The 115343-nt window shown below is 68.6% G+C and carries 105 protein-coding genes and 1 pseudogene (1 of these 106 running past the window's edge); 50 read left to right on the plus strand and 56 right to left on the minus strand.

All coding sequences use genetic code 11. The annotated features are described in order from the left end of the window. The first annotated feature begins 184 nt into the window (after nt 1–184). Nucleotides 185–2536: a hypothetical protein gene (locus EV643_RS00005; protein WP_133797839.1), complete on the plus strand. Its 2352-nt coding sequence runs from the start codon at nt 185–187 to the stop codon at nt 2534–2536. After that, entirely contained in the window at nt 2533–3090 is a 558-nt protein-coding gene (locus EV643_RS00010) for a hypothetical protein (protein WP_133797840.1), read from the plus strand. The genes EV643_RS00005 and EV643_RS00010 overlap by 4 nt, the downstream gene beginning before the upstream one ends. Nucleotides 3091–3688: 598 nt before the next feature. Here the strand turns inward: EV643_RS00010 and EV643_RS00020 are convergent. The 4 genes from EV643_RS00020 to EV643_RS00035 form a co-directional block, all read right to left on the minus strand. Further along, a complete protein-coding gene (locus EV643_RS00020) occupies nt 3689–6226 on the minus strand; it encodes an ATP-dependent Clp protease ATP-binding subunit (protein ID WP_133797841.1) in 2538 nt (845 codons plus the stop codon). Nucleotides 6227–6588: 362 nt separating this feature from the next. Beyond that, complete coding sequence (locus EV643_RS00025; RefSeq protein WP_133797842.1) at nt 6589–6921, minus strand: histone-like nucleoid-structuring protein Lsr2; 333 nt, start codon at nt 6919–6921, stop codon at nt 6589–6591. A gap of 276 nt (nt 6922–7197) precedes the next feature. Further along, nucleotides 7198–8718: a lysine--tRNA ligase gene (gene lysS / locus EV643_RS00030; RefSeq protein ID WP_133797843.1), complete on the minus strand. Its 1521-nt coding sequence runs from the start codon at nt 8716–8718 to the stop codon at nt 7198–7200. Nucleotides 8719–8728: 10 nt separating this feature from the next. Further along, nucleotides 8729–10009 (minus strand): MFS transporter, encoded by a 1281-nt coding sequence (locus EV643_RS00035; RefSeq protein ID WP_166665273.1) that lies wholly within the window; start codon nt 10007–10009, stop codon nt 8729–8731. A 67-nt stretch (nt 10010–10076) separates the two neighbouring features. Between EV643_RS00035 and EV643_RS00040 the strand changes: the two genes are divergently transcribed. The 4 genes from EV643_RS00040 (at nt 10077) to EV643_RS00055 (ending at nt 12764) form a co-directional block, all read left to right on the plus strand. Then, nucleotides 10077–10646 carry an ArsR/SmtB family transcription factor gene (locus EV643_RS00040; protein ID WP_202869334.1) on the plus strand — a complete coding sequence of 190 codons (570 nt, stop codon included), beginning with the start codon at nt 10077–10079 and terminating at the stop codon, nt 10644–10646. Nucleotides 10647–10728: 82 nt separating this feature from the next. Then, nucleotides 10729–11163, plus strand: a complete 435-nt coding sequence (locus tag EV643_RS00045) for an NfeD family protein (RefSeq protein WP_238165245.1) — start codon at nt 10729–10731, stop codon at nt 11161–11163. Then, entirely contained in the window at nt 11151–12068 is a 918-nt protein-coding gene (locus EV643_RS00050; RefSeq protein ID WP_238165246.1) for an SPFH domain-containing protein, read from the plus strand. The genes EV643_RS00045 and EV643_RS00050 overlap by 13 nt, the downstream gene beginning before the upstream one ends. A gap of 30 nt (nt 12069–12098) precedes the next feature. Beyond that, complete coding sequence (locus EV643_RS00055; RefSeq protein ID WP_133797846.1) at nt 12099–12764, plus strand: DedA family protein; 666 nt, start codon at nt 12099–12101, stop codon at nt 12762–12764. Here the strand turns inward: EV643_RS00055 and EV643_RS00060 are convergent. Then, complete coding sequence (locus tag EV643_RS00060) at nt 12750–14042, minus strand: hypothetical protein (protein ID WP_133797847.1); 1293 nt, start codon at nt 14040–14042, stop codon at nt 12750–12752. The two genes, EV643_RS00055 and EV643_RS00060, sit on opposite strands and share 15 nt — an antisense overlap. A gap of 137 nt (nt 14043–14179) precedes the next feature. On the opposite strand from EV643_RS00060, the gene EV643_RS00065 reads away from it, so the two are divergent. Then, the gene (locus EV643_RS00065; RefSeq protein WP_133797848.1) at nt 14180–14581 is read left to right on the plus strand and encodes a TIGR03668 family PPOX class F420-dependent oxidoreductase; all 402 of its coding nucleotides are present in this window, start codon (nt 14180–14182) and stop codon (nt 14579–14581) included. On the opposite strand, the gene EV643_RS00070 is transcribed toward EV643_RS00065, so the two are convergent. The 5 genes from EV643_RS00070 to EV643_RS00090 all read right to left on the minus strand — a co-directional run bounded on the left by EV643_RS00070 (nt 14578) and on the right by EV643_RS00090 (nt 19753). Then, the gene (locus tag EV643_RS00070; protein WP_133797849.1) at nt 14578–15633 is read right to left on the minus strand and encodes a hypothetical protein; all 1056 of its coding nucleotides are present in this window, start codon (nt 15631–15633) and stop codon (nt 14578–14580) included. The genes EV643_RS00065 and EV643_RS00070 overlap by 4 nt on opposite strands. Then, nucleotides 15575–17530, minus strand: a complete 1956-nt coding sequence (locus EV643_RS00075) for a recombinase family protein (RefSeq protein ID WP_133797850.1) — start codon at nt 17528–17530, stop codon at nt 15575–15577. The genes EV643_RS00070 and EV643_RS00075 overlap by 59 nt, the downstream gene beginning before the upstream one ends. Beyond that, nucleotides 17527–17847, minus strand: a complete 321-nt coding sequence (locus EV643_RS00080; RefSeq protein WP_133797851.1) for a hypothetical protein — start codon at nt 17845–17847, stop codon at nt 17527–17529. The genes EV643_RS00075 and EV643_RS00080 overlap by 4 nt, the downstream gene beginning before the upstream one ends. Beyond that, nucleotides 17844–18269 carry a helix-turn-helix domain-containing protein gene (locus EV643_RS00085; protein WP_133797852.1) on the minus strand — a complete coding sequence of 142 codons (426 nt, stop codon included), beginning with the start codon at nt 18267–18269 and terminating at the stop codon, nt 17844–17846. Before EV643_RS00085 ends, EV643_RS00080 begins: the two co-directional genes overlap by 4 nt. Before the next feature lie 269 nt (nt 18270–18538). Continuing rightward, entirely contained in the window at nt 18539–19753 is a 1215-nt protein-coding gene (locus EV643_RS00090; protein ID WP_133797853.1) for a hypothetical protein, read from the minus strand. A 115-nt stretch (nt 19754–19868) separates the two neighbouring features. Here EV643_RS00090 and EV643_RS00095 point away from each other — a divergent pair, with 115 nt between their 5' ends. After that, a complete protein-coding gene (locus EV643_RS00095) occupies nt 19869–20444 on the plus strand; it encodes a carboxymuconolactone decarboxylase family protein (RefSeq protein WP_133797854.1) in 576 nt (191 codons plus the stop codon). A gap of 6 nt (nt 20445–20450) precedes the next feature. Here EV643_RS00095 and EV643_RS00100 read toward each other — a convergent pair whose 3' ends face one another. From EV643_RS00100 to EV643_RS00130, 7 genes are all read right to left on the minus strand, one after another. Further along, a complete protein-coding gene (locus EV643_RS00100) occupies nt 20451–21890 on the minus strand; it encodes a multicopper oxidase family protein (protein WP_133797855.1) in 1440 nt (479 codons plus the stop codon). Nucleotides 21891–21928: 38 nt separating this feature from the next. After that, nucleotides 21929–22360 carry a hypothetical protein gene (locus tag EV643_RS00105; protein ID WP_133797856.1) on the minus strand — a complete coding sequence of 144 codons (432 nt, stop codon included), beginning with the start codon at nt 22358–22360 and terminating at the stop codon, nt 21929–21931. Nucleotides 22361–22480: 120 nt separating this feature from the next. Continuing rightward, nucleotides 22481–23245 carry a type III pantothenate kinase gene (locus EV643_RS00110; protein WP_133797857.1) on the minus strand — a complete coding sequence of 255 codons (765 nt, stop codon included), beginning with the start codon at nt 23243–23245 and terminating at the stop codon, nt 22481–22483. Continuing rightward, nucleotides 23245–24105, minus strand: a complete 861-nt coding sequence (nadC, locus tag EV643_RS00115; protein WP_133797858.1) for a carboxylating nicotinate-nucleotide diphosphorylase — start codon at nt 24103–24105, stop codon at nt 23245–23247. The genes EV643_RS00110 and nadC overlap by 1 nt, the downstream gene beginning before the upstream one ends. Nucleotides 24106–24109: 4 nt before the next feature. Next, the gene (locus tag EV643_RS00120; RefSeq protein WP_133797859.1) at nt 24110–25783 is read right to left on the minus strand and encodes an L-aspartate oxidase; all 1674 of its coding nucleotides are present in this window, start codon (nt 25781–25783) and stop codon (nt 24110–24112) included. A 22-nt stretch (nt 25784–25805) separates the two neighbouring features. After that, nucleotides 25806–26633, minus strand: coding sequence for a pantoate--beta-alanine ligase (panC, locus tag EV643_RS00125; protein ID WP_133797860.1), 828 nt, complete (start codon nt 26631–26633; stop codon nt 25806–25808). Continuing rightward, a complete protein-coding gene (locus tag EV643_RS00130; RefSeq protein WP_440589960.1) occupies nt 26630–27583 on the minus strand; it encodes a Rossmann-like and DUF2520 domain-containing protein in 954 nt (317 codons plus the stop codon). Before EV643_RS00130 ends, panC begins: the two co-directional genes overlap by 4 nt. A 145-nt stretch (nt 27584–27728) precedes the next feature. On the opposite strand from EV643_RS00130, the gene EV643_RS00135 reads away from it, so the two are divergent. Both EV643_RS00135 and EV643_RS00140 read left to right on the plus strand, forming a co-directional pair. After that, a complete protein-coding gene (locus EV643_RS00135) occupies nt 27729–28304 on the plus strand; it encodes a 2'-5' RNA ligase family protein (protein ID WP_133797861.1) in 576 nt (191 codons plus the stop codon). Next, a pseudogene (locus tag EV643_RS00140) lies at nt 28304–28966 on the plus strand (SAM-dependent methyltransferase); the annotation flags it as partial. The gene EV643_RS00135 and the pseudogene EV643_RS00140, both read left to right, overlap by 1 nt. 86 nt (nt 28967–29052) lie before the next feature. On the opposite strand, the gene EV643_RS44615 reads toward EV643_RS00140, so the two are convergent. Further along, complete coding sequence (locus tag EV643_RS44615; RefSeq protein ID WP_133797863.1) at nt 29053–30474, minus strand: PH domain-containing protein; 1422 nt, start codon at nt 30472–30474, stop codon at nt 29053–29055. Further along, on the minus strand, nt 30471–30959 hold the full coding sequence (locus EV643_RS00150) for a PH domain-containing protein (RefSeq protein ID WP_133797864.1): 489 nt from the start codon (nt 30957–30959) through the stop codon (nt 30471–30473). Before EV643_RS00150 ends, EV643_RS44615 begins: the two co-directional genes overlap by 4 nt. Before the next feature lie 190 nt (nt 30960–31149). On the opposite strand from EV643_RS00150, the gene EV643_RS00155 reads away from it, so the two are divergent. Further along, complete coding sequence (locus EV643_RS00155; protein WP_133797865.1) at nt 31150–32355, plus strand: NADH-quinone oxidoreductase subunit D; 1206 nt, start codon at nt 31150–31152, stop codon at nt 32353–32355. A 216-nt stretch (nt 32356–32571) separates the two neighbouring features. On the opposite strand, the gene EV643_RS00160 is transcribed toward EV643_RS00155, so the two are convergent. From EV643_RS00160 to dacB, 13 genes are all read right to left on the minus strand, one after another. Further along, complete coding sequence (locus EV643_RS00160) at nt 32572–33012, minus strand: hypothetical protein (protein WP_133797866.1); 441 nt, start codon at nt 33010–33012, stop codon at nt 32572–32574. An 11-nt stretch (nt 33013–33023) separates the two neighbouring features. After that, nucleotides 33024–33536: a DUF3180 domain-containing protein gene (locus EV643_RS00165; protein WP_238165247.1), complete on the minus strand. Its 513-nt coding sequence runs from the start codon at nt 33534–33536 to the stop codon at nt 33024–33026. Between the two features lie 2 nt (nt 33537–33538). Beyond that, on the minus strand, nt 33539–34105 hold the full coding sequence (folK, locus tag EV643_RS00170) for a 2-amino-4-hydroxy-6-hydroxymethyldihydropteridine diphosphokinase (protein WP_133797868.1): 567 nt from the start codon (nt 34103–34105) through the stop codon (nt 33539–33541). Beyond that, nucleotides 34098–34490 carry a dihydroneopterin aldolase gene (gene folB, locus EV643_RS00175; RefSeq protein WP_133797869.1) on the minus strand — a complete coding sequence of 131 codons (393 nt, stop codon included), beginning with the start codon at nt 34488–34490 and terminating at the stop codon, nt 34098–34100. The genes folK and folB overlap by 8 nt, the downstream gene beginning before the upstream one ends. After that, nucleotides 34487–34951, minus strand: a complete 465-nt coding sequence (locus EV643_RS00180) for a nuclear transport factor 2 family protein (RefSeq protein WP_133797870.1) — start codon at nt 34949–34951, stop codon at nt 34487–34489. The genes folB and EV643_RS00180 overlap by 4 nt, the downstream gene beginning before the upstream one ends. After that, complete coding sequence (gene folP, locus EV643_RS00185; protein WP_133798549.1) at nt 34948–35745, minus strand: dihydropteroate synthase; 798 nt, start codon at nt 35743–35745, stop codon at nt 34948–34950. Before folP ends, EV643_RS00180 begins: the two co-directional genes overlap by 4 nt. Before the next feature lie 124 nt (nt 35746–35869). Beyond that, on the minus strand, nt 35870–37021 hold the full coding sequence (locus EV643_RS00190) for a S1 family peptidase (RefSeq protein ID WP_133797871.1): 1152 nt from the start codon (nt 37019–37021) through the stop codon (nt 35870–35872). Nucleotides 37022–37162: 141 nt separating this feature from the next. Beyond that, entirely contained in the window at nt 37163–37735 is a 573-nt protein-coding gene (gene folE / locus EV643_RS00195) for a GTP cyclohydrolase I FolE (RefSeq protein WP_133797872.1), read from the minus strand. Nucleotides 37736–37738: 3 nt separating this feature from the next. Next, entirely contained in the window at nt 37739–39769 is a 2031-nt protein-coding gene (ftsH, locus tag EV643_RS00200; RefSeq protein ID WP_133797873.1) for an ATP-dependent zinc metalloprotease FtsH, read from the minus strand. A gap of 254 nt (nt 39770–40023) precedes the next feature. Continuing rightward, nucleotides 40024–40575 carry a hypoxanthine phosphoribosyltransferase gene (gene hpt / locus EV643_RS00205; RefSeq protein ID WP_133797874.1) on the minus strand — a complete coding sequence of 184 codons (552 nt, stop codon included), beginning with the start codon at nt 40573–40575 and terminating at the stop codon, nt 40024–40026. 13 nt (nt 40576–40588) lie between these two features. Next, nucleotides 40589–41719, minus strand: a complete 1131-nt coding sequence (tilS, locus tag EV643_RS00210) for a tRNA lysidine(34) synthetase TilS (RefSeq protein WP_133797875.1) — start codon at nt 41717–41719, stop codon at nt 40589–40591. Continuing rightward, nucleotides 41691–42785 carry a zinc-dependent metalloprotease gene (locus EV643_RS00215; protein WP_133797876.1) on the minus strand — a complete coding sequence of 365 codons (1095 nt, stop codon included), beginning with the start codon at nt 42783–42785 and terminating at the stop codon, nt 41691–41693. The genes tilS and EV643_RS00215 overlap by 29 nt, the downstream gene beginning before the upstream one ends. Nucleotides 42786–42852: 67 nt before the next feature. Further along, nucleotides 42853–44232 carry a D-alanyl-D-alanine carboxypeptidase/D-alanyl-D-alanine endopeptidase gene (dacB, locus tag EV643_RS00220; protein ID WP_133797877.1) on the minus strand — a complete coding sequence of 460 codons (1380 nt, stop codon included), beginning with the start codon at nt 44230–44232 and terminating at the stop codon, nt 42853–42855. A gap of 50 nt (nt 44233–44282) precedes the next feature. Between dacB and EV643_RS00225 the strand changes: the two genes are divergently transcribed. Beyond that, nucleotides 44283–44771, plus strand: coding sequence for an inorganic diphosphatase (locus EV643_RS00225; protein WP_133797878.1), 489 nt, complete (start codon nt 44283–44285; stop codon nt 44769–44771). A gap of 135 nt (nt 44772–44906) precedes the next feature. Here EV643_RS00225 and EV643_RS00230 read toward each other — a convergent pair whose 3' ends face one another. From EV643_RS00230 to EV643_RS00245, 4 genes are all read right to left on the minus strand, one after another. Continuing rightward, nucleotides 44907–45203: a hypothetical protein gene (locus EV643_RS00230; protein WP_133797879.1), complete on the minus strand. Its 297-nt coding sequence runs from the start codon at nt 45201–45203 to the stop codon at nt 44907–44909. A 46-nt stretch (nt 45204–45249) separates the two neighbouring features. Beyond that, nucleotides 45250–46647 carry a C40 family peptidase gene (locus EV643_RS00235; RefSeq protein ID WP_133797880.1) on the minus strand — a complete coding sequence of 466 codons (1398 nt, stop codon included), beginning with the start codon at nt 46645–46647 and terminating at the stop codon, nt 45250–45252. 259 nt (nt 46648–46906) lie between these two features. Continuing rightward, the gene (locus tag EV643_RS00240; RefSeq protein ID WP_133797881.1) at nt 46907–47734 is read right to left on the minus strand and encodes an endonuclease/exonuclease/phosphatase family protein; all 828 of its coding nucleotides are present in this window, start codon (nt 47732–47734) and stop codon (nt 46907–46909) included. 97 nt (nt 47735–47831) lie between these two features. After that, on the minus strand, nt 47832–48929 hold the full coding sequence (locus EV643_RS00245) for a WD40/YVTN/BNR-like repeat-containing protein (protein ID WP_133797882.1): 1098 nt from the start codon (nt 48927–48929) through the stop codon (nt 47832–47834). A 124-nt stretch (nt 48930–49053) separates the two neighbouring features. Here EV643_RS00245 and EV643_RS00250 point away from each other — a divergent pair, with 124 nt between their 5' ends. Next, nucleotides 49054–49932, plus strand: coding sequence for a bile acid:sodium symporter family protein (locus EV643_RS00250; protein WP_133797883.1), 879 nt, complete (start codon nt 49054–49056; stop codon nt 49930–49932). Here the strand turns inward: EV643_RS00250 and EV643_RS00255 are convergent. Next, the gene (locus EV643_RS00255; RefSeq protein WP_133797884.1) at nt 49924–50790 is read right to left on the minus strand and encodes a helix-turn-helix transcriptional regulator; all 867 of its coding nucleotides are present in this window, start codon (nt 50788–50790) and stop codon (nt 49924–49926) included. The genes EV643_RS00250 and EV643_RS00255 overlap by 9 nt on opposite strands. A gap of 100 nt (nt 50791–50890) precedes the next feature. On the opposite strand from EV643_RS00255, the gene EV643_RS00260 reads away from it, so the two are divergent. Further along, complete coding sequence (locus tag EV643_RS00260) at nt 50891–51637, plus strand: SDR family oxidoreductase (protein ID WP_133797885.1); 747 nt, start codon at nt 50891–50893, stop codon at nt 51635–51637. Here EV643_RS00260 and EV643_RS00265 read toward each other — a convergent pair. From EV643_RS00265 to EV643_RS00275, 3 genes are all read right to left on the minus strand, one after another. Further along, a complete protein-coding gene (locus EV643_RS00265; protein WP_133797886.1) occupies nt 51631–51933 on the minus strand; it encodes a thiamine-binding protein in 303 nt (100 codons plus the stop codon). The genes EV643_RS00260 and EV643_RS00265 overlap by 7 nt on opposite strands. Nucleotides 51934–52001: 68 nt before the next feature. Next, nucleotides 52002–52463 carry a methyltransferase family protein gene (locus EV643_RS00270; protein ID WP_133797887.1) on the minus strand — a complete coding sequence of 154 codons (462 nt, stop codon included), beginning with the start codon at nt 52461–52463 and terminating at the stop codon, nt 52002–52004. Then, nucleotides 52456–52938 carry a MarR family winged helix-turn-helix transcriptional regulator gene (locus EV643_RS00275; protein ID WP_133797888.1) on the minus strand — a complete coding sequence of 161 codons (483 nt, stop codon included), beginning with the start codon at nt 52936–52938 and terminating at the stop codon, nt 52456–52458. The genes EV643_RS00270 and EV643_RS00275 overlap by 8 nt, the downstream gene beginning before the upstream one ends. A 38-nt stretch (nt 52939–52976) precedes the next feature. Here EV643_RS00275 and EV643_RS00280 point away from each other — a divergent pair, with 38 nt between their 5' ends. Further along, nucleotides 52977–54320 carry a glycosyltransferase gene (locus tag EV643_RS00280; RefSeq protein WP_133797889.1) on the plus strand — a complete coding sequence of 448 codons (1344 nt, stop codon included), beginning with the start codon at nt 52977–52979 and terminating at the stop codon, nt 54318–54320. Between the two features lie 313 nt (nt 54321–54633). Here the strand turns inward: EV643_RS00280 and EV643_RS00285 are convergent, their stop codons facing one another. Then, nucleotides 54634–57423, minus strand: coding sequence for a helix-turn-helix transcriptional regulator (locus tag EV643_RS00285; RefSeq protein WP_133797890.1), 2790 nt, complete (start codon nt 57421–57423; stop codon nt 54634–54636). A gap of 444 nt (nt 57424–57867) precedes the next feature. Here EV643_RS00285 and EV643_RS00290 point away from each other — a divergent pair, with 444 nt between their 5' ends. Beyond that, a complete protein-coding gene (locus tag EV643_RS00290; protein WP_133797891.1) occupies nt 57868–58137 on the plus strand; it encodes a hypothetical protein in 270 nt (89 codons plus the stop codon). Nucleotides 58138–58565: 428 nt separating this feature from the next. On the opposite strand, the gene EV643_RS00295 is transcribed toward EV643_RS00290, so the two are convergent. Continuing rightward, entirely contained in the window at nt 58566–58925 is a 360-nt protein-coding gene (locus EV643_RS00295) for a hypothetical protein (protein ID WP_133797892.1), read from the minus strand. Between the two features lie 14 nt (nt 58926–58939). Beyond that, a complete protein-coding gene (locus EV643_RS00300; protein WP_133797893.1) occupies nt 58940–59377 on the minus strand; it encodes an ASCH domain-containing protein in 438 nt (145 codons plus the stop codon). Between the two features lie 259 nt (nt 59378–59636). Between EV643_RS00300 and EV643_RS00305 the strand changes: the two genes are divergently transcribed. The 6 genes from EV643_RS00305 (at nt 59637) to EV643_RS00330 (ending at nt 66366) form a co-directional block, all read left to right on the plus strand. After that, nucleotides 59637–61859: a glycoside hydrolase domain-containing protein gene (locus EV643_RS00305; RefSeq protein ID WP_238165248.1), complete on the plus strand. Its 2223-nt coding sequence runs from the start codon at nt 59637–59639 to the stop codon at nt 61857–61859. Continuing rightward, nucleotides 61856–63166: a glycosyltransferase gene (locus tag EV643_RS00310; RefSeq protein WP_133797894.1), complete on the plus strand. Its 1311-nt coding sequence runs from the start codon at nt 61856–61858 to the stop codon at nt 63164–63166. Before EV643_RS00305 ends, EV643_RS00310 begins: the two co-directional genes overlap by 4 nt. A 392-nt stretch (nt 63167–63558) precedes the next feature. Next, nucleotides 63559–64005: a MarR family winged helix-turn-helix transcriptional regulator gene (locus EV643_RS00315; protein WP_166665275.1), complete on the plus strand. Its 447-nt coding sequence runs from the start codon at nt 63559–63561 to the stop codon at nt 64003–64005. Beyond that, a complete protein-coding gene (locus tag EV643_RS00320) occupies nt 64002–65219 on the plus strand; it encodes an MFS transporter (protein ID WP_238165249.1) in 1218 nt (405 codons plus the stop codon). Before EV643_RS00315 ends, EV643_RS00320 begins: the two co-directional genes overlap by 4 nt. Nucleotides 65220–65306: 87 nt before the next feature. Continuing rightward, the gene (locus EV643_RS00325; protein ID WP_133797896.1) at nt 65307–65858 is read left to right on the plus strand and encodes a TetR/AcrR family transcriptional regulator; all 552 of its coding nucleotides are present in this window, start codon (nt 65307–65309) and stop codon (nt 65856–65858) included. 10 nt (nt 65859–65868) lie between these two features. After that, on the plus strand, nt 65869–66366 hold the full coding sequence (locus EV643_RS00330; protein WP_133797897.1) for a DUF2867 domain-containing protein: 498 nt from the start codon (nt 65869–65871) through the stop codon (nt 66364–66366). Nucleotides 66367–66369: 3 nt separating this feature from the next. On the opposite strand, the gene EV643_RS00335 is transcribed toward EV643_RS00330, so the two are convergent. Beyond that, complete coding sequence (locus tag EV643_RS00335) at nt 66370–68262, minus strand: ABC transporter permease (protein ID WP_238165250.1); 1893 nt, start codon at nt 68260–68262, stop codon at nt 66370–66372. 69 nt (nt 68263–68331) lie between these two features. Next, a complete protein-coding gene (locus tag EV643_RS00340; protein ID WP_238165251.1) occupies nt 68332–68931 on the minus strand; it encodes a TetR/AcrR family transcriptional regulator in 600 nt (199 codons plus the stop codon). Between the two features lie 121 nt (nt 68932–69052). Between EV643_RS00340 and EV643_RS00345 the strand changes: the two genes are divergently transcribed. Then, nucleotides 69053–71542 carry a bifunctional FO biosynthesis protein CofGH gene (locus EV643_RS00345; protein ID WP_133798553.1) on the plus strand — a complete coding sequence of 830 codons (2490 nt, stop codon included), beginning with the start codon at nt 69053–69055 and terminating at the stop codon, nt 71540–71542. A 1017-nt stretch (nt 71543–72559) separates the two neighbouring features. Here the strand turns inward: EV643_RS00345 and EV643_RS00350 are convergent. Together EV643_RS00350 and EV643_RS00355 are read right to left on the minus strand one after the other, a co-directional pair. Then, the gene (locus EV643_RS00350; protein ID WP_133797899.1) at nt 72560–73177 is read right to left on the minus strand and encodes a hypothetical protein; all 618 of its coding nucleotides are present in this window, start codon (nt 73175–73177) and stop codon (nt 72560–72562) included. Continuing rightward, the gene (locus tag EV643_RS00355; RefSeq protein WP_133797900.1) at nt 73170–75089 is read right to left on the minus strand and encodes an acyl-CoA dehydrogenase family protein; all 1920 of its coding nucleotides are present in this window, start codon (nt 75087–75089) and stop codon (nt 73170–73172) included. The genes EV643_RS00350 and EV643_RS00355 overlap by 8 nt, the downstream gene beginning before the upstream one ends. Before the next feature lie 104 nt (nt 75090–75193). On the opposite strand from EV643_RS00355, the gene EV643_RS00360 reads away from it, so the two are divergent. From EV643_RS00360 to EV643_RS00405, 10 genes are all read left to right on the plus strand, one after another. After that, complete coding sequence (locus EV643_RS00360; RefSeq protein WP_238165252.1) at nt 75194–75604, plus strand: TOBE domain-containing protein; 411 nt, start codon at nt 75194–75196, stop codon at nt 75602–75604. After that, nucleotides 75601–76365: a molybdate ABC transporter substrate-binding protein gene (gene modA / locus EV643_RS00365; protein WP_133797902.1), complete on the plus strand. Its 765-nt coding sequence runs from the start codon at nt 75601–75603 to the stop codon at nt 76363–76365. Before EV643_RS00360 ends, modA begins: the two co-directional genes overlap by 4 nt. After that, the gene (gene modB, locus EV643_RS00370) at nt 76362–77174 is read left to right on the plus strand and encodes a molybdate ABC transporter permease subunit (protein WP_133797903.1); all 813 of its coding nucleotides are present in this window, start codon (nt 76362–76364) and stop codon (nt 77172–77174) included. Before modA ends, modB begins: the two co-directional genes overlap by 4 nt. After that, nucleotides 77171–78238 (plus strand): ABC transporter ATP-binding protein, encoded by a 1068-nt coding sequence (locus tag EV643_RS00375; protein WP_133797904.1) that lies wholly within the window; start codon nt 77171–77173, stop codon nt 78236–78238. Before modB ends, EV643_RS00375 begins: the two co-directional genes overlap by 4 nt. Before the next feature lie 284 nt (nt 78239–78522). Then, nucleotides 78523–79482 carry a catalase family protein gene (locus EV643_RS00380; RefSeq protein ID WP_238165253.1) on the plus strand — a complete coding sequence of 320 codons (960 nt, stop codon included), beginning with the start codon at nt 78523–78525 and terminating at the stop codon, nt 79480–79482. Between the two features lie 250 nt (nt 79483–79732). Continuing rightward, the gene (gene lanKC / locus EV643_RS00385; protein WP_133797905.1) at nt 79733–82300 is read left to right on the plus strand and encodes a class III lanthionine synthetase LanKC; all 2568 of its coding nucleotides are present in this window, start codon (nt 79733–79735) and stop codon (nt 82298–82300) included. Between the two features lie 3 nt (nt 82301–82303). Beyond that, complete coding sequence (locus tag EV643_RS00390; RefSeq protein ID WP_133797906.1) at nt 82304–82438, plus strand: SapB/AmfS family lanthipeptide; 135 nt, start codon at nt 82304–82306, stop codon at nt 82436–82438. Between the two features lie 92 nt (nt 82439–82530). Beyond that, nucleotides 82531–84528 carry a prolyl oligopeptidase family serine peptidase gene (locus tag EV643_RS00395; protein WP_133797907.1) on the plus strand — a complete coding sequence of 666 codons (1998 nt, stop codon included), beginning with the start codon at nt 82531–82533 and terminating at the stop codon, nt 84526–84528. Then, nucleotides 84525–86180 (plus strand): ABC transporter ATP-binding protein, encoded by a 1656-nt coding sequence (locus EV643_RS00400; protein WP_133797908.1) that lies wholly within the window; start codon nt 84525–84527, stop codon nt 86178–86180. Before EV643_RS00395 ends, EV643_RS00400 begins: the two co-directional genes overlap by 4 nt. A 40-nt stretch (nt 86181–86220) precedes the next feature. Then, entirely contained in the window at nt 86221–87909 is a 1689-nt protein-coding gene (locus EV643_RS00405; RefSeq protein ID WP_133797909.1) for an ABC transporter ATP-binding protein, read from the plus strand. A 52-nt stretch (nt 87910–87961) separates the two neighbouring features. On the opposite strand, the gene EV643_RS00410 is transcribed toward EV643_RS00405, so the two are convergent. After that, the gene (locus EV643_RS00410) at nt 87962–88561 is read right to left on the minus strand and encodes a response regulator transcription factor (RefSeq protein WP_133797910.1); all 600 of its coding nucleotides are present in this window, start codon (nt 88559–88561) and stop codon (nt 87962–87964) included. A gap of 595 nt (nt 88562–89156) precedes the next feature. Here EV643_RS00410 and EV643_RS00415 point away from each other — a divergent pair. Beyond that, a complete protein-coding gene (locus EV643_RS00415; RefSeq protein ID WP_133797911.1) occupies nt 89157–89792 on the plus strand; it encodes a transglycosylase family protein in 636 nt (211 codons plus the stop codon). Nucleotides 89793–89859: 67 nt separating this feature from the next. Here EV643_RS00415 and EV643_RS00420 read toward each other — a convergent pair whose 3' ends face one another. The 3 genes from EV643_RS00420 to EV643_RS00430 are packed head-to-tail and all read right to left on the minus strand — an operon-like array spanning nt 89860 to nt 91764. Next, nucleotides 89860–90507, minus strand: a complete 648-nt coding sequence (locus tag EV643_RS00420) for a class I SAM-dependent methyltransferase (protein ID WP_238165254.1) — start codon at nt 90505–90507, stop codon at nt 89860–89862. Nucleotides 90508–90517: 10 nt separating this feature from the next. Then, nucleotides 90518–91162 carry a Pr6Pr family membrane protein gene (locus tag EV643_RS00425; protein ID WP_133797913.1) on the minus strand — a complete coding sequence of 215 codons (645 nt, stop codon included), beginning with the start codon at nt 91160–91162 and terminating at the stop codon, nt 90518–90520. Between the two features lie 53 nt (nt 91163–91215). After that, nucleotides 91216–91764, minus strand: a complete 549-nt coding sequence (locus tag EV643_RS00430) for a 2TM domain-containing protein (protein ID WP_133797914.1) — start codon at nt 91762–91764, stop codon at nt 91216–91218. Nucleotides 91765–91841: 77 nt separating this feature from the next. Here EV643_RS00430 and EV643_RS00435 point away from each other — a divergent pair, with 77 nt between their 5' ends. From EV643_RS00435 to EV643_RS00445, 3 genes are all read left to right on the plus strand, one after another. After that, nucleotides 91842–92450, plus strand: coding sequence for a TetR/AcrR family transcriptional regulator (locus EV643_RS00435; protein ID WP_133797915.1), 609 nt, complete (start codon nt 91842–91844; stop codon nt 92448–92450). Nucleotides 92451–92525: 75 nt separating this feature from the next. Continuing rightward, the gene (locus EV643_RS00440) at nt 92526–93035 is read left to right on the plus strand and encodes an AAA family ATPase (RefSeq protein WP_133797916.1); all 510 of its coding nucleotides are present in this window, start codon (nt 92526–92528) and stop codon (nt 93033–93035) included. 77 nt (nt 93036–93112) lie between these two features. Then, complete coding sequence (locus tag EV643_RS00445) at nt 93113–95215, plus strand: molybdopterin-dependent oxidoreductase (protein WP_133797917.1); 2103 nt, start codon at nt 93113–93115, stop codon at nt 95213–95215. Here EV643_RS00445 and EV643_RS00450 read toward each other — a convergent pair. Next, entirely contained in the window at nt 95208–96224 is a 1017-nt protein-coding gene (locus EV643_RS00450) for a LacI family DNA-binding transcriptional regulator (RefSeq protein WP_133797918.1), read from the minus strand. The genes EV643_RS00445 and EV643_RS00450 overlap by 8 nt on opposite strands. 265 nt (nt 96225–96489) lie before the next feature. Between EV643_RS00450 and EV643_RS00455 the strand changes: the two genes are divergently transcribed. The 5 genes from EV643_RS00455 to EV643_RS00475 all read left to right on the plus strand — a co-directional run bounded on the left by EV643_RS00455 (nt 96490) and on the right by EV643_RS00475 (nt 103682). Continuing rightward, entirely contained in the window at nt 96490–97239 is a 750-nt protein-coding gene (locus tag EV643_RS00455; protein WP_133797919.1) for a sugar phosphate isomerase/epimerase family protein, read from the plus strand. Then, nucleotides 97236–98333 (plus strand): Gfo/Idh/MocA family protein, encoded by a 1098-nt coding sequence (locus EV643_RS00460; protein ID WP_133797920.1) that lies wholly within the window; start codon nt 97236–97238, stop codon nt 98331–98333. Before EV643_RS00455 ends, EV643_RS00460 begins: the two co-directional genes overlap by 4 nt. 132 nt (nt 98334–98465) lie before the next feature. Continuing rightward, nucleotides 98466–100937, plus strand: coding sequence for a glycoside hydrolase family 2 protein (locus EV643_RS00465; RefSeq protein WP_133797921.1), 2472 nt, complete (start codon nt 98466–98468; stop codon nt 100935–100937). A gap of 143 nt (nt 100938–101080) precedes the next feature. Continuing rightward, entirely contained in the window at nt 101081–102622 is a 1542-nt protein-coding gene (gene qcrB / locus EV643_RS00470) for a cytochrome bc1 complex cytochrome b subunit (protein WP_133797922.1), read from the plus strand. Between the two features lie 52 nt (nt 102623–102674). Then, entirely contained in the window at nt 102675–103682 is a 1008-nt protein-coding gene (locus EV643_RS00475; RefSeq protein ID WP_133797923.1) for a MerR family transcriptional regulator, read from the plus strand. Here the strand turns inward: EV643_RS00475 and EV643_RS00480 are convergent. After that, a complete protein-coding gene (locus EV643_RS00480; protein WP_133797924.1) occupies nt 103600–104229 on the minus strand; it encodes a TetR/AcrR family transcriptional regulator in 630 nt (209 codons plus the stop codon). The genes EV643_RS00475 and EV643_RS00480 overlap by 83 nt on opposite strands. Nucleotides 104230–104342: 113 nt before the next feature. Here EV643_RS00480 and EV643_RS00485 point away from each other — a divergent pair, with 113 nt between their 5' ends. The 5 genes from EV643_RS00485 (at nt 104343) to EV643_RS00505 (ending at nt 108703) form a co-directional block, all read left to right on the plus strand. Beyond that, nucleotides 104343–104897, plus strand: coding sequence for a GNAT family N-acetyltransferase (locus tag EV643_RS00485; RefSeq protein WP_133797925.1), 555 nt, complete (start codon nt 104343–104345; stop codon nt 104895–104897). 327 nt (nt 104898–105224) lie between these two features. After that, entirely contained in the window at nt 105225–105557 is a 333-nt protein-coding gene (locus EV643_RS00490; RefSeq protein WP_133797926.1) for a hypothetical protein, read from the plus strand. 142 nt (nt 105558–105699) lie between these two features. Continuing rightward, on the plus strand, nt 105700–107022 hold the full coding sequence (locus tag EV643_RS00495; protein WP_255512924.1) for an APC family permease: 1323 nt from the start codon (nt 105700–105702) through the stop codon (nt 107020–107022). Next, on the plus strand, nt 107019–107477 hold the full coding sequence (locus EV643_RS00500; RefSeq protein WP_238165256.1) for a hypothetical protein: 459 nt from the start codon (nt 107019–107021) through the stop codon (nt 107475–107477). Before EV643_RS00495 ends, EV643_RS00500 begins: the two co-directional genes overlap by 4 nt. After that, on the plus strand, nt 107477–108703 hold the full coding sequence (locus EV643_RS00505; protein WP_133797928.1) for a glutathionylspermidine synthase family protein: 1227 nt from the start codon (nt 107477–107479) through the stop codon (nt 108701–108703). Before EV643_RS00500 ends, EV643_RS00505 begins: the two co-directional genes overlap by 1 nt. A 1-nt stretch (nt 108704) precedes the next feature. On the opposite strand, the gene EV643_RS00510 is transcribed toward EV643_RS00505, so the two are convergent. The 3 genes from EV643_RS00510 to EV643_RS46350 form a co-directional block, all read right to left on the minus strand. Beyond that, a complete protein-coding gene (locus EV643_RS00510; RefSeq protein WP_133797929.1) occupies nt 108705–110165 on the minus strand; it encodes an NAD-dependent succinate-semialdehyde dehydrogenase in 1461 nt (486 codons plus the stop codon). 45 nt (nt 110166–110210) lie between these two features. Next, on the minus strand, nt 110211–111278 hold the full coding sequence (locus EV643_RS00515; protein ID WP_133797930.1) for an MsnO8 family LLM class oxidoreductase: 1068 nt from the start codon (nt 111276–111278) through the stop codon (nt 110211–110213). Nucleotides 111279–111470: 192 nt separating this feature from the next. Beyond that, on the minus strand, nt 111471–111593 hold the full coding sequence (locus EV643_RS46350) for a hypothetical protein (protein WP_255512912.1): 123 nt from the start codon (nt 111591–111593) through the stop codon (nt 111471–111473). Nucleotides 111594–111671: 78 nt separating this feature from the next. On the opposite strand from EV643_RS46350, the gene EV643_RS00520 reads away from it, so the two are divergent. The 3 genes from EV643_RS00520 to EV643_RS00530 all read left to right on the plus strand — a co-directional run. Continuing rightward, nucleotides 111672–114590 (plus strand): type 2 lanthipeptide synthetase LanM family protein, encoded by a 2919-nt coding sequence (locus tag EV643_RS00520; protein WP_238165257.1) that lies wholly within the window; start codon nt 111672–111674, stop codon nt 114588–114590. Further along, entirely contained in the window at nt 114587–114811 is a 225-nt protein-coding gene (locus tag EV643_RS00525) for a hypothetical protein (RefSeq protein WP_133797932.1), read from the plus strand. The genes EV643_RS00520 and EV643_RS00525 overlap by 4 nt, the downstream gene beginning before the upstream one ends. A 125-nt stretch (nt 114812–114936) precedes the next feature. Then, a protein-coding gene (locus tag EV643_RS00530; RefSeq protein WP_133797933.1) for a helix-turn-helix transcriptional regulator crosses the window boundary here: on the plus strand, nt 114937–115343 show its start. The gene runs 2515 nt beyond the window's last position; 407 of the gene's 2922 nt are visible here — the first part of the coding sequence; it begins with the start codon at nt 114937–114939; its stop codon lies off the right edge, out of view.

Below are 115343 nucleotides of genomic sequence, written 5' to 3' on the forward strand. Positions count from 1 at the left end.
ACAACCAACGCCGCCGAGTACGGTACTTCTGCACCCGGCAATCACGCCGGAGCACAGCCAGACCAGAATCGCTGCCCGGTCAAGTTTGAAGAGCCCGCATTGGGCGACCCGTACGCCGGACCTCGAACCGCTGCTTCCGGAGCACCCGAGGGAGTCGTCAGAAAATCCTCTGAACCAGTCCGAATTGCGAGAGACCTTCCTCTGGCTGTCCTCCTTCACAGCTTCTCGCACGCGTCAGCCGACGATCATTCCGCTGCTCGCCGGTGCCGCCGCGGCAGTTCTCCTGCTGTCGACCACGTTGCCGTGGCGAGAGCTGATCGACCCGGTCGCGCTTGGTCCGACCAGTGAGGCCGGCCTGGCGCGCGCACAACTCTGGGATCTCCCCTACGCCTTCACCTGGGCCGTGCTGGTCGCGATCGCGGCCTCAGTGACCCTTGGCGCCGCTGTTGCCCGAGCAGTCCTCGTACTACGGCCCGCCGCGCTGGCGACCGGCGTACTGGTGATCGCGGGTTCCCTCGCGGCATTGCTGCGGCTACCGCCCAGGCTGTCTGACGGAGTCGGCTACCGAGCCGGTCTCGGAGCTTGGTTGGCTCTGTCCCTCGGCGTACTCCTGCTGGCGGTCGGCGTGTGGTTGTCGCTTCGGATTGGGCCTCGGGAGTTGGCGATTGTGGTCGCGACCGGCCTGGTTGGCGTGGGGGTGGGGTTGTTCGTGCCGGCCGCCGCCGATCCGCAGTACAGGCCCTCGGTGGTTGCCGGTGTGCCGCATCGGTTGCTGGATCTGGAAGGTGGGCAACTCGAGGATCGGCTGGGGATGCGGGTCTCCATCGGCACGTCCGATCCACTGGACTCGATCGCTCCGACCCTGGACGGTACGCCGGGCCAGTGGTTGCTCGGGCGGACCGGTTCCGAGGGGTCGACGGTGTTCGAGTACCGCGATGGGGTTGCGCTGCCACGAGTCGCCTTGAGCCACGGGGTCACGCCGCCCGCGTTGCTCGGTGTTGCGGCCGACCGCTTGCTCCTGGTCGCCGGTGGGGCGAACGGACGGCCGTTCGCGATCCTGTCGGTTCCGCTCGACCTGGTTGCCGCCGACATCAGCCTGAGCCACCAGAACCCCGACGGCTCGTACTACGTGACGCCGGGCGTCGACGTACTCGCGACCGGCCCCGGCCCGGCCTTCACTCATCGGAACGCAGACCGCTCGATCGTCATCTGGGGAGCGACCACCACCTGGCAGATCCCCGCGGACAAGCTGAAGACCGGGCTGCGATTGCAGGACTTCGTGGTCGCCCCAGGGCCCGGCGCACCCGGCAACGCTGTCTCCACTGGCCCAGACGGCACCACGGCTTGGCGGGCGAGCAAGACCGGGCTCGCGCTTCGCCGTACGAGTGGTGAGGCCCAACAGATCACCGGGATCGCTCCGGCGGGGTGCGAGCTCAGCAGTGACGTCGCCAGTTCGTCCCTGACCATCGAGGCGTTCGCTGTGGACGTGCGGGGCAACCTGTGGCTCGGTGGGAGCTCCCCGACTTCGGTGGTCACGCCGGACGGGGTACATCGCGTCATGCCCGGACACGTCGCCGCTGTGGACAGCATCGAGGCAAGGCCGGACGGGTCGGTTCTGTTGGGGGTTTCGCCTGGCGGTGGTGATCAGGTGCTGGAGGTCACGGATGCGGCCGCTGCGGCCTCGTCGTACCCGGCCGCGCCTTCTCCGACTGCTCGGTGCGATCGCCGCGAGCCCGCAGACGGCATCACGTCGTACCGGGCGACTGTGCTGCCACAGGTGTCTGTTGTGGATCCGCCGGTTACGCCAGAAGGCCAACCAGGTAAGGCTGTCTCGGGCACGAGCACACAGCTCGCACTGGACTCGCAGGGACGAGTCGCACGCATCCGTGTGCCCAAGGCCGCGCATGTGTGGGCACCTGACGGGCACGGTGGTCTGTGGTGGACCGTGGCGACTCGGAGCAAGCCGTCTACCGAGACAGCCGTTCACCTGAAGGGCGGATCGGCTTCTGTGGTTCGCGATCCTGCGCCGGTGGCGGCGGGGCAACCGGTGGAATCCGGAGCCGGGGCTGGCGATCGACTGATCACTGCGGTCGGCGGGAGCGGTCTCTACAACGTCTACGGCCCAGGGCAGCAGGTGAAACGGCTGCGGGTGACCGGGAAACTCCGCCAGGACGGTCTGGTGCAACTCCCGTCCGGCAGCGCGGTCATGGTGCTCGGCGAACGCCTGATCGAGGTCCGCCCCGACGGCCACACGACCACTCTGCTCGGTGGAGCCGCATCCGGCTGGCCGATCTCCTCCGCCGGCGTACCGGCCACACAGTGGACCACCGACGGCCAGTGGTTCGCCGGTCCGGACGGCAAGCTCTGGGGGTACGACGGAAGCCACCTGGCGCGCGTCGACGGACCAGGCAAGGTCACCCTGGTCGCCGGGCCCACACAGCATGTTCCCCAGGCCGCTGACGAGGTCACCGTCATCGGCACCAGCCTGTACTTCGAACTCGGCAGCGATGTGGTCCGACTGGAGCCGGCCGGATGAGCCACCACCCGGACGAGGACCTGGCCCGCGACCTCGACACTGCCGAACGCGAACTCGTGACGGACCAGCACAAGTGGTTCGCCTGGGCCACCGTGCTCGCGGCTCTGGCGACGGGCATCACCCTGCTGCTCCCGTGGTCCCTCAGCCGCCGCCTCGGCCAATCGGTCTGGCAACTCGGCATCGACACCGAGCCCGCACTTGCTCTTACCTCGGTCGCCGGGCTGCTCGCATCGATTGCAGCCCTGGTCTTCCGTCCGGGAGCGAAGGCCCAGGCGGCGACCGCGATCACCGGCATCATCGCGATGATCTGCGCCGCCGGTGCCTGGCAGGCGAACACCCTCGACCCCGCGACCGACAGCCGCCCCGGCCCGGGACCGTCGTTCGCCCTCGTGGCCGGCATCTGCTGGTTGCTCTGCGCCACCGCACAGCTCATCGCGGACCGCCCCCACCACACCCCGCCCGGCGACGACGCCATCGCTCGGACCGTGACCCGCCTGCGCCAATCACCCGGAGGAGGGATGGGGTCCACTCGCGGGACCGAAGTGCCCGACTGACCTCCGGCGACATCGTGGAATCCCACGAGCGCAGGAGGAACTCATGCCCGTCACGACCATGAGGCTGTTGCCGGGGCTGGTGGCCGGCCTCTCCCTCGCGTACGGCGTACTGGGGCTGGCGTGGCTGCTCGGCGCCGACTGGTATCCCTTCGGACCCGTGCCACCCGATGGGGACAAGCTCTCGCTGCTCGCGTTCCTGCCCGACGAAGTGGGAGCCGGCCTGATCGCGGTGCTGGGGTTCCTCGGCGTACCGGCTGCCATCGGACACGGCCGCACCGAATGTCGCGGGCCGCCCGGTCCCGATCAAGGCGGCCGTCATCCCCGGCGCGATCGCGGCCACCCTGCTCCTGGTCGGCGGCATCTCCCTCTTCCAGCTCACCTGGGACCCCGGCGCCTCGACCTGGACCAACATCGGCTACCTCCTGGTCTTCCCCTTCCCCCTCTGGGGCGCCTCGGTTGCCCTGGCCACCACCGCCTACCACTACCGCCGCCGCACCCCCTGCATCACCTGTGCTGCGGCTTGACCCCCCGCCTGCATGCGGAAGGGCCCCGCGGACGTGTGTCCGCGGGGCCCTTCGTCAGCCTTAGCTGGGGTGGATCAGGTGTCCTGGATGCCGGAAGGCGTTCCGCCGCCGGCGATCTCGGTGAGCTCCAGGTCGGGGCTGGCCTTCTGGGTGCCGGTGAAGGTGAAGTACTCCGTGACGCCGTCGGCGCTGACCGTACCTTCGGGGGCGACATCGACGAGGATGATCTGGCCCGGGCGCAGTTCCCCGAACAGGATCTTCTCGGCGAGCGCGTCCTCCACGTCACGCTGCAGCGCGCGACGCAGCGGGCGAGCGCCCAGAACCGGGTCGAAGCCACGCTCGGCGACCAGTGCCTTCGCCGCGGGCGTGAGCTCGATGCCCATGTCCTTGTCCTTCAGCCGCTCCTCCACCTGCGCGACCATCAGGTCGACGATCTTGACGATCGCGTCCTTGTCGTGCTGGTGGAACACCACGATCTCGTCGACGCGGTTCAGGAACTCGGGGCGGAAGTGCTGCTTCAGCTCCTCCGTCACCTTCGCCTTCATCTTCTCGTACGACCCCGACGTGTCGCTGGCCTGGGAGAAGCCGAGGCTGACCGCCTTGGCGATGTCCCGGGTACCGAGGTTCGTGGTCATGATGATGACGGTGTTCTTGAAGTCGACCACGCGGCCCTGGGCGTCGGTCAGGCGACCTTCGTCCAGGATCTGCAGCAGCGAGTTGAAGATGTCCGGGTGGGCCTTCTCCACCTCGTCGAACAGCACCACGCTGAACGGCTTGCGGCGCACCTTCTCGGTCAGCTGGCCACCCTCTTCGTAGCCGACATAACCGGGGGGCGAACCGAACAGCCGGGAAGCGGTGTGCTTCTCGGAGTACTCCGACATGTCGAGGCTGATCAGCGCGCTCTCGTCGCCGAACAGGAACTCGGTCAGCGCCTTCGAGAGCTCGGTCTTACCGACACCCGACGGGCCGGCGAAGATGAACGAGCCGCTCGGCCGGCGCGGGTCCTTCAGGCCCGCCCGGGTACGCCGGATCGACCGGGACAGCGCCTTCACGGCGTCGTCCTGACCGATGTAGCGCTTGGCCAGCTCCTGCTCCATCTTCAGCAGCCGGGACGACTCCTCCTCGGTCAGCTTGAAGACCGGGATGCCGGTCGCGGTGCTGAGCACCTCCGCGATCAGCTCCTCGTCGACCTCGGCGACGACGTCCATGTCGCCGGCCTTCCACTGCTTCTCCCGCTCGGCCTTCGCGTTGATCAGCTTCTTCTCGTCATCACGAAGCGAAGCCGCCCGCTCGAAGTCCTGGGCGTCGATCGCCGACTCCTTCTCCCGGCGCACGTTCGCGATCTTCTCGTCGAACTCGCGCAGGTCCGGCGGAGCGGTCATCCGGCGGATCCGCAACCGGGAACCGGCCTCGTCGATCAGGTCGATCGCCTTGTCCGGCAGGAACCGGTCGGAGATGTACCGGTCGGCCATCTGGGCCGAGGCGACCAGGGCCGGGTCGGTGATGGTGACCCGGTGGTGCGCCTCGTACCGGTCGCGCAGACCCTTGAGGATCTCGATGGTGTGCGCGATCGACGGCTCGGCCACCTGGATCGGCTGGAACCTGCGCTCCAGGGCCGCGTCCTTCTCGACGTACTTGCGGTACTCGTCGAGGGTGGTGGCGCCGATGGTCTGCAGCTCACCGCGAGCCAGCATCGGCTTCAGGATGCTGGCCGCGTCGATCGCGCCCTCGGCGGCACCCGCACCCACCAGGGTGTGGATCTCGTCGATGAACAGCACGATGTCGCCGCGGGTGCGGATCTCCTTGAGCACCTTCTTCAGGCGCTCCTCGAAGTCACCGCGGTACCGCGACCCGGCGACCAGGGCGCCGAGGTCGAGGGTGTAGATCTGCTTGTCCTTCAGGGTCTCGGGCACGTCGCCACGCACGATCGCCTGGGCCAGGCCCTCGACGATCGCGGTCTTGCCGACGCCCGGCTCCCCGATCAGGACCGGGTTGTTCTTGGTCCGCCGGGACAGCACCTGCATGACCCGCTCGATCTCCTTCTCGCGCCCGATCACCGGGTCGAGCTTGGATTCGCGAGCGGCCTGGGTGAGGTTCCGGCCGAATTGGTCGAGCACCAGGGAGCTGCTGGGGGCGCCCTCCGTGGGGGCACCCGCGGTCTGCGTCTCCTTGCCCTGGTATCCGCTCAGCAGCTGGATGACCTGCTGCCGGACCTTGTTCAGGTCCGCACCGAGCTTGACCAGGACCTGCGCTGCGACACCCTCACCCTCGCGGATGAGGCCGAGCAGGATGTGCTCGGTGCCGATGTAGTTGTGACCCAACTGGAGGGCCTCACGCAGGGAGAGCTCCAACACCTTCTTGGCGCGCGGGGTGAACGGGATGTGCCCGCTCGGTGCCTGCTGGCCCTGGCCGATGATCTCCTCGACCTGGGAGCGGACGGCCTCGAGCGAGATACCCAGGCTCTCGAGAGCCTTGGCGGCGACACCTTCACCCTCATGGATCAGGCCGAGCAGGATGTGCTCGGTCCCGATGTAGTTGTGGCTGAGCATCCTGGCCTCTTCCTGGGCCAGGACGACAACGCGACGGGCGCGGTCCGTAAATCGTTCAAACATCGCCAAAGCGCTCCTTGCCTCAGAGGAGTCGGACGTGCCGTGTTGCCCGACCCCCGTACATGCATGCTAGTCCCCGGCACCGACAGGCTCGCTCTCAGCGAACAAGCGACGACCTCTCGTCCGGCCGGCCAGTGGGGATCACAAGGGAACAACCCCCGGACCGGCCCCGGTGTTCCCGCCGCGCCACCTGTTCGCCACCAGCGAATTCGCGGACTTGGTTGCCCGCTCAGCTAACACAGCCGTAACACCGCCACCGGCCCGGGCCGGGCGTGTCCACAGTGTGAAACAACCGGAATGCGGACGGTCCCGGCGCCAACCAGTGGCACCGGGACCGGCCCGATCGGAGGACAGCCGCGGGGAAATTACTTGGCTTCGTTGTACGCCGCGCGCACCTCGGCCGAGATCCGGCCGCGCTCGCTGACCTCGTAGCCATTCTCCTTCGCCCAGGCGCGGATGTCGGCGGAGTCGGTCGCGGACCGGCTCCGTCCGCCGGCCCTGCGGCCGCCGCCGCCCCTGCGGCCGGCCACCCGGCGGCCCGCACCCACGTACGCGGCCAGGGCATCGCGCAGCTTGGCGGCGTTCTTCTTGGACAGGTCGATCTCGTACGTCGAACCGTCCAGCCCGAAGGTCACGGTCTCATCGGCCTTACCGCCGTCGAGATCGTCCTCCAGAACAACCTGAACCCTTTGCGCCATCGATGACAGTCCTTTCCGCGCCCGTCACCGGGCACAATCCCCCTGCCGTTTTGATCTGCACCTGATTTGTACCGCACAAACCCAGTAGTTGTCATTCAACAGGCGGAATGCAACGTAAAGATGTGACTAAACACTCCGGCCAGATCGGTACCGCGCACCGGTGGTGACGATGGGTATTCGCGTCACTGCGCGTACACATCGGCGTAAAAACCGGACCCGGGAATGGATATCGCCGTTGGTTGTGCTATGCAACAGCTCCCGGGCCGGTAATCGCTGCTACTCCGGACGCAGCAGCGGGAACAGAATCGTCTCCCGGATACCGGTCCCGGTGAGCAGCATGACGAGCCGGTCCAGGCCCATTCCGAGCCCGCCGGCCGGCGGCATCCCGAACTCCATCGCGCGGAGGAAGTCCTCGTCCAGCTCCATCGCCTCGGGATCGCCGGCCGCGGCCAGCAACGACTGTGCCACCAGGCGTTCACGCTGGATCACCGGGTCGTTCAGCTCGGAGTACGCCACCCCCAGCTCGACCCCGTTGATGACCAGGTCCCACGCCTCGACCAGGCCCGGAGTCTCCCGGTGCGGCTTCGACAACGGCCGCACCGACTCCGGATAGTCGCGCACAAAGGTGGGCTGGATCAGCGTGTGCTCGACCAGCTTCTCGAAGATCTCCAGCGCGATCTCACCGGCATTCCAGCCCGGTTGCAGCCCGACCGAGTGCCGCTCGGCGATCTTCGTCAGCGCGGCCGCGTCGGTACTCGCGTCGACCGCCTCGCCGACCGCTTCGGAGACCAACTCGAAAAGCGTCGCATGCCGCCACGGCTGCTCCAGATCGAGCTGCGAACCGTCGCGCGCCGTGACCACCGTACGACCGACCGCGCGGGCCGCGTTCCGGATCAGTTCCTCGATCAGCTCGGCACACGAATCGTAATCCCCGTACGCCTGGTACGCCTCGATCATCGAGAATTCCGCGGCATGGGTGGAGTCCAGCCCCTCGTTGCGGAACGTCCGGCCGATCTCGTAGACCCGGTCGACCCCGCCGATCATCGCCCGCTTCAGGTCCAGCTCGAGTGCGATCCGCAGCAGCATCTCCTGGTCGAACGCGTTCAGGTGGGTCCGGAACGGCTTGGCCGCGGCGCCGCCGTTGGTCAGCTGCAGCACCGGCGTCTCCACCTCGACGAAGTCGCGGCCGTCGAACGTGGCGCGCAGCGACTTCAGCACGGCGGCCTTGATCCGGACCATCTCGCGCGCCTCAGGGCGGACGATCAGGTCGACGTACCGCAGCCGGACCCGGGCTTCCTCGCTGAGCGGCTTGTGCTCGTTCGGCAGCGGGCGGAGCGTCTTGGCGGCCATCTGCCAGCCGGTGGCCTGCACCGACAGCTCGCCGCGGCGGCTGGTCACCACCTCACCCTGGACGGACAGCAGGTCGCCGATGTCCACCAGAGCCTTGAACCGGGCCAGCTCCTCCTCACCGATATCGGCCAGCGACAGCATCACCTGGATCTCGACCCCGTCGCCCTCGCGGAGGCGCACGAAGCACAGCTTTCCGGTGTTCCGCAGGAAGATCACCCGGCCGGTCACCGCGACCTGCTCGCCGGTCTTGGTGTCCGGCTCGAGCTCCTGTACGTCGTACCGGGCCCGGATGTCGGTGATCAGGTGCGTCCGCGGCACCGAGATCGGGTACGGCTGCACCCCCTCGGCGAGCAGCCGGTCACGCTTCTCCCGGCGTACCCGCATCTGCTCAGGCAGGTCGTCCTGCCCGCTGTCGGGGGTCACCGGGGTCTCGCGTGCATCAGTCATAGGTCAAAGGCTAGTGACAGGGGACCTTCGAGAACGAATCGGTTTCTCCCACTACCCCGCCCACTACCCCGTCCGGTACGCCGCTCCGCTCGCCGCCGCGGGTGGCCCGCAGCGCCCGGACTACGAGGACGGCGGCGGTGCCGGCGACCAGCGCACCGGCCGTCCCAGCGGCGACGAAGGTGATCCGGGGGCCGAGGAGCGCTCCGATCAGGCCGCCGAGGAGCAGGGCGAGCAGACTGCAGGCGCGGGCCGTGCCGTTCAGGGCCGCCACCACCCGACCGCGCACGGCCTCAGCCGACCGGGTGACGACCAGTGTGCTGGTCGCTGCATTGAGCAGACCGCTACCGAGCCCAACGGCGACCGCACCCATGACCAGGGCGATCACCCCGGGCGCGAAGCCCATCGCCACTGCACCCAGGCCGATCAACGCAGCACCGGCGACGACCGCACGAGACCGGGAGGCATCGGACTGTAGCCGTCCGCTGTACCAGGCTCCGACGACCGCACCGGCTCCCTGCGCGGCCAGTACGCCGCCGTACCCGCCGGACCCGAGCCCGATCTCGTCGGTGATGAGGAAGACCTCGACCACGTTCAGGGCCTCGCCGACCAGGATGAAGACCCACAGGGCGGGCACCAGGATGCGCAGCAGGTCGTCACCGAGCAGGGCCCGCAGACCGACCGACAAGCCACCACGCTCTGGTTGGGCCGAGGGCACCGGGCGACGCCTGGTCCGCACCAGCCGCGCCACAACCGCCAGCGCCACGAAGGTCACCGCGTTGACGAGCAGCGCACCCCGCACCCCCTGCCACGCCACCAGTACGCCGCCCAGCCCGGAGCCGGCCAGCATCGCAACACCGGTGAGGGCCTGACCGGTTCCGGTGGCCCGGCCGACCAGGTCCTCCCCGACGATCTGCGGGATCAGCGCCGACCAGGCCGGCCCGGCCACCGCCTGGCCGAACTGCAGGACGCAGACGAGTGCCAAGGTCGCGGGCAGCCCGTCCGCGAAGGCCAGACCGACTCCGGCGGCCGCCTGGAGCAGCGAGGCCGAGACCAGCAGGACCCGGGAGTCGTACCTGTCCACCAGCTTCCCGGCGAACGGGATCATCAGCACGATCGGCAGCGCGAAGGCCAGCAGCAGCGCGGTGATCGCGGTCGGCCCGCCGTTGTCCGAGACGCGCAGCATCAACGCGACCAGGGCGACCGAATCACCGGCGTACGAGAGCGCCCGGGCGGGCAGGACGAGGCGGAGGTCGGCGAACGACCAGATCGAAGTCTGAAGTGGTTGCTTCACATTTATGAAGTTAATGCTTCACAGTTGGCCGCGTCAAGCATCGGCCGGGCAGCGCTACGCTGACCCCGTGGCGGCGAAGAAGAAAAAGGTCGTGCTGTCCGATCCGCGGGCGATCCGGGCGATCGCGCATCCGGCCCGGCAGCGGATCATCGACGAGCTCTACAACGGCCGGGTGCTGACCGCGACCGAGTGCGCCGAGCTGGCCGGGCTCACCCCGTCGGCGACCAGCTACCACCTGCGGGCGCTGGAGCGATGGGGCATCGTCGAGCGCGCGGACACCTCGGCCGACGGCCGGGAGCGGCCATGGCGGGCCTCGGCGACGAGCCTCGAGGTCTCCTCCCAGCCCGGCGTCGCCGGCCGGCTCGCGAGCCAGGCGATGGTGCGGACGGCGGTCGACCGGTTGATCGAGCAGTTCACCGCGATGCCGGCCTCGGACCCGTGGGACGAGCTGAGCATGCTGCGCCGGAGCCGCCTCTGGCTGACCAAGGACGAGGCCGAGCAGCTGAACAAGGAGCTCAACGCCCTGCTCGACCGGCACCGCCGGGGACGGTCGGCGACGAACCATCCGGCCGGGACGCGCGAGGTCAGCACCCTGTTCGCAGCCGTGGCGCTCGGAAAGCCGCCAGAGGACAACTGAACTGTTAGCGACGATCCGCCCCGGCCGGAGTACCTTCGAAGGAGAGACATTTCCACCGCGGGTGGTCGTCATGCAGTCCTGGATGATCTGGTTGAGTATCGCGGCCGTGCTCGGCGTCGCTGAGCTGCTGACGGCCACGTTTGACTTACTGCTGCTCGCGATCGCCGCGATGGCCGCCGCCGCCATCGGGGCGCTCGGGCTGGGCTTCGGGATCCAGCTGGTCGCGTTCGCCGTCACCGCGGCCGCGATGATCACGCTGGTCCGCCCGATCGCCCGCCGGCACCTGACCGGTACGCCGCAACTGCGGTCCGGGGTGTCCGCGCTGATCGGCCGCGAGGCGGTCGTGCTCAGCGCCGTCGGCCGCGAAGCCGGGCGGGTCAAGATCGGCGGCGAGGAGTGGACCGCCCGGTCGTACGATCCCGACCTGCTGATCCCGGCCGGGACCCGCGTCGACGTCTTCGCCATCGAGGGTGCGACCGCCCTCGTACATCCCCGGGAGGAACCATGGCCGAACTGATCGTCGGGCTGATCGCCGCCTTGCTGGCCATCGTGCTCGTACTACGGACCGTGCGGATCGTTCCACAGGCGCGAGCCAGCAACGTGGAGCGCCTCGGCCGGTACCTGCGCACCCTCGAACCGGGGCTGAACATCGTCATCCCGTTCGTCGACCGCCCTCGGTCGCTGATCGATCTGCGTGAGCAGGTGGTGTCGTTCGAACCGCGGTCGGTGATCACCGAGGACAACCTGGTGGTCGACATCGACACCGTGCTCTACTTCCAGGTGACGGACCCGCGCGCGGCGGCGTACGAGATCGCCAACTTCCTCCAGGCGATCGAGCAGCTCACCGTCACCACCCTGCGCAACGTGATCGGCAGCATGGACCTGGAGGTGACGCTGACCTCCCGCGAGCACATCAACTCCACCCTGCGCGGCGTCCTCGACGAGGCGTCCGGCAAGTGGGGGATCCGGGTCAACCGGGTCGAGCTGAAGGCGATCGACCCGCCGCACTCGATCAAGGAGTCGATGGAGAAGCAGATGCGCGCGGACCGGGAGAAGCGCGCCACCATCCTCACCGCCGAGGGGCAGCGTCAGGCCCGGATCCTGACCGCGGAGGGCGACCGGCAGGCCGCGATCCTGCGGGCCGAGGGTCAGGCGAGGGCGATCGACACCGTGTTCGACGCGATCCACCGCAACGACCCGGACCCGAAGCTGCTCGCGTACCAGTACCTGCAGATGCTGCCCGAACTGGCGAAGGGGCCGGGCAACACGTTCTGGGTGATCCCGTCCGAGGTGACGTCGGCGCTGCAGAACGTCACGAAGGCCTTCACCCCGACGGCTCCGGCACCGCCGCTACCGCCGGCGCCCACGCCGACCACCAACGGGAAGACCACGGAGATACAGCGGACCACGGATTATAGTTAACGGTTTGCCTGACCCTGCAAAGATTGGTGCATGGGGGAACCTCTGCACGCGCTGGCGATCGCTGTGCCGACTGCGGGATTCGCGGCGCTGGCCTATCTGGTCGTCGGGCTGGTCATCGGGATCGAGAGCATGGGCATTCCGTTGCCCGGGGAAACCACTTTGATCGCGGCCGCGTTGCTCGCGTCCCAGGGTGATCTGAAGCTGGTGCTGGTGATCGCCGCGGCCGCGACCGGGGCGATCGTGGGCGACTCGATCGGCTACCTGATCGGGCGCAAGGCCGGCCGCGGGTTGTTCGAGCGACTCGGCCGCCGGTCGAAACACTTCTCCGAGGAGCGGATCCAGCGGGCCGAGCGGTACTTCCACAAGTACGGTGTCTGGACGGTCTTCTTCGGCCGGTTCGTCGCGCTGCTGCGGATCTTCGCGGGGCCGATGGCGGGGATGCTGCGGATGCCGTATCCCCAGTTCCTGGTGGCGAACGCGGCCGGCGGTATCGCCTGGTCGACCACGATCGGGATCGTTGCCTACAACATCGGTGACAGCGCGGACAAGATCTTCGGTGAGCTGTCGTTGTGGGCGCTCGCCGCGGTCGCGGTCCTCGGGATCGCGGGGTACGCCGTCTACCGACTACGCCGGCGCCGCGTTCCCGTCGTACCGGCCTCCGTAGTACCGGCTGACGTGGAGTCAGCGGACTCGTAGGACCAGGCTCGGGGTGGCGGTGCCGAAGACGGGTGTGCCCAGGTAGGTGGTGCCGGGGACCAGGAAGCGGTACGCGAAGATGCCCGGCCGGGTCGCCCTGAACGCGATCGAGGCGCGGCCGTTGCGGATCGGGGCGGCCTTCACGTTGCCCCAGGCGCGGCCGTTCCAGAACTGCAGCATCGCGGTGCTGTTGATCACCGGGCGGACCACGACGGCCGCGGTGATCACCTCGTTGCGGTTGTGCGTGTTGCCGCCGGCGTACCCGGCGCCCTGGATGAGCAGGCGGCTCCGGGTCAGGAACGCCTTGCTGCTGGACGCCGACGAAAGCGATCCGGTCCGGCTGTGCAGCGGCACGTACGCCCGGTACGAACGGGTGCCCTGGGTGTTCACCCGGATCTCGAAGTGCCCGCCCGCTTGGGTCGCCCCGCGGCCGACCTCGACCCACGGAGCACTGGCGTTGCTCTGGGCAAGCATCACCACCGGCAACCCGGCCGTCGTGGTCTGTTGCACCGTGCAACGACTCTCCGCACAGCTGACCTGTCGCTGAACGGTCCGCCCGCGGATCATCATCTGCTTGCCGAACGTCCACAACGTCGGTACCGCGACCGTGGTGGACGTGGTCCGCCCGGCGATCTCCGCGCCGGTCAGCGAGGACCACTCGTTCTTGGCCCGGAGCTGGAAGAAGTACGGCGGCTTGACGTTCTTCAGCACCTGACTGGTCTTCGTGGTGGCCGCCGCGACCGCCCGGAACGGCTGCCCGTTGCTGCCGATCACCGGGGTGTACTGCTGGCTCCCGGTCGGCACGTCCAGCGGATCACCCGGAGTGAAGTCCTGCGCGGCCGCCGGCACCCTCCACGTCACCACGACGTCACTGCCGCGCGGCGTGGCGACGGCGTCGGTCGGGCGCAGCGGCCCATCGGTGTCGAACATCGGCGACCTGGCCGACTTGCTGGTCACCCCACCCTGCGACGTACCTATGGCGACCGCGATCTTGTAGTTCCCGTCCGGCGGGAAGGCCGAGGTCGGGATCGCCCAGCTGTTCGGCTCGGCCGCGGCCAGGTACTTCACGTACGACGGGCTGCTGGAGACCACGCCCTCGATCGAGATCCGGTTCGGCTGGTTGTCGTCCTTCCAGCTCACCTTGACCGCCGATCGCGCCTTGTCCGCCCAGCCGATGGTCACACCGGTCGGAGTCGGGTCGGACGAGCACGCGGTGAGCGTGCCACCGACCACGAGCAGCGCCGTGACGGCGGCAAGCGAGGGCCGACACCCGACCATCCCGCCTCACCTGCCCTCAGTCTGTACAACCGCGTAGACGATACATAGTGAGGACATGTCACTGCCTAGGCGGAAGACCGAATCGTGATACTTACCACCGCAACCACCCGGCCGGCGCCGCTCACCGGGACCAGATCGTGATCCTGCCCGCCGACGTCTGCCGCGACCGCTTCACCACCGCCGACCGCGTCTTCCTGGCCACCACGGGCGCCGATCTCGTCCCACACATCGTCCCGGTCACCTTCGCCCTGACCGACGACGTCGTCCTGATCGCCGTCGACCACAAGCCCAAGACCACCCGGAACCTGCGCCGCCTCCGCAACATCGCTGCCAATCCGCGCGTCGCCCTCTTGCTCGACCACTACGAGGCCGACTGGACCCACCTCTGGTGGATCCGAGCCAACGGCACCGCCACCGTCGTCCCCGACGCCCCCACCGCCCCGTTGACCGCCAAGTACCCCCAGTACGCCGAGACTCCCCCGTCCGGCCCCTTCATCGTCATCACCGTGGAGCGGTGGACCGGCTGGTCCGCGAGCTAGACGGTGGTGAGGACGAAGTTCGGTGAGTAGGTCGCCGCGACGAACAGTCCGTTGAAGGTGATGTTCGGGACGTAGTACCGGTAGGCGACCCGACCGGGGATCGTGCTGACGAACTGGCCGCGGGCGAAACCGGAGTTGATCAGCACGTCCTTCACGTGCACCCAGGTCTTGCCGTTCCACCGCTGCAGGTGGACTCGGCCGTTGAACCGGGGATCGACGTTGAGGTCGGCGGTCGCGGTCTGGCCGCGCTTCAGCACCGGCGTGTAGAAACCGGCCGACGTCACCCTGTGCACGGTGGTCAAGGTCGCTGGGGCCGACACCGCGCCGTACCAGACCTCGGAGGTCGATGCGAAGCCGGGCGTCACCACACGGTACTGACGGGTGCCGCGGTTGGTCACCCGGAACGCGTAACCGCCGGAGGAGTTGCCGACGGTGGTGCCGACGACGTACCACGGCGACGTGGCCGAGTTGCGCGCGTGCAGGATCATCTGTCGCTGGACCGGGTGCCCGTAGTTGCCCTGGATCAGCGATTCCCTGCCGTAGAGCCCTCGGCTGGGGACCTGCACGGTGAGCCTGGCTGTGCGGACGGCGACCTTCGCGCCTACCGTCTCGGTGGACCACTCGTTCCGCGCCCGGACGCTGAAGTTGTAGGTCGGCGCGGGGTTGGTGAAGGACAGCACGGTGGTCGAGATCGGCCCTCCAAGCGGCTTCACCTGCCCACCGACCTCGTACTGCGGGAGGAATCGCAGCGCATCGGGCTGGTCCAACGGATCGTTCGGCGTCGAGTCGGCCTGCTGCTCCAGCTTCCACTGCACAGTCACACCGGTCGCAGCCTGACTCACCGCCACGGTCTCCGGCGCAGCATTGAGGGCCATGTGGTCGAACCGCGGCGAAGCAACCATCGGACCCGTGTCGCCCGCAGCGGTGCCGGCCGCCACGGCGATGGTGTAGATCCCGAAACCGGAGCCAAGGTCGCTCGTCGGAATGTCGATCTCATTCGCCGCCCCCGCCAGCACCTGCGCGTCCCACACCTTGGTGGACCCCCACAGCACCCGAACGACATTCGGCCGGTCGCCATCCTCGTCCCAACTCACATGGACAGCCCCAAAAGTGTCGTCCTTCCAACCAATCTGCAAATCCGTCGGAGCAGGATCGGCAGCGGCTGCGGGCGTCGCGACAAGCCCGGCCGCGAGTAGACCGACGGCGACGGCGAGGGCGGGCCAATTCTTCATTCTTGGTGCCTCTCAGGCAGTGGTGGTGAGGACGAAAGTGTTGGAGTACGCCGCGGCGAACCATTGGCCGTTGGAGTTCACCGAGGGAACGCAAACGGTCTTTGCTGGACACTGATTGTGCGCCGTCGGGCTTCGGCGCGGGGGTGCGTGGCCCTATATGGGCGGGGTCGGGTGGGTCGAGTGGGATGCGCAGCTGGATGTGGACGTGCGAGCCGGTGACGTTCACGTCTTCGATGAGCAGGCGCATCAGTTGTTGGCGTTGCGGGCGGTCGAGTTGATCGATGACGCCGCGGATCTGGTTCGCGAAGTCGGTCACGCGGCGGCGGAGCAGGTTGCCGTGCGCGAGCGCGGTTCGCTCGGCGGCGAGCGCGGCGCGTTTGGCGGTCAGCTCGTTGTGACGGGTGGCGACCTCGCGGGAGCGTCGCTGCAGTTCGGGCATCTCGATCAGCCCGGCTTGGAAGAGGTCGACGAGCCGGCGCCGCTCGGCTGTCGCGCTGTCGATCTTGCGGTCGAGGCGGGCGAGCTCGGCGCCAAGAAGCTCATCGTCGGGGACCGGCTGGGTGAGGGCGACGGCTTGTTCACCGGCCAGTAGTAACGCCGGTTCGGTGAGTGCGGCGCGGACGTGGTCGAAGACGAACTCGTCGAGGGCGTCGGCGCGGATGTTGCGTTCGGGACAGCGGCGCTCTTCACCGCCGGCGCGGAGTGGGTCGTGGTTGCGGCAGTAGTAGTAGCGGTGCCAGGCGCCGTTGCGGCCGCGCATCTTGTGACAGTTGGTGCCGACGCGGCAGACACCGCACTTGACCAGGCCCTTGAGCAGGAAGGCTCCGGGCTCGGCGCGCCGTGGGCTCCACTGGCTGTTGTCGTAGGCGACGCGGCTCACGGCCTGGAACTGCTCGTCGGTGATGATGGCCGGGCAGTCGATCGAGATCCACTCCTCACGCGAGCGCGCGACCTGCCGGGTGCGCCAGGCCGGTGCGGCCGCGGACACGGTCTCGGTGCGGTTGTAGTAGACCCGCCCGACGTAGGCCTCGTTGCGCAGCAGCCGGCTCAGGGTGGAGTGGCCCCACGTGGGCCGACCGGTCGGTGAGGGCACGGCGTCAGCGTTGAGCCGGCGGCAGATCTCGCGGATCGTTGTGCCGCCGGCGCGGTCGGTGAAGATGCGGCGCACCACAACCGCCTCGGGTTCATAGACCTCCAGATGCGCCGGCCCGGTCGCGGCGCTGCGGGCGACGCGCCGGTAGCCGTAGGGCGCCTTCCAGGTGGTGATCTCGCCGGCCCGGGCGCGGAACAGCTTGCCGCGCCGGTAGCGCTCTGCGATCTTGGCCTTCTCGTACTCGGCGATCACACCCTGCACCTGGGTGAGCAGCACGGCTTGCGGATCGTCGGCGGCCAGGTCGGGCGCGTCGGTGAAGTGCACGGCGACGCCGAAGCGGGCCAGCTCATCGAGCACCAGCACCTGGTAGGCGTAGGCGCGAGCCAGTCGGTCCGGGGACAGGCACCACACCGCCTCGAACAGGCCAGACTCGGCGGCATCACGGAGCGCGTCTAGCCCGGGCCGGTCCAGCCGCCCGCCAGAGTGCCCGTCGTCGACGTACTCACTGATCAGCTCGTGACCGGTGGCGGTGACGTGCTCACGCAGCACGGCCAGCTGCGAGCCGATCGTGCCGCGCTCGGCCTGCCGCTCTGTGGACACCCGAGCGTAGAGCGCGACCTTCATCGCGCACCTCCGGTCACGGTGATCGGCGAGACTTGTCGTGCCGCCGCAGCATCGAGCAGGAACTGGTAGCCAGCGGCCAGCGCGTCGAGTCGCGGATCGGCGTGTGGACTCCACGCCGGCCGAGACGCACCGACCAGCTCGGCGACGAAGATCGGGTCGCTGACTGGCCAGGTGATCAACCCGGCCAGTCCTCGTCGAGCGAACCGAGCCGCGGCCAGATCATCCGGCAGTCTGTCGTGCTCGAGCAGATGAGCGCGCAGCGCCTCGTAGTCGACCTGGGCCGCCTCGGTCGGCGGCCAGAACGACCGGGTGCTCACCGCAGCCGGGCCCGCTCGATGGTGCGCCGGTGCAGACGCACCCCGTACTGGTCGGCGACCTGCTCGACCAACTCGCCCGCACCGGCCGCGGACTCCCGGATGAACGTCACGATCTCCGGCCGCAGCTTCACCGGGCCGCGCCGGCCACGTGCCTCGTCGAGCAGCCCCGACATCCCGGACTCGGAGAACGAGGCGAGAACCAGGTAGAACGCCGCACGCGAGTAGCCATGCTCCGCCGCAGCCTCGGTCACCGGCTGCCCGTCCACCACGTGGGCGCGCAGCATCTCGTACTTGACCTGAACCTTGTCCGCAGGCAGGAAGAACGCCCCGCCGCGGCTGAACAACCCGGCGCGCACCGCGTCGGGGTTCGCGTGCAGCAGTCCAGCCTCGGTCAGCGCTGCTAGTCGACTCGTACCGCTCATGTCGTCCACCTCCAGCAGTGAACGCTAGAACCAGCAACCCTGGTCGTCTAGCATTTACCGCCGCGTGTCGCAGATCAGTAGTGCTTGCTTGTCCAAATCTCCCGTTTTGGAAGGCCATACACAGCCAGACGAGGCATTTATAGATTGACATGCGGCATTCTTTACTAGACATCACAGTGTGCTCCTCACTGCAGGCCGCCGCAAGCGACGACGGTGATCAGGGTGGAGATACAGACCCGGCACCGGCTCGCTCGGCCTCAGCGTGACCGTCAGTTGCAGCTTTGCGTTCCGCTGGTGTAGCCGGAGGGCACGTAGTACCGGTACGCGACCCGGCCGGGCGTAGTACCGCGGATGTAGCCCCAGCCATAGCCGTTGGCGATGGGGACCGGGCCGACGAGGGTCCAGGTCTTGCCGTTCCAGCGCTCGAGGCGGGCGTGACCGACGAGGTAGGGACTCATGGAGAGCGCCGCACGTGAGGTCTGACCGACTCGGATCTCGGAAGCCCAGAAGTGCGCACTCGCCCTGATCTGCACCGTGGTCGACACCACCGGGCTGTAGCCGCCGAAGTAGGCCCAGATCCCAGCCTTGGTGTTGGGGACCTGCACTCGGTACTGGCGAGACCCGGCGGCCCGCAGGTCGAAGGCGTACCAGTCGTGCAGGAAGGTCTCCCATCCCACCGTGTACCACGGACTGGACGCGCTGTTCCTCGCCTGCAGGATGACCCGGACGCCGTACGCGGCGGTACCGCTGATCCGGTTCTGCGACGTGTCGGCGAGGACCCAGGCCGGCATCGTCGCCGTCGGTTTGATCGACGAGCCGAAGACCTGTGCTCCGATCTCGGTGCCCCACTCGTTCTGCGCGAACACCTGGAACTCGAACGGCGGACGCGGCCCAGTGAAGGTGAAGGTGGTGCCCGGGATGGGGGCGCTCAGCAACACCGTTCGTCCGTCTTTGATGTACTGCGGCGTGTACAGCTGGGAGTCCGCGACATCCAGCGGATCGTTCGGCGTCGTGTCGGTCCGGGTCGGCGGCCTCCACTTCACGTTCAGCGTGCTGCTGCCCGACATGGTGTAGGTCTCCAGCAACGGATTGCCCGGCTTGATCGTGTCGAACGCCGGCGACAGCGCGACCGGACTCGTCTCCCCCGCCTCAGTACCGACCGCGACCCCGATCTGCATTTCGACGTCGGTGGTGGCTTGACTGAAGGCGATGGCGTTCGCCGGAATGTCCAACTCATTCGGCGCACCGGCGGCGACGTACATCGTCTTCAGCACCTTGCCGGTCTGGTACCGCACGCTGACCCGATCCGGCTGCTCGCCCTCCTCACTCCAACTGACGTGAACCAGCTTCCGAGTGTCGTCCTTCCAGCTGATCTGGACGTTCGTGGGAGCCGGGTCGGCCGCATGCGCCTCGGTTGCGGTGAGGGTGGTTGTGAGGAGGGCAGCGCAGAGGAGGGCGGCGTACGGCTTCAAGAGGTTCCCCACGGTGAAGAGGCCATGTCCCCCACGGCCTGGCCAGGGCATTCTTCATGATGGGGGTTGAGGAGAGCAACAAAGGTGCAGGTTGTTGCAGGTACGGTGAGGGGCGAGGGGGAATCTCATGGCATTCATCGGTACGTCCTCGGACGACGAGGACTTCTTTGAAAGCAATCGGGACGAGGCCGGGTACGTGCCGAACTACGTGGGCACGTTCGCGGCCCGGCCGGCTGTTTTCGCGGCGTGGAAGCAGCTGAGCGCGGCGGTCAGGTCCTCGATGGACCTACGTCGCTACGAACTGGCGACTTTCGCCGCGGCGACCGCGTTGAGGTCGAGTTACTGCAGTCTGGCCCACGGCAAGATCCTGTCCGAGCAGTTCATGCCGGCGGACGAGGTCGCCGAACTGGTCACCGGTCAGCCCACCGACCCGGTCGACCGAGCGGTGATGAGCTTCGCCCGCAAGGTTGCCCTCAGTGCCGATCGGATCACTCAGGCCGACGTCGACCACCTCCGCGTCCTCGGCCTGTCCGACGAGGATGTCCTGGACGTCGTGCTCGCGGCTGCCGTCCGCTGCTTCTTCTCCAAGACCCTTGACGCCACGGGCACACCCCCCGACTCGGCGTACCACGCGCTCCTGCCGGCCGGCCTCCGCGAGGTCCTCACAGTCGGCCGCGACATCGACCCACCACAAACCGGCTAACTGGGGTCATTCGGGTTGGTTGTGGTGGGGGCCGCCGGTTTGGAAGGGGGTGGTGACGCCGGTGTACATGAGGTGGGTGACGAGGCCCTCGGCGGCGTGGGTGAGGTTGTGGCAGTGGTCCATCCAGACGCCGGGATTGTCGGCGACGAAGGCGATCTCGTAGGTTTCGCCGTCTTCGACGTTGAGGGAGTCGACCCACCAGGGGCTGCCGGTGGCCGCGGTGCCGTTGCGGCTGAGGACGACCACGTGATGACCGTGCAGGTGCATCGGGTGGACCTGGCCGGAACTGTTGCGGATGGTCGTCCGGACCGTGTCGCCGTCGGAAACCACGAACATAGGTACGTTGGGGAACTGGTGGCCGTTGATCGTCCACCACAAACCAGGTCGGCCGTTGAAGAAGCCGGGACGACGCCCGATGCGGTACTCGAACCGCCGATCCGCCGCTCCCGGATCGAATCCCAACGGACGAGACACCCCATAGCTCAGCAAATCAACGCGATTGCCCGGCTCGGCACCGGCAGGAGCATCCCCGGCCCCGATCACCAACGTGGTCGGCCCACCACCCAACCCAAGACGCACAGCCGACCCCGAAGGCACCGTCAACCGAAGATCGATCCGGCCGCCGGCGGTGACGAGCACTGACTTGCCCTCCACCACCGCAGGCTGATTCACCTCAGTGCCATCAACAGCGACCACCTGGTACGCCGCCCCGTCGACCCACGTCGCCATCGGCCCGTTGTCCGTGTTGATCAGCCGCACACGCACCGACGAACCGCCAGCCGCGTCGACCCGGTGTTCCCCATACCGCCCGTTGACCGTACGCACCTTGTCGTACGTGTGGACCGCGGCCACCACATCCCCCGCCCCCGGCGAGATCACCAGCGGACCGTAAAGACCCTTCTTCACCTGCTCATGCGACACCTGATGCGAGTGGTACCAGTACGTCCCCACGTCCTCAGCCACAAACCGATACACATAACTCTGACCAACCCGTACTGCGTCCTGCGTGACTCCGGCGACTCCATCTTGCGCAGCCGGTACGTCGACGCCGTGCCAGTGCAACGTGATCCCATCCGGGACCGACTCGTTGTGCAGCGTCACCTGGACCAGCTCGCCTTGTCGCGCAGTGATCTGCGGACCGGGTGACGTGTGGTTCAAGGTGTACCCGTCCATCGATCCACGGCCCGGGATGTCGAACCGTTCCTTCCGCGCGACCAGATCCACCACCACGTCCGCAGGCCGATCCGCCGGCACGTTGAAGGAGTCGATGCCCCGATCGTGGCCGGAGTGCATGCCTTCGGAAACAGGCCCGCCACCGTAGTCGGCGTACCCCATCGCCATCGGGGACAGGTCGTCCGGCACCAGACTCTGTTGCCAGAAGAACCCGAGCGGCGCGAGCACGACGACAGTGGCGGCGAGCGCGACCAGCACTCGCCGCCGGGGCATCCTCACCGGTCCCACCGGAATTCAGTTGCCCAAAGCATCTACAGCTTGGCCTCCGTCGCCGGCGCCGATTCCGGGCTGGCGGCCGCTCGCCGGGACGCCATCCCGGCGACCGCGATCAACGCCAGCGCGTTGGCGCCGTGCAGCGCCCCGATCGCCGGCAGCGCCCACCCCGCGAAGGCGAGGGCGACCTGCAGCACGACCAACCCGAACACGAAGGCCGCCCACTTGACGCCCCCGGCCACCCCCGCGAAGAACGACACGATCAGCAACAGGATCGCCAGCAGCGGGATGACCATGAGGCCGACGATGCTGTGCAGCATCTGCCCGGTGTTGAAGTCGGTGTTCTTGTCGATCACCAAACCGTCGTCCATGTCCTTCAAAGCCGTGAACCAGCCGAGCGCGATCGTCATCGCCTGGACCAGCACACCGAGCGAAATCAGTCCCGCGAGCGCGCGGTAAGCGTTCTTCATGGCGCCTCCCCCAATGACCCGGGCCTCCCCGCCCGGGCGCACTCCTCTCATGCTGAGGCCACTACCCGCCGTGCGCAAGAGCGGGCTTCCGAAACACCCCGCTCACGGAGCGCAACCAGGTCAGTGGTTGCGCGTGTAGGCCTGGTACAGGCCGAGCAGCGGGAGATACGGCTCGTGATGGGTGATCAGGGTCGACTCGGCAACGATCACCGGGGCGAGCGCTCCGGTCGCGATCACCGGGACCGAGCCAGGGGTGAGCGACTGCTCGACCAGGATGCGGGTGACCAGGCCGTCGACCAGTGCGGTGAAACCGAAGATCGCTCCGGACTGAAGGGCTTCGACGGTGTTGCGGGCGACGGCGGTCCGCGGCCGGTTGAGCTCGACGCGGCGAAGTTGGGCGGCCGCCGCTCCGAGTGCGTCGGTCGCGGTTTCGATGCCGGGGGCAATGGCTCCGCCGACGAAAGCGCCGCTGGAGTTGACCAGGTCGACCGTGGTCGCAGTACCGAAATCGACTACCACACAAGGCGATCCGAACCGGTTCACCGCGGCCAGCGCGTTCGCGATCCGGTCCGTGCCCACCTCGCGCGGGTTGTCGACCAAGACGGGGAGCCCGGTCTTCACGCCCGGTTCGACGACCACGCCCGGCACGTCACCGTAGTACCGGGAGACCAGGTCGCGGAGTTCGTGCAGGACGTGCGGGACGGCCGAGCACACGGCGACACCGGACACCGGGGCCTCACCCGTCAGCAGTCCGCCCAGCAGAACCGCCCATTCGTCCGCCGTACGGCGGGGGTCGGTGCCCACCCACCAATGCCGTTTGACCGTCCCCTCGTAGACCAGGCCGACGAGGGTGCGGGTGTTCTCGACCGCGACAGCGAGCAGCATCAGGCTTCCTGCAGGTCCATCGCGATGTCGAGCACCGGCGCCGAGTGGGTCAGCGCGCCGACCGCGAGGTAGTCCACGCCGGTCTCGGCGACCTCGCGGGCAACCTCCAGGGTGAGCCCGCCGGACGCCTCCAGCCGGGCCCGGCCGGCCACCTTTTCGACCGCCTCGCGCAGCTGGTCGACACCCATGTTGTCCAGCAGGATCAGGTCCGCACCGGATTCCAGCGCGATCAGCGCGTCGTCGACCGAGTCCACCTCGACCTCGACCGCGATCTCCGGGAACGCCTTGCGGACCAGGCGGAACGCCTCGGCGACACCGCCCGCGGCGATCACGTGGTTGTCCTTGATCAGGGCCGCGTCCGACAGACCCATCCGGTGGTTCTTGCCGCCACCACAGCGGACGGCGTACTTCTCCAGGGAACGCAGCAACGGCATCGTCTTACGGGTGTCGCGGATGACCGCGCCGGTGCCCTCGACCGCGTCCACCCAGCGCCGGGTCAGGGTGGCGACACCGGACAGGTGGCAGAGCAGGTTCAGCATGGTGCGCTCGGCGACGAGCAGCTGCCTCGTCTTGCCGCGCACGGTGAGCAGGACGTCACCGCGCCGCACGAATGTGCCGTCGGTGACCGAGTGCTCGAGCTCGAGCTCGAGCTCGCCGGAACCTGCGACCAGCCGAATCACCAGTTCAGCGATCTCCAGGCCCGCGACGACACCGTCGGCCCGGGCAACCAGGTCGGCCACCGAGACCTGGTTCTCGTCGACGGTGGCTGTGGTGGTGACGTCGACGCCGCCGGCCAGGTCCTCCTCGATGGTGGCCCGGACGAGGTCCTCGACCCACCGCTTGTCGAGCGTGTCATCCATGCTGCTACTCCCCCTCCGATGATTCCTTCAGCGGCACGAACGCCGTGACCGGCCGGCTCAGGCGGCTGTCAGGCTCGCATTCGACCGGCAGTGTGAGATCCAGATTGCCCGACCACTGAGCGTCGTCGCGATCGGGGTGGTCCTCGCGCCAGTGCGAGCCGCGGCTCTCCTCCCGGGCGGTGGCGGCGGCGATCAACGCGGCCGCCACGGTGACCAGGTTGGTCGCCTCCCACCCCGGCGTACCGGGCTCGCCGCTGGGCTGCTCGATCAGCTTGCCGAGCCGCTCACCGGCCTCCGCGAGCCCGGTCGCGCTCCGGATGACACCCGCGCCGACCGTCATCATCCGCTGCATTTCCGGTACTGCGTCCGCGTCGACCAGGCCGGGAATCCTCGTGTCCTCGGCGGGTTCGCGCAGATCGGGCAGGCTGCCGGCCAGCGATTCGGCGATCCGGCCGGCGAAGACCAGACCTTCGAGGAGCGAGTTGGAGGCCAGCCGGTTCGCGCCGTGCACGCCGGTACACGCGACCTCGCCGCAGGCGTAGAGCCCGGGGATCGAGGTCTGCCCGTTCAGGTCGGTCCAGACGCCGCCGGACGAGTAGTGACAGGCCGGCGCGACCGGGATCAGCTCGCGGACCGGGTCGATCCCGTGCGAACGGCAGGACGCGAGGATGGTCGGGAACCGGACCCGCCACAACTCGTCGCCGAAGTGCCGGGCGTCGAGGAAGACATGATCTTTGCCGGCGGCAAGCATCTGCCGCATGATCGCCTTCGCCACGACGTCGCGCGGGGCGAGATCGGCCATCTCGTGCTGCCCCTGCATGAACCGGTTGCCCAGCTGGTCGACAAGGAACGCGCCCTCGCCGCGGACCGCCTCGGACACCAACGGCTGCTGGCCTTTGGCGCTCTTGCCCAGCCAGAGCACGGTTGGGTGGAACTGCACGAACTCGATGTCCCGCACCTTCGCACCCGCCCGCAACGCGCACGCGACTCCGTCCCCGGTGGAGACACTCGGGTTCGTCGTCGCGGCGTACAGCTGGCCGAGTCCGCCGGTGGCGAGGATGACGACACGGCTGCGGATCGCACCGACACCGTCGAGCTGGCCCTCACCCATCACGTGCAGGGTGACGCCGGCGACCGCACCGTCGTCGGCGCGGAGCAGATCGAGAACCAGCGCGTGCTCGATGATGCGGATGTCGTCCGCCCGCTTCACCGCCGCGACCAGGGCCCGCTCGATCTCCATCCCGGTGGCGTCCCCGCCGGCGTGGGCGATCCGGTTCCGGTGGTGGCCGCCTTCGCGGGTCAGCGACAGGCCGCCGGTCGCCTGGGTGTCGAACCGCGTCCCGAGGTCGATCAGCTCGCGGACGGCATCCGGTCCTTCCGTGACCAGCGCCCGTACGGCGGCCGGGTCACACAGGCCCGCGCCGGCCACCAAGGTGTCCTGCAGGTGCTCCTCCGGGGTGTCACCCGGTCCGAGCGCTGCCGCGATCCCGCCCTGCGCCCACTGCGTCGAGCCAGAGGCGATCACGTCCTTGGTCACCACCAGCACCGACCCGAGTTCGCGGGCCTTCAACGCCGCGGTGAGTCCCGCGATCCCGGAACCGATCACCACCACGTCAACGGTGTCGGTCCAGCCAGGTGCGGGCGCAGCAAGCCGTTGCGGGACGGCGGGGGCAGTCATCCAGCGACCGTATCAACGGATTTCATCTGAGCGTGATGGAAATGTTGTCAATGAGACGGGTGGTCCCTACCCGCGCCGCAATGAGCATGCGCGCTTCGCCGGGGCCGATGACAGGGCCGAGATCGGGCGCTCGGAGGGCGAGATAGTCGATGTTCACCGAGGGCACCGCCTCCAGCTCGGCGTGGGCGGCGGCCATCACGGCGTCCGGGCCGTTCATCCCGGCCTTCGCACCGGCGGTCAACGCCCGGTACAGGACCAGCGCCTCGTCACGCTCGGTCTCGCTCAGGTAGCGGTTGCGTGATGACAGCGCCAGGCCGTCCGCCTCCCGTACCGTCGGTACCGGGATGATGTCGACATCCCAGTCCAGGTCGCACACCATCTCGCGGATCAGCGTGAGCTGCTGGTAGTCCTTCTCGCCGAACAGCGCCAGATCCGGCGCGGTCAGGTGCAGCATCTTCGCCACCACCGTCAGTACGCCGCCGAAGTGGCCCGGCCGGACCGTCCCCTCCAACTCGTCGGCGAGCGGTCCGGGGTGCACAGTGATGGACGGCTCGTTCGGATAGAGCTCGTCCCGGGACGGGTTGAAGACCAGGTCCACGCCCTCGGCCTTGGCGATCGCCAGGTCGCTGGCCAGCGTTCTCGGGTACCGGTCGAAGTCCTCGGTCGGCCCGAACTGCAACGGATTCACGAAGATCGTCAGCACCACGCTGCCGTCCGGTCCGACCCGTTCGCGGGCCTCGGCGAGCAACGCCGCGTGTCCCTCGTGCAGCGCGCCCATCGTCATCACGACCGCGCGGGGCCGGATCGCACTCGCCGCCCGCAACTCGGCCTTCGTCTGGGTGAGTCTCACCGCGGTGCCTCCCCTGTCAGATCCCGCTCCAGCACCAGCTCTCGCTCGGCCGTGTCCGGCACGGCCCGACTCTGTGCCGCCCGCCCGGACGCCTGTCCGTGCGCCGGCTCCTCATCCCCGGTCCCCTGCTCCGCCAGCAATTGCTTGAACCGGCGGACCACTCCGTCGTCCAGGCGTCCGTCGGCGGCGGCGAGGTCCACCGTGGCCCGGGCCAGCTCGGCGTACGTGCTCGCCGTGCGATCCCGGAGTACGGCCAGGTGGGCCGCGACCGTGTCGACGTCGCCGCGGGCGATCGGCCCGGTGAGCGCATCATGACCGGACCGCAGCGTGTTGTCGAGGGTTGCGGTCAGCAAGGGCCGAAGTGTCGCCGCCGGGTCGTCGACACCCGCCTCACGCAGTACTGCGAACGCCTGCGCGAGCAGCGTGGTCAGGTGGTTCGCGGCGTGTACGACGCCCGCGTGGTACCGCGCCCGCTCCGCCTCCGCGACCCACTGCACACCCGCGCCCAGGTCCTTGACCAGCCGCTCGACGAACGCCCGGGCCTGCTCCGGCGCGGTCGCGGTGAACACGACCCCGTCGAGCTCGGCCCGCCCGCCCGTGAACGTCATCGGCGGATGCAACGCGACCGGTACCGCGACCACATCGCCGAACACGGACAACCCATGCGCCCCGGACAGGTGTACGACGTACTGGTCCGTGGTCAACGGCAGCCCTGCCGCGACGGATCCGATCAGATCGTCCGGTACGGCGACCAGCACGACGTCGGCGCGCCTGGTCACCTCGTCCGGTGGGAGGACGGGGACGCCCGGGAGCAGCCGTGCGGCGCGTTCCGCCGAGGCCCGCGAGCGTGCGGTGAGACCCGTGACGGGGTATCCGGCGGACGCCAAGGCTGCTCCCAAGGCGCTCCCGGCCCGCCCGGCTCCGATGATGCCGATGCGTTCCATGTCCACTCTCTGCGTTCCAGTCCCGTGTCCCCGGGTACCAGACGATTCGTGCGGTCGAACTCAAGCGTAGGTGCAGAAGTCCGCACTCGGACACCTTCGAGGGGTTCGTCACGTAGGGACAAGTCGGTGTCCCCTGGGGCACGATTAGCGCGTGGGCGGACAACTTGCGCGGCCGTGGGCGGAACGGGCTGGGCTGACGGCGATCCTGATCGCGGTACCCGAACTGGGTGACTACACCGACCGATGGCGATCGGTCTCCTCCTCGCCGTCGCGACCCGACAAGGCGCTGACCGACCTGGTCCCGCCGCACGTGACCGTACTGGTGCCGTGGGTGACCGACCCCGCGCCCAAGCACGTGCAGCGGCTGACCGACGCGCTCGCGGGACTGAAGCCGTTCGAGCTCGGGTTCGCCGGGGTCGGGCAGTTCCCGAACGGGATCGTGTACCTACGGCCCGAGCCGTTCGACGAGGTCCGCGCGCTGATGCGGACCGTGCTCGACGCGTTCCCTGAGTGCCCGCCGTACGGCGGTGACCATCCCGACCCGCATCCACACCTGACCATCTCGGCGTCCACCACAAGCACGCTCGCTGTGATCGCCGAGGCGGAGGCCGCGCTCGCCGCCGAACCACCGCCCTCGGTCCTGCTCGACGACCTGACGATCTGGCGCGAAGGCGACGACAAGGTCTGGAACCTGGTTGGGTCCGTCCCCTTGGGCGGCGTCGGTTGATGCCGACCTTCCGGGAGGCGTGGGATCGGGCGCTGTACGGGCCCGACGGGTTCTACCGGCGTGAGCGACCGGCCGCGCACTTCCGTACGTCGGTGCACGCGTCCCCGTTGTTCGCAGGCGCCATCGCACGGTTGGCGCGAGCAGTCGGTGCGGACCAGGTGATCGACATCGGCGCGGGTGAAGGCGAACTCGGCCAGGCCATCAAGGCCGTCGATCCGGAGCTGGCGGTGTGCGAGATCGAGCTGGACGACGAACTCCCCGCGCGACTGAATGGGCTCGTCATCGCCAACGAGTGGCTCGACAACGTGCCGTGCGAAGTGGTCGAGCTCGATCCCGACGGGCGGCCCCGATATGTGCTGGCCGATCTCTCGCTGGGTGATGTGGTCGAGGGCAACGACCTGGCCTGGCTCGACAAGTGGTGGCCGCTCGCCGAACCAGGTGACCGGGCCGAGATCGGGATCACGCGGGACGAGGCCTGGGCCGGCGTACTGGACCGGCTCGACCGCGGTGTAGCAGTCGCCATCGACTACGGACACGTGCGCGCCGGGCGTCCGCCGTACGGAACACTGACCGGTTTCCGCAGCGGACGCGAGTGCGACCCGGTGCTCGACGGCTCGTGCGACATCACCGCCCACGTCGCCCTGGACTCGCTCGGCGGGACTGTCACCACGCAGCGCGAGGCGTTGCGCGCCCTGGGCGTGACGGCGAGCCGGCCGGGACAGGAGCTGGCCCGAACCGATCCGCTGCGCTACGTGTCTGAGCTGTCGGCAGCGGGCGAGGCTGCGGAGCTACTGGACCCCTCCGGGCTCGGTGGGTTCGGCTGGGTGTGGACGGGCACCGGTGAGGACGCAGTACGGCGTGCCTCGCGAGCCCTGTCGGCCTGAGCCTCGAGGAGTCGGGCGGCGTCGTGGATGTCTCGGTGCAGGGCGACCGCGTCGGTGGGGCCGGTCGGGGTGTCCACGTGGACGTTGGCGAGTCGTAGACGGCGCTGGAGCGGTCCCTGTTGGAGCCGGACCGACTGGGTCTTGTGGTGCAGCACGATCGACGTACGACGGCTCACCCAGCCGCGGGTGGTGACCAGGAACTGGTCGTCCGCGCCGTACGAGAGGTAGCGCCAGCCGATCGGCCGCAACCACTTGGCGCGCTCGGGTGCGCGGTGCATCTCGATGCTGGACAGGTCGAGGCCGGGCAGGACACGGGCGAGGACACCGGCGACCTCCTGGCGTTCGCCGACCGGTAGGAGCTGGGCGCCGTCGCGGTCCTCCTCACCGTCGCCGTTGCCGCCGCCGACCACACCGGCGATGTCCAGGTCGACCCGGGACCAGCCGAGCAGGCGCCAGACCAGCGGCTCGGTGATCAGCAGGCCCTGTACCCGGCCGGGTGGAACCGTCTGCCGCTGGAGGTCGAACAGGCCGCGCTTCGTCCGCAGCCCGTCGTGGGTCTCCGACAGGGTGAACTTGTGGTTGCCGACGACCTGCTTCCAGATCGGCTGCACCACACCGAGCAGCAGTGGCGCACCGGCGAACAGACCGACGTGGAACTCCAGCACGGTCGTGGCGACGATCAGCCAGATCAGACCGGCGAGGCTACCGAGCACGGTCGAGGACAGCAGCGTCGCACCGAGCAGACGCCCCGTGGGAACGACCAGGAGCGGCGGCGACTCGACCTGCGGGGTCTGCGCTTGTTCGGCGGCGTGCTCGCCCTTCGCGCGGACCAGCAGGGTGCCGCGGAGCTTGGCGGCGTCCTCGTAGCTGAAGTAGCTGAGCCGGCCGTCGCTGCGGCTGCCGCCGGCCACGTCCATCCGCAGCTCGGCCATGTTGAACAGCCGCGCCACGAACGGCTGCGCGACGTCGATCGCCTGGATCCGGTCGAAGCGGATGATCCTGGTCCGGCGGAAGAGGAACCCGCTGTCCAACCGGATCGCGTCGTCGGTGAGCTGCCACTTGGTGAACCACCACGACAGCGCGCCGAGCGCGATGCCTCCGATCAGGACGGCGACCAGGCCGATCCCGGCCAGTTCGAGGTTGCTGCGCAGGCTCTCGTTGTTGGCCATCGCGATGGCGGCGACGACGAAGTACCCCCAGCCCCGCACGAACGGCGTCAGCGGATGCAGCCGGTCCCCGTTCCGCTCCACTGTTTTCTCCGGCGGCGGGGCGGTCGGTTCGCTCACAGGCCCCACGCCTGCGCCTGACCGAGGGCGGACAGTCTGTCGCGGAGCCGGCTCGCCTCGTCGGGGTGCAGGCCGGGGATCTTCGCGTCCGTGGCCGGGGTGGCGGTGTGCAGCTCGACCGTGGCGATCCCGAACGCCCGTTCCAGCGGTCCGGCCGCGACATCGACGAACTGCATCCGCCCGTACGGCACGACCACGAGCTGGCGGAACATGATGCCGTGGCTGACGAGCAGTTCGTCCTCCCGTTCGGCGTACTTCCAGGACCGCTGGTTGCGCCCGATCAGGACCCAGGTCCAGGCGAAGCCGATCCCCATCACCACCAGCCACAGGACGCCGTACAGCCAGCCCATCATCAGGCCGAACGACACCAGCCCGACGATCGTCATCAGCCCGAACACGATCGCCGCGGTCACCCGCCGGACCGCCGCGAGCTTCGGCGAGACCGGTGTCCAGCTGACATCCGACGGTGCGAAGAGGTCATCCACACCATAAGCCTGTCACGATAAGTGTCCCGCGAGCGATGTAGCTTGAACGATGCTGGTGTTCAGGCGCGTGCATCGGGGCGTTTGAGAAGCGTCCTCGATGCGGAGCATCGTGGATGCTTCTCAAAGGTCGCGAGGTGCGTGCCTGGGCGCCAGCAGCGTCAAACTACATCGCTTGCGGGACACTAAGGTCATGAGTACCGAACGAGTCGTGGGAATCGGCGCGGGGTCGGCGGGGCTGGACCCGTTGTACGAGCGCGGCGGTACCGGTACGGGCTCGGAGCTTGCCACCACCGACATGGTGCTGAACATCGGACCGCAGCACCCCGCGACGCACGGCGTACTCCGGCTGCGGCTGACCCTGGACGGCGAGCGGATCCTCCGCTGCGAACCGATCATCGGCTACATGCACCGCGGCGCGGAGAAGCTGTTCGAAGTGCGCGACTACCGGCAGATCATCGTGCTGGCGAACCGGCACGACTGGCTGTCCGCGTTCTCCAACGAGCTCGGCGTGGTGCTGGCGGTCGAGCGGATGATGGGCCTGGAGGTCCCGGTCCGCGCGGTCTGGCTGCGGACCCTGCTGGCCGAGTTCAACCGGGTGCTGAACCACCTGATGTTCCTCGGCTCGTACCCGCTCGAGCTGGGCGCGATCACGCCGGTGTTCTACGCCTTCCGCGAGCGGGAGACGCTGCAGGCGGTGATGGAGGAGCTGTCCGGCGGGCGGATGCACTACATGTTCAACCGGGTCGGCGGCCTCAAGGAAGACCTCCCGTACGGCTGGCTCGGCCGTGCCTCGGCTGCCTCCACCGCCGTCCGCGGCCGCCTCCCCGACATCGAGAACCTTGTCCTCGGCAACGAGATCTTCCGGGCCCGTACGGTCGGCGTCGGCCGGCTCTCGCCCGAGCTGATCGCGTCGTACGGCGTCTCCGGCCCGATCGCACGCGCTTCGGGGGTGGACGCCGATCTCCGTCGCGACGAGCCCTATCTCGCGTACGACGAACTCGCGCGCGACGGCGTACTCCGGGTCGTCACCCGCTCCGACGGCGACTGCTTCGCCCGGTTCAACGTGTTGCTGGAACAGGTGAAGGTATCCCTCGACCTCGTCGACGCCTGCATCGACCGGCTCTCGTCGATCCCCGCCGGCCCGGTCAACGTCCGGCTGCCGAAGATCCTCAAGGTCCCCGAAGGCCAGACCTACTGCTGGACCGAGAACCCGCTCGGCATGAACGGCTACTACCTGGTCTCCCGCGGCGACAAAACCCCCTGGCGCCTCAAACTCCGCTCCGCCAGCTTCAACAACATCTCGGTCCTCCCCGAAATGCTCCCCAACACCATCGTCGCCGACATGATCGCCATCCTCGGCAGCATGTTCTTCGTAGTAGGCGACATCGACAAATAACGGCCCGAGTGTCTCCGACACGGGACACTATGCTGCGGCGGCTTGCTGGATCAGGGGGAGCAACTCGTCCACCAGCCCCGGTGTGATCGCGATCGCTGCCTTCGAGCTGACCGTGTGGGGCGAACCGTCCACGTCGAGGACCAGTGCGCGGGGGTGCGCGGGGTTCGGGGTGCGGGCGGGCGACTGAGATGCGCGCGTCGAGCGGCGTACGGCGTACTAAGAGGCGGCGAGGCCGCGGAGTTTTAGGTCTACTACGGTCGGCGCGTCGGCCGTGGAGTGTTTGTCGCCGGCGGCAACGACCGTGGCGACTTCTTCGTCGATCTTGTCGAGGCGCTCGTCGATGCGGTCGAGGCGGCGCTGCATCAGGTCGACGAACTCGGCGTTCTCGACCACTCGGGCGCTGGTGATCCGGGAGTACTCCTGGGCGACCTGGGCGCGTTCGTCGCTGTGGGCGAGGCGTTCGACCAGCAGCTGATGACGGATCAGCAGGGAGGCGCCGATGGCGACCAGGACGGCGCCGAACGCGGCGGCGCGCAGAATCCAGGCGTTCTGCGAGAACAGCGCGACACTCACGCCCAGACAGACGACGATCAGCAGTCCGTTGGCGACGGTGAGAACTGTGGTCCTGGTTCGACGGCGGCTACCCCTTGACCCCATGGACCGACATGTTAGGGGGTCTCGTCGGGGTCTTCGGGGATACGACACGCACGTTCGAGCAGCAATCCGGCCGTGACGACCAGCACTGAGATCACCGCCGCGGCACCGGCTGTGATCACCCGATTGCGGGGCCCCGAGGAACTCACCGCGTTCAGGAAGGATAACGCGAACCCTGCGTAAACACCGGTGCACAACGCGCCGACGAAGGCGCTGGCTTTTCCGAGCAGCAGCAGGAACACCGCGCGGGACGGTTCGATCCGTTCCCGCCGGACCTGGATCCGGGTATGGGTGTTCCGGGCCGCCGCAAACAGCAGCGCGGCCAGGAACCCCCAGGCGACCAGGGTGAGCCAGGAGACCATGGGCGCGACCCCGCCGCCGGACTCGATCGCCTTGACCATGGTGAAGCCGATCGCCGCCCCGAGGACGGCGATCGCCACCAGCAGCTTGCGAGACGTGGGCCGGACCGAGCCGGGCCGCGGCGGTTCTTTGCCGGGCGCTCGGCCGGGTCCGGTACTGCCTGACACCACTACTGCAGCTCGATGGTCAGGTCGTCGACCTTGTGAACACCCTCGGTGCCGACCTGGGCGAGCAGTTCCGCGACCGGACCGACACCGGGCAGTACCGCGTCCGGCTCGATGTCGAGCCAGGGCGCCAGCACGAAGGCGCGCTCGTGCGCCCGCGGGTGCGGCACGGTCAGTTCCTCGGACTCGATCGTCTTCTGGCCGTAGGTGATCAGGTCGACGTCCAGCGTCCGCGGCGCGCCGGGCACACTGCGTTCCCGGCCGAACGCCTGCTCGACGGCGTGCGCGCGGTCCAGCAGGGTGTCGACCGACAGGGTGGTGTCGGCGAGCAGCACGATGTTCAGATACGGACCGGCATCCTCCGGCCCACCGACCGGCTCGGTCTCGTAGATCGGCGAGACGTCGACGACCACGACGTCAGGGGTGTCCCGCAGAGCGTCGACCGCGCCCTGCAGATTCGTCTCCCGGTCGCCGAGATTGCTGCCGAGCGACAGGATCACCTGGCGGATCGGCTTCAGGCCACCGCTGAGGGTGTCCGCGTCGATGACGTGGGGACTAGGGGTCTCAGTCACGGGGTTCTCCGGGTTTGCGCTGCACGGTCAGGACAACATCGTCGAACGGCACGGTGATCGGCGCCGAGGGCTTGTGGATCGTCACGGCGGTCCCGGTGACCCGCGGGTCGGCGAGACACAGCTCGGCGATCCGGTGGGCCAGGGTCTCGATCAGGTCGACAGGATCGTTCTCGATGGCGGCATGCACCTGCTCGGCCACGGCACCGTAGTTCACGGTGTCGGCCAGGTCGTCCGAGGCCGCGGCGGGCCGGGTGTCCAGCTCGAGCCGGACGTCCACGACGAACTCCTGCCCGTCGGCCCGCTCCTGCTCGAACACCCCGTGCCGGCCGAATCCGCGGATGCCGCGGATCTCGATCACGTCAGGAGGCGTCACGGGACCGCTCATTCCGCCTCCTCCTGTCGACCCCCAGACGACAGTACCGGGGAGGCGTGGTGGATCCACAACCGCCAGCCGGAAGAAGTTCTCCGGAAGACGTTCGTGGCCAGCGCCTTACCGCCGGCGAACCCCTCCTCGGGCGCACCTTCACCCGACGACAGGACATTTTCTGTACACGTGACGTATGCCACGTTGTCATCCACTCGTACCTGGACATCGGTGAGGAAGAACTGGATGTACGGCGTGTTCGCGAAGATCATCGCCCAGGCCCGCATCATCTCGTTGTACCCCGAGATCGCCGCGTTGCCGGGATGGATGCAGACCGGGTCGGGTTCGGGCAGCCAGACCGCGGCCATCAGGTCCAGGTCGCCCGCCTCGAACGCGTTGTAGAACGCGGTGTTGGCGTTCAGTACGACGGATTCCGCCGTCACCTCGGCCCGCGGACGCGCACCCGGTTGCTCGTCGGTCATCCCGCTCCCCACCTGCGCGCCACCCGGACCGCATCCGCACTCGGTGCCACCGCGTGGGCCCGGACGCACCAGGCCCCACTCGCGGCAGCGAGGGCGGAAACGGCCGCGCTCGCGTCGTCTCGTCGTACGGCCGGTCTGGGTTCGCCGGTCTCCTCGTCGGCGAGCAGCCTACCTAGGAACGTCTTCCGGGACGCACCGATCAGGATCGGCCGCTCCAGTACGGCGAACTCGTGCAGCCGGCGCAGCATGGTCCAGTTGTGGTCCGCGTTCTTCGCGAAACCCAGTCCGGGATCGATCGCGACCCGGGCCAGGTCGATCCCGGCCACCCTGATCGCCTCCAGCCGCTCGGCCAGTTCGGCGATCACCTCGGCCACCACGTCGTCGTACACGGCCCTGCTCTGCATATCGGTGGAGTGTCCACGCCAATGCATGCACAAGTACGCCGCGCGGCGGTCCGCGACGAGTCCGAGCATGTCGGGGTCGGCGAGTCCGCCGGACACGTCGTTCACCATCACGGCCCCGGCGTCGAGGGCGAGTGCCGCGACCTCGGAGCGCATCGTGTCGACGGAGATCAGGGCGCCCTCGGCGGCCAGCGTCTCGATCACCGGCAGCACCCGGCGGATCTCCTCGGCCGGGGCGGGCCGCTCGGCTCCCGGCCGGGTCGACTCACCGCCGACGTCGAGGAGGTCGGCCCCCTCGGCCAGCAACTCGCGCCCGTGTTTGATCGCCGCGGACGGCTCGAACCACTCGCCCCCGTCGGAGAACGAGTCCGGGGTCACGTTGACCACGCCCATCACCAGACATCGGTCCGGCGCGGGCAGGCCTTCGACAGCGGTTCGCACCTGACCACCGTAGTGGTCCGGCCCCGCGCGCCCTACTGGGGCCGACCAACCCGGCTCAGCACACCCCAGCCGAGGACTACCCCAGCACGAGGGTCGCGTTGCTGGCGTTCAGCGCTTCGCCGACCGGTTGCGAGTACGACTCGTTGGCCTGGCCGTACTTCGCCATGCACTGCCCGCTGATCAGGGCGGCGCCGCTGGTGATGCCGAGGGCGTAGCTACCGGTCAGGTTGGCGCCGCCGGAGTCGCCGGACTCGACGCACGCGGTGTGCTGGTAGAGGCCCTTGACCACCTTGTTGGTGCCGTAGTTCACCGTGACGTTCTTGGCCACGACCCGGCCGCAGGTCCACTTCGTGCTTTTGCCCGACTTGCAGACCGACGCGCCGACCGTCACCCCGGCCCGGCCCTGTACTGCGATGTCGCCGCTACCCCAGCGTTCGACTTCACCCCGCTGGTCCCAGCCGTCGATCACGCTGACCGTGCCGTAGTCGTTGCCCGGGAAACTCGAACTGCGGGTCTCACCGAGGATGTAGCCGTTACGGGAGAACGAGGGCCGCCCGGACGTGCAGTGACCGGCGGTGAGGAAGATCCTGCTGCCGTCGTTGGTCCGCGCGTTGAAGCCGAGCGAGCAGGTGTAGCCGGTGTTCTTGTCCACCTGCATCCCGCCGAGCAGGCCGAACTCGTCCGTGGTGGTGACGACACCGGCCGAGCGCCTGATCGTCACCTTGGTCCCGTTCGCCCGGGCCTTCTTGAGGAATCGCTGGGTGGCCAGGCTCCGCGCTCCCGACGGCACGGTCACCACGACGGTGCCGGACATCGGGTCGACGAACCAGGACCGCACCTCACCCGCGTTGGACCCGGTGGCGATCTGGTCCAGCTCGCGCTGCACGTCTCCCAGCTGGTCCGCGGTGAACGGGACCAGCTTCGGGATCGCGCCGGCCGCCCGCACCAGCTCAGCGGTCGCCTGGTCGGATACAGCCACAACCAGGTCACCCGCGTCGTCGAGATAGCTGCCGACGGCTCTGGTCCCCAACTGGGTCTCGACAGCGTCCGCCTTCACCAGTTGCTCCCGCAGCAGCACGTCCGCCGGGTCCGGAACCGAGACATTGCCTGCCTGCCCTACCGCCCCGCCCCGCAGATCCGCCTGCGCGCCGTTCGCGGCGATCAGGCCGGCCGCCGTCAGCGCGACGACTCCACACAACGCGGCGCCCACCCGTAAACGCCCTGGCATTCCGTTTCCTCCTCACGCCGGCGCTCGCACCCAAAGTCGGAACGCCACTACGGAACGTAAACGTTCAACCACAGAATGTCCACAGAAACCGGCCACTGACTTTGCAACGACCGCCCCACCCTCCGGGCTACGGGCAGCGGCTCAGCTGACGATGAGGCTCATGGCTTCGGCTCGGGTCACCGGGTCGCGGAGTTGGCCGCGGACGGCGGAGGTGATGGTCTTGGCGCCGGGTTTGCGGACGCCGCGCATGGTCATGCAGAGGTGCTCGCACTCGATCACGACGATCACGCCGCGCGGTTTCAGCAACTCGACGAGCGATTCGGCCACCTGGGTGGTCAGGCGCTCCTGGATCTGAGGGCGTTTCGCGTAGAGGTCCACCAGGCGGGCCAGCTTCGACAGGCCGGTGATCCTGCCGTCCACGCTGGGGATGTAACCGACATGCGCCACCCCGGTGAACGGCACCAGGTGGTGTTCACAGAGGCTCCAGACCTCGATGTCCTTGACCAGGATCATCTCGTCGTGGCCGATGTCGAAGGTGGTGGTCAGCACGTCGGCCGGATCCTGGTCCAGGCCGCCCGTCATCTCGGCGTACGAGCGGGCCACCCGGGCCGGGGTCTCCTTCAGTCCTTCGCGGTCGGGGTCCTCACCGATGGCGATCAGCAGCTCGCGGACCGCCCGTTCGGCCCGGTCGTGGTCGAACTTCGGTGAGGTCACCGGTCACTCCGCAGGTGGGGTCGGCCCGCCGCCGTAGTTCGGTCCGTGCGCGGCCTCGTCCGGGCCGACCGACCCGCCGGGGATCACGTCGGACAGCGAGCCGTTCTGGTCGCCGCGGGTCGGCACCGGCATCACCGGCGGCTGGTCCGACGGCACCCGGGTGGACGAACCGGTCCAGGCCGGCCGCCGGTCCCGCCGCTGCACCGGCTCGAAGATCCGGGCGATCTCGCCCTTGTCCAGGGTCTCCTTCTCGAGCAGCTCCTCGACCAGGTGGTCCAGCACCGCGCGGTTCTCGACCAGGATGTCGAAGGCCTCCTGGTGCGCATTCACGATCAGCTTGCCGACCTCTTCGTCGACCGCCGCGGCGATCTCCTCGGAGTAGTTGCGCTGGCTGCCGATGTCGCGACCGAGGAACGGCTCGCTGGAGTCCTGGCCGAACTTGATCGCCCCGAGCCGCTCGGTCATCCCGTACTGCGTGACCATCGCCCGGGCGAGCGCGGTCGCCTTCTCGATGTCGTTGCTGGCACCCGTGGTCGGGTCGTGGAACACCATCTCCTCGGCGGCGCGGCCACCGAGCATGTAGGCGAGTTTGTCCAGCATCTCCGACCGGGTGGTCGAGTACTTGTCCTCGTCCGGCAGCACCATCGTGTAACCGAGCGCGCGGCCACGCGGCAGGATCGTCACCTTGTGCACCGGGTCGGAGTGCGGCAGCGCCGCGGCGACCAGGGCGTGGCCGCCCTCGTGGTACGCGGTGAGCACCTTCTCCTTGTCGGACATCAACCGGGTCCGGCGCTGCGGTCCGGCGATGACGCGGTCGATCGCCTCGTCCAGCGCGTTCTTGTCGATCTGCTGCTTGTTCAGCCGGGCGGTCAGCAGGGCCGCTTCGTTCAGCACGTTGGCCAGGTCCGCACCGGTGAAGCCCGGCGTACGCCGCGCGACGGCCCGCAGGTCGGCGTTCTCCGACATCGGCTTGCCGCGCGAGTGCACCTTGAGGATCTGCTCGCGTCCCGGCAGGTCCGGCGTGTCTACCGCGATCTGCCGGTCGAACCGGCCCGGGCGCAGCAGCGCCGGGTCCAGCACGTCCGGCCGGTTGGTGGCTGCGATCAGGATCACACCGCCGCGGACGTCGAAGCCGTCCATCTCGACCAGCAACTGGTTCAGGGTCTGCTCGCGCTCGTCGTGCCCGCCGCCGAGGCCCGCGCCACGGTGCCTGCCGACGGCGTCGATCTCGTCGATGAAGACAATCGCCGGCGCGTTGGTCTTGGCCGTCTCGAACAGGTCCCGGACCCGGGAGGCGCCGACACCGACGAACATCTCGACGAAGTCCGAACCGGAGATCGAGTAGAACGGCACCCCGGCCTCACCGGCGACCGCCCGGGCCAGCAGCGTCTTACCGGTACCCGGCTGGCCGTACAGCAGCACGCCCTTGGGGATCTTCGCGCCGACCGCCTGGAACTTGCCCGGCTCCTGCAGGAACTCCTTGATCTCGCCGAGTTCCTCGATCGCCTCGTCACAGCCGGCCACGTCGGAGAACGTCGTCTTCGGGGTGTCCTTGGTGATCAGCTTCGCCTTCGACTTGGCGAAGCTCATCACCCGGGAGCCGCCGCCCTGCATCGAGTTCATCAAGAAGATGAACACCACCGCGATCAGCAGGAACGGGATCAGCGTCGAGAACACCTGGCCGATGAAGCTCGGCTTCGGGTTCTCCACGTCGTACCGCTCGATCTTGCCGTCGGTGAACAGGGTCTGCAGGGACGTGCCCAAGGTGTTGGCCTGGCCGTCGACCCAGTGCGCCCGCACCTTCGTGCCGTCGGTCTTCTCGACCCGGATCTCCTGGTCCGGGTCGATCAGCGTCACCGACTTGATCGTCTTGTCCGACGACGTGGTGGCCTGCTGGATCAGCTGCACGACCTGGCCGGTCGGCTCGGTCTTGTACCCGGTCGAGCCGGTGAGGAGCTGTCCGATCACCAGCACGCCCAGGAAGGCGACGACGATCCAGAACAGCGGTCCGCGGAAGATGCGCTTCACGTCCATGTTCGAGGCTTACGCCCCGTCCCTCCTAGCTCAGCAGGCCCGGGTGAGGGGGCCTTCGACGGTAACACCAGTCCAAGTGTCTCGTGCCGGGCAAGCCTGCCCACCATGAGGGTCACCTGAAACGACGGTACGGTCCGTTGTACAGCCTGTCACCAAGTCCGTCGCCGGCCTGTGGACAACCGCCTGTGGACAGCGGCCTTGGGATCAGGGCGCGCCAGGACCTGTGATGCCGGGCGGCCCGTGATGCCGAGGGGTCAGGAGTAGACGTGCGGGGCCAGCGTGGCCACGCACCGCAGGTTCCGGTACTTCTCCGCGTAGTCCAGCCCGTACCCGACGACGAACTCGTCCGGGATGTCGAAGCCGACGTATCTGACCGGCACCGCCATCTTGGCCGCGTCCGGCTTCCGGAACGCCGTGCAGATCTCCACCGAGGCCGGCCCGCGGGACTGCAGGTTGCTGACCAGCCAGCTCAGCGTCAGCCCGGTGTCGATGATGTCCTCGACGATCAGCACGTGCCGGTTGGTGATGTCGGTGTCCAGGTCCTTGAGGATCCGGACCACTCCCGACGACTTCGTCCCCGAGCCGTACGACGAGATGGCCATCCAGTCCATCTCCACGTGCCGGCTGAACGACCGGGCCAGGTCGGCCATCACCATCACGGCGCCCTTGAGGACGCCGATCACCAGCAGGTCCTTGTCCTCGTAATCCGCCTCGATCCGGCCGGCCAGCTCCTTGAGCTTGGCCAGGATCTCCTCCTCGGTATGGAGGATCGCGGTCAGGTCCTTCTCGATGTCCGACGCATCCACGCGGGTCAGCCTGTCACACCTTCCGCCCGGACGCGGAATCCGGCGTCAGGACGATGAATCCGTTCCGGCGCGTCGCCCGGACTCCCTGCGGCAGGTCGATCCACCGCTGCCCCCGCCAGCCGGTGATGAGGGCGTCGACGGTCGCGACGTGTCCGGCGGTGAGGTCGTTGGCCCGGCAACCGGCTTCCAGCGCCGCCTGCCGCAGAACCCTGGTCCGGATCGCCTGCGGTTCCGTCGAGAGCATGCCGACGTCGCAGACCACTTCGTCTTCCGTATGCCGCACCGCGGTCTCGGCCAGGTCGGCGGCCAACACGTCGAGCGCATCCGCATCGGCCCGCAACAACCCCGCAGTACGGGCGAGCGCTTCGGTCACACCAGGTCCGAGTGCTTCTTCCAGGACCGGCAGCACCTCGTGCCGCACCCGCACCCGTTTGTACTGCGGGTCATCGTTGTGCGGGTCGTGCCACGGGCGCAGGCCCGACGCGATGCACGCGGCCGCAGTGGTCGCGCGGGGTACCTCTAGTAAGGGGCGTCGGAGCAAGCCGGCGACCGGGGCCATCCCCGCCAGCGAGCGAGCACCCGAACCACGGGCCAACCCGAGCAGGACCGTCTCCGCCTGGTCGTCCCGCGTATGGGCGAGCAGTACGACGTCCGCGCCGAACTCGTCGGCCGCGTCGCGCAGCGCGTCGTACCGGGCTGACCGGGCGGCCGCCTCCGGCCCGCCGTCGCCACCGACCTCGACAGCACGCACCTGGACGGGTTCGAGGCCCAGTGTGCGGCACTGCTCTGCAGCGGTCTCGGCGGTGTGCGCGGAGTCGGCCTGCAGCCCGTGGTCCACCACGATCGCACCAGCACGCAGTCCGAGCTTCGGGGCCTCGAACGCGGTCGCAGCGGCCAGTGCCAGCGAGTCGGCACCACCAGAGCACGCCACTAGCACGATCGTCTGCCGTGGCAGGTCGGCCAGCGCGGTCCGTACGGCCTCCCTGATCCGCGCAACGGCCGGATGCAGCTTCCCGCGTCGCCCTTCCACGAGTTCCTCCGCGGATCCACCGAAATGCCCGGGGCCGCGGTGCCGGGCTCCGACCGCGTCGCCGTGCCCCCGGGCGGCTGCGGGGTCAGCCGTGGAGTCGGTTGACCCAGGCATCGGGGTTGGCGATCTCGTGCTTGGTGGGCAGGGTGTTCGGCCCGGTCCACACCCGGTTGAAGCCCGCCATCCCGACCTGGCCGACCACGTGCCGGACGAACGCGGCCCCGTCCTGGTACTGCTTCAACTTGGCGTCCAGTCCGAGCAGCCGCTTGAGCAGCTGATCCACCGGGTTGCCACTCTGGCGGCGGGAGGTGAACTTGGACCGGATCGTGTCCACGGTCGGGATCACCGTCGGCCCGACCCCGTCCATCACGAAGTCGGCGTGTCCCTCCAGCAACGACATCACTGCGGTCAGCCGGTCCAGCACAGCTCGTTGCTCGGGGGACTGCATCAGGTCGACCAGGCTGAGCTCGCCCTCGCCGCGCACCGACCGGCCCAACCGCTGCACAGCCTCACGGAACATGGCCGCGTACGCCGACGCGTCCAGCTCAGCCTGGTCGAGGAACAGCGCGATCTCCGACCGCAGGTGGTCGCGCAGCCACGGTACGGCGGTGAACTGGACCCGGTGCGTCTCCTCGTGCAGGCAGACCCAGAGCCGGAAGTCCCGCGGTACGACGCCGAGCTCGGACTCCACGTGCATCACGTTCGGCGCGACGAGCAGCAGCCGGCCGGTCAGGCCCGGGCGGTCCGGATCCGGTTCGGCCGGGTAGAACGGGTCGAACTGGCCGAGCACCCGGGAGGACAGGAACGCCAGCAGCGCGCCCGCCTCGATCCCGGTCACCCGGGAGCCGACCGCGGATGACAGGCCGCCGGTCCGCTCCTGCTTCTCCCGCAACTTGTCCGTCAGCGGCTTCAACACGGTCCGGAACCCGTCCGCGTTGGCCTGCACCCAGCCAGGCCGGTCCACGATCACCACGGGCGCGGTGGCCGAGGTGGCTTGCAGCCCGGTGAACTCCCGGACGTGCTGCTCGGAGTCCACGGCGAACTGCCGCAGCTCGGCGACCACCTGCTCCGCCTCCGCGCGGCTGACCACCGGCCCGGGACGCAGCAGCTTGCGCGCCACTACGGTCGCCAACTGCCAGTCGACCATCTCAGTCGCGGTCCCGTTCTCCGCCGTACTCATGATTCGACCCTAATGGCATGTCCCAACATGCGCTGCTTTTGGCTGCTTACTTCGGGTTGCTTCGGGGTCAGCCCGTGCAGCCGCAGTCGGCCAGGGCAGCCGCGGCGCGGTCCAGGGCGGATCGGGCGGGCAGGGGCTTGTCCGGGGGTGCGCTGTCCGTCGCGACGACAAAGACAAGGAGTGTGCCCGTCCGGGTGCGTACCAGGCCGGCCAGCGAGTGGATGCTGGTCAGGGTCCCGGTCTTGGCCCGCACCAGCCCGGTCCCCGGACCCGCGCCCGGCCCCGCGAACCTGTCCTCGAGGCTGCCGGTGAACCCGGCCACCGGCAGCCCACTGATCAGATGCCGCAGCTCCGGTTTGGCCACCGCCACCCGCACGGCCCCCGCGATCACATCGAGCGGCACCAGGTTCGTCCGGGACAACCCGCTCCCGTCCTCGAACCGCGCCTTGCTGACGTCGATCCCCAGCTTGGTCAGCGTCGCCCGCAACCCCTTCAGGCCGCCCGCGTAGGACCCACCGTTCTTCGTCGCCACCCCGACCTGCCGCAACAGCACCTCGGCGCCGTCGTTGTCACTGTGCAGGTTCACGTACTCGACCAGGTCACCGACCGTGGCAGACCGTACCTCGGCCACCTGAGTCGCCGTGGCGTCCGCCTTGACCGGTTTGATGCTCGCGGCGACCTTGATCCCGGCCGCCCGCAGCTGCGCCGCGAACGCCGTCGCGGCCGCCAGCGCCGGCGAGTCGGCCCGCTTGGCCATCCCCGGAGTCACCCGCCCCTCGTTCACCCAAAGCGCCGACGTGCGGGCCGCGATCCCCTCGGTGACGTACTTCGGCTCCCACTTGGCGTTCGCCGCCGGACCCGTGAACAGCGTGGCGTCGTATCCGAGGGTGACCCCGGCGACGCCCTGCGCCTTGAGCGCCTTCGCCGTACTCGCGGCCAGGTCCTGCAACGAGGCACGCGCCGGGAAGTCCAGCGGATCGGTCGGCCGCTTCGTCATCAGCAACGGATCACCGCCGCCCACGAGGATCAACGTGCCCGCACCACTCCGCACCGTCTTGGTGCTGAACTGGTGATCCGCGCCGATCGTCTCCAGCGCCGCGACCGTGGTGATCAGCTTCATCGTCGACGCGGGGACGATCGACTTCGCCGTCCCCGCCGAGTAGAGCGCCTTGCCCCGCGACGCGTCGTACACGTAGGCCCCGAAGTGCTTCCCGAGCGCCGGATCACGCAGCACAGGCTGCAGAGCCGCCCGTACGCCGGCAGCGGTGGGTGCGGCGCCCTCGGTCGTCGCCGGGGCGAGCACGACCGGCGCGGCCGCCGTACTGTTCAATCCCTGCCTGCTCGTTCCCGGTGCGTTGCCGGGCACGGCCTGGGCCCCGCCGACCAGTCCGGTGAGCACAGCACCGGCCGTCAGCGTGACGAAGACCGCACGGGTAGGACGGGCCACCGGGCTGCTCCTGTCATTTGGTCGGTCCGAACCGTGACAGTATCTGCCGTATGGAGTTCGACGTCTTCATCGAGATCCCCAAGGGCACCCGCAACAAGTACGAGCTGGATCACAAGACCAACCGGCTGCGGCTCGACCGCACCCTGTTCACGGCCACCCAGTATCCGTCCGACTACGGGTTCATCGAGGACACCCTTGGCCAGGACGGCGACCCGCTGGACGCCCTGGTGCTGCTCACCGAGCCGACCTTCCCCGGCTGCCTGATCCGGGCCCGCGCGATCGGCATGTTCCGGATGACCGACGAGAAGGGCCCCGACGACAAGGTCCTCTGCGTCCCGGCCGGCGACCCGCGCCAGGAGCACCTGCGCGACATCCACCACGTCCCGGAGTTCGACCGGCTGGAGATCCAGCACTTCTTCGAGGTCTACAAGGACCTGGAGCCGGGCAAGTCGGTCGAGGGCGCCACCTGGGTCGGCCGCGCCGACGCCGAAGCCGAGATCACCGCCTCCTTCGAGCGCCTGAAGACCGACGGTCACTGATCTACTGCGGCTTGCTGCAGGAACCCTCCCGATCACCGCAAGCGATCGGTAAGTTGCCCTCCGTCCGGCCAGGCCGGCGCCACGGCCGACCTGACCACCGGCCGCTGGTAGCAGGGCCGCGCCCACCAGTCGACGTCACCAGCCGATCAGGGAGTACGACGTGGACGCGGCGCGCGCCGTCGAGTCCACGCTGATCGGCCCGCTACCGCTCGCCAAGCACTCGGCGCTGGTGCCCGCCGAAGGAGGGTCGATCGTGTTCAGGTCCGGGATCGCGGCGTACCGGCCGGGACCGAACGGTTCGTTGCTCGCGGCACTCAACGGCGCGCCGACATCGTTGGCATCGGCGACTGCGCGCCGTCTGCCGGTCGGCCGGATCGGGCGCACGAAGGACATCGCGGACGCGATCATCGCCTTGCTGCGCAATGGATTCATGAGTGGCACCGTCCTGCTGATCTGGGCCGGGCTGGCCGGGAGGGCCTCACGGGCGGCCGAAGAAGTCGGGGTCCTCCCAGTAGTAGATGCTGTCGATGGTGACCGGGCGGCCCGCACGCGGTGCGTGCACCATCCGCCCGCCGCCGAGGTACATCGCAACGTGGAAGATCGTGCCCGGGTCGTCGTGGTTCTCGGCCCAGAAGATCAGATCGCCCGGCCGCAACTCGTCCTCGGAGATGTGCCGGACCTGCTCGTACTGCGCGACGCTGTAGTGCGGCAACTGCACACCGGCCCGCTCCCAAGCGCCCATCGTCAGCCCCGAGCAGTCCCACGATCCCGGACCGTCGGCGCCCCAGACGTAGGGCTCGCCCAGCTGCGACAACGCGAACGCGATCGCCGCAGCCGCGCCCCGGCCGGAGTACGAGCCTCCGTCGTTGCCGCCGCCCGGCCGGCTCGGCTTCTGCTTCTTCTTCGGCGGCTTGGCCGGCTTCTCGTTGTTCTTCTGCTGCTGTTCGCGGCGCTCACGTTCCTCGCGGGCCCGCTGCTCGGCGGCTTCGCGAGCACGGTCGGCGGCCTCGCGGGCGGCGATCCGCTTGCGCAGTTCCTCGGCCTTCTTCGCGGCGATGGCGGCGGCTCGCTGACGCGCAAGTTCTTCGAGCCCCCGCTGCCGCTGGTCAGCCACCTGGTACGACGTGTTCCGCAGTACCGCCAGTTGGCTGATCTGCTTCTTCCGCTCAGCCCCGATCCCGGCGACGGCGGCGGCCTGGTTCGCCTCCGCGGCCTCGGCGGCGGCCTTCGCCTTCGCGGCCGCCTCGGTAGCCGTCTTCACCTTCGCGACCGCCTGGTCGGCCTGCGCCTTGAACGCGTTGCTGACCACCCGCGTCGCGGTGAACCGGAGGTACGACCCCTGCATCGCCTGCGACACCGACCGCGCCGCCCCGGCCGAGTCGAGCAACTGCTGCGGACCGTCCGGGGTGAACAGCGAACCGAACTTCGCGAGATCACCACCACCCTGGTACGACGCGGCCGCGAACCGGCCGATCTGGCGCTGCTGGCCGGCCAGGGTCTTCGCGGCCTTCTGCGCCCGGGCGGCGGCCGCGGCGGCCTCGATCTTGGCCTGCTGCAGGCGGTACACGGCACCGTTGTACTTCTCCGCCGCGATCCCGGACTCCCGGCCGAGCTGCTCGAGCCGGTTGTTCGCCGCCGCCAGCTGCTGCTCGATCGCGGCGACCTGGGCCGCCTTGTCGGCTGCCGCTTTCTTCGCGGCGTTCACCTGGGCCTGGGAGGGGATCACCGGCGGCTTGGGGTCAGCCTGGGCCGGCATCGGAATCAGGGCCATCGTGCCGGCCAGTGAGACGGCGAGCACCCCGGAGAGCAACGCCCTACCGGTCTTCCCAGTGCTCCCGCCCCGACTGCCGGACTCAGCCCCCTTGGGCGTCCGCATCGGGTCGTTCCTTCCGCCGGTCACGAACCCCTTCCCCAGGGTTCGTGAACTTTTGGTCCTACTGGACCTCATACGTGACACTAGTTGCCTACAGCCCCATTGGGAACACCTTTCACACGAATATCTTTGTTTCACCTGCGTGTCGACTTGACAAACTACAAGCCTGTAATTCACCCGCGGAGATCCGCCAGTCATCCATGAGCGGACAGCAAAACGGCGCCGTCCCGGGGTCGGGAGGCGCCGTTTGGCGGGGTGAGGGTTAGCGGACGCTGAAGCTGGCGAGGACTGGGAGGTGGTCGGAGGCGAGGGTGGTGAGGACCGCCGCGGACTTCGGGCGCAGGGTCGGGGTGTGCAGGATGTAGTCGATCCGGGCCGTCGGGTTCGTCGCCTCGATCGTGTAGCCGGGGCCGACGCCGACCTCGGTCCAGGTGTCGGTCCACTTCGCCGTGAGGGTCTTCATCTCCGGGGTGTCCGGCCGGGCGTTCAGGTCGCCGAGCAGAAGGGTCGGCCGCCTGGAACCCGCGAGCACCTCGACCACCTTGTTCGCCTGCTCGAGCCGCTCCGCGTTGTTGTTGTGGGTCAGGTGCGTGTTGGCGAACCGCAGTGTCTCGCCGCGCACCTTGATCGTCGCGACCGCCAGCCCACGCTGCTCCTGACCCGGGTACTTCGGCAGGTACGTGTTCTCGAAGTCCCTGATCGGATAGCGCGACAACACCGCGGTGCCGTACTGCCGGCGCGGTTCGCCCGGATTCAGCGGGTCGAGATCGAGATTCGCCGCATAGGCGACGTGCAGCTTCAGCCGCTCGGCGAACCATGTCGCCTGGTCGACCCAGCCACTGCGCTCGCTCCAGTGCCGGTCGACCTCCTGCAGGCCGATCACGTCCGCGTCGGACTTCTCGATCACCTGGGCGATCCGCTCCAGGTCGACCACCCCGTCCGTACCGGCGCCGTGGTGGATGTTGTACGTCAGCACGTTCAACGGGCGACCCGGCAGGTCACTCGGGGCCGATTCGGCGGAGGCCGCGGTCGGCGTCAGCACCAGGACACCGGCGAGGGCGACCAGCAGTCGTCTGGAAAGTTTGCGCATGAGCTCAATCCTGGCCGGATCACGGCGACACCCGCACGACGTACGGGTGTCGCCAAGCTGAACACCAAGCCGAACTCGACAACAGGCCAACGTACGATCAGCGCGTCACCGCGAGCCGGCCGACCGCGCCCGCCGCACCGGATGCCCAGCAGGCCGCCTTCAACCCATGGCCGGCGCACTCGACGCTGTCGAAGCTGCCGCTGTAGAACTGGGTCCAGCTCCGGCCACCATCCAGGCTCACGTCACTCCCCGACGGCCCGACCGCGGCCACCGTCGCGAGCGTCCCCGGAACGAAGGCCGAACCACTCCGGTACCCCTTCGGCGCCTTGTCCGCCGGGACCAGCTGCCACGTCCGTCCGCCGTCGTACGTCACGGAAGCCGCCCTGTCCGCGGCGTCCGGCTGCAAGAAATCACCTCCGACGGCCACGCCCAGCAGCGGCCCCCGGAAGGCGAGACTGAAGATCCCGGCCGCCGCACCACTGGCCATCGGCGAATCCGCCACCTTCCACGTCCGGCCACCGTCGGACGTCCGGAACACCCGCGGCCGATCCCCGCCACCAGTCGCGAACCACGCGGTCCGCCCTGGCCCGGCGACCAGGCACGTCCCACTCGCGGCGAACGCGAACTCCCCGGGCAACGCGGCCGGCATCCCCGCCGTCGGCTGGAGCTGCCACGACTTGCCGCCGTCCGACGTCGCGGCGATCCGGAACTTGCCGTCCACCGGGTCGCTCAGCGCCAGCCCATGCCGGTTGTCGTTGAAGTCGAGGCAGTCGTAGAACGCCGTCGGCTCGGTGTTACGGAACGTCTCGGTCCAGCTCTTGCCACCGTCGACCGTCCGGTAGACCCGCGAGTCCTCGCCGGGCCCGATCGCCAGGATCACCGCCCGCTTCGCGTCGAACGCCTCCACATCGCGGAACTGCAGCGCCTCGGCACCGGGCGGGCTCACGTTCTCCCAGCTCGACCCGCCGTCCGTGGTCCGCAGCACCTGACCGGCGCTGCCACCCACCCACGCGACGTCCTTGCTCACGGCCGCCAGACCGCGGAACCGCGACTCACTCCCGGTCGGTTTCAGCTCCCACCCGTACGACGGCGCATGGCCCCCGCCGTTCGTAGTACTGACAGCTTGGGCGGGTGACAACTGGACCGTCGAGAGCAGTACTCCGGCCGCGAGGGCGGCGATACGCAGCGTCTTCATGGGCGGCAACGTAGTACACGAAACCGACAGAACACGAGGCCTTGCCGCCACCTCGTCGCCCTGTCACTCTGAGCCATCCCTGGCCGGGTAACGACCCCGGGGCCACCACCCGAAGGAGCGGCCGATGAACGACTCCGTGCTGACCTCGGTCCTGCTCCCGGTCGCGCTCGCGATCATCATGCTCGGCCTCGGCCTGACCCTGACGATCGCGGACTTCACCCGGGTACTGCGGATGCCCCGCGCGGTCCTGGTTGCGTTGGGCACCCAGGTGATCCTGCTACCACTGATCTGCTTCGGCCTGGTGAAAGCCTTCGATCTCGCCCCCGCTCTTGCCGTCGGCATGATGCTCCTGGTCGCCTCCCCCGGCGGCACCACGGCCAACCTGTTCAGCCACCTGGCCGGCGGTGACGTCGCGCTCAACGTGACCCTGACCGCGGTGAACTCCGTGCTCGCCGTGATCACCCTGCCGATCGTCGTCAACCTGTCCCTCGCGCACTTCCTCGGCGACGGCGAGCTCGGCCTGCAACCGGCGAAGATGCTGCAGGTCTTCGCGATCGTCCTGGTTCCCGTTGCCCTGGGCATGCTTCTCCGCCATCGCCGGCCGGGTTTCGCCGGACGGATGGCCCGCCCGGTCAAGCTCGGCTCGATCCTGGTACTGGCGCTGGTGATCTTCGCCGCCGTCTGGACCGAGCGCCACAACGTCCTCGACTACCTCGCCGAGGTCGGCCTGATCGCCCTGCTGCTGAACGTCCTCAGCCTCGCCTTCGGGTACGCCGTACCCCGGCTGACCGGTTTGCCCGAGCGGCAGTCCATCGCCTGCTCGATGGAGATCGGCATCCACAACGCCACCCTGGCGCTCACCATCGCCCTCAGCCCGTCCCTGCTCGGCAACAGCGAGATGTCCATCCCGGTAGCGGTCTACGGCATCGTGATGTTCATCCCGACCGCCGTCTTCGCCTACTACCTGAGCCACCGGCCGCGGGTCGCAGTCGCGTCACCTTAGATCTGTGCCAGGCGAGCGCCCTGACCCGGCGCCGACCTGTTGGCTGCCGAGGACGGCGAGCAGTCTGAGCTTCTCCGCGCTCTCGGTACCCGGGATCGCGGTGAAGACCAGCATCGTCTGCTGTTGCTCGCGGTCCTCCATCACCTCGCACTGCAGTTCGAGATCACCCACGACCGGATGCTGGAACCGTTTCGTGGTCCGGTGCTCGTGGCCGACCTCGTGCGCCTCCCACAGCTCGGCGAACTCCGGACTGAGCTCCCGCAACGTCTTCGCCAGCGCGCCCGCCCGGGACTTGGGCCCGTCGGCCGCGACCACCGAGCGCAGTAATGACACCAGGACGCGGGCGTGGTTGTCCCATGCATCCTCATTGAGATGCCCTCTGTTGCCGGTGAACCACCGGTAGATCCCGCTGCGCTCGGCCCCGTCGTACTGCGAGTGATCACCTTCGAAGGCGATGTGCGCACTGGTCTGGGCAAGCGTCTCGTGCAGCCGGTTCAGCACCAGCGCCGGCGTATCGTCGAGCCGGTCGAGGATGCGCAGGATGCCGGGATTGACGTGGTCGAGCCGGGTCACTCGCGGCGGAATCCCGTGCTGGGCAAGGACGAACAGGTAGTCGCGCTCGTCCACGGTGAGCCGGAGCGCCCGGGCGATCGCGGCCAGCATCGGGGCGGACGGTTGCGGTCCCCGGCCACCCTCGAGCCGGCTGTAGTAGTCCGCCGACATGGACGCGAGCACGGCGACCTCCTCGCGCCGCAGTCCCGGCGTACGACGCCGCCGGCCGCGGGCCATCCCGACATCCTCAGGTTGCAGCGCTTCCCGGCGTTTGCGCAGGAAGTCGGACAGCTCGCCGTACTCCATCTCCCCAGGGTTCCAGGCGGCCGGACCGTTATCCACTGCTTGCGGAGCAGTGGTTCGGGCGAGTCTGGTTCCGCACCGTGGGCCGAACCAACCTGGAGCCATGAAACTCAGCGGCAACACCATCTTCCTGACCGGCGGCACTTCGGGTATCGGACTCGGCCTGGCCCTGCGATTCCGGGCCCTGGGCAACAAGGTGATCATCAGCGGCCGGCGCAAGGAGCTGCTGGACTCACTCGCCGCCGAGTACGACGGCCTCGAGACGGTGGAGCTCGACGTCGCCGACCCGGACTCGATCGACCGTGCCTTCGACCAGGTGACCAACGCTCATCCCGAACTCAACGTGCTGATCACGATGGCCGGCATCATGCAGCCGGAGAACCTGCTCGATCCCGATCACCTGCGGATCGCCGAAGAGACGATCACCATCAACCTGCTCGGCACGATCCGGACAGCGACCCTGTTCACCCCGTTCCTGACCACCAAGCCGGACGCCACGATCCTCACCGTCTCGTCCGGCCTCGCGTTCCTCCCGCTCACCCTGACCCCGACATACTCCGCGACCAAGGCCGCCGTTCACAGCTACACCCAGAGCCTGCGGAGCCAGCTCGCCCCGACCGGAGTACAGGTGATCGAGCTGGTCCCGCCCGCGGTCCGGACCGCCCTGATGAACCAGGAGAACGCCGAGCACGCGATGCCGCTCGACGAGTACCTCACCGAGACGATGGACCTGCTCCGGGACCAGCCCGACGCGGCCGAGATCCTGGTCGACCGGGTCGGGCTACTCCGGTTCGCCGAACCGCGCGGCGACTACGAGCAGACCTTCACCATGCTCAACGGCGCTCACTGATCGCCGAGGGCATGCTCGATCCGTTCCACCTTGGCGGTGAGCTGACCGGTGTACCCGGGCCGGATGTCGGCCTTCAGCACCAGCGAGACGCGAGGCGAAACGGCGGCGACCGCCTCGACAGCCTGCTTGACCACGGCCATCACCTCATCCCACTCCCCCTCGAGGTTGGTGAACATCGCGTTGGTCTCGTTCGGCAGGCCGGAGGCGCGGACCACCCGGATCGCCTCCGCCACCGCCTCGCTGACGCCACCGGTCTGGTCACCGGCGGCCGGACTGACACTGAAGGCAACGATCATGCGTCCACTCTGTCAGCCTCCGCCTCGGCGCCCTCGGTCGCCATCCGCTCCGAGCCCGACGTGCCCCTTCAGCGCCTGACGCGGGGTAACCAGGCAGGCACGGTTCTGCAGTAGTCCTCGTACTGCGCGCCGTACCGCTGCCGAAGGACGGGCTCCTCGTACCAGCGGACGAAAGACGCCATCACGGCCCACGCGAGGACGCCGTACAGGAGGACCCGGAGATCGAGGAAGACGAGGGCCTGCCCGAGGATCGCGGCCGCCACGCCGACGTACATGGGGTTCCGGACGAAGCGATAGTCACCGCCGACCACCAGTTCCTCCGTCGGTGCGACCGGCGCCGGCGTCCCCCGCCCCTCCCGCACGAACCGCACGAACGCCCGCAGTACGACGATCGCCCCGGCCGCCACCACCACGAACCCAGGCCAGAACCGAGGCGCCGCCCACCCACTGACCCACCACGGCACCACCCCACCCACCACACAGGGCGCCGCGAAGAAGAAGGCCGTGCTACCCAGGACCGCTCTAAGCATGATCGAGCCTGCCGAGCACCCGATCGCCGAGCTCGCAGAAGGTCTTTAGCTCGGCCGGCGACAGATCGGCGAACCAGTCCGCGACCGCGGCGAAGTCACCCTCATCGCGCTGCTTCCAGTAGGCCGCGTTGGTCATCGTTGTCGAGAGCAACTTCCTGCGCTTGTCGGCCGGATCCGGCCTGACCTCCAGCATCCCCTTGCGGACCAGGGCTGCCACGATCTGGGCCACGTTCTGATGAGTACTGCCAAGCGCCGCGGCCGCCTCCGCCAGAGACGGCTCACCCGAAGCCTCGACGACGGTGATCAGCGCGGCCTGCTGCGTGGTCAGGCCGTCCACCCGGAGCCGGTCGTCCATCGCGTAGCGCAACTTCTGGGCGAGCACGAGCACGGTCCGGAACGCCCGGACCGACGGATCCAACCGCGAGCCTGATCCGATGCCGATCCACTCTCCGCTCTTGCCTTCACGTCGCGACATAGGCAATATATTACCTATCTGAGCCGAGGGGGCAACCCATGATCTGTTTACTGCCACATTGCGCCTACCTGTCCGAGACCTCGCGGATGCTCGAGATCCACCGCGCCCTCACCGAGCTCGGCGTCCCGGCCCGCGTCGCGACCCACGGCGGCCCGCACGAACGCCGCCTGGTCGAGGCCGGCATCCAGTACGACGTACTCGGGCCCGGTCTGTCTCCCACCCGATCCGCCGCCTTCGTGGGCTCGGCGATCGGTCTGGGCGACCCCCGGCAGAGCATGTACGACGACGCCGAGATCAGGAGCTACGTCCAGCTCGAAGCCGAGTACTTCCGCGCCCACGGCATCACGGTCGCCGTCACGGGCTTCACGCTGACCACGTTGCTCTCGTCCCGCCTGGCCGGCGTACAGGTGATCACCGAACACGCCGGCAGCTTCGTCCCACCAGTCTTCGAGCGCCGCCTGCTCCCGGCTCCCAGTCAACCGGTGGACCCCCGGCTCGCCCACGCACCGAAATGGCTCAGCCGCTACCTCGCCAACCGCGCACCGAACCGGATCCCGGCGTACTGCGCCGGCTTCAACCGCGTGGCCGAATCCCTTGGCGTGGAAGGGATTCCGAGCCTGTCCGCCCTCCTCCTCGGCGACCTGTCCCTCGTCCCCGAGGTCCCTGAGGTGCTGGGCATCTCCGACCTCGATGCGTGGACCCCCGCCGGAAAACCCGGCTATCGCGCCACCACTCGATTGACCAGCGTCGGCCCACTCTTCGCCCACCTCGACCTCCCGCTACCCACCCGCGTCCAGCAGGTCCTCGACCAACCCGGACCCCACGTCTACCTCGCGATGACCTCCACCCCGGCCGAGCTGGTCCGGTCCGCCATCGCCTCGCTGGCCACGCTCGACCTCCGCATCCTGGTCGCCGGCACCATCCACGACCTGGCCGATCTGGCCACCGATCGCATCCTGATCGAAGGCGTCCTCCCCAGCCACCTCGTCATGCCCCAGGTCGACCTCGCCATCACCACCGGTGGCCAGGGCAGCGTCCAAACCGCCATGGCCTCCGGTACGCCGCTGCTCGGCATCCCCCTGCACCTCGAACAGGACTTGAACATCGCCTTGGTCGAACGCCTCGGCGCCGCCCGCCACCTACCCCCAACGCAACTTAGCCAACTCGCCACCCTCACCACCACAATGCTCAACAACACCCACCACCGCCCAGCGCCCAACACATCCAAGCCCTCTACACCACCACCGACGGCCCCACCGAAGCCGCCAAGAAGATCACCACAGAACTCGGGTGACCTGAATCACTGTCGAGAACCGCCGGATCTCAGATGCCATCGTGTGGGTGATCTCAGATTTGCGCCGCCTCGCGGCAGATTCATCTGAGATTTGAGTACAGCACCCAGCCGAACGCTCCGTACAACGTCGTCGACACTGTCGCTACAGACGCGCGCAGTCCTCAAGACTCTCGTGCAGCCGGCCTCTCCCAGCTCTCCAGGACCCACCACGACCGCGACCCCGGGTCTGGGAGCGACACGTCGTCAGCTGCGCGGCTCGGAGCTCCGGCTGTGCGCACGGCCAGCAGGTCGCGGTCCCCAACCGCCGCTCACACTGCCACCAGGCCCATATTGACCGCCGGGATGGTGTGGCCATGGATCCAGACCCGGTTGCTTCATTGGGCTGAGCACCCGATGCCGCGTCAGGCGGGTGGTGCCGGGTTGCCCGTAAGGTCGAGCCGGATCGCTTCGGCGGCGGCCTGGACGCGGCTCTGCACGCCGAGCTTCTCGAGGATGTGCGTGACGTGCACGCTGGCAGTCTTGGGGCTCATGTAGAGCGTCGCGCCGATCTCGCGATTTGTCCGTCCGGCCGCGACCAGGGCAAGAACCTGACGTTCACGCTCGGTCAGCCGTGGGTGTGGGTCTGTGGTGGCCGCGCGTTGCTCGTGGTGCTCGGTCACGGAGTCGTCGAGATGGATCCGGGCGACCTTCGCTAGCACCTGAATCTGGCCCAGCAGCGGCGCCGCGCCGAGCTGCTCGGCGACCTGTCGCGCCGCTTCCAGCTCGCCGGTCGCCCGGCCGCGGGAGCCAGGTTGCCCGCGATGAGCCAGCAGCGCCTCCGCTGCCCTCAGTCGGGCTTGCGCCTCCCAGTACGGCCGGCCGAGTGACGCCCATTCCTGTGCGGCGGTGAGCCATGGGGTCGAGTCGGGCGTGCCGCGGATCCGGGATCGTTCGCCGTCGACGATCGCAGCCAGGGCTGCGGCCTCGTCCCCGGATACGGCGCGCCGAAGGAGCGCCACGAGTCGATCGAAGCCGTCGGGTGACTGCGACGCGACCGCTGCTTCGAGACCGACACGTAGCAGCCCGGCGGACACCAGTTCGTCTTCGGTGTCGTGGCTGAGTTCGGCGGCGTCCAGCGAAAGGGCCAGCGCCTCGCGCGGGCGTTGCTGGAGTAGGCGCAGCTGGGCCTCGGTCTGTGCATAGTCGCGCTTGAACTGGGGCTGATCGTCTACGGCGAGGAGTTCCTGTCCTCGCATCAGCTCGACAGCGGTCTGCAGGTTCCCGCGTGCCATGTGGATCAGCGCGAGTTGGGCGTCCTTGAACGCCGGTCCGGACGGGGGGCGGCCTCTGTCATCGCGGCTCAGTGCCTCATCCCATCGGCCGGCCGCGTAAAGGTTGTAGACGGCGTTGGACTCGACGATGCCCTCGAGCCAGTGCTCGTCGGCCATCAGGCGCCGGAGCTCGGACTGGATCGTGTTCGCGACGGCCACGACGCTGTCGGTGTCTCCGCGCACGCCGTACGCGTAGGTCAGCGCCACCCCCGCCCTGGCCAAATCCTCCGGCTCGGCGAGGTCGCGAGCGATCGTCAGCGCGGCCCGCGCCTCGTCGAGTGAGTCTTCGATCCGGCCCTCATCTGCGGCGACCCCTCCCAGCATCGCCCGAGCCTGCCCGACCGTTCGGATGTCGCCGGCGCGGGTCGCGTGCTCCAGCGCCATCCGGGCGGCCCGTGCCACCTCGGGCGAGCGGGCATAGGGACTCAGGAGCATCGCGTGCGCGATGCAGACCCGGCCAACCGCCCGGTCGTCGTCGGTTGGCACCAGACGCCGTGCTCGCTCGATGTCCTCGATCGCGCCGGCGAGGTCATCGGCCAGCGCGCGCAGCCTGCCCCGCATCAGCAGGGCCTCCAGCGTGCCCATCTCACCGTCGCCGTCGGCTACCGCCTCCTCGAGCAAGGCGAGAGCCTCGGCGTGCTGACCGGCACCGCCGAGCAGCGAGGCCGCCCGCTCTGCGAGGACGAGGCGCTGCGGTGCGCGGTCATCGGCCAGGTCCGATGGCTGCCACAGCGACGAAGCGACGGAGTACCAATGGCCAGCCTCCGTGTACGCGTACTCCTTCTCGGCGACCCGGGCCGCTGCTAGGGCCCACGTGAAGGTCGCGTCTCGGTCGCTCGCGCGGCGGTACTGCTCGGCGACCTCGGCGAGCTGTGCTGCGCTGGCATCGGTGAGAACGCGGGCTGCCAAGTGCTTCGCGAGTCGCGCATGCAGGTCGCGCCGCTCAGAAGACAGCAACTGTTCATAGGCGACCTCGGCGATCACCGGGTGCCGCGCTGTGCAGCCGGCCGCCGGGTCGCGAATTACCAGGCCCGAGTCGCAAGCCTCTCGTACGGCGTCGGCGGCGCCATCGACCGCGGCCAGCAGATCGTCGTCGTCGAGGGCTCGAGCCAGCGTGCCGGTGGCGGCGACGACCGTCCGGGCCGCCAGCGAGAGCCCTTGCAATCGTGCGAGCAGTATCGCTCGCAACGAGGCGGGGACGGTTAGGTCACCGCGGATCAGCTCGGCACTCAGGTAGGGGTTGCCTGCGCTGCGCTGGTAGACGGCAGCGATCGTCTCTGCCGTACATCCGGGTTGGAGACCGCTCAACTGCTCCGATGTCTCCTCAGCTGTCAATCGGCGCAGCGGCATGTCGATCACGGCCGGGCAGCGAAGCAGTTCCGCCAGCCAGGTCAGGCGGTCGGGATGGGCAGTCTCGTCGCGCCATGTCAGCAGGACCAGCAACCGTCGCTCGGGCAGGTTACGTGTCGAATGGGCAAGGAAGTCCAGCGTGGACCAGTCCGCCCAGTGAACGTCCTCGACCAGCAAGACCGTGCCCTGCGCCGCGTCGCTGTCGAGCACGCCGGCGAGGGCCTGCATTGACCATGCTCGGGCCGCCGCAGCCGACGGGAACTGGCCGGATGCTGTGGATTGGCTCAGCGCAGCCGTGACCGTGGCGCCGAGGCCGCTGTAGGCAGTCGCCCCGGACATCGGCGCGCAGGCTCCGCGAAGGATCCGCACACCGCTACCGGAGTGCTCGTCGAGAACCGACCGGACGAGCAGTGTCTTACCGATGCCCGCCTCACCCCGAACCACCACGGCTGCTGAGCGCTCCGGCATATCCGCGATCAATCCTCGCAGTGCCGCAGCCTCGACCCCGCGTCCGACCTGCAAGCCGGCCATGCCCCATCATGCGCCCTCGATCGTAGTGTGGCCATAGAGCCCCTAGCCTGCAATAGAGCCCCTAGCCTGCAATCTCACCACCGGCGCCGTGGGGTCGGCGCATGGAGACCTGATCCAGCACGGATGCGACATTGCCCGCATCGCACATGTTGCGCCGGCGGTCCGGTCCGCTGCAGCCGTCGTGTCAGTAGATGAGCGGGCCGTCGGGCCCCGCCCATCGGTCAATTTGGTGGGCGCGATGCCCAAGTGCACGTATCGAATCTGCTCGCAACACCGGCACATCCCCCAGCCGCGAGGTCGCCGCGGCAACTAAGGCACGGCTGATCCAAGGAGCAACGATGTAAGGCGAACGACCTCCAATCTGAGCGCGAGTACCCGATGTCAGCGGCACTTCTTATCCCGGACAGTCATTGGCATGTCCAACCAACGAAGGAGTGGATTCCAATGGCCACCAAGACCGTCACCAGAATCGCCGCCATCGCCGCAACCATCGGCATCGCCGGCCTCCCGCTGACCATCAGCGCGCCGGCAAGCGCCATCAACAAACCCGAACCCGGTGGGAACGACCACGCAGAACCAGTGGCCCTTCCCGCAGACAGCGACGGCAATCTGGACCTGGCGCAGATCGGCGCCGGAACACTCGGCGGGATCGCCATGACCGGAGCCGGTTTCGCCGCAGCCGCTCGGCTCCGCCGCCACAAAGCCATTCAGTAACTCGACCAGCGTGAAGACTCCGACCGCGCGCCGCCAGTCGAGTCCACACCCAGCCTCGGCCGTGACGCCGGCCGCCGGCGTCGGATCGCCTCGCCAACCACCGCCCGCCTCAATAGCGTTTCGTTCCTGACCATAAGGCGGGTGTTGAGAATCGATCGCTATCTCGACACCCGTACCGGCCGCCCGACGCGGCCCCGTGCCAGTAGCCAGAGTGCCGCCACCCCAGTCACAGCCGCCCCACTGTTAGTCACCAACCTCAAAACACATCTCAGATCTAGGCCCCTGAACCTGAGAACTAGCCAATCTCGACAATCACTGTCGAGATTGGATCGATCTCAGATCCTTCCTCGCTTGCGATCTCAGATTCTCGACTTCCGGCGCGGGAGCCATCTGAGATCGAGGATCCGCAATCCGATTGATCTACGGCGCTAGCTGGCCAGAGGGCGGACGTCCGAGCCGCAGCCACAGATCCTGCTTGCAGCATCGCGATGGGTCGTGCTCGCACCACCTTCGCTGCCTGTTGAGAGCTGCTGTGTGAGCCAGCGTCCCTTGCGGCAGATCCGGGTGACCTCGGCGCCTTCCTCGGGGGTGAGCGGCCCGGTCGTGTCCGCGCCGCCCACCCCGAGCGCGGTGGCCAGGACCAAATCCATCCCGGCGGCGGGCGGCCAGAGCAGCGCGAGCAGGGCGTACAGGGTGGCCCAGGCGCCGCGGATGGTCGCGTCGGCGAACTGGCTACCGGCCGCTGCCGTCTCGGAACGGACCAGGTCTGGTGCGGCCAGCCAGAACACCGGCCAAACGAAGGTCAGGTCGAGGCCGTAGCGCTGATAGCCGATCGACTCGACCGCCTTGAACTGGTCACCGATCCAGGTGGGACTGCCGCGCGTTCTACCAGTTCGATGCCGATGGCGACAACGCCGAGGGCTTCGCGCTCCGGCGGGTAGATCTGACGGATGTTGGCGAGCTGTTCTTCCCGTGTCGCCAAGGGGTTGACTGAGGCAACCGACTCGGCGTCGAACATCGCGTCGAAGTCGATATACCGGACAACTCTGGTGACACGGGTGAGTACTTCCTCGCCTCGGCAACGGAACCGGATCAGGGAGCCTGGCTTGATGTTCTTGCGGCTGGAATCGTTGACCCTGATCTCGGTGGTCTTTCGACCGGTCGCGATGAGGTCGAAGTAGCGTTTGTAGATGCCCATTTCGTGGGCTCGAATCAGTGGTTCGGTGGGGCGTGCGGTCATCAGCCGGCCTAGCACGCCTCCGCCGCTGCCTGCTGCTGGAACGTCGCCGCGAGTTCAGTCATGTGTCGGAACGTAGACCGGGGTGCGCCGCCGGATCACCGATTTCTGCTGCCGGCCGACGGGCGCGCTCGATGGCGATCGGGCAAGACGCGGGGACCCCGGCCCGGTCGTAACCTGCGCGTCTCCTTCGGTCACGCGGCTGAAACATGCGCTTCTTACCTTGAGAGTCCACATCAGCCGCGCGAGGCGGTGAGGCCCGATGATGTACGAGCACGTTGACCCGTTCATCGGGACCGGCGCCACCGACCTGCCCACGCCCAAGGGCCTGGCAGGGACATGGTGGTGGCCCAAGCCGCAGGTCGGCAACACCCACCCGGGCGCCATGCACCCCTTCGGGATGGTGTCGGCCTGCCCGTACTCCGGGGCCTACCCGACCGGTTACGGGCTGTACGACTTCAACACCGAGGGCGTGCCCGACCTGTTGTACGACCGCCCGGTCGCCTCCGGCTTCACCCACTTCCAGCAGTCCGGCACCGGCGCGATCCGCAAGTACTACAACTACTTCCGGGTCACGCCGATGCTCGGCCCGCTCGATGACCTGGGCACCACGTGGGACCTGCTGGAGGAGGTGGCCGAGCCCGGCTACTACGCGGCGACGCTGAGCTCGGGGGTGCGTTGCGAGGTGACGGTCGGCCCCAAGTCGGCCGTCCACCGGTACACCTTCCCGGCGCATGACGCCGCCCGGATCGTCATCGACGCCTCGACCGGCGGCCTGGCAATCCCGCACAGCCAGACTGTGCCGCTGAAGGCGCACCTGGCGATGCTGGAGCCGGGGGTGGCTCAGGGGGAGATCCACGTCGAGGGGGTGCCGCTGGCCGTGCACCTGGAGGTCGACGCCCCCGGGTGGCGGCAGCTGCTGTGGTACGACCGGCGCCTGATGCCCGGCGGCACCCGCCTCGACTTCGACTACATCCGACCAACCACACTGCGGCCGTTCGGGCTGATCTTCATGGGCCCCTCGCGCGCCGAGCAGACCGTCGAGGTGCGGCTGGGGTTCTCCCTGCGCGGGTGTGAGACGGCCCGCGACAACCTGCACACGGACGTCGGCCGCACCCAGGCCACATTCGCCGGGCGGCGCGACCACACGGCAGCCACCTGGCGCGACCACCTCGGCAAGGTTGCGATCAAGGCCGAGTCCGATGACCAGGCAACGGTTTTCGGCACCGCGCTCTACCACTCGCTGGTCAAGCCGTGCTTCGCCCCGGACGAGAGCCCGTCGTGGACGACCGAGGGCCCGTACGCGTTCGACATCTGCACCATGTGGGACATCTACCGCACCCAGCTACCGCTGATGACCACGCTGTTCCCGCAGCGTTCGGTCGCGCTGGCCAACTCGATGCTGTCGGTCTGCGAGCAGGAGGGCAACCTGCCGATCGGCTACCGGATGGCCAAGGGCGCCGACCGGTTCTCCCGGCAGGGCAGCGCGCTCGCGCACACCTTCCTGGCCGACCTGTGCCAACTGGATCTGCCTGGTATCGACTGGGACTGGGCCATGGTGCACCTGGAGATGGACCTGCGCCGGACGTACGGCGAGGACTACCTGGTGCACGGTGTGGCGCACCCGATCAGCCACACCCTCGACCTGGCGTACGCCTACCACTGCACCGCGGCGATCGCCCGCAAGGTGCGCGACCGGCCGCTGGCCCAGCAGATGTGCGACCTCGCCCATGGCTGGCGGGCGGCGTACGACCCGGGCACCGGCCTGCTGCGCGACTCGACGTTCTATGAGGGCGGCCGGTGGAACTACTCCTTCCGGCTGCTGCACGACATGCGCGCCCGGATCGCGCTCGCCGGCGGCGATGAGGCGTTCGTGGGGCTGCTCGACCGGTTCTTCGGGTACGACGCCGCACCGGTCACCCAGCCGGGGGTGGCGCCGAGCGTGGCCGAGATGGACGCCGGGTACGGCCTGTGCCGGTTCGAGGGATTGAACAACGAACCGGACTACGAGGCGCCGTGGTCCTACCACTACGCGGGACGGCCGGACCGAACTGCAGAGGTGGTGCATGCCGCCGTCGCCAACCAGTTCGGCACCGGCCGGGGCGGGTTGCCAGGTAACGACGACTCCGGCGGGCTGTCTGCGTGGTACGTGTGGGCGACGCTCGGGCTGTTCCCGGTGGCTGGGCAGAACCTGTTCCTGGTGAGCGCGCCGGCCGTGGCGGAGTCCACGACCCGGCTGCCGGAGGGCGACCTGTCGATCACCACCACAGGATTCGAGCCGGTCGAGGCAGGCGGACCGGTCTCCTACGTCCAATCCATCGCGGTGAACGGCAAGACACTCGAACGCCCCTGGATCTCCGGCCGGGAACTGCGGCACATCCGCAACCTGCACATCGAGCTCGGCCCTCAGCCCTCCGGCTGGGGCACTCAGATCAGGCCACCATCCACATCCGACCCGCTGCACGCCACTGGAGGTGACGCATGAGCGTCGCCGACGACACGCTCGTCCCGTCCGCACCCAACCGCCGCCTGGTCATTGTTGTCCGCGCCGACCCGGTGATCTGCGGGCACTCCGGTGAGGCACGGTGCCTCGCGGAGGTGGCGCTCACCCGCGGGTTCGACGACGTGCGGATCGTGACCTGGCCGCTGGATGCGCTGGAGGCGGCCGGGCTGCCGTTGAAACCACTCGACCGCGTGCTGCCGTACAGCCCTGGCATCACCGTGGAGCGGCCCGATCCCGTTGGCGACTACCGGGTTCCGGATGGGCGCTACCTGTCCGGGCTCATCGGGCGGCTGGTCGAACTGTTCAGCGACGGGGTGCCGACGGTGGCGATGTCCTTGTACCTGAGCCCGCACGCGATCGCCGTGCAGGAGGCCGTCCAGGTGGCGCGCCGGATCGGGCCCGCACGGGTCATTACGGTGGCTGAGGCGGTGGGCTCCGACATCACCAACGTGGTGCGCGAGTGCGTGGACACCGGCCGGTTCGGGGCGGCCGCGCACATCCTGTCGGTCTACCTGGCGGCCGACCACTGCGTGGCGGTGTCGGAGTACACCAGGGACCTGATCGTGGCCTCGGCGGCGACCCTCGACGGCATGCACGGCACGACATTCGCACAGCGGTGCCGTGAGCGGATCGCCATCTCCTACCCGGCGGTCGACTCCTGGTCCTACCTGTCGCTCACCGATGACAGGATCGCCGAAACTCTTGCCCGACGCGGCCTTTCGCGGGACGGGTACGTGCTGTTCCTGTCAAGGATCGCCTCGGCGAAGGGGGTCGATGACCTGATCGACGCCTACGCAGGGTCGCGGTCAGCCGAGCGGGTGCAACTGGTCCTGGCCGGGCGCGGGCCGCAGGAAGATGAGGTGGTGGCGCGGGTGGCGACAGCGGGCCTGGGCGAGCGGGTGCAGGTGCTGACCGACGTGGACGACGCGGAGAAGCCGGCGCTGATGGCCGGGAGCGCGGCGTTCGTGCTGCCGACACGCGAGCAGCCGGAGTTCGTTGAGACGTTCGGGATCGCGCTGGTCGAGAAGGCTCTTGCCGGCGGCGGGCCGATCATCACCTGCGCAACCGGCGGCGTACCCGAGGCGGTCGGTGATACGGCCCTGCTGGTGCCGCAGCGTGACCCGGCCACGCTGCGGACCGTGCTTGATGAGGTCGTGTGCGACTGGACCTACGAGCAGCGGGCGGCAGCCGAGCGGCGCGCACGGGCGTACGCGTTGCAGTTCGACCGGGTTCCGGTGTTCGACCGCCTCTTCGCGCTCGCCGAGCCTCCCGCCGTCCACGTCGCCTGAGCTCGATCTGCTGGTCGCGAGGGCCGCTCCCTGGAGCGATCTTTCGTAGAGCGAGGTGTTCTCACCGGCGCCCTCGTCGCCAATCCTTCCCAGAGCGCAGCGCCAATGGCATCGCCGGCTGCTCGGCAACCGACACCACGGGCCTCGCACGCGCTGACCTGACGTCGCAGCCTGTCACTCTCACTGACGTCACCCATGTCTGCAACCGTCCAGTAGAAGCCTGTTAGACCGCGGATCACCCTCCAGCGCGCTCAAGTCGGACCTGAGCTGCCCCAGAACACATCTCAGATTGACGGGACGAAATCTGAGATCTAGTGAATCTCGACATCAATCACGACAGATAGCACTGCCATGCCTGGAGATGCATAGTAATGCTATGTATATTGCAGCGTGTGATCGCGGATGAGTTGTCGGAGCTTGGGGTCGGCGTACTGGTGGCGGCCGCTCGGTTGACCAGGTTGGGGAGCCGGGATGTGACTGCGTTGCCGCCTGCGGCGATGCGGTTGCTGGGGCGGCTGGATGAACTGGGGCCGACCCGGATCAGTGAGCTGGCCAAGGCGGATCGGTCCTCGCAGCCGACCATGTCGACGCTGGTCCAGCGCCAGGAGGAGAGCGGCTTGGTCCGGCGCGAGCCCGATCCGGCCGACTCGCGGGCCAGTCTGATCAGCCTCACCGACGCCGGCCTCGCCGTGCTCGACCGCGGCCGGCGGGAAGCCGGTGCGGTGATCGCCAGCCGGTTGAGTCAACTGCCGGCCAACGACATCGCGACCCTCGAAGCCGCCGTCATAGTCATGCACAAAATCCTCACCCTCGAACCGATGGAGGCAAACGCCCGGTGAGCACCCGCAACTCGTTCCTGAACCAACCCAAGTCCGTCTGGGCCGTCGCCTTCGCGTGCGTGATCGCGTTCATGGGCATCGGCCTGGTGGACCCGATCCTGAAACCGATCGCGGAGCAGTTGCACGCCAGCCCCTCGCAGGTGTCGTTGCTGTTCACCAGCTATATGGCCGTCATCGGGGTCGCGATGCTGATCACCGGCGCGGTCTCCAGCCGGATCGGCGCCAAGCGCACCCTGTTGATCGGTCTCGCGATCATCGTCGTGTTCAGCGCCCTGGCCGGCCTGTCGAACTCGATCGGCGCGATCGTCGCCTTCCGGGCCGGCTGGGGTCTCGGCAACGCGCTCTTCATCGCGACCGCGCTGGCCACCATCGTGAACTCCGCGTCCGGTTCGGTCGCCCAGGCGATCATCCTGTACGAGGCGGCGCTCGGCGTCGGGATCGCGGCCGGCCCACTCGTCGGCGGTGAACTCGGCACGATCTCCTGGCGCGGCCCGTTCTTCGGCGTCGCCGTACTGATGACGATCGCGTTAGCAGCGACCGCGTTCCTGCTGCCCGCTTCGCCGCCGGCCCCGCGTCGTACGTCGATCCTCGAACCGTTGAAGGCGTTGCGGCACCGGTCTCTGGCGACCGTGGCGGTCACGGCGTTGCTGTACAACTTCGGGTTCTTCACGTTGCTGGCGTTCACACCGTTCCCGTTGGCGATGTCGGCGCGGCAGATCGGGCTGATCTTCTTCGGCTGGGGCATCGGACTGGCGCTCACGTCGGTGTTCCTCGCGCCTGTGCTGCAGCGGAAATTCGGGACGTTGCCGGTGGTGATGACGTCGCTGCTGCTGTTCGGCGCGGATCTCGCGGTGATGGGGGTCTACGCGCACCACAAGCCGGTGCTCGCGATCGGCGTTGTCGTGGCCGGCTTGTTCCTCGGCGTCAACAACACGCTGATCACCGAGGCGGTGATGGGTGCGGCTCCGGTCGAGCGCGGTACGGCGTCCGCGGCGTACAGCTTCGTCCGCTTCTCCGGCGGTGCGGTCGCTCCTTGGCTGGCCGGCAAGCTCGGCGAGGAGGTCAATGTCCAGCTCCCGTTCTACGTCGGCGCGTTCGCGGTCCTGCTCGCCGTCGGTGCGCTGGCGACCGGCTGGAAACCGCTGGCCCACCTCCGCATCCCAACCGCCCACTCCAAGACCGAAGCCGAAGCCCTCACCGCAGCCGACGCCTGACAGGCCAGAAGAGAGGCGGGCGACCTCCAAGTCGCCCGCCTTCTTGATCTCTGTCGACCATACCAAACGGTATGGTATGGTCGCGTCATGGCGACGAGGACGACCTGGCTGGATGCGGGTCTGGAGATGCTGGCGCGCGACGGCGCGCCAGGAGTGACGATCGAGCGGCTGACCGCCCAGCTGGGGCTCAGCAAGGGCTCGTACTACCACCACTTCAAGGGCGTGGGCGACTTCCGGACCGCCCTGCTCGAGTACTTCGAAACGCAGTTCACGACTCGGCTGATCGACGCCGTCGAGAAGGAACCGGACGCCCCGGCGAAGGTGAAGCTGCGGAAACTGCTGAAGCTGGTGCTCTCCGACGAGGATCACGCCGAGCTCGAGATCGCCGTACGGGCCTGGGCCTTGCAGGACACCGAAGCGCGGGCTGCTCAGGAACGGGTCGATCAGGCCCGGACCGGCTACCTGCGTGCGCTCTGCCAGGGGATCGACGGCGTCGACGACCCGGATCGGTTGGCCCAGTTGCTCTATCTGCTGCTGATCGGCGCCGAACAAGTCCTGCCCCCGCTGTCCAAGCGGGAGTTGCGGGACCTCTACGAGATGACGTTGCGACTGGCCACTGGCGAGTCGACCTTCGACTGAGGGAGCCCCCATGACAACACGTACGGATCTGCCCGAACTGGAAGACCTGCTGCCGACCTCCGATGTCGTCGACGTGAAGGCCGCGCGCGGTCCGGTGTCGCTGCGCCAGTTCGTCGCCGGCTCGCTCGGCTACAGCCCGGTGTGGGTCAAGGCCCTGTTCGGCATCCGGATCGTGGTGGCCAAGGTGCTGCGCCTGGACATGGTCGGCGTACCACTCCACGATCGGCTCACGCCGGACACGGTCAGCTTCGCGCCGGGCGACCAGGTGTCGTTCTTCACCGTGATCCGCGGCGAGGAACACCACTACCTGGTGCTCGGGGTCGAGGACAACCACCTGACCGCGCAGCTGGCGATCATCGTCGCCGACGACGCCACGCCGGTGCGCGAGTACAAGGTGGTCACCCTCGTGCAGTACAAGCGGGGAGTCGGCAAGTTCTACTACAACCTGATCCGCCCGTTCCACCACCTCGTCGTCCGCTCGATGATCAACGCGGGCGTTCGGCGCTGACGACTACTCCCGTCCGCTGAGCAATGTGATCGGCGGACGGGAGGTTGCGGTCCATGCGGTGAGCGCGGCCGTCGACCCGACCACCACGAGCGCCGAGCCCAGGATCAACCCGAGCAGCTTCCACGGGACGGCGACCACCACCACGCCGTACGTCCTCGCTGTTCCCGACGCGATACCGGCAAGTGCAGCGGCCGCAACCACAGAGCCGAGGAAGACACCGACGACCACAACGGTCAACGACTCGATCGCCGCCACGCCAACCACCTGGAGCCGAGTCAGGCCGGCCATTCGGTCCAGGGCGAACTCCCGCCGACGATCGGCCGCCGCCATCACCACAGCGTTGACCACGGCAACGGCCGCATAGACCCCCGCCAACCCCATCAGCACCGCGAAGAGTCCCGTGTTGCCGCGCAACTGTGCCTCACCACGCGCCTCGGCCCATTCCTTCACCGTCTGTACGTCGCCGCCGAGCCGCGCGCCCACGACAGCCGGATCCACTCCCGGCGACAGTGCGACCAACGACTCGGTTCGCCCGACCGAGGGTGGGATGAGCGACCGTGGGACGAAGAAGTTCTCGCTCACGTCGGGCGTCTCCGGCATCAGCGCAACCACCTTCACCGCAAGGCGTTTCGCCCCGATCACCACGGTCACTGTCGAGCCCAGCTTGTACCCCTCGGCCGCCATCCCGGGACCGATCGCGATCGTTGCTCCTGACAACTGATCGAGCGATCCCTTGCGCGGCCGGAGTCGATGGGTTCGCTGGTACGCCGACGAGTCGATGCCGACGGCATCGGAGTACGTCGTCTGTTTCTTCTTGCCCTGCATGCGAATCACCGTCACCGGTACGGTCGTCTGCACCGAGACGGCCGCGATGTCGTTGCCGGGTGCCACCACTCCGCCGACGACGAGATCGGCCGCGATCAGTTGCCGCTGTTCCTCGCCGACCGCCTTCGCCTGCGAGCCGAACGTGCCCCACAACCCGACGAGGAGTGCCACCAGGACGATCAACGGAGCCGCCGTAGCAGCGGACCGGCGTACGGCGTACAGGACTCCGGCGCGAGCGAGTTCCGCCACCAGGCTGCCGCGCAGCACCAAACCCGGCAGCCGCCCGGCGAACGGAACCACCAGCGGACTGAGCTGACTCAGCGCGACCGAGCCGCTGATCATCACCACCAACGCGATCACCAGCCCGGCGACGAAGTCCCGCGCGGCCTGCGCCGCGATCACCATCAGCACGGTGAACCCGGCGGCCGAGATCCCCCAGAACCACCGCCAGCCGCTCATCACCGGCAACGTCTGCGGCAACTCCGACAACGCCTCGAGCGCACTGATCCGCGAGGCCCGCCACGCAGCGGCCAGTACGCCGGTCAGCGCCGTACACAACCCGACCGTCGCAGCCGCCCAGAGAGCGCCGTTCTCCCAAGGCGCGTGGAACCAAGGCGGCAACATGCCCACGTGGATCAGCAGTTTCGACTGCGCCCACGTCCCGAGCAACCCGATCGGCACCCCGGCCGCGATCCCCAGAACACCTAGCACGAGGGCTTCGCAGAACAGCATCAGCCGTACACCGCCCCGCTGCGCGCCGATCAACCGCAGCAGACCGATTTCCCGGCGCCGCTGAACGACCGCGGACCCGAACGTCGTGCTGACGATGAACACGGTGAGGAACACCGCCAGCATCACTGACATCCCAAGCAGCGTCGCCGCGCCCGCATACCCCTCCCGGATCCGAGCGCGTTCGATCGCCGGCACTCCGGTCGGCACCTGCGGCCGATCGGTCGCGGCCATCACCTGCAGCGCGGACTGCACCAACCCGACGCCCAACGCCACCGCGACCACAGCACCGGCGAACAAGTGCCACCGATCCCGCACCGCGCCCAGAGACATCTTCAGCATGCCTCTACCCAATCGAGTCACCCTCGCCCGCACCCTGGCCGGAACGCCCGATCTTGGGTAGTGCGTGCGCTACCTGAGGTGGGAGAGGAGGGCGGCGAAGTCGGCGTGGTTGAACGGGCGGGCGCCGACCAGAGACTGCAGCAACAGGCCGTCGAGCGCGGCGACGACAAGGCTCGCCTTCTGCGGATTGGTCGTGAAGGTGCGGGCGATCTCGGTCAACGGCTGCAACCAGGCGGCGGCCGCCTCGCGCAGTGCCGGTCTGCGGGCCGCGAGCAAATACAGCTCGTACTCCGCGAGCGTGCGACCACGTCGGTAGACGAGCAAGTGCTCCACCAAGCGCGCGAGTTCATCGGCCGGACGGGCACCGAGCTCGGTCACGCGTTCGTGCAGCTCGGCCGTGAGGTCCTCCGCAGCCCATCGGAGTGCGTCGACGAGCAGCTCGTCCAGCGTCGCGAAGTGGTACGTCGTGGACGCGACCGATACCGCCGCCTCGGCCGCAACCGCCCGATGGCTGACGCCCGCGATCCCCTCCCGCTCGATCACGGCCAGCGTCGCCTTGAGCAACTCAGTACGCCGCTGCTCGCCCCGCAATCGCCGTCCGTCGACCCGCCGTCGCTGGGCGTGCGGAATGGACCGATCACCCGTCCGCACTACGCCTCTGACCTGCACAAACGTAAAACTAGCAGGACAGACGTACTGATTGTTTTTCGGGTCCGTATTCGCGAGATCCACGGCATTCCAGCACCTAGGCTCGGATCCCGTGACCACGATCGAAGGCATCAGCACCGCGATGCGGCGGGCGCTCAAACGCGCGGACGACGGCAAGACCCTGGACCCGGCCGAGGCGGAGGTGCTGCTGGCCGCGACCGGTCCGGCACTCGAGGCGCTGATGGCGACGGCGGCCCGGATCCGTGACCAGGGGCTCGACGACGCCGGCCGCGCCGGGATCGTGACGTACTCGAAGAAGGTCTTCATCCCGCTCACCCGACTGTGCCGGGATCGCTGTCACTACTGCACGTTCGCGACCACCCCCGGCCGCGTGCACTCGCCATACCTGAGCCCGGACGAGGTGCTCGAGATCGCCCGGCAGGGCGCTGCCCTCGGTTGCAAGGAAGCGCTGTTCACGCTCGGCGATGCCCCGGAGGACCGCTGGGACGCGGCGAAGAAGTGGCTGGAGGAGGCTGGGTACGACAGCACGCTCGACTATGTGCGGGCGATGGCGATCCGCGTCCTGGAGGAGACCGGGCTGCTGCCGCACCTGAACCCGGGCGTCATGTCGTGGCAGGACATCCAGCGGCTGAAGCCGGTCGCGCCGAGCATGGGAATGATGCTGGAGACCACCTCGCGCAGGCTGTTCGAGGAGAAGGGCCAGCCGCATTACGGCTCTCCCGACAAGGACCCCGCGATCCGGTTGCGCGTGCTGGAAGATGCGGGCCGCTCCAACGTCCCGTTCACGACCGGTCTGCTGATCGGTATCGGCGAGAACCTCACGGAGCGGGCCGATTCGATCTTCGCGCTGCGCCGGATCGCCCGTCAGTACGGCGGGATCCAGGAGGTCATCATCCAGGGGTTCCGGGTGAAGCCGGACACCGCCATGCGCAACGACGCCGACGTACCGCTGGACGAGTGGCTGGCCGCGATCGCCGTCACCCGGATCGTGCTCGGCCCGCGGATGCGGGTCCAGGCGCCGCCGAACCTGGTCGACCTGGACGAGTGCCGCAAACTGCTCGACGCCGGCGTGGACGACTTCGGCGGCGTCTCCCCGCTCACCCCGGACCACGTGAACCCCGAGCGCCCTTGGCCGCAGATCGACGACCTCGCCAAGGTGACCGCGGATGCCGGATTCACCTTGCGGGAAAGGCTGACCGCGCACCCGGAGTACCTGCGTGAGCCGTGGCTGGACCCGCGGCTGATCTCGCACGTCGAGGCGCTCGTGGATCCGGAGACCGGCCTCGCGAACGAGGACGCGATGCCGAAGGGCCTTCCGTGGCAGGAGCCGGACGGCGGCTGGGACAGCGTGGGCAGGACCGACCTGCACACCGCGATCGACACCGAGGGACGGCGTACCGAGACCCGTTCGGACTTCGACGCTGCGTATGGCGACTGGGATGTGCTGCGTGAGGACGTCGCGGCCCGCCGGGCGCCGGAGCGGATCGACGGTGATGTGAAGGAGGCGCTCGCGGCCGCCGAACGCGACCCGGCCGGGTTGTCCGACGAGCACGCGTTGACCTTGATGACGGCGACGGGTCCGGCGCTCGACCAGCTCGCTCACCTCGCCGATGAGTTGCGCAAGGCAACGGTCGGCGACGACGTGACGTACGTGGTGAACCGGAACATCAACTTCACCAACGTCTGCTACACGGGCTGCCGGTTCTGCGCGTTCGCCCAGCGGCGTACCGACGCGGACGCCTACTCGCTGTCGATGGACGAGGTCGCCCAGCGGGCCGAGGAGGCCTGGGTGATCGGCGCGACCGAGGTGTGCATGCAGGGCGGCATCCACCCGGACCTGCCCGGTACGGCGTACGCGGATCTGGTCCGCGCCGTCAAGGACCGGGTACCGGAGATGCACGTGCACGCGTACTCGCCGATGGAGATCGTGAACGGATCGGTCCGCACCGGGCTGTCGATCGAGGAGTTCCTGATCTCGGTCAAGGAGGCCGGGCTGGACAGCATCCCCGGTACCGCGGCCGAGATCCTCGACGACGACGTCCGCTGGATCCTCACCAAGGGGAAGTTGCCGACGGCATCGTGGATCGAGGTGATCAGCACCGCGCACAAGGTCGGGCTGCCGTCGTCGTCGACGATGATGTACGGGCACGTGGACTCACCGCATCACTGGGTCCAGCACCTGCGCACGATCGCGGCCGTGCAGGATCGGACCGGCGGCTTCACCGAGTTCGTGCTGCTGCCGTTCATCCACACCAACTCGCCGATCTACCTGGCCGGCGTGGCCCGCCCGGGTCCGACGTACGACGAGAACCGGGCCGTGCACGCGATGGCGCGGATCATGTTGCACGGGCGGATCGACAACATCCAGTGCTCCTGGGTCAAGCTCGGCGTCGACGGTTGCGTCGCGGTCCTGAACGGCGGCGTCAACGACATCGGCGGCACCCTGATGGAGGAGACCATCAGCCGGATGGCCGGCTCCAAACACGGCTCCCGCAAGTCCATCGAAGAACTGACCGCCATGGCCACCGCCGCCAACCGCCCCGCCCGCCAACGCACGACGACGTACGGCGAAGTCCCCCAGCACCCACACACCACCCTCGAACTCGCCTGACCCCTCCGAGGCCGCTCAGTGGCGGGCTGGCTGACCGTCAACCTCGTCGATTTGGTGGTGGGGAACGGTGTGGTCGAGCTTCGACCAGGGGTGGGCGGGTGTGGGGGCCGTGAACAAGTTGTCGGGAGTTCGGACAGTTGGTGTAGGTGTTCACGGTCCCGCGATGTTGTTCAAGGTCCCGGCCCCGGGCTCGCGCCGGCCTCGCGATGGGGTCGGCCGCTGCGGTGAGGCGGTGGGTCCGGCCCGTGCGACGTCACTTTGGGCACCCGCCAGGCGTTGTCGCGGGGCGAACGTGACCGGCCGGATCCCCGAGGGCGCCCGCGGCGCGTCGGCCGGGCCGGCTGATGATCTGGGGAGGTTTTTCGCGGTGACCGGGGAGGGTAACTGCCTCAGGACGGGTAGAAACCCGCCCCGAACGCCGAGCACCGCGAGGTCCGTCGCCAGACCGGCCAAGGCAGCCGAGCGAACTTGACGACAGGCCAGGTCGCCTAACTGAGCGGCATTGCGCCTAACCCCTCCGAGGTCTTCTGCCGGGCTCGGGGAATAGCTCAGGGGACGTCAGCGGGTCACACCCGGAGTTCCGCGAGTACGCGAAACGAGAAATCCCGCCGATGTACTGATCCCCAGCAGCATCAGTACATCGGCGGGAATAGAAACGCCGGTCGTGCCGGGCGTCGGTCGCCACCTCACTGGCGACCGGCTGCCCTTACGGCACGACCGGCGTCCTGCTGCGCCCCGAGAGGGCAGTTTCGGCCCGAAGGAAGGTGGTCTCCGACGCATTCCGCGACCGGCAGGGGAGGTACAGTCCGGCCGCGGACGAGAGTCGGTGTGGCCACCAGGAGCCTTTGTCGACGACCCGTCCGTCGTCGACAAGCAAGACGCTTTCATGTCCTACCGGCCAGTTGGAACGGTCGCGTTCAAACATTTGCATTGGCTTTTCAGAAGACCACGCTTTGTATACCGTCCACTACGGATAGTGGGGATGTTGCCTGCCGCAACAACAGAAAAGCCAGGCGGTCAGTACGGATAGGTGTCGTCGCGGCGGGTCGGGTCCATGTCCCAGAGGGAGAACTCGACCACCTTGTGGGACTCCTCGCCGCCGGCCGGGCTGAGGCCGATCGTCTCGTAGTCCTTCGAACCGAGGCCGTCCAGGTAGCCGAGCAGCTCGAACGCCGACCGGGCGTCCTCGATGTCGTCGATCACGTCCTCGTTCTGCGCCTCGTCGGCCCGGCTCCGGACGTAGGCGATGAACGCCTCCGGGTCGGTCACCACGAAGTCGTACCGGGCCTGGTAGCTGAGCCGCATCCCGTTCTCCGGGACCAGCGGTTCGTCCAGGCCGTCCAGCGCGTCGCCCTCGACCAGCTCACGGTAGTCGGCCGGATCGTCGAAGTCGTCCGGCCCGAGCGGCAGGTCTTCCAGTTCGTCGGGGTCGTACGAGTCGATGCCGAGGAAGATGTCACCCCAGCCGCGCTCGTGTACCGCGTCGGCGAGCATCCGGGCCTGGAGCCGGACGTTCTCGATCGCCGTCGTGGCCCGGAGGTCGTGCAGGTCCAGCGCGTCTGCCTGCGCCATCAGCACCTTGGCGAGTTCACGGGCGGCGTCGGCGGCCGACGCGGGCTCAATCGGCTCACTCATGCTGCGACGGTACAACCATCGGCACGTCGACCGCCGCGCCCGGTACGCCGAACGCGTCCACGAGACCGCCGGCGTGCGGCCGGACCAGCGCGCAGAGCTCGTTCACCAGCGCCGTGATCGCCTTCGACCGAGGGCCCGACAACCGGCCGTGCTCGATGTACCAGGCCCGGTCCGCCTCGATCGTGGCCAGCGCGTGCAGGTCGTACAACTCCTTCAGCCGATCCCGCGGTTCCCCTTCCGGAGCAGCCTGTACCGCGGCCGAGAACGCCTCCAGGACGACCCGGTCGACATGGGCGCGACCGGCCGCGATGACATGGTCCTGGCATCGGTTGAACACCTCGAACGGCTCGTCGCCGGCGTCGATCCCCGCCTTCAACCGCCGCGCCACCCCGGCCAGCATGTGCTCCTCGCGGAACCGCAGCATCCCGTCGTGGTACCCGTCGTCGCGCAGACCGGCATCCGGATCGGCCACGTCGGACCGGTTCGGCACGGCGTCGCGCAGCCGCTCGATCATCGCCCGCAGCGCGGTCTTCTCGACGGCGATCTCGACCGCCTGGGCCGCGATGAACCGGGCGGTGCCGAGCGGGTCGAGCTTCCCGAACGACTCGCGGTACCCGGTCAGCAGACCCTTCGCCACCAGTTGCAGTAGCACGGTGTTGTCGCCCTCGAAGGTGGTGAAGACGTCCGTGTCCGCCTTCAACGCGGCCAGCCGGTTCTCGGCCAGGTACCCGGCTCCCCCGCACGCCTCGCGGCACACCTGGATCGTCTCGGTGGCATGCCAGGTGCCGACCGCCTTCGTCCCGGCGGCCTGCGCCTCGAGGGCCCGACGATCATGCTCGTCAGCGTCGTTGCCGAAGACGCGGACGAACTCGTCCACCAGTTCGGCCTGGGCGAAGTGCAGCGCGTACGTCTTGGCCAGCAACGGCAACAACCGTCGCTGGTGCATCCGGTAGTCCAGCAACAGGGTCTCCTCGGAACTCCCGGGCGCACCGAACTGCCGCCGCTGGTCGGCGTACCGGATCGCGATCGTGAGCGCCACCTTGCTCGCGTTGATCGCGGCGCCGCCGACCGAGACCCGGCCCTGGACCAGCGTGCCGAGCATGGTGAAGAACCGCCGGTCGGGGTTCTCGATCTCGCTCCGATAGGTGCCCTCGGCATCCACTTGCGCGTACCGGTCCAGTAGCGCCGTACGGGGTACCCGGACCTGGTCGAAGACGAGCCGGCCGTTGTCGACGCCGTTCAGGCCGAGCTTGGGACCGCAGTCGCTGATCGTCACACCGGGCATCGGATCACCGTCGGCATCGCGGATCGGGACCAGCAGGCAGTGCACACCGTGCGACTCGCCGCCGACCACCAACTGGGCGAAGACCGCGGCCAACGTGCCGTGCCGGGCCGCGTTGCCGATATAATCCTTCCGCGCTCCCGGGGTCGGCGTGTGGATCACGAACTCCCCGGTCTGCTCGTCGTACGTCGCGGTGGTGCCGAGCGCCTGGACGTTGGAGCCGTGACCCGTCTCGGTCATCGCGAAGCAGCCGAGCAGGCGGCCCTCGATCGCGTCGGACAGGTACTCGTCGTGGTGCTGGGTGGTACCGAGGTGGAGGATCGCGCCCGCGAACAACCCGAACTGGACACCCGCCTTGACCATCAGCGAGAGGTCCCCGAACGCGAGCGCCTCGAATCCGGCGATGAACCCGCCCAGATCCGCCTGGCCGCCGTACTCCTTCCGGAAGCCGCGACTCGGGTGCCCGTCGGCGGCGATCAACCGCAACTTCTCCAGCACCTGGTCCCGGTACTCGTCCCGCGGCAGCCGCAGCCCCGCGTCGAGCAAATCCGCATGAGCCGCCAGCCCAGCGCGTACTACGTCGCGGGCGGACTTGTAGGGACCGTCCAGATACTCGCGCAACCCCGTCATGGGGACCAACCTATTGCGCCCGGGCGAGTACCGTCGCGGAAGCCCTCGGCGTTCGCGATCCGTGATCCGGAATCCCGTCCGCGATCCGCAGAATCGGCTCTAGAATGCGGAATGTGCCGAATTTGCGGATCAGCGAGGCGGCCGCGCTACTCGGAGTCAGCGATGACACCATCAGGCGCTGGGTCGAACAGGGCCGGTTGCCGGCCACCCAGAAGGGCGGGCGGATGGCCGTCGACGGTCGCGAACTGGCCGCGTTCGCCCAGCAACTGGCCGAGTCGCCGGAGCCCGGGGCGACCACGGCCGCGTCGGCGCGGAACCGGATGCGTGGCATCGTCACCCGGGTCGTCAAGGACACCGTGATGGCCCAGGTCGAGATGCAGGCCGGGCCGTTCCGGGTGGTCTCGCTGATGAGCCGGGAGGCGGCCGACGAGCTCGGCCTGGAGCCCGGCGTGGTCGCCGTCGCCTCGATCAAGTCCACCCACGTCGTCGTCGAGATCCCGGAGGCCCACCGATGATCCGCCGTACTCTGGCCGCTGCTCTGATCCTCGTCACCGGGCTCGCCCTCAGCGCTTGCGGCGACGACTCGTCCGCCGCGCCTTCGAGTGGCGCCCTCAACGGTCAGGTCAACGTCTTCGCCGCGGCCTCGCTGACCGGCACGTTCACCCAGCTCGGCAAGGACTTCGAGGCGGCCCACCCTGGCGTCAAGGTCGTCTTCAACTTCGCCGGCAGCTCCGCGCTCGCCCAGCAGATCAACCAGGGCGCCCCGGCTGACGTCTTCGCCTCCGCCGCGCCGAAGAACATGGACCAGGTGACCGACAAGGGCACGCCGACCACGTTCGTGAGGAACAAGCTCGAGATCGCCGTACCGAAGGGCAACCCGGCCGGTATCACCGGGCTGACGGACTTCACCGTGGAGGACCGCAAGATCGCCCTCTGTGCCGAGCAGGTCCCGTGCGGGGCGGCGGCGAAGAAGGTCTTCGAGGCGGCCAAGCTCACCCCGCGCCCCGACAGCCTGGAGCAGGACGTGAAGGCCGCGCTCACCAAGGTCAGTCTCGGCGAGGTCGACGCCGCTCTCGTCTATCGGACGGACGTCCTCGCCGCGAAGGACAAGGTCGACGGGATCGCCTTCCCCGAAGCGGACCAGGCCGTCAACGACTACCCGATCGCGACCCTGACCAAGGCCCCGAACCCGGCCGGCGCCAAGGCGTTCGTCGACTTCGTCCTCTCCGCCCAGGGCACAAAGGTCCTCACCGAAGCAGGCTTTGCCGCACCGTGAGATCTAGAAGGCGCACGCAGCGGGTCGGCGGGCGGTTGCCGCTGGTGCTGGTGCTGCCCGCCTTGCTCGGTCTCGCCTTTCTGCTCATCCCCCTGATCGGCCTGCTCGCGGAGGCCCCTTGGTCGACGCTCCCGTCGCGCTTGTTCAGCGCGGACGTCGGCCAGGCCCTCCGCCTCTCGGTGGTCTGCGCCAGCGTCGCGACCGTCCTCTGCCTACTCCTCGGCATCCCCCTCGCCTGGCTCCTGGCCCGCGCCGAGCTCCCCGGCCGGGCAGTGATCCGGGCGCTGGTCACGGTCCCCCTCGTCCTGCCCCCGGTCGTCGGCGGCGTCGCCCTCCTCCTCGTCCTCGGCCGGCGCGGTCTGGTCGGCGAACGCCTTGACCTGTGGTTCGGTTTCTCGTTGCCCTTCACCACAGCCGGGGTCATCGTCGCGGAGGCGTTCGTGGCGATGCCGTTCCTGGTGATCTCCGTGGAAGGCGCGTTGCGGGCCGCCGACCCGCGGTACGAGGAGGCCGCCGCGACCCTGGGCGCCGGCCGCTGGCTCACGTTCCGCCGGGTCACGCTCCCCTCGATCGCACCAGGGGTCGTCGCGGGCGCAGTACTGTGCTGGGCTCGCGCGCTGGGTGAGTTCGGCGCCACGATCACCTTCGCCGGCAACCTCCCCGGCCGCACGACGACGATGCCACTCGCCGTCTACCTGGCGTTGGAGACCGACCCCGACGTTGCCGTCGTACTGAGCATCGTCCTGCTACTCGTCTCCGTCGTAGTCCTCGCCTCGCTGCGCGAACGCTGGATCAGTGGTCTCAGATGACCCTGTACGCCGAACTGCGGGTGGCCCGAGCAGCCTTCTCCCTGGACCTGGCCCTCTCGGTCAAGCCAGGCGAAGTGGTCGCACTCCTAGGTCCCAACGGAGCCGGCAAGACGACCGCTCTCCGCGCACTGGCCGGCCTCCTCCCGATCGACGACGGCCGGATCCGGCTGGGCGACGACACCTGGGACGAACCGCCTCGCGTCTTCCGTCCGGCCGACCGCCGGCCGATCGGAGTCGTCTTCCAGGACTACCTCCTCTTCAACCACCTGACCGCGATCGAGAACGTGGCCTTCGGCCTTCGCGCCCGCGGCGTCGACAAACACATCGCCCGGGCCGACGCCCTCCGCTGGCTCGAAACCGTCGGCCTCGCCGACCACGCGCGCAGCCGTCCCCGGGCCCTCTCCGGCGGCCAGGCTCAACGGGTCGCCCTGGTCCGCGCCCTGGCGACCCACCCCGAGGTCTTGTTGCTCGACGAACCTCTGGCCGCCCTCGACGCCAGTACGACGCTCCACGTCCGCGCCGAACTGGGCCAGCACCTCAACCGCTACGAGGGCCGCACCTTGCTGGTCACCCACGACCCGCTGGACGCGATGGTCCTCGCCGACCGGCTGATCATCGTCGAACACGGCAAGGTCGTCCAAGAAGGCACCCCCACCGAAATCGCCCGCCGCCCTCGCACCGACTACGTAGCCCAGTTGGTCGGCCTCAACCTCTACCGAGGTTCCGCGTCCGGTACCACGGTCACCCTTCCTGGCGGCGGACTCGTGACGATCGCGAACCCCACCTCCGGCGGCGTACACATCGCCTTCTCCCCATCCGCCATCAGCCTGTACGCCGAACGCCCGACCGGCAGCCCCCGCAACACCTGGCCCGTCGAAGTAGCCGGCATCGAACAACACGCCCACACCGTCCGAGTCCGCCTCACCCCCACCGCCGACTCGGCCGCACCCCCAAACCTCCTGGCCGACGTAACCACCGCCGCCGTAGCCGACCTCCACCTACTCCCCGCCCGCCACCTCTGGGCCACCCTGAAAGCCACCGAAATCCAGACCTACCCCACCTAGCACGCCGACCCCAACGCAACGCGCTCTCGTCCCCCACACCTTGGAATCAGCAGCGGCCTGGGGAACCGTGAACACCTTGTCGGGGCTGCGTACACGGCACGTCATGTTCAAGCTCCCCAGTTCTTGTTCAAGCTCTCCACAGCCCGCGGAATTCCGCGGGGCGGGCGACGGAGGAGCGGCGGAGCTGGGCGGGTGGGTCCGGAGAACGTGAACTTGTTGCCTGGGGCAAGGGGGGTTGGGCGGATACTGGGAGGGTCCGCGTCAGCCAGGATCCGGGAGTGGCCGTGGTCGAGCCTAGTGTTGAGTGGCGGGAAGTGGTTCAGGCCGGGGAGCGGGAGCGGCATGAGGCTCAGGCGGCTCGGTTCGTGGAGTTGCAGGCGCGGAAGTCGGAGCGGTACGGGACCGGGCGGGCGTTGCATCGGAAGCAGGTCGCGGCGCTCCGGGCGACGTTGAGCGTGCCGGCGGACTTGCCGGAGTACGCGCGCCAGGGGTTGTTCGCCGTACCGGACAAGTACGACGCGTGGGTGCGGCTGTCGAACGGCGGGTTCAACCGTGCCCCGGACAGCGTGCCGGACATTCGCGGGTTCGCCGTCAAGGTGCTCGGCCTGAGCGGGCAGGCGGCGCTCGGCGGCGAGGCGCTGTCGCAGGACTTCGCGTTGATCAACCACGACCGCTTCAGCTCCGCCACCAGCGAGGACTTCGCGAAGGTCGTCGACCTCGGCAGCGGCACCCGGGGGCAGGTCCTCAGAGCCGTACTCCGGGATCTGGGCATGCTGAAGCAGCTGAGGCACGCAGTCGCGGCGCTCAAACAGCCGTTCAGCGGGTTCGCCACGCAGGACTTCTTCAGCGCCGCACCGATCGCGTTCGGGCCGTACGCCGTGCGGGTGAAGCTGGCCGCGACCGACGATCGGGCCAACCCGAACGCCGCCGACGACTGGGCCGTGGACGTCTACGACCGGCTGATCGACAGAGCACTCGATTACGACTTCCAGGTGCAGTTCTTCACCGACGAGCAGCGGACGCCGATCGAGGACGCGTCGGTGCGCTGGGACTCGCCGTACCTGACCGTCGGCCGGCTGACCATCCCGCGGCAGAAACCCGACGAGGACCTGGCCGCCGAGGTCGAATCGGCCACTTTCGACCCGTGGAACGCCCTTGTCCAGCACCGCCCGCTCGGCGAGGTGATGCGGGCCCGCAAGGTCGCCTACTTCGCCAGCCAGCGGCACCGCGACGCGAACGGCTGACCGGACAGCAAAGCCCGGGACGAACCACCACCAGCAAAGTTACGACCTGTTACGAGGATGGCACGGATCGGCAGGATGTTACGGCCGCTTCACCGCTCAAAGTGATCGCGATGTAACAAAGAGTGTTGACTTACTCATTCGTAGTGTGTGAGTTCTTCACGGCCTAGTCGTGACGTCATGCACTACGCCAGCCCTCCTCCCGCTGCCCAAGATGTGCGCGGGCACCGAGAAGAAGGGGGGCGATTCCGCCATGGAAAGTTACGAGCTGTACTGCCTGGCCGACCGGCGGTTCTACGACACTCCAGTCAACCGCGGCGATGAGCACCCGGATTTCGCGCTCTGCGACCGCCCGATCCCGGACGGTTGGGAACACGTCCCGGGCGAGATGTGGATGCACTACGCGCCCGCCGACCTCGTGCTCCCCGGCCAGGGCTGGAAGATCCACGTCTCGGCCGGCCTCGCCGACGCCGCGCGGACCCTCGACGCCGTTTGGGAGTACTGCGTCCCGCGCGGGATCGCGTTCAAGTTCCTCCGCAACGAGCCCGTCCTGGTGATGGTCAACTCGAAGTCCGCCCCGCGCGGTTCGAGCGGCAAGCTGGTGACGATCTACCCGGCCGACGAGGCGCAGCTGGAGCTGATCCTCAAAGAGCTCGACGGCATCCTCCAAGGGGTCCGCGGCCCATACATCTTGAGCGACCTCCGGTACGCCGAGGGCCCGCTGTTCGTGCGCTACGGCGCATTCGTCAGCCGGTACTGTCTCGACCCGGCGGGCGAACGGGTTCTCGCCCTCGAGGACGACCAGGGCCGCTTGGTCCCGGACAACCGCTCGCCGACCTTCACCACGCCGCCGTGGACCACGCTGCCGTCGTTCCTCGAGCCCCACCTGGAAGCGCGGAACTCGGTCACGACCAACGAGCTCGCGTACACGATCGACGGCGTCATCCAGTTCTCCAACGGCGGCGGCGTATACCTCGGCCACCACAACGAGACCAACGCCCGGGTCGTGCTCAAAGAAGGCCGTCCACTCGCAGGGCTCGACATGGGCGCCCGGGACGCGGTCGCCCGGATCGGTCACGAACGCGACATCCTGCAGCGCCTCGAAGGCCTCGACGTGGTCCCCAAGGTGCACGACTACTTCGTCCTCGGCGACCACCACTTCCTGGTCCAGGAGTTCGTCGACGCCAACCCGTTGCAGCGAGAACTCGTACGCCGCTACCCGCTGACCCATCCGCATACGACCGAGGCCGAGCTGGCGGAGTACGCCGAATGGGCCGCGCGGATGGTGTCCGACGTACAACGTGCCGTCGGCGAACTGCACGACCGCGGCGTCGTCTTCTGCGATCTGCACCCGGACAACGTCCTCCTCGCGACAGACGACCGCATGGTGCTGATCGACTTCGAGGTGGCCACCCTGGCCGAGGAGCAGGCGCGATCCGCGCTCGCCCATCCGGGGTACGCCGCACCGAGCGATCGCCAGGGTCCGGATGTCGACCTCTACGCATTGGCCTGTATCAGCCTCGGCCTGTTCGCGCCGCAGGCGACGATGCTGCTGCATCTCCATCCAGGCAAGGCGTTCCAGCTCGCCGACATGGTGACCGAGAGGTTCCCGGTCCCGCGCGCCACGATCGACGAGGCAGTCCGGACGATCGTCGGCCCGGACGTCACGTCCGATCCGGAGATGGAGTCGCTCGCGCTCCCCGGCCGCGCCGACTGGCCCGCGGTACGGGACGCACTGACGAAGGCGATCGTGGCCAGCGCGACCCCGGAGCGGGACGACCGTTTGTTCCCTGGCGACATCGCCCAGTTCCAGCCGGGCGGCGGGACGAACATCGCCACCGGCGCCGCAGGAGTCCTGTACGCCTTGGCGAAAACGGGCGCCGGCCGCTTCCCGCAGTACGAGGAATGGCTGCGGGACCACGCACTCTCCACCGACACCGGACCCGGCCTGTACGACGGGTTGCACGGCGTCGCCCATGTTCTCGGAGAACTCGGGCATCGTCAGGACGCGCTGGACGTGATCGACAGGTCGCTGACCGACGAGTTCCACCTGCGCGAGCTCGGGCTGCACTCAGGACTCGCGGGGATCGGCCTCAACCTGCTGCACTTCTCGGCCGACGAACCAGGTCTCAAGACGAAGGCGGTCCGCGTTCTCGACCTGGTCGCCGACCGCCTCGGTGACGTGACCGACGTACCGGAGCTGAGTGGCGAAGGGAAGCCGCGAGCGGGCCTGATGTACGGGTCATCCGGACCGGCCCTGCTTTTCCTCACGGCATACGAACAGACCCGCGACATCGGATTGCTCGACCTCGCGGAAACGGCACTGCGGCAGGACCTCCGACGCTGCCTCCGCACCCCGGACGGCATGCTCCAGGTGAACCAGGGCTGGCGCACACTCCCTTATCTGGAAGAGGGTTCGGCCGGGATCGCGCTTGTTCTCGACCGCTTCCTCCGGCATCGCCCGAGCGAGGAGCTCGCCGCCGAACTGGCCGCCCTCCGCCTGGTCACCCGCTGCTCGTACTACGTCCAGCCGAGCCTCTTCATGGGTCGCGCCGGCCTGCTGCTGACGGCCGCCGGGCTCGGCGACTCGACCGACGACCTGATCCGCGGCCTCGGCTGGCACGCGTTGCCGTTCGAGGGTGGTCTGGCCTTCCCCGGCAACCAGTTGCTCCGGTTGTCGATGGACCTGGCCACCGGATCCGCCGGCGTCCTGCTGGCCCTGGGAACCGCGCTGCACGACGCGCCGGTGTCCCTCCCGTTCCTCGGACCTCCCCAGTGGTCCGAGTCCCCAACCCGACGATCTGCACCAGAGGAGGTGTAAAACATGGCACTTCTCGACCTTCAGGGCCTGGAGACCCCGGGCTACGGCGGCGGCCACCACCACGGCGGCTCCACGCTGACCGTGCTGGGCTGCGGTTCCCACCGTCCGAGCAACCTGAGCCTTCTGCTCTGCCACTGATCGGACAGCAGTCACCGAGGTTCCGAGGCCCTGGGCGGGCGGCATACCTGCTCAGGGCCGAACCTGCGTTCACCTGCGGGAGGAAGGCGAGCATGCAAGAGCAGAGTTATCCCGACGCACGGCGGTTGCCGCTGGTCGAGGAGTTGCACGGGCATGCCGTCGCCGACCCATATCGCTGGCTCGAGGACGCGAACAGCACGGAAACCCAGCAATGGCAGGCGATTCAGGACGAGCTGTGGCTGAACCATGCCGCCTCCCTGCCGACCCGGTACCGCTTCCGCACCCGGGTGAAGGCCCTCTCGAACGTCGGCTCAATCAGCGCCCCAGTCTGGCGCGGCGACCGCTGCTTCGTACTACGCCGGACGGCCAAGCGGGAGCATGCCGTCCTCTCCGTCGACGACCAGGTGCTTGTCGATCCCCTTCAGCTCGACCCGAGCGGACGAACCACTCTCGACAGCTGGCAGCCCTCGCCCGACGGCTCGCTGCTCGCTTTCCAGGTCTCCCGCGGGGGCGACGAGCAGTCCGTGCTGTACGTGCTCGACGTGACCACCGGCCAACTGATCGACGGTCCACTCGACGGCTGCCGCTACTCCCCCGTTGCCTGGCTTCCGGACGGGAAGTCCTTCTACTATGTGCGATTCCGCCGAGTCGTCCGACATCACCTCGGCTCACCCGACGAGATCCCGGTGCTCACCGACGAAGCGTCGTACGGGCTGGATCTCAGTGCGGACGGGCGATCGCTGACGATCTCGGCGGTGCGTGGCGCGGCCAATGATCTGTGGCTGCAGGATCTCGCGAAGGACGAGCCGCCGCTGCCGGTCCAGGTCGGCGTCGATGCGATCACGGTGATGTCTGTCGGGCACGACGGGCGGCTGTACGTCGTGACCACGCGCGACGCCCCGACCGGGCGGATCTGCGTGGGCGATCCCGAGCGACCCCTGGTCTGGCACGACTTCGTGGCCGCGGATCCCGAGGCGCCGCTGAGCAGTCTGGCCGTGCTCGACAAGGTCGTCCTGGTCGGCCGGACCCGGCGGGGTATCGGCGAGATCGCGATCCACGATCTGGTCACCGGTCGGCCGCTCGGTGAAGTCCCGTTGCCTGGTGCCGGTTCGGTCGGCTCGCTCTCCGCGCGACCGGAGGGCGGGACGGAGGTCTGGTTCAGCTACACCGACAGCGTCACGCCTTCCGCGGTCTACTGCTACGACGCCGGCTCAGCCCGAACGACGTTGTGGTCGGGGCCGCCCGGCGTGGTCGGCGTACCGGAGGCGGAGTCGACTCGGCTCGACTTCACGTCTGCCGACGGGACACCGCTGCAGTTGCTTGCCGTCGGCAAACCCGGGCAGCACGGGCCGCGTCCCACCATCCTCTACGGGTACGGCGGATTCGGGCAGTCGCTCACTCCGACATACTCCGCGTTCGCCCTCGCCTGGGTTGAAGCAGGCGGGGTCTTCGTGACCGCGACCCTTCGTGGTGGTGGGGAAGGTGGTGACGCGTGGCACCGGGCCGGGATGCTGTCGAACAAGCAGACAGTGTTCGACGACTACGTCGCGGCGGCCGAGTTCCTGATCGCCTCGGGGTGGACGACGCCGGATCAGCTGGCCTTGTGCGGTGAGTCGAACGGCGGGCTGCTCGTCGGGGCGGCGTTGACGCAGCGGCCGGAGTTGTTCGCCGCCGCGGTGTGTTCGGCGCCGCTGCTGGACATGGTCCGCTATGAGTTGTCGGGGCTGGGTGAGAGCTGGGTGCCGGAGTTCGGGTCGGCCTCGGATCCGGTGGCCTTCGAGAACCTGTTGTCCTACTCGCCGTACCACCGGGTGAGCCAGGGTGTGAAGTATCCGGCCGTGCTGTTCACGGTCTTCGGTGGTGACACCCGCGTCGATCCGCTGCACGCTCGGAAGATGTGCGCTGCGCTTCAGCATGCGACCGACGGTCAGCGGCCGGTTCTGCTCAGGCTGGACGCCGACGCCGGCCACGCGGCGGGATCGGCGAGCCAAGGAATCGGCCTGGCCGCCGACATGCTCGCCTTCATCGCCGATCAGATCGGACTCGCTGACCAGATCGGACTCGCCGGCCAAACAAGGTTGCGGCCATGACGATGACCTTCGGGGCGGTGATGCGGCACGGTCGGGGCTGGTTGCCCTTGATCGGTATCACCGCGCTGATCCAGAGCGGCGTGACCCTCGCGCTGCCAGCCGTACTCGGCCGCTCGGTGGACGCGATCGTTGCAGGCAGCGGCTACGGACGCTGGCTCTGGATCGCCTGCACCTTGGTTGCCACCGGCATCGTTTGCTCGCTGGTCGATGTATTCGCCGGGACGGCCTGTGTCGCGGGGACGACCGCCTGGCTCCGGCACGGCCTGGTCCGGCATGTCGTCCGAGGCGGTCCTGAAGGTACCCGCAATCACGAGACCGGCGACCTGGTCAGCCGCGTGTCCGGGAACGCGGTCGACGCCGCACAAGCAGGTCCGGCCGCGGTGACCGCGCTCGCGGCCGTCGTACCGCCGGTGGGAAGCCTGGTTCTGCTGGCGATCATCGACCCCTGGCTGGCCGCGGCCTTCTTCGGCGGGGTGGTGCTGGTGATCGGCGTCCTGTGGGTGTTCGCCCGCCGGACGGCCGAGATCAGCCTTGCCTACCAGGAGACCCAGGGCCGGATCGCCTCGCTGCTGACCGAATCGCTGACAGGCATCCGCACGATCCTCGCCGCCGGGACCAGCCGACGCGAGGAGAGTCGCATCCTCACCCTGCTGCCCGAGCTGCACAAGCACGGTCTGCTCACCTGGCGGATCCTCGCCCGCTCCGGCGCGCAGGCCGCTATCGTCGGCCCGCTGGTCCTGGTCGCGGTTCTCGCCGTCGGTGGACTCCAGCTCGTCGACGGCCGGATCACAGCCGGCGAGCTGTTCGCGGCCAGCCAGTACGCCGTACTGGGGGCCGGCCTCGGCAGTCTGACCGGTGTCATCGGCGAAATCGCCCGAGCCCGTGCCGGCGTGCAGCGAGCCGCCGAGGTGTACTCCGTCGAGTCGATCGCCCACGGCACACTTCCGTTGCCCGCTGGGCCGGGGCGGCTGACCTTCGACGAGGCGACCGTGGTCGTCGGCGAGACCGTGTTGCTCGACAATCTCACCCTTGACATCCCCGGTGGCGCGACCGTTGCCGTGGTGGGGCCGAGTGGCGCCGGGAAGTCGGTGTTTGCCGCGTTGGCCGCGCGACTTCGTGATCCGACGACCGGACAGGTGCTGCTCGACGGGATTCCGTTGCCCGCGGTCCATCGGCGTGCGCTGCGTACTGCGATCGGCTGCGCCTTCGAACGGCCGTTGCTGGTCGGTTCCACGATCGGCGACGCGATCTCCCACCATGCGGTGAACACGGTCCGGACCCTCGCCGCGGCGAGAGCCACGCATGCGCACGACTTCATCAGCCGTCTCCCCCACGGCTATCGCACACCGTTGCCCAGGGCACCCATGTCCGGCGGCGAACGGCAGCGTCTCGGCCTGGCCCGCGCCTGGCCCGCGAACCGGCTGCTCGTCCTCGACGACGCCACGTCCAGCCTCGACACCGCCACCGAGATGCAGATCAGCAAGACCCTCACCGAGGACCGCCACCATCGCACCCGCCTGATCGTCACCCACCGCCCCGCCACCGCGGCCCACGCCGACCTGGTCATCTGGCTGGAGCACGGCCGGCTCCGTGCCTTCGGCCCCCACGACGACCTCTGGCAGGACCCGGCCTATCGCGAGGTGTTCGGATGACCACCGCGCGCGGTACACAGCCTTGTGGGGTGGTGTGGCCATGAAGCGCGAGCTGAGCTACGGCGCCACCGCGTTGAAGAAGCGGGCAGCGGTGCGGCTTGCGGTCTGGTCGGTGCCGGAGATCCTGCCGACCGCCCTGTACGGCGTCGCGGTCGCCCACGCGACGGACAGCTTCCTCGCCGGACAAGCCTGGCAGGGCATCGCGTGGTTGGGCGGGCTGGTCGCGACCGCGTTCCTCGGCGCCGCGGGTTCTCACCAGGTCTACGGGCGGCTTGGCGAACTGGTCGAGCCGCTGCGTGACGATCTGGTCCGGCGGGTGGTGCGTGGTGCGTTGCGTACTGGCGACGACGCTGCTGTCGCACGGCTGAACCGGCAGGTCGAGATCGTCCGCGACACGTTCGCCGGGCTCGTGTTGGTGATCAGGAACTTCGCGGTCACCCTGATCGGCGTACTGACCGGCCTGTTGTCGTTGGCGCCGGTGATCGCGGGATTCGTCATACCGCCGTTCCTGCTGGGATTCGCCGCCTCGCTGGCCGTACTCGGACTGGCGGCCGAGCGGATGCGCACGTCGTTGCAGGCCGACGAGGAGCTGGCGGCGACGGCCGGGATGGCGTTCGGGGGCGTGCGGGACGTGACCGCGATGGGCGCCGAGGAGTTCGCCGAGCGCCTGGTCGGCCGGCCGATCGACAACCAGGCCGAGGCCGAGCGCTCGCTGGCCAAGGTCGCGGCGCTGCGGACTCTGTGCTTCGCCATCGGCGGCTGGGCCCCGCTGCTGATCCTGCTGGCGGTCGGACCGTGGCTGGTCGGCCGCGGCGTCAGCACCGGAACGCTGCTCGGCGGCCTCACCTACGTGCTGATCGGCCTCCAGCCCGCGCTCAGCACCGTGATGGGCGCGCTCGGCGACAGCGGTCTGCGGTACGTCGTGACGCTGGGCCGCATTCTCGATGCGCAACCGCCAACGGACCCCGCGCGACCGGTGGTCGAGTCGAGAGGTCACCAGGTCAAGTTGCGCGGCCTGACCTTCGCCTACGGCCCGGCCGCCGAACCCGTACTGGCCGATCTCGATCTGACCGTGACCGAAGGGGACCACCTCGCCGTCGTCGGGCCGAGCGGGATCGGCAAGTCCACTCTCGCGGGACTCATTTGCGGGATGCTCGCGCCGACCAGCGGACGCCTGCTGCTCGGCGGTGTACCGCCCAGTGAGTTGTCCACGGAACGGCTGGCGCAGACACGGGTGCTGATCCCGCAGGAGGCCTACGTCTTCAGCGGCACCGTCCGTGAGAACCTGAGCTATTTGTTGCCCGACGCAACGAGCTCCGAGGTCGCCCAGGCGGTTGAAGCAGTCGGCGCCGGCCGGCTCGTGGATCGGCTGGGCGGACTGGGTGCGCGGGTGAAGCCGAACGAGTTGTCCGCTGGTGAACGGCAACTGATCGCTCTCGCCAGGGCGTATCTGTCGCCCGCGCCGCTCGTCGTACTGGACGAGGCGACGTGCTTCCTCGATCCGGAGGCGGAGCGGCGGGCAGAGGAGGCGTTCGCGGCGCGAGGCGGCACATTGATCGTGATCGCGCACCGAATCAGCTCGGCGTTGCGGGCCCGGCGGATCCTGGTGCTGGACGGCAACAAGGCCGCGATCGGCAACCACACAACGTTGTTGCGGACCTCACCGCTCTACCGCGAGCTCCTCGGCCACTGGCAACCAGGCAGCGACCGAATCCAACCGGCCTCCTGAGCCCAGACCCAGCCCACGCGCCTCAACAACAGCCAGCGCCTCAGCTCGGCGATCAGATCCAGCCCGCGTCCTGGGCCTTGCGGATGGCTTCGATGCGGCTGCGGGCGCCGGTCTTGGCGAGGATCCGGGACAGGTAGTTCCGCACCGTGCCGGCGCTCAGGCTGAGCGTCCGGGCGACTTCCTGTGCGGTCGCTCCGGTGGTGACCTGGCGCAGCACCTCACACTCCCGCTCGGTCAGCGGATTGTCGCCGGCCCGCAGCGCCGCGACCGCCAGCCGTACGTCGACCACCGGCAGCCCCTTCGCGACATCTCGCACTGCCTCGACGAACTGCTGCGGCGTCGCGTCAGTAGCGATCAGCCCGATCCGCGGCGCCTGCTTGACCAGCGTCATACTCGTCGCCGCGATCGCCTCGTGGTCGACCAGCACCAGGACACCCCGGCCGGTCAGCTTGCGGCTCAGATCCTCGACGCCGATCTTGCCCGGCAGCTGCGGATCGAGCACCACCACGTGCGGCCGCAGCCGGACCGAGGTCAGCACGTCGTCCGAGCGGTCCAGCTCCGCCGCTACGTCCAGATCGGTTTCCTTTGACAACACCGCGGCCAGTGCACCCCGCACCAACGGGCCGCGGTGGCCGATGACCACACGGATCACCGCTTACTCGCCCCCAGTCATCGCTCGCCTCAACAACGGGGCTCTCCCACGCCCGTCCTTCGATCAACGAGCGAACACCGCAGATGACACGCGGATATCCCGCTGCCGCCCCGGTCGAGGCCATTGGCAAACGTTTGATCGCGACAGCCGTTTCTACCCGTTGCCCCGAGCGCCCAAACACCTCGACACAAACGGGTGGAAACCGTTCTGTTGTTGGGGTTTTCGCTTTGTTACGTGGAGCGAAAGTTTGACCGGAACGGGCCGAAAGGGTTGCGTTTCGGCCGCACGTCGAGCACGATGAGGCAGTCGCGCCGTTACCGATGCGTGACCATTCGGACGCTGTCTCGTGACATCGGCCGGATGCCGTCCCCTGCACCCCGAAGGGAGTGGTAGCTCACCAGACTGCGGAGCCCGGTGCGGCCGCCGAACCGAGGACGGCCGGCGATCCGAGCCTCACGCACCCAGGTGACAAACCACCTTCACCTCGACGGGACCTGGCGCACTCCGGCCCTCGAGGTCTCGGGGTCAGTGCGCACGCGGCTGAATCAGCCGGGCTGAAGTTCACCATGCCCAGCTCATGAGGAGCAGAACTCTGATGTCCAAAGCTCGACACGCCCGGCCGCGGCGCAGTACCCGCCGGATCGTCCGGACACTTTCCATCGCCGGCCTCGGTGCCGGCATCACCGCCGCCGGCGCAGGCGGCGCGTTCGCCACCGGCGACTACACGGTCAAGGCCGGCGACACCCTCTCCGAGATCGCCGAGGCCTACGGGGCCGACTGGCACCAGCTGGCCGAGATCAACAACCTCGCGGACCCGGACCTGATCCTGATCGGCCAGACGCTCAAGCTCGACGGCTCGAAGAAGGCGACCGTCCGGCAGTCCGAGCGCAGGACCAAGGCGAAGAAGACCGAGACCCGGGTGCGCAAGTCCGAGCGCACCACGCCGCGGAAGCGCGCGAGCCGGTCCGAGTCGAACCGCACCACCGGCAGCGTGTCGATGAGTGCCGCCTGGCGGAAGGTCGCCCAGTGTGAATCGGGCGGCAACCCACGCGCGGTGAACCCGGCCGGCTACTACGGGCTGTTCCAGTTCGACCGGCAGACCTGGCGCAGCGTCGGCGGCAGCGGCAACCCGGCGAACGCGTCGGCCGGCGAGCAGTTGATGCGCGCGAAGAGGTTGTACGCCCAGCGCGGCGCCCAGCCCTGGCCCGTCTGCGGCAGGTACCTCCGCTGACTCCCTAGTCCGGCGCCCGGCCGGTGCGGCGAGAAGGAACCACTCACCGCACCGGCTAGGGCACGTGTCAGTGCCGGGTCAGGACCAGCATCTCGTTGGCACCGGCCTGGAACTCGTACGGCACCTCGCGAATCTCGGCCCGCACCTCATCGCTCAGTCGCTCGAGCAGCCCGGGCAGATACGGCACCGGATCCCCAGCGCCCTGCTGCACCAACGGAAACACCCGCACCTCCGACCGCGAGACCCGGATCAGCTCCCGCAACGCGGCAAGGTGCCACTCCTCGTCGTACTTGTCCGACCAGGTGAACAGCAGATGCGAGCACAACACCAGCTCGAACCGCTGATCCCCGAACGGCAACTCCGGCAGACTCCCCGGCACGTACCGCTCCGGGGATGCGGATACGTCCTGCAGGAACCGATCCGCCGCCTCGATCCGCAGCTCATCCTTCCGCTCCGGACTCCCGTACCAGTGCCAGACGAAACTGCCCGCATGCGCGTCGACGATCGCGGATCCGGCCGGCAGACTCCGCCGTACGGTATCGACGAGTTCGTTCGCCGGCAGCTCATACGTCGGATCCACGGCGACGGCGTCCACCCCACGAGCGGCCGCTTCGGCGGTGAACCCAGCCCCACCGGCACAACAGTCCAGCACGGAATCGGGTAGCTCGGTCAGATCGAACATCGCCTCGTACTCGGCGTACGAACGGGATGTCACCAGCAAGGTTCTACCTCTCGACGGTTGTCCTTGTGCGCAGCCGGCGATCGAGTACGGTCGCCCCGGCCGCCAGAGCCAGGAACAGTAGCGCGACCAGCAGACAGTTCAGCAAGACCCTGCCATACCCATGCTCGAGAACATCCACGAACGGGTAGGGGTAGAACCCGGTCCCCTCACCGCGGATCAGCGTGAACACCAGCCACGCCAGCGGAAACACGAGCGTCCACCCGACGACCCGCGGATCCGTCCGACCGCGCGGCCCGAACAACAGCCAGCCCAGTACGCCGAGCACCGGGGTTGCCGTGTGGAGGACGAAATTCGTGAACGCGGCGGCGCCGGACAGGTCATCGAGATCGGCGAGCGCCACGTGGTAGACGATGCCGGTCACGGCTATGCACAGCACGCCGTTGAGGCGGAGGGTCCGGAACCACGTCGACTCGGGGATCGACCCGAGCGCCAGAACCAGACAGGTCGCGCCGAGGATGATGTTGGACTGGATGGTGAAGAAGGCGAACACGTTCAAAACGCGCTCCGGGTTCTCCTTGTAGAAGCCTTCGGTGCTGTCCGCCGTGACAAAGCATTGCACCACCACGCCGACCACGACCGCCAAAGCGGTGAGCCCGAACCAGACCCGCCCTGCCAGGGACTTCGTCATGGACGAAATCTACGATGCCGAGGCGGATCCGGCCGGGATATCGGTCGCGTCGGTCAGGCCGAGGTGACTTTCTCCTTGTGCTCCTCGTCCGTGTCCACGCCGTAGCTGAAAGACACGAACCCGTCGATCAACAGCACGATCGTCCACGTGTACGCCGGGCCGAGCAGAGCGTCGTACCCCTTGCCGGACAGCAAGCCGAGGGAGACCATCACACCGCAGCCGACCGCGTAGGCCAGCAGGTGCCGGTACCAGCCCTGACGCTCCTTGCGCACCTTCTCCCTGGTGCCCTTGCGCGGCTTGACCGGCTGCGTCGCCCCAGCGAACTTGTGCGCCGCCCAGGCGTCGGCCCACTTCAGCGTGCTGTGGCCGAAGCCGACACTGACGCCGATGAAGATCGCGGCCAGTGAATGCTTGAACGAGGGCTCACCACCCTGCCGGATGTCGATCACACTGGCGACCAGCATCACGACGTCGACCAGCGGAACGCCGGCCAGCAGCACCAGCCCCGCCTTGGGTAGGCGGAACAGATAGCGCGCCGCCATCCCCGCGGCGAGCAGGACCCAGAAGCCGACCTCACACGCGGCGATCACAGCGAGCAGCACGACGTTCTCCCCTCCGATTTATTTGGTACGACCGTGTTGATACAACGACGATAACACAGGTGTGCTAAAAAGAGCAGGTGCCCAAGATCGTCGATCACGAAGCCCGCCGCGCGGAGATCGCCGAGGCGCTCTGGCGGGTGGTCCGCCGGGACGGCATCGGCGGCGCCTCGGTCCGGACCGTCGCCGCCGAAGCCGGCTGGTCACCGGGAGCGGTCCGGTACTACTTCCCCGATCAGGAAGGGCTGCTCAACTTCGCGATGGACCTGGTCTCGCGCCGCGTGCGGGAGCGGATCGGGGCGATCGAGGCGATCGAGGCGACCGGCACCCTGACCGAGATCGCGTTGCGCTACCTCGAGGAGGTCATCCCGCTCGATTCAGAGCGGGAAGCCGAGTTCGAGACCTGGCTGTCCTTCATCGCCCAGGCCCTGACCGAGACCGGCGCCGGCGGTCTGCGCGATCACCTCGGCCCGGTCCAGGACGGCCTGCTCGAACTGTGCCAGAGCCTGATCACGGCACTGTCGGACGGCAACACACTCCGCGCGGGTCTCGACCTACAGTTGGAGGCCGAACGCCTGCACGCATTGGTCGACGGCCTGGCCCTGCACGTCGCCGTACAACCCGGCCGTACGACGCCGGCCCGCGTGCACCAGATCCTCATCGCGCACCTGGAAACCCTGCAGCCCTGACGATCTGGCACACAACGGACAATCCACTGGACCAGGGCTGACCAAAACCTTGTCCTGCGTGGCACGATCCACCCTATGGAGTCGGAGGGGGTGATCGTCGTCAGCGGGATCATGGCGGCGGGCAAGGCGACCGTTTCCCAATTACTGGCCGAGCGGTTCGAGTACGGTGTTCATCTGCGGGGTGAGGTGTTTCGCCGGATGATCGTCAGCGGCAAGGCGTCGGCCGGTGCGGACGATGGGGCGGAGGCACAGAAACAACTCAAGCTGCGGTACCGGCTCGCCTGCCAAGCGGCCGACCGTTATGCGCAAGCCGGGTTCACCGTCGTACTGCAGGACGTCGTGATCGGGGAGCTGCTGCGCGAGTTCCTGGACGCGATCGAGAGCCGGCCGCGGTACCTCGTCGTACTGACTCCGCGCCCGGACGTGATCGCGACCCGGCTCGGTGGTCTCTCGGTCGACGAACTCGACTACGAGCTGCACGCGTTCAGCCCGCGCCGCGGATTGTGGCTGGACAACTCCGACCTGTCCCCGGCCGAAACCGTCGACGCCATCCTGGGCAGGCTGGACGAGGCCCGCTTCGATTAGCACGACTGGATTGGGCGCACGGTTGGAGGGCCGCGGTTGGACTGGTCGGCTCGGCTACTCAAGGGTAGTTTGGCTGAATGGCAGCCACCGTGCGCAGGACCTCGTGCAACTTGTGTGAAGCCATCTGCGGCGTGCTCGTCACCGTCGAGGACGGCCGGGTGACGGACATCCGCGGCGACGAGTCGGATCCGCTGTCCCACGGGCACATCTGCCCGAAAGCGGTCGCGCTCAAGGACCTCCAGGAAGACCCCGACCGGCTGACGACACCGGTACGCCGTACCGCGGACGGCTGGGAACCGCTCGGCTGGGACGAGGCCATCGAGTACGTCGCGTCCCGGCTCGGCGAGATCCAGCAGCAGCACGGGAAGAACGCGGTCGCGGTCTACCTCGGCAACCCCAACGTGCACAGTCTCGGCGCACTCACCCACGGACCTGCCCTGGTCCGCCTGTTCCGGACCAGGAACCGGTTCAGCGCGACCTCGGTCGACCAACTCCCGCACATGCTCGCCAGCCACCTGCTGTATGGCCACCAGTTGATGGTCCCGGTCGCGGACATCGACCGGACGTCGTACCTGCTGATGCTCGGGGCGAACCCGCTGGCCTCGAACGGCAGCATGATGACCGCGCCCGGATTCGGCCGGCGGCTCAAGGAACTGCGCAACCGCGGCGGCAAGGTGGTCGTGATCGACCCACGCCGGACCGAGACGGCTGCGGTCGCGGACGAGCATCACTTCGTCCGGCCGGGGACGGATGCGGCGTTCCTGCTCGCCCTGATCCACCAGGTGATCGCCGACGGGCGCGCCGCGCCCGCGCAGTACGTGGACGGGCTGGAAGCCGTCACCGAGGCGGTCGCGGAGTGGACGCCGGAGCGCGCGGCGGAGGTGACCGGGATCGACGCCGAGACGATCCGCCGGATCGCGGCCGAGTTCGCCGCGGCTGACCGGGCGGCCTGCTACGGGCGGAACGGAGTGTCGACGCAGCAGTTCGGCGCGATCTGCCAGTGGGCCGTCCAGGTGCTCAACATCATCACCGGCAACCTCGACCGGCCGGGTGGCGCGATGATCCCGCGGCCGGCCGTCGAGACGTTGCGGTTCCTCGGTCGCGGTCACATCGGCGTCTGGCAGAGCCGGGTGCGCGGGCTGCCTGAGTTCGGTGGCGAGCTGCCCGCGTCCGCGATGGCCGAGGAGATCCTGACGCCGGGCGACGGGCAGATCCACGCGATGCTCACGATCGCGGGCAATCCGGTGCTGTCGACGCCGAACGGCCGCAAACTCGACGAAGCCCTCGGCACCCTCGACTTCATGGTCTCCGTCGATCCGTACATCAACGAGACCACCCGGCACGCGGATGTGATCCTGCCGCCGACTCCCCCGCTCGAACGCGACCACTACGACGTGATCTTCCACCAGCTCGCCGTCCGGAACACCGCCCGCTGGAACGACGCCGTACTACGCCGCCCGGCGGACTCCCGGCACGACTGGGAGATCTTCCGCGATCTCGGGCTGGCGGTGTTGCGCCGTACTCCGCTGAGCCGGCGGAAGCTGACCATGTCGGCAAGGTTGCGGTTGTCGCCGAAGCGACTCGTGGACCTCGGGCTGCGATCCGGGCCGTATCGGTTGTCGGTGGGCAAGCTGCGCCGATCCCCGGGCGGGGTGGATCTCGGGCCGTTGCAGCCGGCCCTGCCGCAGGCGCTCCACACGAAGGACAAGCGGATCGATCTTGCCCAGCAGATGATTCTCGACGATCTGCCCCGGCTGCGCGAGTCGTTGGTTGTACTGGGCAACGGAGACGACCTGCTGCTGATCGGGCGGCGGCATCTGCGCAACAACAACTCCTGGATGCACAACTCGGCCCGGCTGGTGAAGGGCAAGCCGAGGCATCAGCTGCTGATGAACCCGGAGGATCTCGCCTGTCGCCAACTGGTCGACGGGCAGCTGGTCGAGATCACCTCGGCGGCCGGATCGGTCTCCGTTGAAGTTGCCTCTAGCAACGACATGATGCCGGGTGTGGTCAGCCTGCCGCACGGCTTCGGCCACGGCCGTCCCGGCGTACGGCTCACCGTTGCGAACAAGGTCGCCGGGGCCAGCGCGAACGACGTCACCGACCCCGACCTGATCGACGCCGCCGCGGGCACGGCAGCCCTCAACGGCGTCCCGGTGAAGGTGACCGCGGTCAGCTAGCCGGCGGCGGGCCGGAGCTCTCCCGGACGACCAACTGAGGTGTCGAGTACAGGTGCGCTTCGGGACGCGCGCCTTCGAGCAGGTCGAACAGGCGATGCGCGACTTCGCTGCCGTAGGCAACTATGTTGTGGCTCATCGCGGTCAGCGTCGGGTGGGTCAGCCGGCACAGCGTCGAGTCGTCCCAGGCCACCAGCGTCACGTCATCCGGCGCCTTCAGCCCGAGACCGTTCACCACCGACAGCCCCGCGATCGCCATCAGGTCGTTGTCGTACACGACTGCAGTCGGCCGAACTCCCTCGGTCATCAGCTTCCGGGTCGCCGCCGCTCCCGACTCGCCGGAGAAGTCGGTATGCACGACGCGGGTTTCGAGCCCGAGCCGCTCGCTCGCCGAATTGAAGGCCTGGTCCCGGATCCAGACATGACCATGATCGGACGGTCCGGCCACCCGTCCGACCAGCCGGTGCCCGAGCGACGCGACATGGTCCAGCGCGGCGTTCATCGCGGACGTGGCATCGGTCCAGACACATGTCATCCCGTCGGCCAGCGACGGATCGCCGACCAGCACCGCGGGCAGCCCGACCTTGCGCAGCAGTGGAATCCGCGGATCGTCGACCCGTATGTCGACCACGATCACACCGTCCACCCGGCGCTCCGCGGCCCACTTGCGGTACGTCGCCATCTCCTCGGCGATATCCGGTACGACCTGCAGGGCGAGCGCGTACGACTTCTCCCCCAGCACCTCCTCCACCCCGCCGACGAAGCCCATGTAGAACGGCTCCTCGCTGAGCGTCTTCGCGGACCTGGCCAGCACCAGGCCGAAGGTCTCACTCCGCGCGGCCGACAACTGGCGGGCAGCCCGGTTGGGCACCCACTCCAGCTCCTCGGCCACCTTCAGCACCCGCGCCCGGGTCGCCTCGGAGACGCCCGGCTGATTGTTCAGCGCGTACGACACAGCCCCCTTGGAGACCCCGGCCCGCCGGGCGATCTCCTTGATGGTCACTCTGGCCACAACAGCCTCCTCACCCCGGGCGGCCCGGACCACTCTGCATCTGGTTGGCCCTCATTGTGCGGCCATCCCCTACACAGTGTCTGCAGGTAACCGCTCTCCCTCACCCTACGCAACCGATTTGATCACAGCCCACCTGGTGAATCGGGTCTGGTCGGGGTGGGCGGAACTGGGATAGGCTCGGCGCGGTACTTAACCGGTTCGGTTAACCAAGTCACAGGGGCGTGCGCCAGGGCAGCGGGAGTGCGCCGGACGAGGAGAGAAAAACATGGTCGCAGTGGACAACCTGTCCCTCCAGCTCTACACGGTGCGGACCAAGCTGGAAGCGGACTTCGACGCCACGCTGGCCCGGATCGCGGAGATCGGCTACACCAAGGTGGAGCCGTTCGGCGTGGTCGGGATGGCGGACGCCCTGGCCGAGGCGCTGCCCAAGTACGGCCTGTCGGCGCCCAGTACGCACGCCGGCCTGCTCCGCGAGGAGAGCCTGAGCCCCACCTTCGAGGTGGCCAGGAAGCTCGGCATCGGCATCGTCATCGACCCGTACGTCGACCCGGCGCGCTGGCAGTCGGCGGACGACATCAAGGCGACGGCAGAGGCGCTGAACAAGGCCGCCGTGGAGGCAGCGGACCACGGCATCACGGTCGGCTACCACAACCACCACTTCGAGCTGGAGTCGGTGATCGACGGGGTGCACGGCCTGGAGATCCTGGCCGACAACCTGTCCGACGAGGTGATCCTCGAGGTGGACACGTACTGGGCCGCGGTCGGCGGCGCCGACGTACCAGCGCTGCTCGGCCGGCTTGGTGACCGGGTGAAGGCGCTGCACGTCAAGGACGGCGACGGCACCCTGGACAACAAGGCCCAGGTGGGCGTCGGCGACGGCACCATCGCGGTGCTCGACATCCTGGCCGCCTCGCCGGGCACGCTCCGGGTGGTCGAGCTGGACGACTTCAGCGGCGAGATCTTCGACGCCGTCGAGGGCAGCTTCCGCTACCTGGCCGGCCAGGAGATCGCATGACGGCCGTCGGCGTCGGCGTGATCGGCGCCGGGGTGATCTCGGACGCCTACATCAAGAGCATGCAGAGCTTCCCGGACCTGAAGGTCGTCGCGATCGGCGATCTGCGGCCGGAGGTCGCGAAGGACAAGGCCGGCCAGTTCGGGATCGAGACCCACGGCGGTCCCGACGTCGTCCTCGGCCATCCGGACGTGGAGATCGTGGTCAACCTGACCATCCCGATCGCCCACGTCGAGGTGGCGCTGGCCGCGATCGCCGCGGGCAAGCACGTGTGGAGCGAGAAGCCGTTCTCGCTCGACCAGGAGAGCGGGCTCAAGTTGCTGGCCACCGCGCAGGATGCGGGGCTGCGGCTGGGTTGCGCGCCGGACACGTTCCTCGGCCCGGGTCTGCAGACCGCCCGCCGGATCATCGAGAAGGGCGACATCGGTCAGCCGCTGACGGCATTGACGCTGATGCAGTCGCCCGGCCCGGAGTCCTGGCACCCGAACCCGGCGTTCCTGTTCCAGGAGGGCGCCGGCCCGCTGTTCGACATCGGCCCCTACTACCTGACCACGCTGGTGCAGACGTTCGGCCCGGTCGCGGCGGTCGCCGGGATCGGTTCGAAGTCGCGGGAGAAGCGCACGATCGGATCCGGTCCGCTGGCCGGGACCGACTTCGACGTGACCGTGCCGACGCATGTCAGCGCGATCATGAAGTTCGAGTCGGGTCAGTCGTCGCAGAGCATCTTCAGCTTCGACTCGCCCCTGCCGCGGGCCGGATTCGTCGAGATCACCGGCGCCGACGCGACACTCGCGCTGCCCGACCCGAACGGGTTCGACGGTGAGATCAAGATCCGCCGCCGTGGTGCCGACGATTGGGAGACCGTCGCCGAGACCAAGGCGATCGCCGAGCGCGGTACCGGCGTACTGGACATGGCTCGGGCGATCCGGGCCGACCAGCCGCACCGGGCCACCGGTGCGCTCGCGTTCCACGTCGTCGACGTGATGGCCTCCATCACCGACTCGATCGACAGCGGCGCATTCGTCGAGGTGACCAGCACGGTCGAGGTCCCGGCGATCCTGCCGGACGACTGGGACGTACAGGCGTCCACTCTCTGAAGCACCGAGCGACCTGGATCCCCGGCGGGCGTTCGCCGGGGATCCAGCTCGCGGTGCAGTGGGTACTTCGAGCGGGCGTTGTCCGCTCCCCTTTGTTGTCGGCCAACTGAGCCGGTTCGTGAAACGAGATCGATGAGCTCCCTGAACGCAGTTCCACTGACCACCGCAGGCGGCGCCTCCTGGACCGTTCGGGCGGTCGACGGCGCCGTGCCTGACCAGCACAGCGCCCTGCTCGCCGCACCGGTCGCCGCCAACGTTCCTGGCGAGGTGCACACAGACCTGCTCGCGGCCGGCCTCATCCCGGATCCGTTCGACGGGGACAACGAGGGCCGGCTGGCCTGGATCGGTGAGACCAGCTGGAGCTACCGGACCGTGTTCGACTGGGAGTCCGACGGTCACGCCGTCCAGGAGCTCGTCGCCGACGGCCTGGACACGGTCGCGACCGTCACGATGAACGGCACCGAGCTCGGCCGGACCGCGAACCAGCACCGCTCGTACCGGTTCGACGTCACCGGAGTCCTTGTTGCCGAGCGCAACGAACTGGTGATCGAGTTCGCCGGACCGGTGACCGCTGCCCGCTCGGAGGTCGAGCGGCACGGAGAGTGGCCACACACCAACCACCACCCGTACAACGCGCTCCGGAAGATGGCGAGCAACTTCGGCTGGGACTGGGGACCGGATGTCGCGACCGTCGGGATCTGGCGGCCGATCCGGATCGAGTCATGGACAGGCGTGCGGATCGAGTCGGTTCGCCCGCTGGCCGGGCTGGACCGCGACCGCGGCGTACTGGACACTCGCGTCGCCCTCGCGTGGGCGGACGGGTTCACCGAGGACGCGACGATCACCGTCGAGGTCGGCGGCACCACCACCGAGATGACCGTGCCGGCCGGGACCGCCGAGGCTGGCATCACCTCGACCATCGACTCGGTCGACCGCTGGTGGCCGCGCGGTCACGGCGAGCAGCCCTTGTACGACGTGGCTGTGGCGCTGCGGGCGGGAACGCAGTCCGACGAGTGGTCGGGGCGGGTCGGGTTCCGGACTGTGCGGATCGAGGTGGCGCCGGACCAGAGCGGCAGCCCGTTCGTCATCCTGGTCAACGACAAGCCGATCTACGTGCGCGGAGCGAACTGGATCCCCGACGACGCGTTCGTGACCCGGCTCGACCGGACGACGTACGAGCAGAGCATCCGGGACGCGGTGGACGCGCGGATGAACCTGCTCCGGGTCTGGGGCGGCGGCATCTACGAGAGCGACGACTTCTACGACTTGTGCTCTGAGCTCGGCATCTTGGTGTGGCAGGACTTCCTGTTCGCGTGCGCGGCGTACTCCGAGGACGCTTCGATGCGTGGCGAGGTGGAGGCTGAAGCGCGGCAGGCGGTGACGCGGCTGAGCCAACACGCCAGCTTGGCGGTGTGGAACGGCAACAACGAGAACATCTGGGGATACGTCGAGTGGGGCTGGCGGGTCCCGCTGGCCGGGCGGGCCTGGGGTCAGGGGTACTACTTCGACCTCCTCCCGGCGATAATGGCCGAACTGGACCCGCGGACGCCGTACTCGCCGGGCAGTCCGTACTCGTTCGACCAGTTCATCCACCCGAACGACGAGCGCAACGGCACCATGCACATCTGGGACGTGTGGAACCAGGTGGACTACACGACGTACGGCAAGTACAAGCCGCGGTTCGCCTCGGAGTTCGGGTTCCAGGGACCGCCGGCCTGGTCGACGCTGACGTCCGTCGTGCACGACGAGCCGCTGGATCCGTATGGCCAGCAGATGCTCGTGCACCAGAAGGCTCACGAGGGCAACCTCAAGCTGCAGCGCGGTCTCGGCGATCACCTGCCGCTGTGGAAGACCATCAATGATTGGCACTGGATCACGCAGCTGAACCAGGCGCGGGCTGTTGCCTATGGCATCGAACACTTCCGCAGTCTCTTCCCGTTGAACATGGGCGCGGTCGTCTGGCAGCTGAACGACAACTGGCCGGTGATCTCCTGGGCTGCCGTGGACGGTCACGGGATCCGCAAGCCATTGTGGTTCGCCTTGCAGCGCGTGTACGCCGATCGGCTGCTGACCGTGCAATCGCGGGAGGACGGGCCAGTGGTTGCCGCCCACAACGATACGGACTCGGTGTGGTCGACTTCGGTGACTGTTTCCCGGCGTAGTACTGAGGCCGGAGGTGAGGTGCTGGCGCAGGAGACGTTCGCGTTGGAGGTCGAACCGCGGTCGGCGGTGTTGAACTCGTTGCCGGCGTCGGTGGCGGCGTCCTCTGACCCGGCCGCGGAGTACGTCGAGGTCCGCGCGGACGACGGTTCGTCGACGTACTGGTACTTCGTCGAAGACACCTCGCTGCGGCTCCTCCGTGATGCATATACCGCGTTGGTCTCTGTTAGTGACGATGGGTACGACGTGACCGTGACGGCCTCGGCGCTGGCGAAGGACCTCGCGCTGTTCCCGGATCGGCTGGACCCGGCGGCGCGGGTGGACAGCTGCCTGATCACCTTGTCCGCGGGCGAGTCGCACACCTTCCGCGTGACGGCGGCGAGCACGCCGGACGGGCCCCTCGGCGTACCGGTGTTGCGATCGGTCAACGACTTGGTCGGCTGAGCCCGCTCGTTCCCTCACCCAACGTGAGCAGCTCGGCTTGGTTGTGATCCCACTCACGGGACGTCACATATCGAGCTGCTCCGGGGTCGTACTGGTGACCGCACTTCGCGGTCGTCGTGGACACGGTGAGGGAGGGCTGATCGATGCGCGGCCCCTGGAGCAAACTTCGCGGGAGGGTGTTTCCCGACCACTGGTCGTTGCTGTTCGGCCAGATCGCTTTCTACAGCTTCGTGGTGGTGGTGCTCAGCGGCGTGTTCCTGACGGTCTTCTATGACCCGTCGACCGAGCAGGTCGTCTATGACGGCCCGTACGCACCGCTTCGTGGCGCCCCGATGTCGCGGGCACTGGACTCGACGCTGGGGATCACGTTCGAGGTACCGGGCGGCCTGCTGATGCGCCAGGTCCATCACTGGGGCACGCTGATCATGGTGGCGGCGATCCTGCTGCACCTACTGCGGCTGTTCTTCACCGGCGCGTTCCGTCGGCCACGGCGGCTGAGCTGGCTGGTCGTCTTCGGGCTGCTTCTGGTCACACTGGCCGCAGCCCTCACCGGAACCTCGCTTGCGGACGACATGGCGTCAGGCACCAGCCTCGCCGTGCTCGACGGCGTCCTGCAGGCGACTCCAGTCGTCGGTACTGCTCTTTCCGCCCTCCTGTTCGGAGGGGATTTCCCCGGTGACGTGATCTCGCGGTTCTACCCGTTGCACGTGATAGTTCTGCCCGCCGTACTCGTTCTGCTCTTCGTGGCCGGCGCCGTCCTCGCGCTCAAGCACAAACCCGCCCAGCACGCCGGGCCCGGGCGTACGGACGACAACGTGGTGGGCCGTCCGGTGGCTGTGGCAGCGGTCAAGAGCGTTGGCCTGTTCTGCTTCGTGGCCGGCCTCGAGTTGGTGATGGCCGCCACGGCGACGATCAACCCGGTATGGATGTACGGCCCGGCCGATCCGGCGAACACCTCGGCCGGCGTCGGCCCAGCGTGGTACCTCGCATTCCTGGACGGTGCCCTTCGGCTCGCACCAGGATGGGAAGTCGTTTGGTGGGGCAAGACAATGACCCTGGCCGTCCTGATACCGGTCGCGGTCTGCACGCTGTACCTCGTGCTGGTCGCCGTCTACCCGTTCATCGAGAGCTGGGTCACCGGTGACTCCTCCGATCACCACCTGCTCGAAAGGCCTCGCAACAACCCGACCCGAACCGGCATCGGTGTCGCAGGCGTCCTCTTCTACGGCGTGCTGTGGGCCGCGGCGGGCGCCGACACCATGGCCATACAGTTCGGCCTCTCGGTCAATTCGCTGCTGCGGGTGTTCCAGGTGCTCTTGATCGCGGGTCCGCCTGTCGCATTCGTCCTCACCCGGCAGATCTGCATTGCGCTGCAGGGACGGGACCAGGAGATCATCGAGCACGGGATCGAGACTGGGCAGATCATCCGGCAAGCGGACGGCGGCTACGTCGAGCTGCACCGTCCAGTCGACGCCAGCCGGCGCCGGCGCCTCACCCGCTTCGCACAAGTGCCACTCGCGCAGGTCCCCGACAGCAGCGACTGGCGAGTCTCGTCGGTGGGAAGGCTGCGCATACACCTGTCGAGATACTTCGACGAGGGCCACCTCACTCACCTGACCGACAAGCAGGTCACGCGGAACGCCGTCGGCTCACCGTCTAACGACGTGGATCGCCAGACCTCGTGAGAGCTGGGGTGGGTTGGCGACCGAGGTTGTGTCTCCACCAGCTGGAGACGGCATGGTGGACGTCATGACCTACTCGATCGGGGAACTGGCCGAGCTCACCGGCCTGTCCGTGAAGACGATCCGCTTCTACTCGGACCGAGGCGTCGTACCGCCCACTGACCGCACACCCCGCGGCTACCGCCGGTACGACGCCTCGGCACTCGCCCGACTCGAACTGGTCCGGACCCTGCGCGATCTAGGCCTCGACCTGACCACGATCCAGCACGTCCTGGCATCGGGGATCTCACTGCCCGACGTACTGGTCACCCACGCCTCTGCCCTCGACACCCAACTCCGCGTACTACGCACGCGCCGCGCGGTCGTCCGTGCCGCGATCGCCCGCAGCGCAGCGGACAACCGCGAGACGCCAGCCGACCGCGGCCCAGCGCACCTCGAATCGCTACACCGCCTGGCCCGCCTCTCCGACTCCGAACGCCAGTCCCTGATCAACAACTTCCTCACCGCCGTCTTCAACGAGCCACCGCCGACCGACCGCAGCGACCTCTCCCCCGCCGACCGCAGTGGCGAGGGCGGTGAGCGGGCCGCCAACGGCGGCGGCACGAGCGGGGTGCCGCCTACTTTGGCGGCCGTCCGCCGGACGATGAACCCGGAGCTGCCGGACGACCCGACCTCCGAGCAGCTGGACGCCTGGCTGGAGCTGGCGACGCTCAGCCAGGACCCAGAGTTCCGCGACCTCCTCCGCCAGCTCGCCCTCACCCAGGTCGCCACCCAACCGGGCCAGGCACCACCACGACCAGACCCGATCGCCATCCTCCGCGACCAACTGGCACCAGCCCTCGCCGCCGGCCTCGACCCAACCTCCGACGAAGCCGCCCACCTCATCCAAACCCTCAACCACCAAGCCGCCGCCCCGGATGCCCATCTCGAGCGGGCGGCCGATCCCCGCCGCGACCGCTACTTCGAACTGCTGGCGGTGATCAACGGCTGGCCCCGGCCCTCGGCTTCTGGACCCGCGGTGCGATGGTTCCTGGCCGCCCGTCAGGCGGCCGCAACGCGCTGAGGTGCGCATCGAGCAGGTGCAACAGACGCTTCCGCCCGAAGGTCCGCGGATCGAACAGCGCCTGGACGACCAGTCCGTGAGTGAAGGCAGCCAGACCAGCGACCAGATCGCTCGGGTCCCCCGTCGGCAGATCCCCGGTCGTCTGCGCCTCGATCACCAACGGCCGCAGGCGAGCACGCCACCGGCGGTACCGAGCTTGTTCGAGCGCACCCAGCTCCGGTTCGGCAAGTGCGACGTCCCACGAGCTGACCCAAACCCGGTTGATCTCGATCGCCTCCGGGCTGACCGGCAGCGCGGCCGCCAGCGCTGTCCGAAGATCGGCCACCTCAGGGATGAGCGCGCGGGTACGCTCCTCAGCCACCTCCAGCGCGTGAACGATCAACGCGTGCTTCGACGGGAAGTAGTGCATCACCAGCCCGGTGGACACCCCCATCTCGGCCGCGACCGCCCGCAACGTGAGGCCGCTGAACCCATCAGCCGCCAATACCTTCCAGACCGCGGCCGAGACATCGCGCCGCCTGGCTTCATGATCCGTCTTCGCAGGCATGGGTCTATAGTACGTACCGAACGTTCGTTATGTACTTTTTCCGTGTATTTGTTGCCACCTGCGTACTCGCTGCCCGTGTAGTCGCTGCGTGCGTTTGTCAGGGAGGGACGTTGATGTTCGCCACCAAGATCACCGATCGAGCCGAGCTGAGGCCGCTGGAGCCGTGGCAGGCGGCCGAGTTCCTCGCGCATGTGGACAAGGCGCGAGCCAACATCGAGCCGTACATCCCCTGGGCCGAGCTGATCACCGACGAGGAGCAGGCGCGGAACTTCCTCCAGCGGTACGCCCAGCGCCAGACCAACGACGAGGGTCGCATCTACGGCATCTGGCTGGACGGCGAACTGGTCGGCGGCCTGCTGTTCCGCACCTTCGAGGTGAGGTGGGGCAGCTGCGAGATCGGCGTCTGGCTCGCCGCACACGCCGAAGGCCACGGCCTGATCACCCGCTCGGCACAACACCTGATCGACTGGGCCCTGGGCACCCGAGGCCTGACCCGCGTCGAATGGCGTTGCGTCCCCACCAACACCCGCAGCATCGCCATCGCCCAACGCCTCGGCGTGACACTCGAAGGCACGCTACGGCAGACCTTCCCGTACCACGGCGAAATCCACGACCTCCAGGTCTGGTCCCTCCTCCACCCCGAATGGACGCAACGATCCTGGAAGTGAACGCGAAGGCCCGGGAGCGGCTCGACGGCTACCGGAGGGCGCCACGACTGCCGGCTCGGACCGGCCGATGGCGGGTCCGACGACCGATGGTTGGCCGTCACCGACTAGTGGTGCACTGACCCACTATCAGCGCCCTGACTGCGACGGTTCCGGGAGGACCTTGGGCACGGGCCAGTCGCATTTTCGCGCCGGGCGGGTCGCTAGTGGGTGCTCACCGTCGGGGCGCGCACGGTGGGCGCGCGACCTTGGGCACCAGCTGGTCATGTTTCGGGCCGGGCGACACCTGGCGGGTGCTCAAGGTCGGGGCCGCGTCGGCCGGGAGCGACCTTGGGCACCGGCCAGCCGGATCTCGCGCACGGCGGCGGCTGGTGGGTGCTCAAGGTCGAGGGGCCGGGACCCAGGAAGGGCTGGGGTGTCGAAGCGCCGGCGGCGACCTTGGGCACCGGCCAGTCGCATCTCGCGCACGGCGGCGGCTGGTGGGTGCTCAAGGTCGAGGGGCCGGAACCCAGGAAGGGCTGGGGTGTCGAAGCCCCCGGGGCGACCTTGGGCACCGGCCAGTCGCATCTCGCGCACGGCGGCGGCTGGTGGGTGCTCAAGGTCGGGGTGGCGGCCCCCCGGGGAAGGCCGGGAGAGCCGGGGCTTTGGCACGGGGGGTGGTGAGTGGGGGTGGAGCGGGGGTGGGTGGTTTGTGAGGTGGGGGTGAGTGGTTGGGGGCTGTGAGCCGGGGGTGGTGGGAGGGTGGGGGGACTAGCGAGGGAGGACGGGGTTGAGTACTACGGAGTCGCGGTCTCGGGGGCGGAGTTTGCGGCGGGATGCGCTGGGGGTCGGGACGTCTACTGCGATCGGGATGGCGTCTACGGCGCCGGCGTACTCGTTGGCGGTTTCGGTGGGGTTGCTGGCCGGGTACGTCGGGGCGGCGGCGCCGGTGGTGCTGGCGGTCAGCGCGGTGCCGGTGGTGTTGGTTGCGCTGTGCTTCAGGGAGCTGAACAGGGCTGAGCCGGACTGCGGGACGACGTTCCCGTGGACCGAGAAGGCGTTCGGGCTCGGGATCGGCCGGATGGTCGGCTGGACCACCGTGATGGCGTGCGTGCTGGTGATGAGCAACCTGGCCCAGGTCGCCGCGATCTACACGTACATCCTGTTCGGGCTGGACAGCGCGGCCGATTCCCGTCTCGCCCAGGCTGGGCTTGGCACCCTGTTCATCCTGGTGATGGCCCTGCTTGCGTATCGCGGTATCCGGATCGCCGCGACCACCCAACTCATCCTCCTCACGATCGAGGTGGTCGCGCTTTCGTGGTTCGCGATCAGCGCGTTCCGCGAGGCCGGGTCGCTGAGCATCCCGGCGTTCTCGTCGACCGGCGACGGCGCGTGGGCCGCCGGCGTACTGGTCGCGGTGTTCCTGTACTGGGGCTGGGATTCGTCGTTCAGCGTCAACGAGGAGTCCCGCGATCCGCGCCGCACCCCCGCGATCGCCGCCCTCATCGCGAACGGCTTCCTGGTGACCCTGTACGTCGTGGTCGCGTGGGCCGCGGTCGCGTACGCCGGGGTCGACCCGCTCGCCGAGATCGCCGACGACGACTTCTTCGCCATCCTCAGCGGGGACCTCCTCGGCACGACCGGCGGGAAGCTGCTGATCGGCGCGGTGCTGGTTTCGGCCCTGGCGTCGACGCAGACCACGATCCTGCCGACGGCGCGGACGATGCTGTCGATGGCTCGGCGGGATGCGTTCCCCGGGCAGTTCGCGCGGATCTCGGCTCGCTACCAGACTCCGAGCGTGTCCACGTGGGTGTTCGCCGGCGCCAGTGTGCTGGTCTACGTGACCTTGGTGCTCACGTCGGACGCCGTACTGGCTGATTCCGTCGCGGCGGTGTCCGTGCTGGTGTCGCTGTACTACTTGGCCACGGCGCTCGCAGTACCGGTGTACTTCGCTGGGCAGCGCCGGGCACGGGTGGTGCAGCGGGTGGTGGTGCCGTTGCTGGCCGTGGCGTCGTTCGTGACGGTCCTGGTGCTGGCCGTCGCGGACGTGGGGACCGGGCCGCTGGTTGTGGTAGGTGTGACGATGGTGGTAGGCGCGGCGATCATGTTCTCCATGAAGCCGCCGGCCGAGGGGGAGGGCAGCCGATGACCGAGGACCAGTCGCCCGGACGCCGGACCGTACGCCGGGGGGCGCGGCGGATGCGGAGTGCGGGGATCACGCTTGGGTTGACCGCGCTCGTGGCCGCCTCGCTGACCGGGTGCTCCAGTGACGACGAGCAGCCCGACTACGCGGCGATCTGCGTCGACCCGCAGACCCAGACCCGGACCGGCGACGAGAACTGCAAGGACGAGCGCGAGTACCACGGCTCCGGCGCGGGGTTCTTCTGGTTCTACATGGCCACCCGGGGCGGCGGTTTCGTGCCCCCGATCGGCAGTCGCTACAACGCCGGCCAGGGCACGTACACCATCCCGCGCCAGCCCGTCCAAAGCGGCACCGGTTCGCCGACGATCCGGCGCGGCGGGCTCGACCCGGGCGGCGGCGACATCGGCACGATCACGCGAGGCGGATTCGGCAAGTCCGGCAAGGGGAGCTCTGGCGGCTGATGTGGCGGCACTCGATCAAGCCGCGCCCGCGCTGGCGGGACACGGTCGTCGAGCAGGGTCTGGTGTTCCCGATGACCGACATGCCGGACGGCACCGAGCGCCCGTACTGGAACGAGAGCGCCTGGTACGAGGTGACCATGGACGAGGTGCTGTACCTCGAAAGCGTCACCGAGGAGCTGTACGAGATGTGCAAGCACGCCGCTTCGGTGATGGCCGGCGGTGACCGGTTCTCCGACACCCAACTCGGTCTCGCACCCGGCACGCTGCCGCTGGTGCAGGAGTCGTTGAAGCGCGACGACCTGTCCGTCTACGCGCGGTTCGACCTGGCCTGGAGCGGTGCCGAGCCGAAGATGCTGGAGATCAACGGCGACACCCCGACCGGGCTGCTCGAGTCCGCGGTGATCCAGTGGAACTGGCTGGAGGACGTGTTCCCGGACGCGGACCAGTGGAACTCCGTCCACGACCGGCTGGTCAAGTGGTGGACCGAACACCTTGCCGCCGGCCACTTCCCGGGCAACGAGGCGCACTTCTTCAACTCGGGCGCCGAGACGTCGGGTGAGGAGGCGATGACGGTCGCCTACCTGCGGGACACGGCCGCGATGGCGGGACTGGCGACGTACGGGCATGAGATCGAGGATCTCGGCTGGGAGTCGACCCAGCGGGCGTTCGTGGACTGGGGTGGGCGGCCGGTCCGGACCGCGTTCAAGCTGTACCCGTGGGAGGACATGCTCGACGACGAGTTCGGCCGGTACGTGCTGGCCGGGGTCGAGCGCGAGCCGGTCCAGTGGATCGAGCCGATCTGGAAGACGATGCTGTCCACCAAGGCGATCCTGCCGGTGCTGTGGGAGCTGTACCCGGACCACCCGAACCTGCTGCCGGCGTACTTCGGCTCACCGGGCGACCTGCTCGAATGGGTGGCGAAACCCCTACACGGCCGGGAGGGCGGCAACATCCAGATCCACACCGTCGGCGGCGCGGACGACCACGTGCAGGACGGCCCGTACGACACCTCGACGATGGTCTACCAGGAGTGGCACCCGCTCCCGTCGTACGCCGGCAACCGCGCCGTCATCGGCAGCTGGATCGTCGACGGAGTCGCCGCCGGGATGATGGTCCGCGAGTCCGACGGCCCCATCACCGACTACTTCGCCCGCTTCGTCCCCCACGCCATCGGCACCTCCCCCCGCCCCGACCCGGAAACCATCCAAACCTGGCTGAACGAGTAGCTCAGTCGAGGTTGATGGCTACGTATTTGAGTTCTAGGTATTCGTCGATTCCTACGGTGCTGCCTTCGCGGCCCAGGCCGGATTGTTTGACGCCGCCGAAGGGGGCGGCGGGGTTGGAGACGATGCCCTGGTTGAGGCCGATCATGCCGGTTTCGAGGCGTTCGGCGACGCGGAGGGCGCGGGTGAGGTCGTTGGTGAACAGGTACGAGACCAGGCCGAACTCGGTGTCGTTGGCCATCGCGACCGCCTCGTCCTCGGTGTCGAAGGCGGTCAGTGGCGCGACCGGGCCGAAGATCTCCTCCTTCTGCAACCGGGCCGATTTCGGTACGCCGGCCAGCACCGTCGGCGGGTAGAAGTATCCGTTGCCCTCGGCAATCGTGGCGCCGGTGAGGACGCGGGCCCCCTGGGCGATGGCATCGTCGACGAGGTCCTTCACCTTGTCCCGCTGCTTGGCGTCGATCAGCGGGCCGACGTCGACACCGTCCTCGGTACCGCGGCCAACCTTCAGCGCGGCCATCCGTTCGGTCAGCTTGGCCGCGAACGTGTCCATCACCGACGAGTGCACGTAGATCCGGTTGGCCGCCGTACAGGCTTCACCACCGTTGCGCATCTTCGCCAGCATCGCGCCGTCGACCGCCTTGTCCAGATCGGCATCCTCGAAGACCAGGAGCGGCGCGTTGCCGCCGAGTTCCATGCTGGTCCGGAGCACCTGCTCGGCGGCCTGTTCGATCAGCTTCCGGCCCACCGGAGTCGAGCCGGTGAAGGAGAGTTTGCGGGCGCGCGGGTCGCGGATCAGCGGCTCCATCACGCCGCCGGAGTCGCTGGTGGTGATCACGTTGAGGACGCCGGCGGGCAGGCCGGCCTCGGTCATCAGTTCGGCCAGTTTCAGCATCGACAGTGGGGTCTGCGAGGCGGGCTTGATCACCATCGTGCAGCCCGCGGCGACGGCCGGGCCGATCTTGCGCGCGCCCATCGCGGCCGGGAAGTTCCACGGTGTGATCAGCAGGCACGGCCCGACCGGCTGCCGCATCACCAGGAACCGGCCCTTGCCGTTCGGCGCGACCTGGTAGCCGCCCTCGATCCGCACCGCCTCCTCGGCGAACCAGCGGAAGAACTCGGCCGCGTAGGCGATCTCGGCCTTCGACTCCGCGACCGGTTTGCCCATTTCCAACGTCATCAGCAGCGCGAGCTCGTCGGCCCGCTCCGTCATCAGCTCGAACGTGCGCCGCAGGATCTCCCCGCGCTCGCGTGGTGCGGTGGCGGCCCACTCGGCCTGGGCGGCGACGGCCGCGTCCAATGCGGCCAGCCCGTCGGCCGGACTGGCATCCGCGACCTCGCGCAGCGTCGTACCGGTTGACGGGTCCTCTACGGCAAGGGTCCTACCGCCCTCGGCCGGTTGCCACTTGCCTCCGATGAACAGTTCGGCCGGACAGGCCTGGACGACTTCCTGTTCGCGCGACATGAGCTACGCCTTTCCGTGGTGGGCAACATCCACGATAGGCACGGCTCAGGCAGTTGCGACAAAGTGTGGTGCGGGGCGTGTCACCGAGCGGATCGCCCGGGTCAACCCGGTCGCGACCGTCCGCAGGATCGAGGAGCGGACCAACCCGTCGTACGCCAGTGGCGCCAGCATGATCTCGTCCGCACCCGTCCGCGCGGCCAGTGACCCCAGCCCGGCCGCCACGGTCGCCCGCGAGCCGACCACATGGCCCGGATCGTCCACCAACCGCTCAGCCCGGCCCCGCTCACGACCGGTGAGTGGTGGTGCCAACAGTTCGAGCAGCTCGGCCGGGGTGGCGCGCACGGAGGCGGTGCCGAGCCGGTGCTTCACCCGCACGTACTCCGCAAGCCGGTCGAGCGCCTCTTCATCGGTGTCCGCGGCAACCACTCCCACCGACACCCCGAGGTACGGCTTCGCTATCGGCCCCGTCGGCGCGAAGTTGTCCTTGTACGCCGCTGCCGCCGCGACTGTGGTCTCGGAAGCCGTCAGGAAGATGGGCAGCCCCCGTACTGCGGCCAACTGCGCGGTAGCCGGCCGGTTCGCCAGGACGAAAACCGGTGGCGGCAGTCCGGCCAACGCGAGCCGCACGTCACCGACCGGCGTACGCCCGGGCAGTCCGTCATGCAGGTAGCGGCACAGCTCGTCCAGTCGTTGCGGGAAGCCCTCCCGGTTACCACTGCCCCAACCGAGTGCCGCTGCGGTGGACGGGTGCGACACCGCGCCCTCCGACACCCCGACATCGATCCTGCTCGGGTACGCCGCTGCGAGTGCCGCGAACTGCTCCGCGATCAGCAGCGGCTGGTGGTTCCCCAGGAGCACTCCACCCGAGCCCAGCCGGATCCGGTCGGTCCGGGCAGCCAGTACTGCGGCCAGGACGCCAGGCGCGGCACTGCCGAACCCCCGTACGCCGTGGTGCTCGGCGACCCAGAAGCGCCGGTAACCGAGGTCGTCGGCGGCCTGCGCGACCTCCATGGTCTCGCGCAGTGCGGCCGCGGCGGACTGGCCGGCGAGCTGCGGCACCATGTCGAGCACCGAGTGCGCTGAGACCGGCAGTCCGGGTGCGTGGCTGAACACACACCCACCGTGACATCCGTGGGCCCGTCGCACATGGGGTATTCGCCCCCATGTTCAGGCCGCTTCACCCGCGGAGAATGCGCCGGTCGGCCACCCGGAAAACGGGGGTGCGCGACTCTTGTCCGGCAACTGACGCGTCAGGCATCGTTCCCGGCATTCGTTCCCCACCGACCAGCGGGAGGCCGGCCACGACTACTTCGAGCAGCGGAGGCCGGTGACGGTCTTCGCGACCCCCTTGAACTCCTGCTGCCGCGGGGTGATCAACCCCCAGTCGTCATCCCGCGACAGCAGAACAAGCGTTTGCGGCAATCCCATAGAAGAAGCGCTGGTTTGCGCAAATATGGGGGCTTCGTACCCATGTCTGCGGGCCGCGCCCGATGCGACTCTGTCCGCGTGCTCGACTCCGCGGCGGTTCCCACCGATCACCAGCAGGCCTGGTGGTTCGCCGGGATGCGCCCGCAGGAGGCGGGCCGGCCGAAACCCGACTGGGCGCAGTACGTCGAACGCAGTACGACCCTGGCAGAAGTGGGCTGCGGGGAACACGTCCGGCCGCAGCACGGCGAACGGGGGGCAACCGGACGTAGTACAGGTGAGTGGGGGGATTGGCAGAAGGCGCTGGTCGGGTGCTTGCAACCGTTGCTCGCTTCGGCCAGGCAGGACCTGGAAGCGGCCGGGCAGACGGGAGCGGTGACCGAGCAGTTCCTGGACCGGCTGGGCCTGCGGCTGGTCAAGGCGGCCGCACGCACCCTGGTGCTCGAACTGGCCCGCGCCCGCACCCGCGGCGAACTGACCGGCGAGACGCCGGCCGAGCGATTTCTGGACTTCACCCACCGGCTCGTCGGAGGGAGCGAGCTGGCGGATTTCCTGGCCACCTACCCGGTGCTGGCCCGGGTTCTGGGCGAGGCGTGCAAGCAGGCGGTCGAGGGTCACCTCGAACTGCTGGCCCGCCTCGCCGAGGACCGTGAGCACCTGGTCGCCGAACTGCTGGCCGGTGCCGATCCCGGCGAGCTGACCTCCGTCGAGGCATCCGGCGACCCGCACCGCGGCGGCCGCAGTACAGCGACCCTCACCTTCGCGGACGGCCGGCAGGTGGTCTACAAACCCCGGTCCCTCGACCTGCACGCCCACTTCAACGGACTGGTCGATTGGCTGAGCGACCAGACCGGTCTGCGGCTCAGGACAATCCACGTACTCCGGCGGCCGGGGTACGGGTGGCTCGAATTCAACCCGCATACCCCGTGCGACGACCTGGCCGGCGTACGGCGGTTCTACCAACGGCAAGGGGCTCTGCTCGCACTCCTGTACGTGCTGGACGGCACGGACATGCACTACGAGAACCTGATCGCTGCCGGAGACCAACCGGTGCTGGTCGACGTGGAGACGCTGTTCCACCCCAGCCTCACCCCACCACGCATGCTCGGGCAGGACCCTGCACGCACCGCACTGCTCAACTCCGTGTCCCGTACTGCGCTACTCCCCCTCCTCGTGTCGGGCGAGCACGGTGTCGCCGACTTCTCAGGGCTGGGCGGCGATGCGGGCGGCACCACTCCCCACAGCGTCGTCGACTGGGCGGACGCGGGCCTGGACTCCATGCACCTGATCCGGCGGCCACAGACCACACGGGGCCGCCGAAACCGCCCCCTGCTCGACGGCGTGGTGATGGAACCGCGCGACCACGAAGTCTCTTTACTTACAGGCTTCCGCGCCGCCTACGAGGCCATGGCCTGGCACCGCGACGAGCTGCTCGCTCTGGTTGCCCGGTGCGCCAAGGACGAGATCCGCTACGTCCCGCGGCCGAGCAACATCTACGCGACCCTCCTGGACGAAAGCACGCACCCGGACGCCCTCCGCACCGCCGACGGCCACAGCGAACTACTGGAACTCCTCTGGGACGCCGACGAGAACCTGCAACCCCTGGTCCCCTTCGAGCTGGCCGAACTGTGGGCCGGTGACATCCCGCTCTTCACCGCCCGCCCGGACAGCCGCGACGTCTGGGCGAGCGACGGCATGCGGATCCCGAATCTCCTGGCAGACAAGGGAATGACAGCAGTCGAAGCGAAGATCGCCGCGTTGAGCGAAGTCGACCAGCACCGGCAGAAGTGGATCATTTCCGCCTGCCTCGCCACCCGTCCCGAACCGGTCGTGCACACCAGTACGACGACCCGCCCCGGCCTCGGAACCGCAGAAGCGGACCCCGAGCGCCTACTCGCGGCCGCGACCGACCTCGCCGACGAGGTCATGGCCCAGGTCCTCGGCGAAAGCGGCGGGCCCGCGAACTGGCTCGGCCTCGAACTCCTCGACGACCATCACTGGTCCGTCCTGCCGATGGGCGCGGGCCTCACCAACGGCTACACCGGTACGGCGCTCTTCCTCGCCCAGATCGGCGCCCTCACGGGAGCGAGCAAGTACTGCGAACTGGCGCGCGACGCCATCCGCCCGATCCCAGCGCTCCTGGAGACCTTGGCGGCGAACCCGTCTGCCCTGCAGGTGGTCGGACCCGGCCTGCACGGTCTCGGCGGAATCACCTACGGGTTGAGCCGACTCAGTCGCTTGCTCGACGACACCGAACTTCTGGGCTGGGTCGCTGAATCGCTTGAACTGCTGGAAAACCTGGCGCCCGACGAGTTCCCCAGCTACGGAGAAGGGGCTGCCGGCGGGCTGGCCGCAGTACGGGGAATCCCTGGTGGGGAACGGCTTGCGGCCCGGTACGCCGACGAACTGGTTGCTGCCGTGGAGCTCGGTCGTCTGGCGCCGGCTGGATTCACTCGCGGGTATCAGGGGATCGCATGGGCACTGGGGCAGTACGGCGTACCAGGTGATCGGTACAGCGCAGCAGCACGGACCGCAATCGAGCTGGACCACACCGCCGATACCGATGCCGGTTGGTGCTCGGGTACCGCAGGCAGCGTGTTGGCCCGTTTGAGCGCCCGTCTCCCCGTCGACCTCGCGGCGTACCAGAGAACCGCCGTCGAACGTCCGGTGCTCGCCGACCTGAGTCTGTGTCACGGCGAACTCGGCGCGGTCGAACCACTGATCTGGCTTGCCGACCACGACCACCAGGCGGCCGAGGCTGCCCGACGCCGCCGGGCGGGACTGTTGCTCGCCGCGGTACAGCAGTACGGCCCACACTGCGGCACTCCTCGCTCGGTCCCCTCCCCCGGCCTCCTGACCGGCCTCGCCGGAATCGGCTACGGCCTGCTTCGCCTCGCCTTCCACCGCGAGGTCCCATCAGCCCTGCTGCAACAACCAACCGCCGGCTCCAGCGCCCATCACAGCGCTGACCGGCCCGTCAACAAAGGGAAAACACCATGACCGCCCAGCACCCGCACACCGACGACCTCGCCCAGCGATCCGCCGACGCCGAGCAGCCCGACACCGCGCAGCCGGACCCGATCGGACCCATCACCCTGCCCAAGCGCAGCAAGGTCGGCGCCCGCGCGATGGCCCTCGTCGGTACGGCGAGCGTGGCGGCCTTCGCCGTGCACGCAGCCATCGACTACTGCTCCACGGACACGACCATCATCGAGGGCTGATTCCCGTTCTGGAATCGCCGCTGGTAGTGCTCCAGCAAGCGCTTGAGTTCACGGCCCGTCCCGGCCGGATCGGGACGGGCCGAAGCACCTGCGATCGCACCGGTCCGCGGTTAGAGTTTGCAGGCATGCAGACCCATGCGCCCGGAGTGGTCGGCAGAGACGGGGAGATCGCTCAGCTCGACCAACTGCTGACCGCGACCCGCTTCGGTCGCGGCGGTGCGGTCTTCCTGGCCGGCGAGGCCGGGATCGGCAAGAGCCGGCTAGCGGCAGTGGGCACCACGACCGCCCTGGACAACGGCATGGTCACCTTGCGCGGACGGGTCGGCGCGATCGGCGCGACCGTTGCCTTCCGGCCGTTCGCGGAGGCGTTGCTCTCGCTGATCCGGCGCGGCGAGATGCCCGAACCCGAGGCTCTGGGCCCGTACCGGCGGGTGCTGGGCCGACTGATCCCCGACTGGGACTACGGCGACAGCAACGAGACGACCGCGTCCGCGGTACTGCTCGGCGAGGCCGTGCTCCGGCTCCTCGAACT

Origin of the sequence: Kribbella caucasensis (assembly GCF_004361855.1) — a bacterium.
In the GTDB taxonomy this organism is placed as follows: domain Bacteria; phylum Actinomycetota; class Actinomycetes; order Propionibacteriales; family Kribbellaceae; genus Kribbella; species Kribbella caucasensis.

What these genes read in the sequence shown, in the direction of transcription:
- EV643_RS00290 (WP_133797891.1), top strand. Translation starts at nt 57,868, where the DNA reads ATGGCCACCAAGACCGTCACCAGAATCGCCGCCATCGCCGCAACCATC.
- EV643_RS00110 (WP_133797857.1), bottom strand. Translation starts at nt 23,245, where the DNA reads ATGCTGCTCGCTGTCGCGGTCGAGAACACCCGCACCCTCGTCGGCCTG.
- EV643_RS00325 (WP_133797896.1), top strand. Translation starts at nt 65,307, where the DNA reads ATGGCGACGAGGACGACCTGGCTGGATGCGGGTCTGGAGATGCTGGCG.
- EV643_RS00440 (WP_133797916.1), top strand. Translation starts at nt 92,526, where the DNA reads ATGGAGTCGGAGGGGGTGATCGTCGTCAGCGGGATCATGGCGGCGGGC.
- EV643_RS00095 (WP_133797854.1), top strand. Translation starts at nt 19,869, where the DNA reads ATGGCATTCATCGGTACGTCCTCGGACGACGAGGACTTCTTTGAAAGC.
- EV643_RS00425 (WP_133797913.1), bottom strand. Translation starts at nt 91,162, where the DNA reads ATGACGAAGTCCCTGGCAGGGCGGGTCTGGTTCGGGCTCACCGCTTTG.
- EV643_RS00395 (WP_133797907.1), top strand. Translation starts at nt 82,531, where the DNA reads ATGCAAGAGCAGAGTTATCCCGACGCACGGCGGTTGCCGCTGGTCGAG.
- EV643_RS00275 (WP_133797888.1), bottom strand. Translation starts at nt 52,938, where the DNA reads ATGTCGCGACGTGAAGGCAAGAGCGGAGAGTGGATCGGCATCGGATCA.
- EV643_RS00055 (WP_133797846.1), top strand. Translation starts at nt 12,099, where the DNA reads ATGGGGGAACCTCTGCACGCGCTGGCGATCGCTGTGCCGACTGCGGGA.
- EV643_RS00330 (WP_133797897.1), top strand. Translation starts at nt 65,869, where the DNA reads ATGACAACACGTACGGATCTGCCCGAACTGGAAGACCTGCTGCCGACC.
- EV643_RS00400 (WP_133797908.1), top strand. Translation starts at nt 84,525, where the DNA reads ATGACGATGACCTTCGGGGCGGTGATGCGGCACGGTCGGGGCTGGTTG.
- EV643_RS00045 (WP_238165245.1), top strand. Translation starts at nt 10,729, where the DNA reads ATGATCTGGTTGAGTATCGCGGCCGTGCTCGGCGTCGCTGAGCTGCTG.
- EV643_RS00415 (WP_133797911.1), top strand. Translation starts at nt 89,157, where the DNA reads ATGTCCAAAGCTCGACACGCCCGGCCGCGGCGCAGTACCCGCCGGATC.
- EV643_RS00525 (WP_133797932.1), top strand. Translation starts at nt 114,587, where the DNA reads ATGACCGCCCAGCACCCGCACACCGACGACCTCGCCCAGCGATCCGCC.
- ftsH (WP_133797873.1), bottom strand. Translation starts at nt 39,769, where the DNA reads ATGGACGTGAAGCGCATCTTCCGCGGACCGCTGTTCTGGATCGTCGTC.
- EV643_RS00480 (WP_133797924.1), bottom strand. Translation starts at nt 104,229, where the DNA reads ATGCCTGCGAAGACGGATCATGAAGCCAGGCGGCGCGATGTCTCGGCC.
- qcrB (WP_133797922.1), top strand. Translation starts at nt 101,081, where the DNA reads ATGCGCGGCCCCTGGAGCAAACTTCGCGGGAGGGTGTTTCCCGACCAC.
- folB (WP_133797869.1), bottom strand. Translation starts at nt 34,490, where the DNA reads ATGAGCGGTCCCGTGACGCCTCCTGACGTGATCGAGATCCGCGGCATC.
- EV643_RS00345 (WP_133798553.1), top strand. Translation starts at nt 69,053, where the DNA reads ATGCGGCGGGCGCTCAAACGCGCGGACGACGGCAAGACCCTGGACCCG.
- EV643_RS00240 (WP_133797881.1), bottom strand. Translation starts at nt 47,734, where the DNA reads ATGCGCAAACTTTCCAGACGACTGCTGGTCGCCCTCGCCGGTGTCCTG.
- EV643_RS00075 (WP_133797850.1), bottom strand. Translation starts at nt 17,530, where the DNA reads ATGAAGGTCGCGCTCTACGCTCGGGTGTCCACAGAGCGGCAGGCCGAG.
- EV643_RS00160 (WP_133797866.1), bottom strand. Translation starts at nt 33,012, where the DNA reads ATGGGGTCAAGGGGTAGCCGCCGTCGAACCAGGACCACAGTTCTCACC.
- EV643_RS00060 (WP_133797847.1), bottom strand. Translation starts at nt 14,042, where the DNA reads ATGGTCGGGTGTCGGCCCTCGCTTGCCGCCGTCACGGCGCTGCTCGTG.
- lysS (WP_133797843.1), bottom strand. Translation starts at nt 8,718, where the DNA reads ATGACTGATGCACGCGAGACCCCGGTGACCCCCGACAGCGGGCAGGAC.
- EV643_RS00020 (WP_133797841.1), bottom strand. Translation starts at nt 6,226, where the DNA reads ATGTTTGAACGATTTACGGACCGCGCCCGTCGCGTTGTCGTCCTGGCC.
- EV643_RS00260 (WP_133797885.1), top strand. Translation starts at nt 50,891, where the DNA reads ATGAAACTCAGCGGCAACACCATCTTCCTGACCGGCGGCACTTCGGGT.
- EV643_RS00375 (WP_133797904.1), top strand. Translation starts at nt 77,171, where the DNA reads ATGACCCTGTACGCCGAACTGCGGGTGGCCCGAGCAGCCTTCTCCCTG.
- EV643_RS00230 (WP_133797879.1), bottom strand. Translation starts at nt 45,203, where the DNA reads ATGAATCCATTGCGCAGCAAGGCGATGATCGCGTCCGCGATGTCCTTC.
- EV643_RS00355 (WP_133797900.1), bottom strand. Translation starts at nt 75,089, where the DNA reads ATGACGGGGTTGCGCGAGTATCTGGACGGTCCCTACAAGTCCGCCCGC.
- EV643_RS00190 (WP_133797871.1), bottom strand. Translation starts at nt 37,021, where the DNA reads ATGCCAGGGCGTTTACGGGTGGGCGCCGCGTTGTGTGGAGTCGTCGCG.
- modA (WP_133797902.1), top strand. Translation starts at nt 75,601, where the DNA reads ATGATCCGCCGTACTCTGGCCGCTGCTCTGATCCTCGTCACCGGGCTC.
- folP (WP_133798549.1), bottom strand. Translation starts at nt 35,745, where the DNA reads ATGGGCGTGGTCAACGTGACCCCGGACTCGTTCTCCGACGGGGGCGAG.
- EV643_RS00215 (WP_133797876.1), bottom strand. Translation starts at nt 42,785, where the DNA reads ATGAGTACGGCGGAGAACGGGACCGCGACTGAGATGGTCGACTGGCAG.
- EV643_RS00445 (WP_133797917.1), top strand. Translation starts at nt 93,113, where the DNA reads ATGGCAGCCACCGTGCGCAGGACCTCGTGCAACTTGTGTGAAGCCATC.
- EV643_RS00360 (WP_238165252.1), top strand. Translation starts at nt 75,194, where the DNA reads ATGCGGAATGTGCCGAATTTGCGGATCAGCGAGGCGGCCGCGCTACTC.
- EV643_RS00335 (WP_238165250.1), bottom strand. Translation starts at nt 68,262, where the DNA reads ATGCTGAAGATGTCTCTGGGCGCGGTGCGGGATCGGTGGCACTTGTTC.
- EV643_RS00405 (WP_133797909.1), top strand. Translation starts at nt 86,221, where the DNA reads ATGAAGCGCGAGCTGAGCTACGGCGCCACCGCGTTGAAGAAGCGGGCA.
- EV643_RS00100 (WP_133797855.1), bottom strand. Translation starts at nt 21,890, where the DNA reads ATGCCCCGGCGGCGAGTGCTGGTCGCGCTCGCCGCCACTGTCGTCGTG.
- EV643_RS00025 (WP_133797842.1), bottom strand. Translation starts at nt 6,921, where the DNA reads ATGGCGCAAAGGGTTCAGGTTGTTCTGGAGGACGATCTCGACGGCGGT.
- EV643_RS00475 (WP_133797923.1), top strand. Translation starts at nt 102,675, where the DNA reads ATGGTGGACGTCATGACCTACTCGATCGGGGAACTGGCCGAGCTCACC.
- EV643_RS00265 (WP_133797886.1), bottom strand. Translation starts at nt 51,933, where the DNA reads ATGATCGTTGCCTTCAGTGTCAGTCCGGCCGCCGGTGACCAGACCGGT.
- EV643_RS00350 (WP_133797899.1), bottom strand. Translation starts at nt 73,177, where the DNA reads ATGAGTGAGCCGATTGAGCCCGCGTCGGCCGCCGACGCCGCCCGTGAA.
- EV643_RS00250 (WP_133797883.1), top strand. Translation starts at nt 49,054, where the DNA reads ATGAACGACTCCGTGCTGACCTCGGTCCTGCTCCCGGTCGCGCTCGCG.
- EV643_RS00270 (WP_133797887.1), bottom strand. Translation starts at nt 52,463, where the DNA reads ATGCTTAGAGCGGTCCTGGGTAGCACGGCCTTCTTCTTCGCGGCGCCC.
- EV643_RS00310 (WP_133797894.1), top strand. Translation starts at nt 61,856, where the DNA reads ATGAGCGTCGCCGACGACACGCTCGTCCCGTCCGCACCCAACCGCCGC.
- EV643_RS00390 (WP_133797906.1), top strand. Translation starts at nt 82,304, where the DNA reads ATGGCACTTCTCGACCTTCAGGGCCTGGAGACCCCGGGCTACGGCGGC.
- EV643_RS00120 (WP_133797859.1), bottom strand. Translation starts at nt 25,783, where the DNA reads ATGACTGCCCCCGCCGTCCCGCAACGGCTTGCTGCGCCCGCACCTGGC.
- EV643_RS00280 (WP_133797889.1), top strand. Translation starts at nt 52,977, where the DNA reads ATGATCTGTTTACTGCCACATTGCGCCTACCTGTCCGAGACCTCGCGG.
- EV643_RS00255 (WP_133797884.1), bottom strand. Translation starts at nt 50,790, where the DNA reads ATGGAGTACGGCGAGCTGTCCGACTTCCTGCGCAAACGCCGGGAAGCG.
- EV643_RS00285 (WP_133797890.1), bottom strand. Translation starts at nt 57,423, where the DNA reads ATGGCCGGCTTGCAGGTCGGACGCGGGGTCGAGGCTGCGGCACTGCGA.
- EV643_RS00225 (WP_133797878.1), top strand. Translation starts at nt 44,283, where the DNA reads ATGGAGTTCGACGTCTTCATCGAGATCCCCAAGGGCACCCGCAACAAG.
- EV643_RS00235 (WP_133797880.1), bottom strand. Translation starts at nt 46,647, where the DNA reads ATGCGGACGCCCAAGGGGGCTGAGTCCGGCAGTCGGGGCGGGAGCACT.
- EV643_RS00455 (WP_133797919.1), top strand. Translation starts at nt 96,490, where the DNA reads ATGGTCGCAGTGGACAACCTGTCCCTCCAGCTCTACACGGTGCGGACC.
- EV643_RS00510 (WP_133797929.1), bottom strand. Translation starts at nt 110,165, where the DNA reads ATGTCGCGCGAACAGGAAGTCGTCCAGGCCTGTCCGGCCGAACTGTTC.
- EV643_RS00010 (WP_133797840.1), top strand. Translation starts at nt 2,533, where the DNA reads ATGAGCCACCACCCGGACGAGGACCTGGCCCGCGACCTCGACACTGCC.
- EV643_RS00180 (WP_133797870.1), bottom strand. Translation starts at nt 34,951, where the DNA reads ATGACCGACGAGCAACCGGGTGCGCGTCCGCGGGCCGAGGTGACGGCG.
- EV643_RS46350 (WP_255512912.1), bottom strand. Translation starts at nt 111,593, where the DNA reads ATGGGATTGCCGCAAACGCTTGTTCTGCTGTCGCGGGATGACGACTGG.
- tilS (WP_133797875.1), bottom strand. Translation starts at nt 41,719, where the DNA reads ATGCCTGGGTCAACCGACTCCACGGCTGACCCCGCAGCCGCCCGGGGG.
- EV643_RS00305 (WP_238165248.1), top strand. Translation starts at nt 59,637, where the DNA reads ATGATGTACGAGCACGTTGACCCGTTCATCGGGACCGGCGCCACCGAC.
- EV643_RS00460 (WP_133797920.1), top strand. Translation starts at nt 97,236, where the DNA reads ATGACGGCCGTCGGCGTCGGCGTGATCGGCGCCGGGGTGATCTCGGAC.
- nadC (WP_133797858.1), bottom strand. Translation starts at nt 24,105, where the DNA reads ATGGATGACACGCTCGACAAGCGGTGGGTCGAGGACCTCGTCCGGGCC.
- EV643_RS00485 (WP_133797925.1), top strand. Translation starts at nt 104,343, where the DNA reads ATGTTCGCCACCAAGATCACCGATCGAGCCGAGCTGAGGCCGCTGGAG.
- EV643_RS00050 (WP_238165246.1), top strand. Translation starts at nt 11,151, where the DNA reads ATGGCCGAACTGATCGTCGGGCTGATCGCCGCCTTGCTGGCCATCGTG.
- EV643_RS00085 (WP_133797852.1), bottom strand. Translation starts at nt 18,269, where the DNA reads ATGAGCGGTACGAGTCGACTAGCAGCGCTGACCGAGGCTGGACTGCTG.
- EV643_RS00505 (WP_133797928.1), top strand. Translation starts at nt 107,477, where the DNA reads ATGTGGCGGCACTCGATCAAGCCGCGCCCGCGCTGGCGGGACACGGTC.
- EV643_RS00105 (WP_133797856.1), bottom strand. Translation starts at nt 22,360, where the DNA reads ATGAAGAACGCTTACCGCGCGCTCGCGGGACTGATTTCGCTCGGTGTG.
- EV643_RS00465 (WP_133797921.1), top strand. Translation starts at nt 98,466, where the DNA reads ATGAGCTCCCTGAACGCAGTTCCACTGACCACCGCAGGCGGCGCCTCC.
- lanKC (WP_133797905.1), top strand. Translation starts at nt 79,733, where the DNA reads ATGGAAAGTTACGAGCTGTACTGCCTGGCCGACCGGCGGTTCTACGAC.
- EV643_RS00300 (WP_133797893.1), bottom strand. Translation starts at nt 59,377, where the DNA reads ATGACCGCACGCCCCACCGAACCACTGATTCGAGCCCACGAAATGGGC.
- EV643_RS00155 (WP_133797865.1), top strand. Translation starts at nt 31,150, where the DNA reads ATGAGTACCGAACGAGTCGTGGGAATCGGCGCGGGGTCGGCGGGGCTG.
- EV643_RS00500 (WP_238165256.1), top strand. Translation starts at nt 107,019, where the DNA reads ATGACCGAGGACCAGTCGCCCGGACGCCGGACCGTACGCCGGGGGGCG.
- EV643_RS00245 (WP_133797882.1), bottom strand. Translation starts at nt 48,929, where the DNA reads ATGAAGACGCTGCGTATCGCCGCCCTCGCGGCCGGAGTACTGCTCTCG.